The sequence below is a fragment of the Novosphingobium sp. 18050 genome (assembly GCF_902706195.1).
In the GTDB taxonomy this organism is placed as follows: domain Bacteria; phylum Pseudomonadota; class Alphaproteobacteria; order Sphingomonadales; family Sphingomonadaceae; genus Novosphingobium.
This window is the reverse complement of the sequence record NZ_CACSJO010000009.1, coordinates 1-111066: the sequence shown is the minus strand read 5'-3', so window position 1 is coordinate 111066 and position 111066 is coordinate 1. Positions and strand designations below refer to the sequence as shown.

The window sequence follows — 111066 nt, the reverse complement described above, 5'->3', positions numbered from 1 at the left end:
GAAGTCGTCACCTTCGGGTTCGAGCGCGCGCGCGGCGCTTCCGACGTTGCGGTCTACGATGAGGCCGAGAAGAAGCTCGACGTAATCCGCAAGGCCCACCCCGACATTCACATCACCCGGCTATTCAGTCAGGTGACCTATACGCGCGGGCAGTACACCAGCTCGATGGAGGCCTTGGTCGAAGGCGCAGTGCTGGCGATCGTGATCGTCTACCTGTTCCTGCGCGACTGGCGCGCGACGATGATCTCGGCGCTGGCCATCCCGCTTTCGGCGATCCCGACCTTCTGGTTCATGGACATGCTCGGCTTCTCGCTGAACTTCCTCTCGCTGCTGGCCCTCAGCCTTGTCGCGGGGGTGCTAGTCGACGATGCCATTGTCGAAATCGAAAATATCGTGCGCCATATGCGCATGGGCAAATCCGCCTACCAGGCTTCGATCGACGCCGCCGACGAGATCGGCCTCGCCGTTGTCGCGACGACATTCTCGATCGTCGCGGTGTTCCTGCCGGTGGGCCTGATGCCGGGTATCCCCGGCCAGTTCTTCAAGGCTTTCGGCCTCACCGTCGTCGCGGCGGTGCTGATGAGCCTCGCCGTCGCGCGTATCATCACCCCGATGGTCGCCGCCTATTTCCTCAAGTCGCACGGCCATGCCGAACATGGCGGCGGCAAGGCGATGGACTTCTACATGAAGGTCCTCGCCTGGACGCTCGACAGCCGTGAGGCGCACCGCCGCAAGGCAGCGCTGGTGCCGCAGCCGCATGCATGGTGGTATGTAGTCATAGCGACGCTGGCCTTCGCCCTGCTCATCGGGTCGGGCCTCGGCCTTGCCGCCTTGCTGTTCACGGCCCTGCAGGGGGGGCTGACCAAGATCGGCCTCGCCAAGGCGGCCTTCGTGCTCGCTGCCGTCCTCGCTCCGCTCGGCATTCCTGCGGCGATCTGGGCGCTGGGCTGGTTGTTTCGCCGTGTTGCCGGTGTGCTGGGCGCACTGGGCCGGTGGTATCGCTACTTCACCGACCGCGTGATCGCGCGTATGCACGACCATCGCTTCTACGCCTTCTGCGCCAGCATCTATGCGCTGGTGGTGACCTTTGCGCTGCTCGCCGGCCTGCCCCAGCAGTTCCAGCCGAACACCAACGACGACACCAGCCAGGTCAAGATCGAGATGGTGCCGGGCACCACCCTCGAACAGAGCGAGGAAGTCGCCGGCCGCGTCACGAAACTGCTCGAAAAGCAGCCCGAGGTCGAGCGCGTGCTCGAGTTTTCCGGCGAAGGCTCGGCGAACCTGCACATCGCGCTCAAGCCTGCCAATGAGCGTAAAGCCACCAGCATCGAGTTCGAGCGCCGCCTTGCCCCCACGCTTCAGGGCATTGCCGATGCACGCGTCACTTTCGCCACCCAGTCTGGCGGGTTCGGCAGCGGGCGCGACATTTCGGTCATGCTCTCGGGCAGCGATTCGGAATTGCTCAACAAGACCGCGCAGACGCTGGTCGAGCAGATGCGCGCTATTCCCGGCATCGTCGCCCCGCGCATCGCCGCCGACCTTCAGCGCCCCGAACTGGTCATCGTCCCCCGCCTCGACCTGGCCGCGCAGCTTGGCGTGACCACCGGAGCGCTGAGCCAGACGATCCGCATCGCCACCATGGGCGAGATCGACCAGAACACCGCCAAGTTCTCGCTCTCGGATCGCCAGATTCCGATCCGGGTGATCCTCGATCGTACTTCGCGCCGCGAATTCTCGACGATCGAGAACCTGCCGGTTGCCACCGCCAGCGGCGGCTCGGTGCCGCTCAGCCGCGTCGCCGAAATCCGCTTCGGCGCCGGCCCGACGCAGATCCAGCGCTACAACCAGTCGCGCCGCATCTTCGTGGGCGCAGACCTGGGCCAAGGGCAGATCAAGGGCCCGGCCATGGCCGCGATCCAGCAATTGCCGATCATGAAAAACCTCCCCGCCGGCGTCTCCAATGCGCCCGTGGGTGAGGACAAGTGGCAGGCAGAGATGATCACCAACTTCATCATCGCGGTGGTCAGCGGCATCTTCCTCGTCTTTGCGGTGCTGGTGCTGCTCTACAAGCGCTTCGTGTCGCCACTGGTGAACATGGCCTCGCTGCTGCTCGCTCCGCTGGGCGGCATGCTGGCCCTGACCGCGTGGGGTCAGCCGATCTCGATGCCCGTCTACATCGGCATCCTGATGCTGCTGGGCATCGTCGCCAAGAACTCCATCCTGCTGATCGACTTCGCGATCGAGGAGATGGCCAAGGGCGTCGACAAGCTCACCGCGATCATGGACGCAGGCCACAAGCGCGCCCAGCCGATCGTCATGACCACCGTGGCGATGACCGCCGGCATGATCCCGACCGCCCTCTCCCTTTCGGGCGACGGGGCGTTCCGCGCGCCGATGGGCGTCACCGTGATCGGGGGGCTGGTGCTCTCCACCCTGCTCACCCTCGTCATCGTGCCGGCAGCCTTCAGCCTCGCCGATGGTTTCGAAAAAAGGGTCGGACCGAAGCTGCGCAAGTCGCTGCTGACGTACGATCCGAACGAACACGGGCCCAAGGGCCATGCGCAGGCCCATACCGGGGACGTTCACCAACCGCACCCGGCCGAATAGGAAGAACGCACATTGCCGCCAGCCCGGCGTAGTTCAGCAAGCCTCGCATCGAAGGGCAGCCAGCAGGACCGGGCGCAGCGCATGCGCCTGTTCGCCACAGGCCTGTTGCTGGCGATGGCGGTCGCCTTCATCGTGCTGCGGCGCTTCGGCGGCGAACACCCCGGCTGGGGCTATGCTATCGCTTTCACCGAAGCGGCCATGGTCGGCGGTCTGGCAGACTGGTTCGCGGTCACCGCACTGTTCCGCCGCCCGCTCGGCCTGCCGATCCCGCACACCGCGATCATTCCCGAGAACAAGAACCGCATCGCTGATTCGATGGCGGCGTTCCTGCGCGACAACTTCCTCACCCCACAGGTCGTCGCCCGCCGGGTGAACACCTTCAACTTCGCCAGCGCTGCGGGCGGATTTCTGTCCGACCCCGGCCGGGGCGGCGAATCGCGCCTGCGCGCGGGCGCCGCCAACCTTGTTGCCGACGTGCTCGAATCGCTCGACCCCGAACGGCTTGGCAATCAGGTGCGCGCCGGCATGGCCCGCCAGCTGGAGCGGGTGGAGATTGCCCCCCTGCTCGGCCAGATGCTCTCGGCCACGATCGCGGACCGCCGCCACCTGCCCCTGCTCGAAGGCTCGATCCGCTGGGCAGGCGAGGCGCTGGAGGCCAACGAGGAGCTGGTGCGCACCATGATCCGCGAACGCGCGCACAGCCTGCTGCGCCTCACCGGCCTCGACAGCCGCATCGCCAATTCAGTGCTGGACGGCCTCTACAAGCTGCTGGCCGAAATGATCGTCCAACCCGATCACCCGCTCAAGGCGAAGGTCGAGCAGATGCTGCAGGGCCTTGCCCACGACCTGCAACACGATGAGGCCCTGCGCGCCCGCGTCGAGAACGCCAAGCGCGAGCTTATCGGCAACCCGGCGGTAAGCCGGTGGTGGCAGGGCGTATGGGAGCGCCTGCGCCACCAGCTCATCGCCGCCGCGCGCGATCCGCACACGGCGCTGGGTGGGCAGCTGACGACGATGCTGGGCGAACTGGGCAGCGCTCTGCGCGACGACCCGCGCCTGCAGAGCCAGATCAACCGCTTCGCGCGGCGCACCCTGGTGGGCGTCACCGCCCGCTACGGTGACGAAATCGTCCACCTTGTCTCCGAGACCGTGAAGCGCTGGGACGCCCGCACCGTGAGCGACCGCATCGAAGGCGCAGTAGGCCGTGACCTTCAGTTCATCCGAATCAACGGCACCCTGGTCGGCGGACTCTTCGGGGTCTGTATCCACGCCGTGGACCAATTTCTGTGAGCGAAAAGCCGATGCTGACAACGCAGCGTTTCGAATTGCACCGTCCAGTCGCAAGCGACCTCCCCGACCTGTGCCGACTGATCGCGGACGAGGAAACGCGCCGCTTCCTGGGCCCTGCCGACCCTGCCCCCCAGCCTCAGTTCGAACGCCTCCTACGCAACGCTGGGTCCTGGGCGTTATATGGCTACGGTAGCTTCATGGTGCGCCTGCCCGGCAAACCGGATATCATCGCCACCTGCGGCGTATTCCACTCCCTACGCGGCTTCGGGGAGGCTGTGGGAATGGATGATGTGCCGGAGGCAGGCTGGATCGTGCGCCCCGATTGGTGCGGCAAGGGTGTCGCACGCGAAGCCATGGAAGCCGCCCTCACCTGGTTCAACACAGAACACGGCCCCCGCCGCGTCGCCTGCATGATCGAGGACGGCAACACAGCATCTCAGCGGCTCGCTGCCCGTCTCGGCTTCGCGCATTATGCCGCTCATGAGGTCGCCGACGGCCCCGTTCCAGTGGTCCTGGGATTGTATGAACGTCTGAGGCCCTGACGCGGGCCCAACCGTTCAGCCCATCTTGTACAGGATCGTCGCCGTATAATAGGAATCGATAGGCTGCCCGCTCTCGTCGAGCGCAGGCTGGAAGCGCGCCTCCTTGAGAACGATGCCGCAGGCGCGGACCTTGAAATCCGTGTTGGCGAAAGCCTGCGCAGTATCGCAGCGCGTCGCCGCGCCGGTCTTGTCGACCACGATCTGCATGTTCACGCGCGCTTCCCGGCCCTGTAACATGAGTTCGGCCGGATATATCCGCTGGATGTGCTCGATCCAGGAAACATCGCCCACCCTTACCCGGCGGGTCAGCTTGGACTGTGCCACCGGATCAAGGCCCCACCCGGTGACCAGACCATCGGTGCACTGACGTACAGTCGCCAGCACCTTCGCCATAGGGCCGGTTTTAAGAATAAAACGCTGGCGGGACGTTGCGATCGAGATGGTGTCGATCTGGGCCTCGACAGCCGGATCAATCGCTGCCGGCCGAATGTCGTCCTCCTCCTCAAATTCCGTTTTCTCTTGCGGAGGTGCGGTCATCGAAAGCGTGTTGGAGAAGATCACGGCTACACCGTAGTCGTCGTTCTTGCCCATCTGGTGCGAACGGACCGGCAGCGGTTCTCCCCCTCCGTAGGCGATAGTGAACTTGCCAGCGGTCTGCAGAATTTTGGCCGGCGCGCCAGACAGCGTGATTTCGAAATGATAGCCCGGCCCATAAGTGCGCATACCCAGCAGGACAGGCTTGTCATCGGTGCCGAACTTGCGCGCTAGCAGGCAGCTTTTCTCGCCCGCGTCGACGAGCCAGTTCGACGCTTTCGGCAGCGTCGTTTCCTTGGTCTTCGCCTGGACGGGCGAAGCCGCAGCCGTCAGCCCGCCAAAAACAAAAAACGCGAGAAAGTACCGATGGATCACGTCTGCCCTGCCCCTTCACTTCGGCGCGCCCGTAAACGCCGACCATACAAAATAACCCCCGGACTCGCATCCGGGGGTTAAATCTTTGTGGCGGCGAGGAAAAGCTCAAAGCTTGCCGGTCAGCTCCGGCACTGCAGTGAACAGGTCCGCGACGAGGCCGATATCGGCGACCTGGAAGATCGGGGCGTCCTCGTCCTTGTTGATGGCGATGATGGTTTTCGAATCCTTCATGCCCGCAAGGTGCTGGATCGCGCCCGAGATGCCGACCGCGATGTAGACTTCCGGTGCGACGATCTTGCCGGTCTGACCGACCTGATAGTCGTTCGGCACGTAGCCCGCATCGACCGCAGCACGTGAAGCACCAACGGCAGCGCCGAGCTTGTCAGCGAGCGGCATGATCACCTGCTCGAACGTCTCCGAATCCTTCAGCGCGCGGCCGCCGGAAACGATGATCTTGGCGCTGGTCAGCTCCGGTCGCTCGGACTTGGCAAGCTCTGCGCCCACAAAGCTCGAAAGGCCTGCATCGCCGGCGCCTGCAACGTCCTCGACGACGCCCGAACCGCCGGTGGCCTCAGCCTTGGCGAAGGCAGTGCCGCGCACGGTGATCACCAGCTTGGCATCGCTCGATTCCACGGTGGCGATGGCGTTGCCGGCGTAGATCGGACGCGTGAAGGTCTTCTCGCCCTCGACCGAGAGGATGTCCGAGATCTGCATCACGTCGAGCAAAGCAGCAACGCGCGGCGCGATGTTCTTGCCGGTGGTGGTGGCGGGCACCACGAAGGCATCGTGATGGTCCATCAGCTCGGCGACGAGCGGGGCGACGTTTTCGGCCAGGCCATGCTCGTAAGCGGCGTTGTCGGCGAGGTGGACCTTGCCCACGCCGGCGATCTGCGCAGCGGCATCGGCTACGGCGCGGCAGCCGGAACCGGCGACCAGCAGATGCACTTCGCCCAGCTTTGCAGCGGCGGTGACGACGGCGAGGGTGGCGTCCTTGACGACAGCATTGTCGTGCTCAACCCAAACAAGAGTCTTCATCAGGCTACTCCCATTTCCTTGAGCTTCGCGACGAGCGCGTCGACGTCAGCGATCTTGATACCTGCGGAACGCACCGGCGGCTCGGAAACCTTGAGGGTCTTGAGGCGCGGCGTGATGTCGACGCCGTAATCGGCGGGGCTCTTGGTATCGAGCTGCTTCTTCTTTGCCTTCATGATGTTGGGCAGCGAAGCGTAGCGCGGCTCGTTGAGGCGCAGGTCGGTGGTGACGATGGCGGGAAGCGACAGCTTCACCGTCTCCAGACCGCCGTCGACTTCGCGGGTGACGGCAACCGAATCGCCGTCAATCTCGACCTTGCTGGCGAACGTGCCCTGTGGGCGGCCGAGCAGCGCGGCGAGCATCTGGCCGGTCTGGTTCGAATCGTCGTCGATCGCCTGCTTGCCCAGGATCACCAGGCCGGGGTTCTCTTCACCCACGACAGCCTTGAGGATCTTGGCGACGGCCAATGGCTCAACCTCGGCGTCCGTCTCGACCAGGATCGCCCGGTCGGCGCCCATGGCAAGCGCGGTGCGCAGCGTTTCGGCAGCCTTTGCCGGCCCGACCGAGATCGCGATGATCTCTTCGGCCTTGCCCGCTTCCTTGAGACGAATGGCTTCTTCCACCGCGATCTCGTCGAACGGGTTCATGCTCATCTTGACGTTGGCAAGGTCAACACCCGTGCCGTCGGCTTTGACCCGCGGCTTCACGTTATAGTCGATCACCCGCTTTACGGGCACGAGGATCTTCATGCGATCTGTCCTCTCACTGCTGGGACGGCAAAATTTAACCGCGCGATTAAATTGGTGCGCGAGCTATCGCGTTCCTAGTCCGCCGCGTCAAGCCCCACTAAACGCTAAGAGCTTGGACGGCAGATAGCTGAACTACACATGCAGAAACGGCGGGGGTCGCGAAACCCCCGCCGTCTCAATATCCGTCATGTGATCGCGCGCACGACATTTGTCGTTCGCGTGAACGCCGGCCTATCAGGCCACGTTCTTCACTTCGGCAACGATCTTGCGGGCGGCGTCGCCCAGGTCGTTGGCAGCGACGATCGGCAGGCCCGAACCGGCCAGGATGTCCTTGCCCTGCTGGACGTTGGTGCCTTCGAGGCGAACCACCAGCGGAACCTGCAGGTTCACTTCCTTTGCTGCGGCAACGATGCCCTCGGCGATGACGTCGCACTTCATGATGCCGCCGAAGATGTTCACGAGGATGCCCTTTACGGCGGGATCCGCGAGAATGATCTTGAACGCCGCAGTCACCTTCTCCTTGTTGGCGCCGCCGCCAACGTCGAGGAAGTTGGCCGGGAACATGCCGTTGAGCTTGATGATGTCCATCGTCGCCATGGCAAGGCCCGCGCCATTGACCATGCAGCCGATGTCGCCATCGAGCTTGATGTAGGCCAGGTCGTACTTCGAGGCTTCGACTTCCGCGGGGTCTTCTTCGGTCTCGTCGCGCAGCGCCATCACGTCGGGGTGACGGTACAGGGCGTTCGAATCGAAGCTCATCTTGGTGTCGAGGACCAGCAGGTTGCCGTCCTTCGTCTCAACCAGCGGGTTGATTTCCAGCATGTCGCAATCGAGGGCGACGAACGCCTCGTAAAGCTGCTTGGCGATCTTCTGCGCCTGCTTGGCGAGATCACCCGACAGCTTGAGCGCGAAAGCAACGGCGCGGCCGTGGTGAGCCTGGAAGCCGGTCGCGGTGTCGACGGTGATGGTGCTGATGCGCTCGGGGGTCGAGTGGGCGACCTCTTCGATGTCCATGCCGCCTTCGGTCGACACGATCATGGCGACGCGGCTGGTCGAACGGTCCACGACCATCGAGAGGTAGTATTCCTTCTCGATGTCGACGCCGTCGGTCACGTAGAGGCGGTTCACCTGCTTGCCGGCATCACCCGTCTGGATGGTGACGAGGGTGTTGCCGAGCATTTCCTTGGCGAAAGCCTCGACTTCCTCGATCGACTTGGCGAGGCGCACGCCGCCCTTGGCGTCGGCGGGAAGTTCCGTGAACTTGCCCTTGCCGCGTCCGCCGGCATGGATCTGCGCCTTCACGACGTAGAGCGGCCCGGGGAGCTGCTTGGCGGCGGCAACCGCTTCCTCTACGGTCAGCGCGGCGATGCCGGCGGGGATACCCACGCCATACTTCGCGAGCAGTTCCTTGGCCTGATATTCGTGAATGTTCATCGCTCAAATCGCTTTCTGCTGGAGGTTCCTTGGGAAGGCGCCGTAGCCATAGTTATGCCCCGCCGCATAAGCACATCCCCGCTGGCTTGAAAAGTCCCGTAGCCTGCGCAAATTCATAGGTGAGAACGATTTGTTCGGACCCAATTGATAAGAAGACGCAATAGCAATGCTAGAACGAATGCAGCAACGAAAGTCGGCAGATGATTGACCGGGAGAGACTGGAAGCCATCGTCCGAGAGGCCGGACGCATCGCGCTGGCGGGCTGGCCGGGTGATGGTCACAGCCTCGAATCGTGGGAAAAGACCCCCGGCAGTCCGGTTTGCACAGCCGATCTGGAGGTCGATGGCTTCCTCAAGGCGGAATTGCACAAACTGTTACCGGCGGCAGGATGGCTTTCCGAAGAGACGACCGACAGCCTCGAACGCCAGAACCATGAACTGGTCTGGCTGGTCGACCCGATCGACGGGACTCGCGACTTCATCCGGGGTCGCACGGGCTGGGCGATCTCGGTGGCCCTCGTCAACACGCGGCGTCCGCTGCTGGGCTATCTCTATGCTCCGGTGCGCCAGCGCGAGGATGGCGGCGAGTTCTGGTTCGCGGAAGCGGGCAAAGGCGCCTGGCGCAACGGCAAGCGGCTTGTCGCCAGTCACCGCGATTCGCTGGCCGGTTCGCGCGTGCCCGCGCTGAAGCTGGCAGCGGAAGACGCCGACCTCACCCTTGTCGACCAGCCCAATTCCATTGCGCTGCGCATGGCGATGATCGCCGCCGACGAGGCGGACCTGCTGGTCACCCTGCGCTGGGGCTATGAATGGGACATCGCCGCCGCCGGCCTGATCGCGCGCGAGGCAGGTGCAGTGGTGACCGACGCATTCGGCCAGCCGCTCAACTACAACAAGCACGACCCGCGCGCGTTCGGGGTGATGGTCGCCTCGACCGGCATTCATGAAGCGGCGGTGGAACGTCTTGCGGAACGAGCGGTACGCTACTCCGCCTAGGGCTTCATTCGGAAACGGCCTCGCTGCCTTCTTCCGATGCATCCCCCTCACCCTTCCAGGCCGGGTCCTTGTCCATCCGGTCGATCATCTTGCGCGCGAAGTCGCTCATACTGCCGCCGTGCGGGTTGTAGGCCACGGGCAGCAGCACGGTGCGTGCATCGTCCCGCCGACCGAGGCGTACCAGCGCATGGCCCAGGGTCATACGCAGCCCGAGATCGAACGGGGCCAGTTGCATCGCGCGAATCAACCCATCAAGCGCCAGCGTCGAGGGCTTCTCGCCTTGCTCCTCGAAGCTTCGGTAGAAGTATATCAGCGGCAGCGGATGGTCGTTTTCGATCCGGTTGAGGGCGATGAATGGCGCGCGCGCCGCCTTGTAGGCCGCCGCGATATCATCGGCCTCAGGCGCGATGCGGAACAGCGCCAGACCTTTTTCGACATAGGCGTCGACCTGTCTGGAATCGAGCGCCAATGCCGCATCGGCAGCGGCGATCGCCTCCTTGTCGTTGCCGGCATCATATTCGGATTCTGCCAGAGCAGAAAGTACGGCGGCGTCGCCCGGATAGCGCGCCGCGACGGTGCGGGCCTCGGCCACCAGCGTCGGCGCTTCCTCGGGCGAGGTGCCGCGCTTCGAGCGTATCCGCACCGGCATCATTGCCGCTTCCCCGGCCGAAAGCGCCCGGATGCTGATCGCGCCGATCGGCACTTTATCCGCCGTCAGCTTGAGCGCCGACATCCGGTTCTTGGCCAAGTACTTGCCTATGTCCTTTTCGAGCGCGTCGAAATCCCCGAACGCCTCCAGCGCGGCCTCGCGCTGGCCTTTGCCATCCTGCAGCAGCGCGAGATAGCGCGCGAGCTGGCCGCTGCGTGCGGCGTCAAACGTCAGATAGTGATAGAGCAACCAGCTTTTGCCGTAGAAGGCGTCGTACGTGGCGCCCTTGTGCTTGTCGTATTCGGTGGGGTCGAGCAGGTCGGCGGCCTTCACGTCCTTGGCAAAGTATAACTCGCCCGCGCGATGCTGCGCAGGGCGGCCCAGCCATACCCCACCATCCGCCTCGAACTTGGCCGAGGCAAAGAATTCGGCGGCACCTTCGCTGAACCAGCGCGGCATCGGCATCGAATTAGACGAGATCAGGAAGTGATGGGCATATTCGTGCAGCAGCACGACCATCGACATCGTGACCGCGCCATTGCCCGAATCGACCTTCGGTACGATCGCCAGCGAGCCGCCGGCGCGCGGCACGTAAAAGCCTCCGAGAAACTTGTTATCGCCGCCGTGCAGGGCCTGCACCTCGCGCATGTTGCGCACGACATAGACAGTCACCCGGCTCGAGGGGCTGGGCACCGGTGCCTGCGAAGCCAACAACAGCGCCATGCCTGCGTGATACCGTTCGAGCTGCTGCGAGAAGCGGGTGATGTCGCGCTCGCTATCGTCGGCGTAGATGACGAAGTGTTCGCTCGACGCTTCCAGCCATGCCGCATGGGCGAGGCCCGGCCACAGGAATACGGACAGCGCCGCCGCCAAAATCTTGAATCGCATCAGGTCCCCCGAACCCCGTCTACCTGTCAGGCTAAGCAGTCGGCATGACAATTCAAGGTGTTATCACCTCGGTATTCGACGAAAAAAAGGCCGGCGCTTTGCAGCACCGGCCCCTTCCCTGATCCCGTATTCCTTGCGGAAGACGATATTACTTGGCGCTGGAGGCGTCGTCCGTCGTCACCGGCGTGATCTTGATCTCAACCCGGCGGTTGAGTGCGCGGCCTTCGGCAGTGGTATTGTCGGACACCGGATAGTTCATACCCATGCCCTGCGTCTGGATGCGCGACGAGGAAACCCCGCGGCTGATCAGATAGCGGCCCACCGAATCAGCGCGGCGCTTGGACAGGTCCATGTTGTGCGCGGCCGAGCCGGTCGAATCGGTGTGGCCGTACACGTCGACGAGGCTGTTGGGATACTGGATCATCGACTGCGCGACCTTGTCGAGCGAAGCCTGGAACGAGGGGCTGATAACCGTCGAATCGACCGCGAAGGTCACGTCGGGCAGGTTCACAAGGATGCCGTCGCCCTGCTGGGTGACGTCGATGCCCGAACCTGCGGTCTGCTCCTTCAGTTCCTTGATCTGCTTGTCCATCTGGTAGCCCACGACGCCGCCGGCCACGCCGCCGATGCCCGCACCGACGATGCGTGCGGTCTTGCCGCCGATCACGCTGCCCAGCAGATAGCCAAGGCCAGCGCCCCCCGCGCCGCCGATCGCGGTGCGTGAAACCTTGCGCTCACCGGTGTTGGGATCGGTGACGCAGGCCGAAACGGTAACCAGCGCGAACACCGCAGCAACCGATGTAATCAGGCGCGAATTCTTCATAATATTGCCCTCCTCTATGTGCCTTCAGGCATGCCCTACGGGCTTCTGTGTGCGGTAGTGATCATGAATGGCAAATGGATAATCCCCGCTCAACCCACTTCCCGCGCGTGTGTTCCCGAGTCACGGTCGATTGCAAAGCGTTGCGCTGCATCATGAGCCCTTCGCGAATGCCGTAATCTCTGCTAGCGATGGCGCATTGTGACGCCCTTTCCCTGGACTGACCTCCTCATCATCGCCGGCCTGATCCTGATCAATGGCCTGTTCTCGATGTCCGAACTGGCCATCGTCTCCGCGCGCGCAGCACGCCTACGGGCCATGGCCGAAAAGGGAAGTCGTGCGGCGAAAACCGCGCTGGACCTTGCCGCCGACCCGGGCCGCTTCCTTTCCACCGTGCAGATCGGCATCACCCTCATCGGCATCATCGCCGGTGCCTATTCGGGCTCCAGCCTGGGCGGCCCGGTGGGTGAACGGCTGACCGCGATGGGCCTGCCCGTGCGGTTCTCCGGAGAGGCCGGCTTTGCGCTGGTCATCATCGCCACGACTTATGCCAGCGTCGTGGTGGGCGAACTGGTGCCCAAGCAACTGGCCTTGCGCATGGCGGAACCGGTCGCTCTGATAATGGCCCGCCCGATGAGCCTGCTGGCAAGCATCATGGGTCCGTTCGTCTGGCTGCTGGACCGCTCTTCGGCGGTGATCCTTCGCCTCTTCTCGATCCGGCGCGGCGACGGCGAACAGCTGACCGCCGAGGAACTGCACATGATCTTCGCCGAGGCCACCCGTTCCGGCGTGATCGAGGAAGAAGAGCGCGCGATGATGACCGGCGTCATGCGCCTCGCCGAACGTCCCGTTCGCGAGCTGATGACCCCGCGCAACCAGATCGACTGGATCGACGTCGACGCCGACGAAGCCCAGCTGCGCGCCCGGATCGAGGCATCGCCGCACTCGCTGCTGCCGGTCGCGGGCGACGGTTCCGCCGACAACGTGATCGGTATTCTCAAGGTGCGCGAAGTGCTGGCCTGCTGGGTGGCCGGCCGCCCGGTCGACGTGCGCGCGATGATGCGCAAGGCCGAGGTCATCCCCGACCAGCTCGACGCCATGGACGCCCTGCGCAAGCTGCAGACCGCCGAAGTGGCGATGGCCGTGGTGCACGACGAATACGGCCATTTGGAAGGCCTCGTCACGCCTTCCGACATGCTGGCGGCTCTGGCGGGCAATTTCGTCGCGCATCAGGATGAGGGCGACGAGCCTATGATCGTCCTGCGCGAAAACGGTTCGCTGCTGGTTTCCGGCGCAATGCCCGCCGATGCGCTGGCCGACCGCCTGGCCATTACCCTGCCCGACGACCGCGAATTCGCGACGCTGGCGGGCTACGTGCTGGCCGTGCTCAAGAAGGTCCCGCGCGAAGGAGAACACTTCGTCGAGCAGGGGTGGCGCTTCGAGGTCATCGACATGGACGGCCTCAAGATCGACAAGATCCTGGTGAGCGAACTGGCCGACGAGGATGCCGACGACGGGGTTTCCGGCGACGGTTGACGCATACAGGGTCCTGCGGCGCGAGCTGCGGGGCCTTCGACCGGCTCAGTCTGAGCGGGTCGCAGAGTCACTTTCACACACCCTCGGCCAGATCACAGCAACGTTATTCCCGCTCGGCCTGAGCCTGTCGAAGGCTCCTGCCCCGACCCCAAAGAAAAAGGCCGGACTTTCGCCCGGCCTCTTTTTCCGTTCTGCAAACCCGAAGGTTCAGGTGCCGACGGCGGTCTGCGCATCGCGGCCATCGCCTTCCGGCGCGGCGAGAATTGCACGGGTGACCTGGCCCTTGGCGACGGCGTAAGTGCCCGGATCGCCCACGGTGGAGCGGATCGCCGGGTCCGACGTGCCGGCCAGAGCGAGCGCCGATTTCTCGATGTCGCTTCGCGCCTGCGGACCGCCGAACAGCGCGTCGAGCGTCTGCTGCTGGAGCGAATCGTCGGCGGGGCGGGGCTGGCCTTCCTTGGGCGGGCTCAGCGAGAAGTCTGGCGGCACGACCAGCGGAGTCTGGCGCTGCACCGCGAACTCGTCAGGTCCGGCCCGGTTGAACAGGCCGGTGCTGCCGCAAGCCGACAACAGGACGGCGCCGGTCGCGACGAGGACGAAGGCACCGGTTTTCTTCATGCGCATCAATTCAACTCGCATTCTTTTGAGCATCGGGGGCGGAATCCGCCTCTGCATCGGGCTTTTCGCGCGAAAGCAGGGATCGGGCAAGGATAATCAGGACGCCGATGGTGATGGCCGCATCGGCGAGATTGAAAATGAGGAAAGGGCGAAAACCGCCTATGTGCAAGTCAGCATAGTCAATCACATAGCCGACCGCGAAACGGTCGCGGATGTTGCCGGCAGCGCCGCCGAGTACCATTCCCAGCGCGGCGATTTCGGCCAGCTTGCGCTCACGCAGCAACCACACGAACACGAAGGCCGCGATTGCCCCGGTCATCGCCACCAGCGCCCAGCGCGCCTCGGGCGAGCCGGCGGTGAACAGGCCCAGCGAGACGCCGAAGTTCTGCGTCCAGGTGAAATTGAAGAACGGCAGGACGTAGACCTGGCCGATTTCCTGCAGGCGCAGGCCGTGGACCACCCAGTCCTTGATACCCACGTCCACCGCGAAGACGATCGCAGCAATCAGCAGGCCGATCAGGCGGTTGCGCCAGGGGTTGGAGGCGGCAGCGGTCACGCCGGCGTCTCCACAGCGCTGACAACATCGTCGCAACGCGCGCACAGGTCGCCGTCCTCGGTCACTTCGGGAAGGTGGCGCCAGCAGCGGCCGCACTTGTGGTCATGGGAAGGCGTGACACTCACATCTTCGCCCTGCCCGCGCGTGACTGTCCCGGTGATGAACAGTTCCGCCAGATCCGCATCAGGCGCCGATGCCGGCACCGTGACTTCAGCCGCGAGGCTGGAACCGATAACCTTTTCACGGCGCAGCGGCTCGATCGCCTCGGTGACAGCCGCGCGCAGAGTGCGAAGCTCCTGCCACTTGTCGAGATCGGCCTCGGCGGCGGGCACCACCGGCCATTCGAGCAGGTGGACGCTCTCGCCCGGATAGCGGCTCTGCCAGGTTTCCTCGGCAGTGAAGACGATCACCGGCGCGGCGTAGCGGATCAGCGCGTGGAACAGGGTATCCAGCGCGGTGCGATAGGCGCGGCGCTTCGGGTCCGTGGGTGCATCGCAGTAGAGGCAGTCCTTACGGATATCGAAGAAGAACGCCGAGAGGTCCTCGTTGCAGAAGTCCAGCAGCGCACGCACGTAAGTGTTGAAGTCGAAGGCCTCGACTGCGGTGCGCAAGGTGGCATCCAGCTTGCCCAGCAGCGCCAGCACGTAACGCTCCAACTCGGGCATTTCGGCTACCGGCAGACGCTCGGCCTCTTCAAACCCGTCCAGCGCGCCCAGCAGGTAGCGCAGGGTGTTGCGCAGCTTGCGGTACTGGTCGGCCACGCCCTTGAGGATCTCGTCGCCGATGCGGTGGTCTTCGGTGAAGTCTACCGATAGCGCCCATAGGCGGATGATGTCCGCGCCATTGGTCTCCATGACCTTGAGCGGGCTGATAGTGTTGCCCAGCGACTTCGACATCTTGAAGCCCTTGGCGTCCATCGTGAAGCCGTGGGTCAGGACCGCCTTGTACGGCGCATGGCCGCGCGTCGCGCAGGATTCGAGCAGCGAGGACTGGAACCAGCCGCGGTGCTGGTCCGACCCTTCGAGGTACAGGTCCGCCTTGGGGCCGGTGTAGCCTTCAGGGCGCAGCAGGTCGGGCCAGCGACCCGATTCGAGCACGAAGGCATGGGTCGAACCCGAATCGAACCAGACATCGAGGATGTCGGCGACACGCTCGTAGTCTTCGGCGTCATAGTCGGGGCCGAGCAGGTCCTGCGCGGCCTCGTCCGACCACGCATCGACGCCCTTGGCGAGGATGGCGGCCTTGATGCGTTCGTTGACCGCCGGATCGACGAGGTATTCGCCGGACTTGCGGTCCACGAACAAGGTGATCGGCACGCCCCAGGCGCGCTGGCGCGAGAGTACCCAGTCAGGGCGCCCTTCTACCATCGCACCGATGCGGTTGCGGCCCTTTTCGGGGACGAAGCGCGTCTCGGCGATGGCGTTCAGGGCGACCTCGCGCAGGGTGCCTGCGGCCTGATGGACCATTTCCCGGTCCATCGGCACGAACCACTGCGGGGTGCAGCGATAGATCACCTTGGCCTTGGAGCGCCACGAATGCGGGTAGGAGTGCTTGTAGTCGGCCGAGGCCGCCAGCAGACCGCCCGCTTCGCGCAGGTCCGAGCAGATCGGGCCTTCGGGCGAATTGAATTTGGGGTTGATGACCGAGCCCTGCCCCGCCAGCCACAGCCAGTCTTCGCGGTACTTGCCGTCGGCTTCGACCACGAACTTGGGACCAAGGCCGTTGGCCTTGCAGAGGTCGAAGTCGTCCTCGCCGTGGTCCGGCGCCATGTGGACAAGGCCGGTGCCGCTCTCGGTGGTGACGAAATCACCGCTGAGGAACGGACGCGGCTCGGCGAAGAAGCCGCCCAGCGCGTGCATCGGGTGACGCGCGATGGTGCCGGCCAGATCGGAGCCTTTGAAGGTGCCGAGCGCATATTCGGAAAAGTCGGCATCGCCTTCGATGTTTTCAGCGACGGGGCCAAGCCCGGTCCGCGCGAAGAACGCCTCCAGCAGGGGCACCGCCACGATGAAGCGCCGCCCGTCGTGGGCGCGGTAATGGTGATACTCGACCTCAGGCCCATAAGCCAAAGCCTGGTTTACCGGGATCGTCCACGGCGTCGTCGTCCAGATCACCGCATAGGCGCCGACCAGTTCGGGCACCGCCGATTCGGTGATCTCGAACGCAACGTCGATCTGGGTCGACACGATATCCTCGTACTCGACTTCGGCTTCGGCCAGCGCGGTCTTTTCCACCGGGCTCCACATCACCGGCTTGGCGCCGCGGTAGAGCATCTGGTTCTCGGCGAACTTCAGCAGTTCGCCGACGATGGTGGCTTCCGCCTGGAAGTCCATCGTCAGGTACGGGTTGTCCCAGTCGCCGTTGATGCCCAGGCGCTTGAGCTGCTCGCGCTGCACGTTCACCCAGTTCTGGGCATAGGCGCGGCATTCGGCGCGGAATTCCTCGGCGGGAACCTCGTCCTTGTTCTTCTTTTTCTTGCGATATTCTTCCTCGACCTTCCACTCGATGGGCAGGCCGTGGCAATCCCATCCAGGAACGTAGGGCGCGTCCTTGCCCAGCAGCGTCTGCGTGCGCACCACCATGTCCTTGAGGATGTGGTTGAGCGCATGGCCGATGTGCATGTCGCCATTGGCGTAGGGCGGGCCGTCATGGAGGATGAATTTTTCGCGGTCCGCGCGGGCATCGCGCGTCTTGCGGTAAATGTCCTCGGCCTGCCAGCGCGACAGAATACCCGGCTCCTTCTGGGGGAGCCCGGCCTTCATGGGGAAATCGGTCTTCGGCAGGAAGACGGTCGAGCGCCAGTCTGCCTTGGGTGATGTTTCGCGCTGTTCGGTCATAACCGGACGCGCACTAGAGCAATTGCGGGTTTGTTGAAACCCTTCGACAAGCTCGGGAGGAGCGGATTCTTTGATTCGCGAAAGACGCCGCGCCGCTATTAGGCCGCGCCTGCACGAAGACTACTGGCGGACCGGGTCGGTCAAGCGCGCCATGATAGCTGCAACATAGGCGCGCGTCTCACGAATGTTGGGAATGCCGCCAGCCTTCACCACGCGCGCGGGGCCCGCGTTGTAAGCGGCCAGCGCCTTCTCGATATTGCCGCCGAATGCGTCGAGTTGCATCCGCAGATAGCGCGCGCCGCCTTCGAGATTGGCCATAGGATCGGCGGAATTGACGCCCATCTGCGCGGCAGTGCCAGGCATCAGCTGGGCAAGGCCGCGTGCACCCACCGGGGATACAGCCAGTTCGTTCCAGCGGCTTTCCTGCCAGACCACCGCTTCCAGCAGCGCCGGGCTGATGTCGTACTTGGCCGCGAGCACGGCCACCCGGTCACGCCAGCGACTGGGGCCGGCAGCATCGAGCGCCTGGGTGAGGGAGAGGGGGTGCAGGTTCGCATCGACGAAGAGCGGGGCTTCCTCCACCTGTTCAGGCGCGCTGGCCACGGTGCTGCCGATAAAGCCGACGCCGGAGCCCGGGTCGATCTGGGTCAATTCCGGGGCGGCAAAAGTAGTCGGGCCGCCCGCGACCCATTCAGGCCCGGACGCGCCGATCTGCAGCACGTCAGCATGGGCAAGGCCGGGCTGAACGGCACCTGCAAGCACCAGAGCGGTACATAGCGCGGCGATCCGCCTCACCGATTCGTTTCCCTCACCATGCGCGCTGCCTTACCGCATACCCGGTGCAAATCACAGCCGGATGAAGGCGAGGCGGCGCGCATCGTGGTCGCCTTACCGGATGCCCATGGCAGTGCGGATCGCGCGCCAGGACAAGAGCTTGAAGTTCTGCGCCTTGGGAGCGTTGTCGCCGTCCTGCGCCATGAACACGCCTTCGGGGAACGCCGGACCGAAATCGCCAAGCACGACTTCGATGCCATCGGTGTCGCTGGTCCCGCCGATCGCGCCGCCGTTGATGCGGAATCGGCCCGCAGGCTTGCCGGTGGCAAGGTCGAACAACACATAGGCGTTGTCGCCCTGACTGGAAGCGACGAGCCAGGTACGCCCCCCCGCTTCGTGGGCGATGGCAAGCCCCTCGACATCGTCGACAAGACCGTCCGCGGCGCCGACTTTCGCGAAAGCCTGCGCGGTGAGAGCTGCGCCGGAAAGCGGCACCTTCCAGATGCCGACGTCTTCCTCGGCGACGTAGAGCGTCCTGGTGGCGTCATCGACGACGCAGCCTTCCGACTGGGTCGCGAACTTCACGTCGCGCAGGTGCTGGGGCACGATCCTGCCGCCGCTCTCGATGAGGCGGCTTTCGGCCACGGTGCCGTCCTTCAGGACGACATAGGCGCGTGCCAGTTCACCGGCGGCGAGGGGCGCACCCATGCAGAAACCGTAAGCCTCGGCCGGGGCGTGGCCTGGCTTGAGGAACGAATCCGAGCCCAGCGAGGTCAGCTTGCCGGTGGCGCCGTCGAGGCTGAACAGCGCGATGCGCGGCTCGGCCCTGTCCGTGCGGTCACTGGCGCCGACGAGGATGCGCGTCGAGCCATCGGCCATGCGCACTTCGCGCAGGTCCGTGTTGTTGAGCGCGCCGGCGGGCGAGAAATCGCGCACCTTGCCGTCGAGGCCGTAGACGTAGAGGCCGGCCTTCTTGTCCGTACCCAGCAGCAGGCTGGCGGCGGGGTTGGCGGCATTGCGCCAGATCGCCGGATCGTCCGCAGCATCGGCATTGCCGGTGCCGACCGGGGCAGTCTCCGCCTGAGCGGGAATGTCGGTGGCGGGGTAGCGGGGGCGCGGAGTTTCGGCTCCGGTGCCGGTCGCCGTAGTTGCGCAGGCCGACAGCAGGAGCGCCGGGAGCAATGCTCCCGGCCCAACCTTCGCGGCAACCTTCAGGATGTCGCGAGCGTGCATCAGAAGGACACCCGCGCGCCGAACTTCACGGTCGAGCCATATTCCTCGTACTGCAGCACGCGCTTGGCGCCTGCGAGGTTCTGGTAGGCGAAGTACTTGGCATTGTTGACGTTCACCCAGTCCGCGAAGATGCGGATGTTTTCGGTCACCTTATACTTGGCCGAGAGGTCCAGCTGGAAGTGCTGGTTGACCACGCGGTCCTCCTCGACGCTTCCGCCGACTTCGTCGAGGTACTTGTCGCGGAAGGTGCCGGCGGCGCGCAGGGACACGGGGCCCTTCTCATAGCCGAGCACGACGTTGAAAGTACCGTTGGAGGAGTTGGGGAGGTTGATGCGGCGCTTGATGTCGATCGCGTTGCCTGCGGCGTCCTCACCCTCCTGCAGCACGGTGCCGCGGGCGTACGTGTAGGTGTAGTTCAGCTGGGTCAACAGGCCATCGAACGGTGCCGGGAGCATCGTGAATGCCTGGCTGAAGCTGACTTCCACCCCGGTGATGTCGGCCTTGTCACCGTTCACCGGGACAGTGACCTGGTCGTATTCCACGCCGTCGATGACAGCGCCGTCACGCAGGACCTGCTCGTAGGTGTAGTCCTTCACCGACTTGTAGAACGCACCGACCGACAAGGCGCCGTTGTTGGAGAAGTAGTACTCGAACCCGGCGTCGAGGTTCCAGGCCTGATAGGGCTTGAGGTAGGGGTTGCCGAATTCAGCCTCGTTGTCCTCGTTCACGGTGTAACGCGGGGCCAGCTGCGAGAATTTGGGACGCACCACCGTCTTGTAGCCGGCGAGGCGGGCGACGAGGTTCTGCTGCGGGCTGTAACGCACCGTCAGGCTGGGCAGCCAGTTGGTGTAGTTACGCTTGTACTGCACCGGAACGAAGGAGAATTCCTCGTCATCGCTGAGGTCGGTAACAAGGTTGCCGTTCAGCTCGTTGTGGGTGTGCTCCATGCGCACGCCGCCGATGACGCGCAGGGTGGAACTGTCCCAGCGGGCCAGCGCATAACCGGCGATGATGTTTTCCTTCACCGAGTAGTCGTCGGTGGCCGATGCCAGGCCGCTCTCGTACTCGTTCAGCTCGAAGGCGCCGGGGTTGGCGAGCAGGTAGTCGGCAGCGCCGCCCTTGTTCGCAACCGGGCCCATGTCGGCCAAGCGGTAGGTCTGCTTGCCCAGAACGTCGGCCAGCGTGTAATCGGCGCCGTCGGCAGCGTCGTAGTAGTTCATGTTGAAGTTGTACGACTTCTTGCGCCAGCGCGCCTTGGCACCCGCCTGGACGGTGAAGTCGCCGCCCGAACCGGCGAAGGTCCGCGCGAGGTCGGCCTTGATCGCCCATTCCTCGTCACGGCTGTCGGACAGGGTGGTCAGTTCGGTCTTGTCGAACTCGTAAGCCTCGGGCGAGTTGAACGCAGCGCCAGTGGCCGAGTAGGTCGGATAATACTTATTGGTATAATCCATGTCGACGGCGGTGCCGGCGCGGAAGCGGGCGCGGAACGAGGTCGGGTCGATCGAGAAGTTCTCGCGCTCGGTCGACTTGGCGTAGCTGGCCATCCAGTTGAACTTGAGCGTGCCGGTGTCGGTGTCGCTGCCGATAGAGACCGAGCGGATGCGCTGGCGCTCGAAGCGGTCCTTGATGTCGCGCTCCACCGTGATGCGCTCGTCGGCACCGTTGAAGGTGGCGCCGTTGGCGGTGAAGGCGGTCGGGCCGTCATCCTCGAAATCGCCGAAGTCGAGCGTGGTGCGGCGGCGATATTCTTGATCGTCGAACTGTGCCCAGTTGCCGCGCACGTAAGCCTTGGTGGTGTCGGACACGCGCCAGTCGGCCGAGAGCGCCGCGTTGATGCGGGTACGTTCTACGTCATAGTCGCGGTATTCGACCGAATCGGCCCAGACGCCGTCGTCGTTCTGGTGCCAGCCGCCGGTCTCGACGTTGTCGGTCTCGAACTTGCGCTTGTAGTAGCTGACCGAGCCGGCGATGCCGAAATCGTCGCCCAGCTTCTGGGTAAAGTCGAACGCGCCCTTGGGCATGACCTTGCCCGAGTAGTCGTTGTAGCTGCCCTCGGCGCTGACCGAGTAGCGGTTCTTCTTCGAATCGAAGGCGCTGGTGGTGTTGATCTCGACCGAGGCACCGATGAAGTCACCGTCCATGTCGGGGGTGAAGGACTTCTTCACTTCGATCGATTCGATCGTGTCCGAGGAGATCACGTCGAGCGCGACTGCACGGGAATCAGATTCAGGTGCGGGGATGCGCACGCCGTTGACCGAGGTGCCGTTGAGGTCGGGGTCGAGGCCGCGAACCGAAACGAAGCGGCCTTCGCCTTGATCGTTGAGGATGTTGACGCCCGGCAGGCGACGCAGCGATTCCGCCACGTTCTGATCGGGGAACTGGCCCACGGCGTCACGCGTCAGGACCGATTCGACGCCGTCGGCAGCCTTCTGGCGCGACAGGGCGCTGGTCATATTCGCGGTCTGCCCGGTGACGAGGATGTCGGCGCCGCCGATCGCGGTGAGGTCGAAATCGCCCGAGGTGGTGCCGGTCGCCGCAACGGTGACCGTCTGCGTGGTGACCTCGGCGCCGACATAGCGCGCTTCCAGGGTGTATGTGCCGGCGGGGACGTCGCCGAACACGTAGCTGCCTGAACGGTCCGTCTCGGCGGTACGGTTGAGTTCCACGATGCGTACCGCGGCCGACTGCAGGGCGCGCGTGCCGGTGGCATCGTTGACGTGGCCGGCGACCTCGCCCGCGTGGGCAATGGTTGCGAACGAAGCCGAGGCGAGCAGCCCCGCAAGGAGCTGGATCGAACGTGTCATGACTGGAGAGATTCCCTGTTGCGACGTTGTAAGTCTTGCAGGGGCCCCTAGGCCGGTTTCATGACGCTCCCGTGAGAGTGTGAAGGCAGTTTGATGACAATTGGGATATCCCGATGTCCGGCGCAGTCAGACGCACCGACGCGCAGAAACACGATCGCAACCGAAAGCGGTTGCGATCATTCCGGAGATGTCATGATGTCGGGAACGGCGGAATGGTGCTGCTAGGGAGGATTGAACTCCCGACCTCGTCATTACCAATGACGCGCTCTACCACTGAGCTACAGCAGCGCCGTTCCAAAGCCCCGGTCACCCCGGGGCAGGGCGCGCTATTGTCTCGAGGCGCGCAGGTTGTCAAGCACCGCTTGCGCTTTATCTGACACAACGTCATTGCCGATGCCATGAACGATGAGCAGCCCCCCGCGCAAACAACGTCGAATCCGGCAGGAAAGCTGACGCGCGAGGCGCGCCTCGCAGCAAAGCTGCGAGAGAACCTGCGCAGAAGAAAGGTGCAGGCACGCGCATTGTCTTCGGGCGTTGAGGACGAAGACGATGGCGAGCGCGATAACGAATCGGTCAGGCTTCCCAAATCGCCCTCGGAAAGCTAGGGCCTGCCACCAGAATGCATCCGTCCCGTCCCATACCAAAAAGGGAGCTACGCCTTGCCTCGCCTGATCCTTCTCCGCCACGGCCAGAGCCAGTGGAACCTGGAAAACCGCTTCACCGGATGGTGGGACGTGGACGTCACCGAGAAAGGCGAGGCCGAGGCCCGCGCTGCCGGCGCGCTGCTGAAGGACAAGGGCATGCTGCCCGACGTCGCTTTCACCTCGCTCCAGAGCCGCGCGATCAAGACGCTGCACCTCGCTCTGGAAGCGGCCGGCATCCTGTGGATCCCGGAAACCAAGGACTGGCGCCTGAACGAGCGTCACTATGGCGGCCTCACCGGCCTCGACAAGGCCGAGACCGCTGCCAAGCACGGCGAGGACCAGGTCAAGATCTGGCGCCGCAGCTTCGACATCCCGCCGCCCGTCATGGAGTGCGGCACCGAGTTCGACCCGTCGACCGATCCGCGCTACGCCGGGATCGACGTGCCGATGACGGAAAGCCTCAAGGACACCATCGCGCGCGTCCTGCCGTATTACGAAGGCTCGATCGTGCCGCACCTCAAGACCGGCTCGACCGTGCTGGTCGCCGCGCACGGCAATTCCCTGCGCGCGCTGGTAAAGCACCTCTCGGGCATTTCCGACGACGAGATCACCGGGCTGGAAATCCCGACCGGCCAGCCGATCGTCTACGATCTGGACGACGATCTCGCGGTGCTCGACCGTTATTATCTCTCGGAGCGCTGAAGCATGGCTGAGACGCCTGTGCCCGTCGCGATCGTCATGGGGAGCCAGTCCGACTGGCCGACCATGATCCGCGCCGCCGAGATGCTCGACAAGCTGGAAGTCGCCTACGAAGCGCGGATCGTCTCGGCACACCGCACGCCGGAACGCCTCGTCGACTTCGCCAAGGGCGCGGACGGTGAGGGCTTCAAGGTCATCATCGCCGGGGCAGGGGGCGCCGCTCACCTGCCCGGCATGGTCGCCTCGATGACCCACCTTCCGGTGCTGGGCGTACCGGTGCAGTCCAAGGCGCTCTCGGGCCAGGACAGCCTGCTTTCCATCGTGCAGATGCCCGCGGGTATTCCCGTAGGCACGTTGGCGATCGGTGAGGCCGGCGCGGCCAATGCCGGCCTGCTCGCCGCCGCGATCCTTGCCACTTCGGACGAGGCACTGGCAGAGCGGCTCAAGGCGTTCCGCACCGCACAAACCGCCAGCGTCGCCGAGCGGCCGGCCTGACGTGTTAAGACAACCCCTGCACCAGCGGGGGTTGTCGCACAGTATTGTAAAGTCCGCTCGCCCTGAGCTTGTCGAAGGGCCGGCACACAACGCAGGCGAATTGGCATAACGATGATACCCCCCGGCGAAACGATCGGCATTCTCGGCGGCGGCCAGCTCGGCCGCATGATCGCCGTCGCGGCGGCGCAGCTCGGCTACCGCTGCCACGTCTACGCGCCCGAGGCCGATTCGATCGCTGCCGACGTCTGCGCCCAGTTCACCTGCGCCGCCTGGGACGACGCCGAGGCCATGGCCCGCTTCGCCGCCGACTGCGCCGTGGTCACCTACGAGTTCGAGAACGTGCCTGTCGGCCCGCTCGCCGCGCTGGGCGATACCCCGCTTCTGCCGCATCCACGCGCACTCGAAACCGCGCAGGACCGCCTGAGCGAAAAGCATTTCGTCACGCAGCTGGGCGGCAATCCTGCCCCCTACGCCCCGGTGGACAGCCCCGCCGACCTTGCCGAAGCCATCGCCCGTATCGGCGCGCCGGGCATCCTCAAGACCCGGCGCGACGGCTACGACGGCAAGGGCCAGTGGCGCATCATGACGCCCGCCGGCGCGGACGGCCTCGACCTGCCGCAGACCCCGCTGGTCTACGAAGGCTTCATCACCTTCTTCGCCGAATTTTCGGTGATCCTGTGCCGGGGCGCGGACGGCGACATCCGCTATTTCGATTCGGCCCACAACGTCCATGAAAGCGGCATCCTCGCGCTCAGCACCCTGCCGGCGCCCGCCGCGCTGCTGGAGCAGGTGCCTGCGGCGCGCGAACTCGCCGCCAAGGTGGCGCAGGCGCTGGACTACGTCGGCGTGCTGACGCTGGAATTCTTCGCCACCGCAGACGGCCCCGTCTTCAACGAGATGGCGCCGCGCGTCCACAACTCGGGCCACTGGACCATCGAGGGCGCGGTCACCAGCCAGTTCGAAAACCACGTGCGCGCCATCTGCGGCCTGCCGCTGGGCGGCACCGGCCTTGCCGCCAGGGCCGTGGATATGCGCAACCTCATCGGCGACGAAGCGCATGACTGGCCGGCGATCCTGGCCGATCCCGCCAACCACCTCCATCTCTACGGCAAGGCCGCAGCGCGCCCCGGCCGCAAGATGGGCCACGTCACCCGGCTGACGCTGGACTGAAAGATAAGGGCCGCGCGATGCAGGGCATCTTCCTCATCTACGCCCGCGCGGCGAACGGCGTGATCGGCCGCGATGGCACGCTACCATGGCGGCTGCCTGCCGACCTCCGGCGGTTCAAGGCAATGACCACCGGCAAGCCGATGATCATGGGCCGCAAGACTTTCGACAGCTTCCCCGCGCCGCTGCCCGGCCGCCGCCACATCGTCCTCACCCGCAACGCCGGCTGGAGCGCGCCCGGCGCCGAAACCGCGCATTCGGTGGACGAAGCCCTCGCACTGGCCGGCGGCGACGCGGCAGTGATCGGCGGCGCCGAGATCTACGCGCTGTTCGCCAGCCACGCCGACCGAATCGAGCTGACCGAAATCCACGGCACTTACGAAGGCGATACGCACATGCCCCAGCCCGGCCCCGAATGGCGCGAAACCGCGCGCGAGGAGCATTCGGCTGACGGCGCATTTCCAGCGCACGCTTTCGTGACGCTCGTGCGCGACTTATAGGCCCGGTACAGATGATTCGTCTCGACAACCGCCTGCCTGTCCCCGATTCGCTGCGCGGCGCCGTGCTGGCGCTGGGCAACTTCGACGGGTTCCATCAGGGCCATCAGGCCGTCGTGGGCGAAGCGATCCGCTGGGCCAGGGCGGAGGGCCGTCCGGCCATCGTCGCGACTTTCGATCCCCATCCCGTGCGCCACTTCAAGCCCGATGCGCAGCCCTTCCGCCTGACCACGCTGGACCAGCGGCAGGAACTGTTCGCCGCCGCCGGCGCAGATGCCATGTTGGTGCTGCACTTCGACACGGCCATGGCGGCGATGCCCGCATCGGGCTGGGTCGAGGAAATGCTGGTGCGCCAAATGGGCGCGGCCGGCGTCGTCACCGGCAACGATTTCACCTTCGGCAAGGCGCGCGGCGGCAACCCGCAGGTCCTCAGCGAAATCGGCGCCCGGCACGGACTGGAAGGCCGCACTGTCGGCCCGGTCAGCGACGGGGAGGGGACAATCTCCTCCAGCCGTATACGCGATGCCCTGAGCCGCGGCGACTGCGAGACGGCAGCGCGCCTGCTGACCCGGCCGTTCTCGATCCGGGGCCGCGTGCAGCACGGCGACAAGCTGGGCCGCACCATCGGGTTTCCCACCGCCAACATCGACATGGCGACCTATCTGCGCCCGCTTTACGGCATTTACGCGGTGACCGGCCGAATGCCCGACGGCCGCGTGGTGACGGGCGCAGCGAACATCGGCATCCGCCCCACCTTCGATCCGCCCAAGGAACTGCTGGAGCCGCACTTCTTCGATTTCGCGGGCGACCTTTACGGGCAGGAGATCGAGGTGGCGTTTCACCACTTCCTGCGGCCCGAGGCGAAGTTCGATTCTCTTGACGCACTGATCGAACAGATGGGCCGCGACTGCGACCGCGCCAAGGAACTGCTGGCGAAGATCGTCTGACAATCTGGCAAGCACCGCGCCGGTGCTTCGACAGGCTCAGCATGAGCGGACGTTGGGTTAAATCGAAAGCGAGGGCGCGGGGTATAATCCCTCGCATTACATACCTCCGCTCAGGCTGAGCCTGTCGAAGCCCGCACACCGCACCCGCCCCAAAAACCAAAAGAGCGCGCCGCCCCGAAAGGCAGCGCGCTCTTTTCGAACGCGAGGTCAGGCTGAAATCAGCCCAGCATCTTCGTCATCATGGCGCGCACATCGTCGCCCAGGTCGGGACGGTCGAGCGCGATGGCCAAGGTCGCCTCGACGAAGCCCAGCTTGGAACCGCAGTCGAACCGGCGGCCGGCGAAAGTCACGGCATGGAACGGCTGCTGGCCGATCAGCTTGGCCATCGAATCGGTCAGCTGAATCTCGCCGCCCGCGCCCTTGCCCTGCGTTTCCAGCAGACCCATCACCTCCGGCTGAAGGATATAACGGCCCGACACGATCTTGTTCGAAGGCGCATCCGCCACCTTGGGCTTCTCGACCAGGCCCTTGACCTCGGTCAGCGCGCCATTAACGGCGCCGGGCGCGATCACGCCGTAGCTGGAAACCTCCTCCATCGGCACTTCCAGCACCGAGACGAGGTTGCCGCCCACTTCGTTATAGGCCTCGACCATCTGTTTCATGCAGCCGGGCGAGCCGTACATCAGTTCGTCCGGCAGGAAGATCGCGAAAGGCTCGTCACCGATGACGGCGCGGGCACACCACACGGCATGGCCGAGACCCAGCGGCACCTGCTGGCGCACAGTGACGAGGTTGCCCGGCTGGATGCGCGTCGGCTCCAGCGGTTCGAGCGACTTGCCGCGCGCGGTCATCGTCGCTTCGAGTTCGTAGGCGGTATCGAAATGCTCGACGATCGCGGTCTTGCCGCGGCCGGTCACGAAGACGAATTCCTCGATCCCCGCCTCGCGCGCTTCGTCCACTGCATACTGGATCAGCGGACGGTCGACGACGGGCAGCAATTCCTTCGGGATCGCCTTGGTGGCGGGAAGAAAACGGGTACCTAGACCGGCGACGGGGAAGACGGCCTTTCGGACCGGCTTGCGGAAGGTGTTGTCACTCATGGAACCGGATCTTGCCTCGCTCATGTTGCAATGCGGTTAAAGCGGCTAAACCGCCGTAGCGCAACCAAAGGGCGTTAATCTTGTTCCGACTTTAATCCGTCGTTCTTTTGATGGGGGTCCCGTTGCCCCTGCTGCGATTCGCGCTAAAGCGGGGCCATGGACAAGATCATCATCGAGGGCGGCAAGCGCCTTTCCGGCACCATCCCCGTTTCCGGCGCCAAGAACGCAGCACTGACGCTGCTGCCCTGCGCGTTGCTTACCGAAGAGCCGCTGACGCTGCGCAATCTGCCGCGTCTGGCGGACATCGACGGTTTCCAGCACCTGATGAACCAGTTCGGTATTTCCACCGCGATCGCCGGCAGCCGCCCCGAAGATTTCGGCCGGGTGATGACCCTGCAGGCAACGCGCATCACCAGTTCTGTCGCCCCTTACGATCTGGTGCGCAAGATGCGCGCCTCGATCCTGGTTCTGGGTCCGATGCTGGCCCGCATGGGCGAGGCGACCGTGTCGCTGCCCGGCGGCTGCGCCATCGGCAACCGCCCGATCGACCTGCACCTCAAGGTGATCGAGGCGCTGGGCGCGACGATCGAAATGGCAGCGGGCTACGTGCGCGCCATCGCTCCCGACGGCGGCCTGCCGGGCGGACGCTACTCGTTCCCCGTCGTCTCCGTCGGCGCGACCGAGAACGCGCTGATGACCGCCGTGCTGTGCAACGGCAAGTCCACCCTGCACAACGCCGCGCGCGAGCCGGAAATCGTCGATTTGTGCAACCTGCTGGTCGCCATGGGCGCACAGATCGAAGGCATCGGCACTTCCGACATCACCATCCACGGCGTCCCCCGCCTGCACGGCGCGACCTACATGGTAATGCCCGACCGTATCGAGGCCGGCTCCTACGCCTGCGCCGCTGCAATCACCGGCGGCGAAGTCCTGCTCAAGGGCGCCCGGATCGAGGACATGGAAGCCACCGTGCAGGCCCTGCGCGATGCCGGCGTCCACGTCGAACCCAAGGCGGACGGCATCTACGTCGCCGCCGAAGGCAAGCTGAAGCCCGTCACCCTTTCCACCGCGCCGTACCCCGGTTTCGCCACCGACATGCAGGCCCAGCTCATGGCGCTGCTGTGCCGCGCCGAAGGCTCCAGCGTGCTGACCGAGACGATCTTCGAGAACCGCTACATGCACGTTCCCGAACTCAACCGCATGGGCGCGCGCATCGAAACCAAGGGCCGCACCGCCATCGTCCACGGCGTCGACAAGCTGACCGGCGCCGACGTCATGGCGACCGACCTGCGCGCCTCGATGAGCCTCGTCATCGCCGGACTCGCAGCAGAAGGGCAGACCCAGGTCCACCGCCTCTACCACCTCGATCGCGGCTACGAGCGGCTTGAGGAAAAGCTGGCACTGGTCGGCGCGCAGATCGAACGGGTCGGCGGGGACTGAAACCTTCCGCAGACATGGCGCGTTCTTCTTTCGAGATATCGAGAGGAGAACCGTTATGGGCCTGATCAAGTTGGCTGCGGCTGGTGCCGTTGGCTATGCTCTCTACAAGTACGTGAACAAGGAAAAGCTGGAGGCGGTCTTCGCCGGCGGCGAGCGCGCCAACGTGCGCGATTCCGGGCCGGATCACATGACCTCCCCGCCCAAGGAATGGACCAAGACCGACGAAGCGATCGACGAGAGCTTCCCGGCCAGCGATCCGCCTTCGACTTACTGAACCTCGAAAGATCCCATGCGGGCGGAAGGAGCAACGCTTCTTCCGCCCTTTTCATATCCGCTGCACCATTGGTCGCAAAATCGTCGCGAACGCACGCTATGAGTGCCGAACGCGGGAACGAATCTTGCTGCCAAGCCGTTGAAAGTATTCCGGGAACGGCGGGAGGGCCGGTTCTCGTCCCTGGAGTTGAGCGATGGCTATCCATTTTGTCGCGGACCTGCATTTCAACGGCGACAATGCACGCCACGCCTATCCGCATGGATTCGCCGACAGCGCAGAGAGAACCCGGCGCATCTGCGAGACGTGGCGCGCCCGGGTAGCCCCCACCGATACCGTCTGGATTCTCGGCAATGTCGGAAACCCCGTTCACCTTGCAGGCCTGCCCGGAACCAAGCACCTGGTGCGCGGCGCTCAGGATCCCCAGCCATGGAACTGTCTTGCCACCCGCCGTTACGCCAGCGTTTGCGACTTCCGCCGCCTCGATACGGAATACGGCGAAGTGGCTCTTCTCAGCGATCCGTCGGCCGCGGCTGAAATGGACTGCCTCGTCCTCCACGGTCAGGGGCCGGGGCAGGCATGGGAGCGCGAAGGGTTCGTCTGCGTTTCAGCGGACCAGACCGGCTGGGGGCCCGTCAGCCTCGACCAGATCCTGCGCGGGCCGCTAGACGTCCGCCACGCGGCCTGAGCCTGAGCGCAGACCCGAGGTCGCCAGCCACACGCGGATCGCACTCGCCAGCCCCGGCGGCGTCTCTGCTTCCAACCGCTCTGCATCGATGCGCGCAACCAGCGCGTTAATCGGCATGCTCTCCTGCGCCGCGACCTGCCTCAGCCATGTCCAGAATATCGGCTCAAGGCTGATGGAAGTCTTGTGCCCGGCGATCTCGACCGAGCGTTTCACCGGCGGGTGGTAGGGGGTGGTCATTGCCTTAGCCTAGCGAGAGAGGGCGAGGGGAGGAAGGGGAAGACCTGGAGCCATTGCCCCCCCGCCAGAATGTTGAGACCGCACGAGATGAACCAAGACCTTCCCCTTCCTCCCACTTTTCCGCCACTTTCTTCCCTGCACACCGCAAGATACCTCGTCATAGCAAGGTATCTTGCCGCGCACTGTACTTTCTTAAACAAGGTATCTTGCATAGCACAGTAGCTGTCGATATAAACTTGGTCATCGAGGAGATGATTCGATGTCCGAAATCGAAATCCAGTTGAAGAAAGGGGTGCTCGGCCTTTGCGTGCTCGCCCTGCTGTCACGGGGTGACAGCTATGCCTATGAGATCGCCAGCCGTATGGCAGACGCGGTCGATATGGGTGAAGGGACGATCTACCCGCTCATGCGCCGTATGCAGTCCGAAGGGCTTGTCGCGACTTACCTTGAGGAATCGCCCTCGGGTCCGTCGCGCAAGTATTACCGCATTACCGAAACCGGGCGTTCACGCCTGGCCGATCAGGTCACCGAATGGCGCGGCTTCACCGCTGCCGTCGACGGCCTGATCCAGGCCGCAGACACGACTGGTGGCACCACCGGCACCGCCACCACCACCGATCCTCAGGCGCCGTTGCAGGAAGGGGAATCCAGCCATGAAGCGTAACGAATTCATCAAGCGCCTGAAGGCGGGCCTCAAGGGCGTGCCGCAGGACGTGGTCGACGAGATCGTCGCCGACTACGAAGAGCACTTCGAAGCCGGCCTTGCAGAGGGTCGCAGCGAAGAAGAGGTCGCCTCCGCCCTCGGCAATCCGAGCCGGCTGGCGCGCGAACTGCGCTTCGAGGCGGGCATGCGCAACTGGAAGACAGAGCGCACACCCTCTTCCGCCTGGAGCGCGATTCTTGCGTTCATGGGTCTGGCGACGATCGACATCCTGATCCTGCTGCCCATCGTGCTGCCCATGCTGGGCGTTATGTTCGGCCTGTTCGTGGCCGTGGTCGCCTGCTTCATCGGCGGCGGGTTCATGCTTATCGCAGGACCGTTCAGCGGTTTTCCGGGCGGGGCGCTGGTCGCCATTCTGGCAGGGCTGGGCACCATGAGCGCATCGGTCGCAGCGGCTGCACTGCTAACGCTGGTCAGCATCTGGATCGTCAACGCCCTGATGTGGTTCGGCCGCCTGCACTACCGTGTCATCGAACCCGCCATCCATTCCGAAGCCTGAAGACGAAAGAAGGAGGACCTCAAGATGCTCAGGAAACTGCTCATCGTATTCGCCAGCGGCGTGATCCTGTCGATCGTCGCATTCAGCGCGGCCTGGATCGTCGGCGGAGACAAGCTGCGCCAGGAATTCAACAACGGCCACGGCTGGTACATGAACTTCGACGATGAAGACCATGACCGCAATAGCCCGCACAAAACCCGCAGCTTCGCCATCCAGTCCGGTAGCCAGATCGCCATGGAAATCCCCGTGGAGCTGGTCTTCACCCGCGGCGAAAAGGCGGAAATGACCGTGGAAGGCCCCGCTGATGTCGTAGACCGTCTGGTCTGGCAGGGCGGCCACCTTTCGGTCACCGGATCGAAGTCCATCCACCACGGCGTCAAGGTGCGCATTACTGCACCCGAAATCGCCGGTCTGGACCTCGATGCCCCCGGTGACGTGACGCTCAACGGCCTCGACCAGGAAGAACTGCACCTCAATTCACGCGGCGCGATCGACCTCGAAGCCTCGGGCAAGGTGAACCGCATTTTCGTCAATTCCTCAGGCGCAGGCAACGTCGACCTTGGCAAGGTTCAGGGCCGTGACGCCACCATCCGCATCAACGGCGTTGGCGACGTGACCATCGGCGCCACCGGTACCGTCGACGTCGAAATCAACGGCGCGGGCAATGTCACCCTGATCCGCAAGCCTGCCACGCTGCGCAGCCGGATGCACGGGATCGGCGATATCGACCACGACTACTGAGTTCTCTCTCGGGAGGAGAGCGGAGGCCGCGCTGTCGAAAGACAGTGCGGCCTTTTGCTGTGTGTGACAGGGAAGAGCGGAAGCCATCGTCCCAGCCCCCGGAACGGCGCACAATAGGCGCGCTTATCAGGCCTCCAGCGCGGCCTTGGCATATAAGGGGTCAGGGGCGATGACCCCAGGTATTACCTCACCCTCAATGCACCGGCGGATCGACCGGAGGCACTGTCCCCACCGGCGAAACCGGCTCCTCGGGAGTCCTCGGCGGCAGGGCGTTCTCGGGCACTTCGTCAATCTGCATGTCGCGCGTCGCCACCTGTTCGAGGTTTCGTGCGGTGACGCGGATCTGGTCCCCGTCGATCACGATCTCGTTGAAACTGGGCGGTGTCGAGCGAATGCGCATCGACAGCGTGCCGGCCCCGATCATCCGCAGCGGGCCTGCCGGCGTTGCCGCGGTAAGGTCGAAAGGATCGTGGATGTGGCCGGAAAGTACGCCCATGACGCCCCGGCCGGCCAGCGCTTCCATCGTGCGCGTGCCATTGATCGTCAGCAGCTTGTTGTCCCGTTCGCGCCGTTCGGTCAGCGGGTGGTGGCACGAAATCAGGATGCGCGTGCCTTCCGGCAGTTCGTCGATCGCCGCCAGTGTCTGGGACAGCGCTTCCTGCGTTACCCAGCCGTTTGACCATGGGAAGCGCTGCCACTGCGCGCGAGTGGTGGTGCGAAGCGGAACGATCGCCAGGTTGGGCAGATCGAGCTGGCTTTCCACCATACGTTCAATTGCCTTGAACCGCTTGTAGGGCGCAAAAAAGCGCTCATAGAGGTTGAAATAGGGGATGTCGTGATTGCCGACTTCGACCGTGATAGGCACGTCGAGCGCGGTGATCCATTCGCAGGCGGCGCGGAATTCGGGGTGCCGGGCGCGCATTGTCAGATCGCCGGTAATAGCGACTGCATGCGGCTTTTCGCGTTCGATGCACTCCTTTGCCCAGGCGATCGCGCGGGTATCTTCCAACCCGAAGTGGATGTCGCTCAGATGGAACAGCCGCAGCGGGCCGCTGTGCATCAAGGCGGACTTTCCGTGCATTATCCGTCTAACTCCTTCGTCGTCACCAGGTCGACCTCGCAAGGGCCCAGTTCGAAAATTTCCTCGGCCGCGCCGTCGAACGGCTCTCCGTCGATCAGCAGGCCCATCGGTTCGCCTGTGGGGCTGACCAGCCGCAGCCGTTCGTGGCGGCCCAGTTCATCGTGCGGGCCGTTTCGAAAGTCCCGGTTGAGCAGGGCGATTCCCTGCCCCGCATAGTCGGCCAGCGATTCGGCATAGTACCCGTTTGCCTTGAGGCCGTCTTCACGCGGGACCACCGTGATCGCCGCATAGCCGTCCTCGCGCCCGCAGTCGACCTCGGCACAGACCACGCGGGGGCCGGTAGCCGAGTGGGCGATCGCCTCGCGCGCGGTGGCGACGAAGTCGAGGACGTTGGCGCTGCGCATCGCTTCGCGCACTTCGTTCCAGACCGTCCCGGGTCCGGCAAGCGCGCCGGTCAGGCCGATGCCGTGGCGCGAGCGAATGACGTTGGGGCGCTGCGTGCGCAGCTTTTTACCGGTGAGCCTTGCTACGATATCCGGGGCAGGGGCCTCTCCGTGCATGCGCTTGGCAAGGAGATTCATTGTGCCGCCGGGCAAAACGAGGACCGCGCCGCGCCAGCCAGAGGCGGCAGCGACGATGGAGTGCGTCGTCCCGTCCCCTCCGAAAACAGCGAGGATGTCCACGCCGGCCGCATCGAGATCGGCAGGCGTTGGCGCCGAATCGTCAGGGAAACGGACGATTCTGGCCAGATCGAGCCCGGCATCGGCAATAGCGTCGGCCAATGCCTCTACTGTCGCTTCGTCATTGCTGCCGCTGGCGGGGTTGCACACCAGCCAGACCTTCGGCGCCGTATTGCTGCTTGCTTGTTCCATGCCCGCAAAAGTCCTCGAAGCGTCGGCGGTTCCCGTCAAAGGCGCCCGCTGAAGATCAGCCAGGCGGAAACGCTGTTGAGCCCCGTGTAAAAGGCATAAGTCCAGGCCCAGCCGTTCGAGCCGTGCGCGGCCATTATCATCGCCCCTACCAGCATCACGAATTCGACCACCAGGCTGAGCCTTCCGCCCAACGTCTGGAAGAGCCACGGGACCTGCGCCAGCATCGGACGGCCGCTGTCTATCACCGCCTTGTGTGCGGCGAAGTTGAGAACCCCGAAGCAGAATACGAACATAAGCGGCAGCATCGAACGCCACTCTATCTCGCAGCGTACGAATCGCAAAGCCCGGCGCCGGCGGCGGTGCATACTTGTTGCAAGTCGTTCGTCGACTACAGATGTCGTTGGTCAAGCAGCCCATGCCTTCGTCGACCCGGCATGGCGGGCAGTCGACCCTCGCGTGATCGGGGGCAGGACCTGGTGCACATCACACTCATCGAGCCGGACGGAGAGTTTCTTCCCCAAGGCTCACTTTGAGGAGGAAAACACCATGATCAAGACCAACGCCATTATCGTCGCCGCCCTTTGCACCGTCGGCCTGTTCTCTGCTCCGGCCGCCTTCGCCAAGTCCACCGAGGTAACCTTCAAGGACCTCGACCTGGCGACCAGCGACGGCCAGCAGCAGCTGCAGAGCCGCATCGAGAAGGCCGCGCGCAGTGTATGCCGCGCCGAGCGCCCCACCACCGGCACCCACATTCAAGGCAACGTCGACCGCGAGTGCTACAAGCAGGCCCTCTCACAGGTTCGCGAGCGCGTCGCCGCCGTGATCGACACCGCATCGGAGGACACCCGCCTCGGCGGCTGATCCCGGCGCAGAGCCAGTCCCTTTCACCCAGGTCCCATAAGAAGAAAAGACCCGGAAAACGCCTGGCGGGCCCTAGTGGCCCGCCATTTCTTTTCCGGCGGGGAGGGCGGACCCTAGTGCCCACCATTTCTTTTCTGGCAGAAGCCAGGCGCTAACGGCCTGCCATCTTCTTCACGGCCGGAAGGTATGTGCGCCCGATCCGCAGCGCTTCGCCATCCGCCGTTTCCGCCGACCAGACGCCAAGTCCTTCGTGGCGAAGGCCCGAGACGTGACTGCGCTGCAGGATGCAGCTGCGGTGAATGCGGATGAACAGCTCGGGATCGAGCCGTTCCTCCAGACTGGTGATGGTCTGGAGCAGCAGATAACTCTGCCCTCCGGCATTCTGGCCTCCTGCAGCTTGGCCCCCCGTATTCTGACCTGCGACATGGAGCCGGACGTAATCGCGCTCGGCGTCGATGCGGTGTACCTCGGCTGCTGCCACGCGTACCAGTTCGGAGCGGTACGGCACCCAGAATTCGTCCAGCCAGCGGCTTGCCGGCGGCTGCGCGCGTTCACCGCGCCGCGTCACTACGCGCGCGACGGCGCGCTGTAGCCGGTCCGGCGCCACAGGCTTGAGCACATAGTCCACGGCATCGAGGTCGAATGCCTCGACTGCGAATTCGTCGTGCGCGGTGACAAAGATCACAGCTGGCGCATTGGCCTGCCCGCCCAAACGCCGCGCCACCGCCAACCCATCGGTTTCAGGCATCGTCAGGTCGAGCAGGACGAGATCCGGGTTCAGCGCCTCGATCAGCCGCAGCGCGGCCTGGCCGTCGCTGGCAGTGCCGATCACCGTGATTCCCTCGATCCGCGAACAGATCACCTGCATGCGCTCCACCGCCAGCGGCTCGTCATCGACGATGAGCGTGCGCAGCGGCGGGGCAGGGGACATGCCGTCAGTCTCAGCCACGCCAGTTCTCCACGAGGCCCGGCTCCAGCGGGCTGTTCTGCAGGGGAAGCCGCAGGATCGTGGCGTAGCCGCCGTTCCCCTGCTTGCCGTTCACGATGGTAGCGCTCTCCCCATAGCGGGCCCGCAGACGGTCGCGCACGTTGGCAAGGCCGATGCCACAGCCCTGCGCCTTGTTGGCAAGCGGTTCGCCCGGGCCATCGTCGTGAACGGCGATCACCAGCTGCCCGCCTTCGCGGCGCGCCTCGATGGATATGGTGACCGGCCGCTGCGTAGCCGCAACGGCATATTTGACGGAATTTTCGACGAGAGGCTGCAAAATCATGCCTGGAACTTTCGCATTGAGAACGGCGTCGTCAACATCGATGTTCGCCAGCAATCGATTTGGGAAGCGAATCGCCTCGATCGCGAAGTAAAGGCGCTGCAGTTCGATCTCGTCCTCCAGCGAAATGTCGTTGGTCGTGTCGCCGGACAAAGTACGTCGATAGAAGGTCGAAAGCGTCTGGATCATCTCTTCCGCGTCGTCCTGCCGCCCGGTCATGACCAGCGCCGACAGCGAATTGAGCGTGTTGAACAGGAAGTGCGGATTGACCTGATAACGCAGGGATCGCAGTTCCGCCGCCTCCGCCGCACGTCGATATTCACCCTCGCGCCGCTCCGCCCCGCGCGCTTCCTCTGCTTTGGCGAGTGCGAAATAGAGCGCGACCCAGGCCAGAACCAAAAAGTAGCGGCCAAACGCGGTGTCGGTGATGGCCGCCCAGCGCCCCAGCCCCTGGCCCAAGGCCTCGCCGGTGTTGATGGTGATGCCCGAACTGTTCGTAGTCTCGCTGTGAGAAGCAGGAGCGGGGGGAGCGCCCTCCGTCGCTGTCTCGCCGGGCTGTGGCGGAGCCGGCGGGGCAGGCGGTTCGATCTTGGGCAGGTCGACCAGGATATTGCCGGCCTCGTCGCGCGAGATGCGCACGTTGCCCGATTTGATCGCCGCCGCGTCCTCCTCGTCGCCGTAAGCGGCGGGCATGTCGATGTCGGCGAAGATGACGTCGTTGATGACGCTCAACGCCAGCGACAGCGGCAAGGCGCCCACCAACACGATCCCAAAGCGCATCCCGCCCGACTTGCGGTCGAGCAGCTGCAGCAGCGGCCATACCGCCGCCATCACCAGCATCGAGACGATACAGATCGTCAGCCTGCGCGAGATGATCGGCCAGGCGAGGTCGAACCCCATGACCGCGCCGCGTAAGGTCGCGACTATGAAATAACAGGCCCATAGCGCGGCAAGCGAAAGCAGGACGAGCCGCGCGGGAACACGAGGGTTGGAAAGGTCAGGCGCCATTATATTCGCAAATAGCGCGAAAGGGGCAGGGCGCGCCAGTTCGCCGATCGGTGGCCGTCAGCGGTTCGTCGAGGGCGAGGGGCGAGAGAGTGTTCCACGTGGAGCATTCACAGCTGCCCCCGCCATTATTCTATCCGGCGTTCTTCTTCAGCAGCACAGTGCGCAGCATCGACAGGGCAATTTCCCCGCGCTGATTGGTCAGTTCATGTTTGAAAACCACGATCCCTTGCCCCGGCCGCGACTTGCTTTCGCGCATCTCCACCACTTCGCTCGAGCAGGTGACGGTATCGCCAATGAAGGTCGGCTTGGGAGTCACCACCTTGTCGAAGCCGAGGTTGGCAACCAGCGTGCCGACCGTCGTATCTGCGATCGACAGACCAACCGCAAGGCTGAACGTGAAGGTCGAATTGACCAGAATCTGCCCAAACTCGCTTGCCTTGGCGGTTTCTGCATCAAGGTGCAGCGGCTGCATGTTGTGCGTCATCGCCGAAAACAACAGGTTGTCGGTTTCGGTGACGGTACGGCTGGGCTGGTGGGTGATACGGTCCCCTACCTGCCATTCGTCGAAAAAGCGTCCGGGCACGTCTGTTCATTCCTCCCTGGTGGTGTCCCCGCCGCGCCACAGCATCGGCGGGGAGCGAAATATCACCGCGCCATGACCCGAATGACCGGGACTTTCATGCCGCGCTGCATTCGTTGATACGTCAGATCGATGCGGGTCACCCGGCGAGCGGCGTTGCCCGCCAGCTGGACCGCGCGGGTGCAGCTTCCGGCGGCGATGCGGCTGCGCACGCGCACGTCCTGCCGCTGGCCGCTATCGAAGCGCACGCTGAAGTCCATCAGGTGGATCGGCGCGTTGTAGGCGCAGAGCTGGATGCTCCGATAACGCTCCTTACGCGCCACATTGATCGTGTCGCGGTCGGTGCCTGCGCCGACGGTCTTGAAGGCAAGCAGGCGCCACTGTGCGGGCTGGGGCTGCGGCTTTAACGGCGGCCTGTTCGAAGGCTGCGGTTGCGGGTGGTGCATGGTCTGTTGCTGCGCCTGAGCCACCGGGCCGGAGCCCAAGGCGGCGACGGAAACCGCGAAAGCGAGAAGGCTGGAAATCCGCATCGAATAACCTCCATTCCAGATATCGACCGGGACCATCCGGCGACGGCGCGACGCTACCCCCGAACCTCCAGCATAGCCAAGCAGAACCGGGGACACCGTAAAACTGGCCATCGTCAGTCTATTGCGGCTTCCTCGATCCTCGCCAGCAAGGCGTCCACCTGCACCTGCTGGCCTGCAGCGACGCTTAGTTCGGCCACGGTGCCATCAAACGGAGCGGTCAGCGTGTGCTCCATCTTCATGGCTTCCAGCGTGAGCAGCTTCTGGCCCTTGGTCACCGCCTGACCTTCCGTCACTTCGACGGCAATGACCTTGCCCGGCATCGGTGCGATGATCGAGCCAGATCCGGCGGCCGCCCCGTGCGCACCATCACGCCGCCACGGTGATAGCAGCCAGGCCTGCCCCTGTTCGGTGACGAGTACGCCCGGCATCGGCTCATCGCTGCCTTCTGCGTCGATCTCGATCTCGATCTTCTCGCCGTCCAGCAGGAACCATGCCGTGCGCACCGGCGTGGCATTCAGGCGCAGGCCCGGCGCCGGTGTAGCCGGAACCAGCGACTGCGCAGCAATGCGCAACGATACGGCGGAAGGCACGGGCGGCTCGGCAAGAGCCTCGCCGTCACGCCCGATAAGGCCGGTATCTACATTGCCCGCTGCAAAGTCGGGATGCTGCAGCGCCTTCACGAGGAACGAGGCATTCGTCCTGACCGGCCATACGGCGGTATCGTCCAGCATCTCGCCAAGGCGTTCGCGGGCTTCGTCGCGGTCCTCACCCCAGGCGATGACCTTGGCGATCATCGGGTCGTAGAAGGGGGATACTTCCGCGCCTTCGTAAACCCCGGTGTCGATGCGGCCGCCCTCGGCCTCTCCGAACTGGAGGAGTTCGAGGCGGCCGATGCTGGGCAGGAAGCCCTTGGTGGGGTCCTCTGCATAAAGGCGCGCTTCCATCGCCCAGCCGTCGATCGTCAGGTCATCCTGCGCCAAGGGGAGCGGTTCGCCGCTGGCAACACGCAGTTGCCATTCGACCAGATCGACGCCGGTAATCGCCTCGGTTACCGGGTGCTCCACCTGCAGACGGGTGTTCATTTCCATGAACCAGATGCGATCCGCACTCAGCGCGCCGGAGCCATCGGCAATGAACTCGATGGTGCCCGCGCCCACATAATCCACGGCTTTTGCTGCACGCACCGCCGCGCCGCAAAGCGCCGCGCGCGTCGCCGTGTCCATGCCGGGGGCAGGGGCTTCCTCGATGACCTTCTGGTGGCGGCGCTGCAGCGAGCAGTCGCGCTCGAACAGGTGGACGACATTGCCGTGCCTGTCGCCGAACACCTGCACTTCGATATGGCGGGGGGAGGCGATGTACTTCTCGATCAGCACGTGGTCGTTGCCGAACGAGGCGGCAGCTTCGCGCTTGCACGAGGCGAGCGCGTCGGCGAAATCGGCCGGGTCCTCGACCAGCCGCATGCCCTTGCCGCCGCCGCCGGCAACCGCCTTGATAAGCACTGGATAACCGATCTTGCCGGCCTCTGCGGCGAGGAAATCGGGGGCCTGCTCCGCGCCCATGTAGCCGGGCGTTACCGGCACGCCGGCCGCGGCCATCAGCGTCTTGGCGGCGTCCTTGAGGCCCATTGCGGTGATCGAGGAGGGGTTCGGCCCGACCCAGACGATCCCCGCATCGATCACGGCCTGCGCGAATTCCGCGTTCTCGGAAAGGAAGCCATAGCCGGGGTGAATGGCCTCGGCCCCCGTCTGCTTCGCGGCGGCGAGAATCTTTTCGCCCACCAGATAGCTCTCGCGCGTGGGCGAGGGGCCGATGTGGACCGCCTCGTCGGCCTGCCGCAAGTGCAAGGCCTGCGCGTCTGCGTCCGAATAGACCGCGATGGTACGGATGCCGAGTTCGCGCGCGGTGCGGATGATGCGGCAGGCGATCTCGCCGCGATTGGCGATGAGCAGGGACTTGATCATGGGTGACGCTCCGGGAATCCGTGGCGGGTGTGCAGCGCGGCCAGCAGCGCCTCGATTTCGTTGGCGAAGCCGCCCTCGGCGAAGGCCAGCGAGGGCAGGGTCTGGTTGTCCTCGCCCAATGCCGCCACGACAGCGGCGCGAGGGCGGGTCCAGGGGACGCGCACAACTTCGATATTGGCGGCGCGTTCGGGGAACAGCGCCAGCAGCCCTTCCACCGTCACGCAGTCCTTGCAGTAGAACCGGCGAGGCGCGAGATCGGGATCGGCGTAGTCGAAGTCGAGAACGAACAGGCGGTCTTTCACGGCCATCTCCATCACATCCTGAACACGCCGAACTGGGGCCTGTCGGCAATCGGCGCCTCAAGACAGGCCGACAGCGCCAGCCCCAGCACGTCACGCGTCTGGACCGGGTCGATCACGCCGTCGTCCCACAGGCGGGCAGTGGCGTAGTAGGGGTTGCCTTCATCCTCGTACTTCTGGCGGATCGGGGCCTTGAAGGCTTCGGCGTCCTCTGCCGTCCACTTGGCGGCGTCGCGGTGGACGGTTGCCAGCACGCTTGCCGCCTGTTCGCCGCCCATCACCGAGATGCGCGCGTTGGGCCAGGTGAAAAGGAAGCGCGGGTCGTAGGCGCGCCCGCACATGCCGTAGTTGCCCGCCCCGAACGATCCGCCGATCAGCACCGTCAGCTTGGGCACCTGCGCGGTGGCGACAGCGGTGACGAGCTTGGCGCCGTGCTTGGCGATGCCTTCCGCCTCGTATTTGCCGCCGACCATGAACCCGGAAATGTTCTGCAGGAACAGCAGCGGAATGCCGCGTTGGCAGGCCAGTTCGATGAAGTGCGCCCCCTTCTGCGCACTCTCGGAAAACAGCACCCCGTTGTTGGCAAGGATCGCCACCGGAATCCCATGGATATGCGCAAAACCGCAGACCAGCGTCGAACCGTAGAGCGCCTTGAACTCATGGAATTCGCTGCCGTCGACGATGCGGGCGATCACCTCATGGACGTCGTAGGGCGCACGCACGTCCTCGGGCACTATGGAATACAGCTCCTCAACCGCATATTTCGGCGGCCGCGCCTCGCGCACATCCAACTGGTGGCGATGCGCCGGGCCGAGGTGGCTGACGATGTCGCGCACAATGGTAAGTGCATGTTCGTCGTCCTCGGCCAGATGGTCGGTGACGCCCGACTTGCGGCTGTGAAGGTCGCCGCCGCCAAGGTCCTCGGCGCTGATGATCTCACCCGTCGCGGCCTGCACCAGCGGCGGCCCGGCGAGAAAGATCGTGCCCTGCTCCTTAACGATCACGCTCTCGTCGCTCATAGCGGGAACGTAGGCTCCGCCCGCCGTGCAACTGCCCATGACGCTGGCGATCTGCGGAATTCCGGCCGCGCTCATCTGCGCCTGGTTGAAGAAGAAACGGCCGAAGTGATCGCGGTCGGGAAAGACTTCCGCCTGGTTGGGCAGGTTCGCGCCGCCGCTGTCGACAAGGTAGACACAGGGCAGGCGGTTGGCCGCAGCAATCTCCTGAGCGCGGATGTGCTTCTTGACGGTCAACGGAAAATACGTGCCGCCCTTCACCGTGGCATCGTTCGCGAAGATCATGCACTGGCGGCCCGAAACCCGCCCAATGCCCGCAATGAGGCCCGCACCCGGCACTTCGTCGCCGTAGAGCCCGTTGGCGGCAAGCTGACCGATTTCCAGAAAGGCGGAACCTGCATCCAGCAGCCGCTCCACCCGGTCACGCGGAAGCAGCTTTCCGCGCGACAGGTGCCTTTCGCGCGAACGCTCGTCCCCGCCCAGCGCAGCTGTTGCAACCCGTTCGCGAAGCTCTCCTGCGAGCGCGCGGTTGTGGGCATCACGCGCCTTCGCCTCGGGGCTGTCGAGGTTGATCTGGGTCTGCAGGACCGGCGCGCTCATGCCTCTTCCTCTTCATTGCGGGCGGCGCGATGGCCTGCCTATCGATTTGCGGCGTCTATCTAGCCCAGCTGCAACGCGGACGAAAATTGAAAGTTTCCGCGTCTTGCCATAGACACTGCCTATGATCGACCAGTACCTCCTGCGCTATTTCCTTGCTGTCGCGGAAACCGGCAGCTTCAGTCGCGCCGCCAAGCGGGTGAGCGTGACGCAGCCCACGCTGTCCTCCGGCATCGCCAAGCTGGAGCGCGAACTGGGCGCGCGACTGTTCGACCGGGACCGTCAGGGTGTTTCCCTGACCCCCGCAGGCAGCCGCTTTCTGGTCCGTGCAAGGCGCATCGCTGCGGAATACGAACACGCGCTGGTCGAACTGGGCGAAGTGACCGACCCCACGCTGCTGCGCATCGGCGTGCTGAACACCATCCCGACCCGCCTCATCGAAGACTGGCTCACCCGCCACCGCGCGCTGGGTTCAGGTGAAGCGCTGGAAATCCTTGACGGCACCGAACGCGATATTGCCGAACGCCTGGAACGCGGCCGCATAGACATCGCCCTCACGGTGATCCGCCCGCATCACGCGCGCTTCCACCCCGAGGTTCTCGCCCGAGAACGCTACATGATGGTCCTGCCGCCCGACCACCCGCTCGCCGGCGAAAGCGAGGTCCAGGCCGAACAACTCGCGCGCGACCGCATGGCCCTGCGCCGCCATTGCGAGGCGTTGCCGGAGATCAACCGTTTCTTCGTGGAACGCGGCGTCCGCCCGCGCTTCGTCCTCAAGACCACCAGCGACGAACGCGTGCTGGCCGTAGTCCGCAGCGGCGCCGGGATCGGGATGATGCCCGAATGTTTCGCCGCCGGCCCCGAGCGTTTCGTGCCGGTGCGGGACTTCGAACTGGTGCGCGAGGTGGGTTTGCTGCACGCAGGCGAAGGGGCCGCAGTGCAGGGGCTTTCCAGCCCGTTCGTCGGACTTTTGAGGCAGCATTATCGGTAAGGGAAGACCTGGAGCCAATGCCCCAGGTCTTCCCCTTTACCGTGTCTTTCAGTTCGCCAGCAGATGCTCTTCGGCGATCTTCGCCTTCCAGTGCTGCGGCGCGAGGGTGTGCACGTTGTTACCCTCGGAATCGACCGCCACCGTCACCGGCATATCTTCGACGGTGAACTCGTAGATCGCTTCCATGCCAAGGTCTTCGAAGCCCACGACCCTGGCTTCCTTGATCGCACGCGAAACGAGGTACGCAGCGCCGCCAACGGCCATCAGGTACGCCGACTTGTGCTCGGCGATCGACTGGGTTGCCGCCGGGCCACGCTCGGACTTGCCGATGGTGGCGAGCAGGCCGGTGCCCAGCATCATGTCCATGAACTTGTCCATGCGCGTGGCGGTAGTGGGACCGGCAGGACCGACAGCTTCGTCGCGCACCGGGTCGACCGGGCCGACGTAGTAGATCACACGGCCCTTGAAATCGACGGGCAGTTCCTCGCCCTTGGCCAGCATGTCCTGGATGCGCTTGTGCGCGGCGTCGCGGCCGGTCAGCATCTTGCCGTTGAGGAGGAGGCGGTCGCCCTGCTTCCAGCTCTGCACGTCTTCGGCGGTCAGGGTGTCGAGATTGACCTTGCGGGCCTCGGCGCTTGGTGCCCAGTGAACCTGCGGCCACTCGTCCAGCTTCGGGGTTTCGAGGAAGCTCGGGCCCGAACCGTCGAGGGTGAAGTGCGCGTGGCGGGTCGCGGCGCAGTTGGGGATCATCGCGACGGGCTTGCCGGCAGCGTGGCACGGCCAGTCGAGGATCTTGACGTCGAGGATGGTGGCGAGACCGCCCAGACCCTGCGCGCCGATGCCCAGTGCGTTGACCTTATCGAAGATCTCGATGCGCAGCGCTTCGATGTCGTTCTGGGGGCCGCGCTGCTTGAGCTGGGCCATGTCGATCGGCTCCATCAGGCTCTGCTTGGCAAGCTTGACGCAGTGTTCGGCAGTGCCGCCGATGCCGATGCCCAGCATGCCCGGCGGGCACCAGCCGGCACCCATCTGGGGCAGCATCTCGATGACCCAGTCAACGATGGAATCGCTGGGATTCATCATCTTGAACTTGGACTTGTTCTCCGAGCCGCCACCCTTGGCCGCGACGTCGACCGAAATTTTCGAACCCGGGACCATGTTCACCGAGAGCACGCAAGGGGTGTTGTCCTTGGTGTTGCGGCGGGTGAAGGCGGGGTCGGCCAGCACCGAGGCGCGCAGCTTGTTCTCCGGGTGGTTGTAAGCGCGGCGCACGCCTTCATCGACCACGTCCTGAAGCGACCTGTCGGATTCGAGGCGGCAGTTCTGGCCCCACTCGATGAAGACGTTGACGATGCCGGTGTCCTGACAGATCGGGCGATGCCCTTCCGCGCACATGCGGCTGTTGGTCAGAATCTGCGCGATGGCGTCCTTTGCGGCCGGTCCGACTTCAGCGTCGTAGGCGTCGCCCAAAGCCCGGATATAGTCCATCGGGTGGTAATAGCTGATGTATTGCAACGCGTCGGCGACGGAATCGATCAGGTCGTCTTCACGGATGGTTACCATATCTGTCATGGAATTTTCGCTCCGGTTATGGCGGATAACGTGGGTTTGCCGGTGCCATAGGCCGCGATGGGCCTATCGTCAAAGTGCTTGATCTGATCGACCGGCGTATGCGCAAATGGCTTGGCCTGACCGACGGCTTCGCCTAGAAGCGCCCTATTAGTGCCGTCTTCGCAAGGCTTCGATGCCCCACGCGCCAGCCGGACCTGCGATCGAATTAGGGAACTGCACCTGATGACCTTGACCGAGGAACGGTCGGCACCGACCGGCGCCGCCATCTCCGAAGCGCGCCGCGCGATGATTTCCAGCCAGCTGCGTACAAGCGGCGTGAACGAGCCCTGGGTGCTCGAAGCCATGGCTGGAATCGCGCGTGAGGACTTCGTACCTGCATCCATGCGCGATGCTGCCTACATCGACCGCGCAATCCCGCTGGGCGAGGGCCGCTTCCTGGCCGCCCCGCTGGTCCACGCCCGCATGCTTGCCGAAGCCGAGCCCGCCAAGACCGACAAGGTCCTGCTGGTAGGCGATGGCGAGGGATATCTTGCCGCCCTACTGCGTCCGCTGGCCGGTTCGGTCGATGCCGTTGCTCCGGCCGATGCCGTCAACGCCGGTGACGGCGGGTACTCGCTCGTCATCATCGACGGCGCAGCCGAAGTCCTGCCCGAAGCGATCGGCGCCCGCCTCGTCGACGGCGGCCGCGTCATCACCGGCCTGGTGGAACGCGGCGTCACCCGCCTTGCCGCCGGTCGCAAGGCTGCCGGTGCGGTTTCGCTGCTGACGCTCGCCGAAATGGGCATTCCGGTACTGACGGAGTTTGCAGCGCCCAAACGCTGGAGCTTCTAAGCATGGCCCGGTTCGCAAAGCGTGCCGGGCTGCTCGCGGGGGGATGTCTGATACTGACGGCCGGCTCACCAGTGTGCGCCGATACCCTTCGCGATGCACTGGTCACTGCATATCAGACCAATCCCACGCTCGAATCGGCGCGCGCACAGCAGCGCGCCAACGACGAGAACGTGCCGATCGCGCGCGCTGCCGGCTTGCCGTCGGCCAGCGCGAGCGGGACCTACACAGAGTTCCTGAAGCAGAGCGAGAACTCATTCAACGCACCTTCGCGGACCGTGAATGCGGGCGCTGACCTGGGCGTACCGATCTATTCGGGCGGCGCCGTGAAGAACCGCGTCAAGGCCGCGAAGATCCGCGTCGAAGCTGGCCAGGCCGACCTGCGCGGCACCGAAAGCTCGCTGTTCTCCTCGGTCGTCGCGGCTTACATGGACGTGATCCGCACCGAAGCGATCGTCGGTCTGAACCGCAAGAACGTCAGCGTGCTGCAGACCAACCTGCAGGCAACCGGCGACCGTTTCGAGATCGGCAACCTTACTCGCACCGACGTCGCCCAGTCGCAGTCGCGCCTTGCCGTCGCGCAGAGCGACTTGCGCACGGCAGAAGCTAACCTCGCCGGGGCACGGGAAACCTACATTCGCCTCGTCGGGGCGCCCCCCCAGGCTCTGGAAGCGCCGCCGCCGCTGCCCAACCTGCCGGCAACCGCCGACGATGCGGCCGCCATCGCCCTCGATTCCAATCCCGACCTGATCGGCGCGCGCGAACGCACCAAGGCGGCGGACAAGGACATCGACGTGGCGGGGGCAGGGCGCCTTCCCACGGTCCGGCTGTTCGCGCAGGGCGCCTATAACAATTACCTCAACACACTGGCACGCGGCGTTCCCAGTTCGGGCGTATCGCAAAGCGATACCTCGGCGCAGGCCGGCGCGCAGCTTTCGATCCCGATCTTCCAGGGCGGTCTTCCCGCCGCGCAGCGCCGCCAGGCCACGGCCACCGCGTCTGCCGCGCTGGAGCAGGAAATCGCCACAGAGCGGGATGTCATCGCCCAGGTGCGGTCGGCCTATACCTCCTATATCGCCTCGAACGACCTGATCCGCTCGTCGCAAGTGGCGGTGGATGCCACTGCGCTCAGCCTCGAAGGAGTGAAGGCGGAGAACTCGGTCGGCAACCGCACGATCCTCGACATCCTCAATGCCGAACAGGAACTGCTCAACGCGCAGGTCCAGCTCGTGACGGCCCGGCGCAACGCCTATGTCGCCGGTTTCTCGCTGCTGGCAGCGATGGGCCGGGGCGAAGCGCGCGACCTGAACCTGGATGGCGGCACGCTTTACGACCCGGACCTCAACTACCGGCGCGTGCGCGGCAGGTTCAACGACTGGGACAACGATCCCGTCCCGGTCGCCCGCTCGACCCGTACCACCGGCACCCCGGTGCAGGACGGCGAAATCCCGACGTCACAGGAGCCTTAAAGCCGGATTCAGGAAAAAGGCCTGATTCAGCAAAAGGGCTTGTGCGCGCCGGGTTTTCGTAGGAAATCCAGTCTACTTGAAATCAATCGGCGCGTATTCGGGCGTCAACGGGGACCTATTAGAGATGCGGCAAAACGGTGAACCTTCGGTCGAGGAGATCCTCCAGTCGATCAAGCAGGTCATCGCGCGCGATACCCATGCAGATCCGCGTCCTGCCCGCGCCTTGCGCGACAATGCGATCGAAGCGCTCCTCGGCTCCGCCCCCTACACGAGCGAGGACGAGGACGTGCTCGAACTGCAGGAAGCCGCGCAGCTGCCCGCAGGCGACATTGAAGAATCCCCGCTGCTCCAGCCCGATGCCCGCAATTCCATGCGCGAATCTCTGGCCGCGCTCGCCATGCTGTCCGAACCCGGCGCTCAGCCGCAAATCGTCCGTTCCGGCGAAACCTCGCTCGAAGCGCTGACCCGCGAACTTCTGCGCCCGGCGCTGGCGGAATGGCTGGACAAGAACCTGCCGCCGATGGTCGAGCGCCTCGTCGCCGCCGAAATCGCGCGGATCGTCGGCAAGAAGGGCTGATCGGGGCCGCGGTCAATTACGGGACGGGCTGGACCTCGCCCCCCACGCTCCCTACGTTTGGACTTATGCCCAAGCCCGATCCCGCGCTGCTCGATCCCGCGCGCTACCCGTTTTCCTGCACCATCGAGCCGCGCTTCGGCGATCTCGACATCAACCTGCACATCAACAACGTGGCGATTGCCGGCCTTCTCGAAGATGGCCGCGTGCGTTTCCACCGTGCCAGCGGCTACCGCAACGCGCTGACCGGTCTGTCCTCGATGATCGCCAGCACCGCCATCGAGTACCTGGGGGAGGGGCATTATCCCGATCCGCTAACGATCCACAGCGCGGTCGAAGATACCGGCCGCTCCAGCCACCGCCTCATCCAACTGCTCATGCAGGAGCAGCGCGTGGTCGCCTTTGCCCGCAGCGTCATGGTGATCGTCGGCAAGGACGGTCCCGTTCCGCTCCCGGCATCTTTCGCGGACCATATAGACCAATGGAGACTGAGGCCATGAGCACCCACGTCGCAGGGCACCGCGAAATAGAGAAGGCCGCTCATGCCCTGGCCAAGACCGGCGGAGACAGCATCGAGCGCCACATCTTCATCTGCGCCGAACCACAAAAGGGCGAGTGCTGCTCACCCGAAGCGGGTCAGGCCGCGTGGAAGTACCTGAAGAAGCGCCTGAAACAACTGGGCCTCGATGGGCCAAAGTCGGGCAAAGGGGGCGGCGTGGCCCGCACCAAGGCCGACTGCCTGCGCATCTGCTTCGCTGGCCCCGTCGCGGTCGTCTGGCCCGATGGCGTCTGGTATCACTCGTGCAACGAAGACGTGCTGGAAAAGATCATCCAGCAGCATTTGATCGGCGGCCAGCCGGTCGAGGAATACCGTCTGCACCCGAAGCCGGACTGAATCGCCTTACTTTCCGGCGTTTTCATCCTCGAGCGGATCGATGACCGATTCGTCGTGGCCGGTTCCGCTCGACAGGAACACCAGCCCCATCAGCGCCGAGGCCAGCAGCATCGTGAAGCCCACGCCCAGCGCGGCCGCGATGTAGAAGTGGACCGATACCATCCCGTTCGAACGATAGAGCAGGATCGCAGAGCCTGCGACAAGGCCGACCGTGATGGTCATCATCCAGCCCATGATGCGCCGGTAACGCGCCCAGGCATGGGCCGCCTTGGCCGGATCGTCGAGATGGGAGCGCCGTGTCATGCCGTCCCATTTGGCCCCGGTGCCCCGCGCCCGCAAGCAAATCATGGCTGGCGGCGCGGGCCTGTGATACTCTTCCCTCCGGGGCGATCGGTAAGAGCAGGGGCCCTTTGCAGATAGGGAGAGCAAGACGATGACCATTGGTCGTATTATCGAAGGACGCGGCACTGTCGTTACCTGCGACGTCGCAACTACCGTGCGCGAAGCCGTGGCAATTCTGGCAGAACGACGCATCGGCGCCGTTCCGGTGATGGAAAACGGCGAGATCGCCGGCATCTTCTCGGAACGCGATGTGATCTACCGACTCAGCGAAATCGGCGCCGGCGTTCTCGACATGCCGCTCGGCCACATCATGACCGCCTCACCGCTGACGGTGGAACCCGATACCTCGGTGATTGCGGCGCTGTCGCTGATGACCCGCCGCCGCGTCCGACACCTCCCGGTGATGCGCGGCACCGAGATGATCGGCCTGGTTTCCATCGGAGATCTGGTGAAACAGCGGATCGACATGATCGAGCACGAAGCCGCCGCAATGCGCGATTATATCCAGACGGCCTGACCGCCCTGATTTCATGGGCCCTGATTTCATGGGCCCCGATGTCGTGGGCCCTGATTGCACGGTGCCTGATGTTGCGCCGCGACCCCGCCACCGCTTGCCGCAGGGGCTGTGCGCGCCTACATCAGGAGCATGGACCAGCATAGCCTGACACTCAGCCCCTCCGCAGCGGCGCGCGTTGCCGCGATCGCCAGCAAGCAGGGCAAGCCCGCCATCCTGCGCCTCGCCGTAGAAGGCGGCGGCTGCTCGGGCTTCCAGTACAAATTCGGCCTCGCCGACGCCCCGGAAGGCGACGACAGCGTCACCGAAACCGATGGCGTGCGCCTTGTCGTCGATTCCGTCAGCCTCGACCTTGTCGCCGGCTGCGTAGTCGATTTCGTCGAGTCGCTGGGCGGCGCGGCATTCAAGGTCGAAAATCCGAATGCAGCCGCAGGCTGCGGTTGTGGGTCCAGCTTCTCGGTATGAGAATCTCGACGTACAATATCAACGGGGTCAAGGCTCGCCTGCCCCGCCTGCTCGAATGGCTCGAAGAAACCCGCCCCGCCGTCGCCTGCCTGCAGGAAATCAAGACGCAGGACGAAGGCTTCCCGATGGCCGAGTTCGAGAAGCTGGGATACAAAGGCATCTGGCACGGCCAGAAGGGCTTTAACGGCGTCGCCATTCTGGCCGACGGTGAAGCCCCGGTGGAAATCCAGCGCGGCCTCGAAGGCGAGCCTGAGGATGAACACTCCCGCTATCTCGAAGCAGATGTCTTCGGCCTGCGGGTCGTGTGCATTTATCTGCCCAACGGCAATCCGCTGCCCGGCCCCAAGTTCGACTACAAACTGCGCTGGATGGAACGCCTGCGCCGCCGCATGGACGTGATCAAGGCGCAGGAAGTGCCCGCAATCGTGACCGGCGACTACAACGTCATCCCGACCGACCGCGACATCTGGGCTCCGCAGGCAATGGCTGCAGACGCCCTGATGCAGCCGGAATCGCGCAATGCGTACTTCCGACTACTCGGAGATGGCTGGACGGACGCGGTGGCCACTCACAACCCGCGTGGCGGGGTGTGGACGTACTGGGACTATCAGGCAGGCGCCTGGCAGCGCGACCATGGCTTCCGCATCGACCACTCATTGCTCTCGCCCGAACTTGCAGACCGTCTCGTGGCCTGCGGCGTGGACAAGGAACATCGCGGCCGCGAGAAGGCCAGCGATCATGCTCCGGTGTGGGTCGAACTCAGCCAGTAAGATTTGAAGGGAAGATCTGGGGCCATTGCCCCAGACCCCTTTGATGTCGACGTCACGCGGGCAGCTTCGTAGGCGCGCCCAAGGCGAGCCGCGAGGCATAATGGCCTGCGGCGCCGCCATTGATCGTCATTAAGACCATAACGAAGCAACCCAGGGCAGCTCCATGCCGCCTTGGGTTGCTTCGCTATGCTCAATCTTGCCGGACACTCGGCGCCGCTGCCGGCGCTCGCCGACATCGAAGGGGTCTGGGGCAATAGCCCCGGGTCTTCCGCTACCCCGGCTTCAAATCAGCGATAGAAAATGTGATTGTCGACCCGTGCCAGACGGGTCAGGCGCCAATTGGGCGAAACCCGCGTGGCGTGGAAGAACAGAGCGCCCTTAGCCAGGCTTTTCCAGCTGCCTTCGTCGGCGATCTGCGCCACGGCAACGGCTTCGCGCCAGCTCATGGAGCCTTCGCGCACGGACGGCATAGCGCCGCCACGGATGAACGAAAACTGCGAGGGCTGATACACCACGCCGCAATAGCTGGTGGGGAAGCGTCCCGACTTCGTGCGATTAACGATCACGCGGCCTACGGCCAGTCGACCTTCAAGGGTTTCGCCGCGTGCTTCGAAGTAGATCGCGCCGGCGAGGCAACGCATTTCGCTCGACATGGTGTCCGGCATCGTCTGCTGCGATACCAGCTCCTTGAGCGAGTCTGCGTCGGGAGAAATCTCGGTCTCGTCGGAATCCTCGTCGCCATCTTCGGCGGGGAGGGCCTGGACCATGGGCCGGGAAACGAATTCCACGGCGGGCTTCTGTTCGGCCAGAATCGGAATGAAGTCCGATGCAGCTGCGCCCGAGCCCTGGGCGCTCAACAGTGCGGTCAATACCGTTGCGGCCAGCGCCATGACGCCCGCCCACTCAACCTTGGTTCGCATTTAATCATATCAACGGCGGTGAACCGATCCGACACAGGCTGGAACGGAATGCCGTATTCGGGCGTTCTATATCCGTTGAGCCTGCCGACGATTCCCCGTCTGCGTGCTAGCCGGGCGACCGAAGTGCCGCCGTTGCCGCTTTCGCGTTTGCGAAGGCGGCCATTAACTTGCATTGCGTGCAAGTCAACCTTGTTCGGCTTGCGTCCCGATGAAGCGTTCACCCTTCGCGACGTCAAGTTCCACGATCCATAAATCGGGGTCCTGTGCCTTGCGCCGGTCCAGGTAGTCCTGGAAAGCGAAAGGCTCTAGCGAATCGTGAGTCCGGGAGCAGCGCCATTTGCGAGTTCCGTCCAGTTCCGGCATCCGCTCGAACAGGCGCGGCGGAGCGCCGTTATGGGCAAGGACGACAAGGATCGTACCGGCGTCGCGCTCACCCTTTGCCAGGACCGCTGCGAAGCCGCCTTCGGTATTGACCTGACGAATCAGGGCAGACACTTCAAGGTGTGCGGGAAGCCGCTCGTCCATCGGCTCAGCCGGAAACCGGCGGAATCGAATATCCCGGCAGGCTGGACAGCGAGATGCGCGAGCGCATGAAGGTGCCCGTGCCGCGCCCGCATTCATCCCCGTCTTCGTCGAGCAACCAGGATTCGGCCACCAGCACCCGGCGGCGGCCGCTTACCCAGCGACCTTCGGCCACGATGCGACCGCCCTTGATGGGTTTGCTGAGGTGCATGTTGAACGACGTAGTGAGCAGGAAACGATCAGTCACATGGGTATTGGCAGCATAGAAAGCTGCATCGTCAAGCATCTTAAAATAGATCGTACCATGCGCCGCGCCGGCTGCGTGGAAGCAGTCCGGCTCGACCAGGAAAGTTATGCGCGACAGTCCCTCGCCGGTGATCTCCAGCGATGACCGGAACATGTGGTTGATCGGGGCAGAGGCATAGAGGCTTTCAAGGGCCCGCCAGTGCAATCCCGCGCCGGCAGCCCCCGATGTTTCGTCGGGCCTGCCGGAGGCCATCAGGTCATGCGGCATCGCGGTCGATAACATTGCTCAGGAGGCCGTAAAGCGCCTCGGGGCCGGGTGCGGCCATCAGGGCCTCGCGCATGCGCTCATCACGCATCATGCGCGAGATCGCCGCCAGAGCGTGGAGATGCGTGGCCCCTGCTCCCTCGGGAGAGAGAAGGCCGAATACGAGGTCCACAGGCATGCCATCGGCTGAATCGAACTCGACCGGGGATTCAAGGCGCATGAATGCGGCCACCGGACGGCCCAGCCCCGGCATGCGGGCATGGGGAATTGCGATACGGCGGCCGAAGCCGGTGCTACCCAGCTGTTCACGCTCGGTGACGCGCGCAAGCACGGCCTTATGGTCAAGACCATAAACCGCCGCGAACTGCGCCGCGAGCCTATCCAGAATTACGTTCTTGCTATCCGCGGTAACCGTAATCACGGCATCGGGAAGCAGTGCAAAAAGCCCACTCATTTCGATTCTGATATTAGAGTTTGACCGGTTTCCAAATCTGCATACCCCCAAAAACCCCCGGCGAACCGGGGGCTTTTCTTCCTCTCCTCAGAGTTTAGAAGCGGTTACGCCCGAAAGGCGTAAATCCTGGGCACCAAACCTGGAGCCTCAGTGTGGTTCGACCCAGCCAATCGAACCGTCGCCGCGGCGGTAAACCATATTATGGCGTCCGGTTCCAGCGTTTTTGAAGAACAGCGCTGTAGTATTACGCAAGTCGAGCATCATCACCGCATCGGAAACGGTGGCTTCAGGAACGTCGACACGCGTTTCCGCAATGACGATGGGCGCGTCCGGTTCGACGTCTTCGCCTTCTGCGGCCTGCGTTTCCTCGAAGATGATGTAGGCGGCTTCCTCGACCGCAGCCGTATGTGCGGCCTGCTCGTGGCGATCCTTGAGGCGGCGCTTGTAGCGGCGCAATTGCTTGTCGATCTTTTCGGCCGACTGGTCGAACGAAATGTGCGCGTCCTGGGCGCTACCCGTGCCCTTGAGGACGAGATTCTGCATCACATGCATGATGATGTCACAGCGGAAGGCGCCCGCAGGGGCCTTGCTGAAAGTGACGTGCGAGGACAGCGCCCGGCTGAAATACTTCTCGATGATCGCCGTGAGCCGTTCGTTGGCGTGGACCTGAAGGGACTCGCCGGTTTCGACCTGGTGACCGGAGACGCGGATATCCATGGGCGTATTCTCCTTATTTAGAGTTCAGGCACCCCAGAGCGGGGTATCGACCGACTTGAGAAACGCTGCGTGAGCAACAAGTTCCTCTTCGGTGGCCGCGTGGGGACGCGGCTGACGGAATATACGGTCCTTCGTGTTGAGAACCTTGATTTCCGTCACGATCTTCGTTGTTTCGGCGACGAGCTCGAGACCGATCTGGCGGCCTCCGCGAAGCTCGACGTAGACTTGTGCCAGCAATTCGGCGTCGAGCAGTGCGCCGTGCTTGGTGCGGTGGCTCCTGTCGATCCCGTAGCGCGAGCATAGCGCATCGAGCGAAAGCTTGGCACCGGGATGGCGCACCTTGGCGAGCGCCACGGTATCCACCATCCGGTCGCGGCTGACGATGGGCATGTTGCACAGCGCCAGTTCGGCATTGATGAAGTTGAAGTCGAAATTGGCGTTATGCGCGATCATTGGACTGTCCTCGATGAAGTCGAGGAAATCCTGTGCCGAGGCAGCGAAAAGCGGCTTGTCGGCAAGGAAAGCATCGGACAGTCCGTGAACCGCCTCGGCTTCTGCCGGCATCGAACGCTGGGGGTTGAAATAGGCGTGGTAGGACTGGCCGGTGGCCACGCGATTGATCATCTCGATGCAGCCGATTTCCACCATTCGATCCCCGTTTTTCGGGTCAAATCCGGTCGTTTCGGTATCGAAGATGATCTCTCTCATCCCTCTCCATATCTGCCTAGGCGAACCCGAGTGCAAGGGCCTGACGCGGAATATTACATTCGGGTCAGCGCCCGCACGATACCGGCTACCTGTTCTCGCGTTTCTTCCAGCGAAAGGCCGGTGTCGATGACGTGATCGGCGCGGGCGCGCTTCTCGGCGTCGGGCACCTGAAGTCTTAGAATCTGCTCGAATTTTTCCGTCGTCATGCCGGGACGGGCAAGCACCCGCGCACGCTGTACATAGGCCGGGGCAGAGACCACGGCGACGCTGTCCAGCCCCTGGTCGCCGCCCTTTTCGTAAAGCAGCGGAATGTCGAACGCGACCAGCGGCGCCTGCGCATTTTCGCGTAGAAAATCTGCGCGCATCGCCGCCACCGCGGGGTGGACGATTCGTTCCAGTTGGCCGAGTCTCTCCTTGTCGCCGAAGACCGCCGCGCCGAGCTTGGGGCGGTCGACCCCGGCAGGTCCGATGGTGCCGGGAAACGCGTCCTCGATAAGCGGCAACAACGCACCGCCCGGACCTTGCAGTTCATGCACCGCCACATCGGCATCGAACACCGGCACGCCCAGTTCGCGCAGCATGGTGGCAACAGTGGACTTGCCCATGCCGATCGAGCCGGTGAGGCCCAGGATCTTCGGGCGGACCGTCACGCGCGGATCATTTCGCGCAGCGCTGCGTCGCGATCACGCGGCGGCTTTGCCCCGAAGAAGCGGGTGAAGGCACTGTCCGCCTGGCCGATCAGCATCGACAGACCGTCCACCGTCTCGAATCCGGCGGCGCGGGCCGCTTGCAGGAAATCGGTGTCGAGCGGATTCGTGACGATATCGTAGACCACGCTGCGCGGCGGCGCATGGCTGAAATCGAAGGACAGGGGCGGCTGCCCGGTCATGCCCAGCGGGCTGGCATTGATGATGAGGTCGAAGCACTGCTCGCGGTCGTCGAAGGCGAAGTCGGTAGGATCGGCGAAATGGCCGAGGCCGATCGCGTGGTGTTCGCCGTTCGGTGCGAGTTCGTCGAGCATCGCGCGCGCCTTGGCCGGATCGCGACCGGCCAGCACGATCACGAACTTCGCATCGGCCAGCGCCGCCACGATCGCCCGCGCCGCGCCGCCGGTGCCCAGCACGCGCGCCATGCGGAACAGGTGGATCTTGTCCACTTCCTCCTGAATCGGTTCGAGGAAGCCCGGCGCATCGGTATTGTAACCGGTGAGGGTGCCGTCAGCCTCGCGCACCACGGTGTTCACCGCCCCGATCCGCGCTGCCAGCGGATCGAGCCGGTCAAGCAGTGGCATGATCGCCAGCTTGTGCGGCATCGTCACGTTGCACCCGCGCCATGCGGGGTCGCTGCGACGCTGGGCGAGGTAACCGGCAAGGTCTTCCAGCTTGACCAGGCAATGGTCATAGCGGCCGGGAAGCCCGAGTTCCGCCAGCCAGAAATTGTGAATCGCAGGCGACTTCGACTGGGCGATCGGATCGCCGATCACTTCGGCATAAATTGTTCCAATGATGTTCACAGCGACATCACTCCCAGATTGCGCAGCGCCGACTGGACCATCAGCAGCGGCATGCCGAGGATCGTGAAATAGTCCCCCTCGATCCGCTCGAACAACTGCACGCCGCGCCCCTCTATGCGGAAAACGCCGACACAGGCGGCGACTTCGGGCCACTCGGCATCGAGATAGGTGTCGATGAAATCATCGGAAAGTTCCGCGACGCGAAGGTGGGCAAAAGCAGCATCGGCCCAGAGGACTTCACCGTCCCTCACCAGGGCGGCAGCGCTGTGCAATTCCATCACCTTGCCCGAGAAGAAGCGTAAGTGCGCGGCGGCATCAGCCCGGCTTGCCGGTTTGTCGAAGCGGCGGCCTTCAACCGAAACAAGCGAGTCACTGCCCAGCACCCATTCGCCGGATGTTTCACGTGAAACAACTTCGGCCTTGGCGCAGGCGAGGGCGAGGGCCACCTGCGCCGGCGGCGCGTCAGCCAGCGCCGCTTCGACAGCGCGTTCGTCGATATGGGCAGGCTGCGCGCGAAAGGCGATACCGGCAGCTTCGAGCATGGCGCGCCGAGAGGCGCTCTGGGATGCGAGAACGATCATGGGAATTTCCGTAAGTTCGTGTCAGATCGGCGGATCAGATCGGTTTCGGGCCGATTTGTCCGGTTTCGCCAGCGGCCTTGCGCTCGTTGTAGAGGTTTATGACCGCAGCGGCGGTCTCCTCGATCGAGCGGCGGGTGACATCGATCACCGGCCAGGAATTGTCGGCAAACATGCGCCGGGCATATTTGAGTTCGCTGTCCACCGCGTCGTTATCGACATAGTCGGTGTCGGGCGACTGGCTGAGCGAAAGCAGGCGGTTGCGCCTGATCTGGATCAGGCGGTCGGGCGCGGTAGTCAGGCCGACGACCAGCGGCCGGCGCAAACCGAACAGCGAGGTGGGCGGCGGGCTTTCCACCACAATCGGAATATTGGCGACCTTGTAGCCGCGATTTGCGAGATAGATCGAAGTCGGCGTCTTGCTGGTACGCGAAACGCCCGCCAGCACGATGTCGGCTTCCTCCCATTCCTCCCACAGGATGCCGTCGTCATGCGCGATGGTGAACTGGATGGCATCGACGCGCGCGAAGTAAGCATCGTCAAGCCGGTGCTGTCGGCCGGGTCGGCCCTTGGCCTCCTGGCCGAGCAGGGCTTCGAGCGCATCGGTCACTCCGTCGAGCACGGCGATAGCCGGCAGGCCCAGAGCCACGCAGCGTTCCTCCAGCCGGCCGCGCGTTTCCTCGTTCACCAGCGTGAAAAAGACGAGGCCCGGGTTCGCGGCAATCTCTCCCATGATCCGGTCAAGGTGCTGCTGCGAACGGACCATCGGCCAGAAATGACGCAAAACGTCGGAATCGTCGAACTGCGCAAGCGCAGCCTTGGCGATCATCTCCAGCGTTTCACCGGTGGAATCGGACAGGAGATGCAGGTGAAATCGCGCCATGGTCGGCTTTCGCTGGCCCCTTTTGCGGGCGCTGTGGAACAGCGCCGCGGCTTGTGGATATGTTCCGGCATAAACCACGGGAGCAATCCGGTGACAACTCGTTGCCACCGATTCCTGCCCGCTAACGGGATTCAACGAGTCAGGATGTGGACAGCCGGGCCGATTCCATCAACACCCTGTGGAGAAGGCGAACAAGCTTTCGTTGACTCAACTGAGTCCGAGAGTCGCAAGAAGCGCTAGGGCCTGTTCATCGGGGTACAAATCGGGCAATGCGCAGCCGTCCCCGATATCCACAGGACCAACTACTCCCATCAACCTTATATAAATTCTCTATATTTTTTTGATTGGACGAAAACGCGATGCCCGGCCTGCTTCTCGACACCCTGCGCGGAACCGTTTCCAGCGGTGATTCAAACGGCGATTCAACGCGCCGGCCAATCTGGCTGATGCGCCAGGCAGGCCGCTATCTCCCCGAATATCGTGAACTGCGCGCAGAAAAGGGCGGATTCCTCGCACTCGTCTACGATACCGACGCCGCGGCCGAGATTACCTTGCAGCCGATCCGTCGTTTCGGCTTCGACGGCGCGATTCTGTTCTCCGACATTCTGATCGTGCCTTACGCGATGGGGCAGGACCTTCAGTTCCTTGCCGGCGAGGGGCCAAGACTCAGCCCGAAGCTGGTCGACCACGCGCTCGAAAGCCTCGTCGCGGTCCCTGAGCGGCTGACTCCGATCTACGAGACCGTGCGTAAGGTTCGCGCGCAGCTCGCAGCCGACAAGACGATGCTGGGATTCGCCGGCTCACCCTGGACAGTCGCGACATATATGGTCGCAGGCGAAGGCAGCCGTGATCAGCATGACACCCGCGCAATGGCTTACCGCGATCCCGACGCATTCCAGGCCATCATCGATGCGGTGACGGAGGTTACGGTCGAATACCTCTGCGGGCAGATTCAGGCCGGCGCCGAAGCGGTCCAGCTTTTCGATTCATGGGCCGGCAGTCTTTCGCCCTCACAGTTCGAACGCTGGGTAATCGCGCCCAATGCAAAGATCACGGCCGCCGTGAAAGCGCGCCATCCCGAGACTCTGATCATCGGCTTCCCCAAGGGTGCCGGTGAAAAGTTGCCAGCCTATGCCCGTGAAACCGGCGTGGATGCAGTCGGCATCGACGAGACGATCGATCCCCTATGGGCCATGCGCGAGCTTCCAGAAGGGCTACCGGTGCAGGGCAATCTCGATCCGCTGCTCCTGCTTTCGGGCGGCGCGGAACTGGAGAGCGGAGCGCTGGCGTTACTTGAGGCGTTTGCGGATCGTCCCCACGTCTTCAACCTCGGGCACGGAATCGGCCAGTTCACGCCGATCGCCCACGTCGAGCAGCTTCTGTCCATCGTGCGCGGTTGGCGCGGCTGAGACAATTTTGCAGCTGACGGACCGGCCGCAGCCACGCTAGAAGAGGTAATATGGAGCAGATTTTGTCCACCACCTATCTGTGGCTGAAAGCCGGTCACGTCATCTTCGTGATTTTCTGGATGGCCGGGCTGTTCATGCTGCCGCGCTATTTCGTGTACCATCAGGAATCGGAACCCGGCTCGGCCGAGGAACTGCGCTGGATCGACCGCGAGGCGAAGCTGCGCAAGATCATCCTGACACCCTCGATGATCCTCGTCTGGGTTCTGGGCCTGCTCACCGCCAGCGCCATCGGAGCCTGGAGCGAGGGCTGGCTTCACGCCAAACTGCTATTCGTGATCGGTCTCTCGGGCTATCACGGCTGGCTCGTGGCCTATTCGAAGAAGCTGGCCAGGGGTGAGCGTCCGCTGACCGGCAAGAAGCTGCGCCTGCTCAACGAAATTCCGGGCCTTGCCGCGGCTGTGATCGTCATTCTGGTGGTAGTTAAGCCCTTCTAAGAACGCTTTCGGGAGTCTAGCCATGATCCTCCTCCTTGCCGCCGCCGTCGCTCTCACAGGGCTTCCCAGGGCAGACGAGGACGATCTGCGGTGCCTTGCCTATCTCTCGGTTGCGGCCGGCAAGGTTGACGGTGACCAGCGGCGCAAGGTCGATGCCGGCGCGCTCTACTACTTCGGCCGGATTGAATCCCGTTCTCCGCAGCTGGATATCGGCGCGGAGCTGGAAAAAATCCTCCGCGCGCCGGGCTATGGTCCGGAAACCTACCAGGCGGACAAGGCGCGCTGCCATCTGCAACTGGACCCTCTCGTCACCCGCTTCGATGGCTGGCGGGGGCGCTACGAAGGCGGCGAATAAGCTCCGGCGGGGCCGGCCCAATCCTCGTTTCTCCATCTGCCCCGCTTACGAACCATTCGACAGATTGATTCGTTGACCGCTGCGCGGGCAGCGATTATCTCGTCCCCGTTCCGGCACAGGGACGCGACACTCGTTCGCGTGCCCGGATCCGCTTTCCCCAAGCCCTTCGATCCGCCGGCCGACACTTCAAATCCATCCGGAATCAAGAAATGCATCTCAAAGAACTCAAGAAAAAATCATCGGCCGAGCTTGTCGGCATGGCAGAGGAACTGGGCGTCGAAGGCGCATCCACCCTGCGCCGCCAGGACCTCATGTTCGCCATCCTCAAGGAAGTGGCCGAGGACGGTGAGGAAATCATCGGACAGGGCACGATCGAAGTGCTGACGGACGGCTTCGGCTTCCTGCGCAGCCCCGAGGCGAACTATCTCGCCGGCCCGGACGATATCTACGTTTCGCCCAACCAGGTCCGTAAGTGGGGCCTGCGCACCGGCGATACCGTCGAAGGCGAAATCCGCGCACCCCGCGACGGCGAGCGCTATTTCGCCATCACCAAGCTCATCAGCGTCAACTTCGACGATCCTGACGTGGTGCGCCACCGCGTCAACTTCGACAACCTGACGCCGCTTTACCCTGATCAGCGCCTCAAGCTGGACTGCCTCGACCCCACGGTGAAGGACAAGTCGGCCCGTGTGATCGATCTCATCTCGCCGCAGGGCAAGGGCCAGCGCGCGCTGATCGTCGCTCCGCCGCGCACGGGTAAGACCGTCCTGCTGCAGAACATGGCCAAGGCCATCACCGACAACCACCCCGAGGTGTTCCTCCTCGTCCTGCTCGTCGACGAGCGTCCCGAGGAAGTCACCGACATGCAGCGCAGCGTGAAGGGCGAGGTCATCTCCTCCACCTTTGACGAACCCGCGCAGCGCCACGTACAGGTCGCCGAAATGGTGATCGAAAAGGCCAAGCGCCTCGTCGAACACAAGCGCGACGTGGTGATCCTGCTGGACTCGATCACGCGCCTTGGCCGCGCGTACAACACCGTTGTGCCGTCATCGGGCAAGGTGCTGACCGGCGGTGTCGACGCGAACGCCCTGCAGCGCCCCAAGCGCTTCTTCGGTGCTGCACGCAACATCGAGGAAGGCGGCTCGCTCTCGATCATCGCAACCGCGTTGATCGACACCGGCAGCCGCATGGACGAAGTCATCTTCGAAGAATTCAAGGGCACCGGTAACTCGGAAATCGTCCTCGATCGCAAGGTTTCGGACAAGCGCATCTTCCCGGCGTTGGACGTCGGCAAGTCCGGCACCCGCAAGGAAGAACTGCTCGTGCCCCGCGATCAGCTTTCGAAGATGTGGGTCCTTCGCCGCATCCTCATGCAGATGGGCACCGTCGATGCGATGGAGTTCCTGCTCGACAAGATGAAGGACTCGAAGAGCAACGAAGACTTCTTCGCCACCATGAACCAGTAAGGCTGGATCTGGCGGCATAGACGCAAAACGGAACGCCGGCAGAAATGTCGGCGTTTCTTTTTTTTGCGGTTAAGGGAAGACCTGGGGCCATTGCCCCAGACCCCGGGACTGTCCGCGCTGCGCGTGCTGGGCGTTGTGTTCTGATACGTCGTCCCCGCCGGAGGTTATATGTCTTCCGGCTCAAAGTCCGCGCGCTGCCGAACCTGCACGCGTAACCTCGCCATTAAAGGGGTCTGGGGCAATGGCCCCAGGTCTTCCCCTTCAATCTCCTCAGGGCAACAATACGGTAGACCCGGTCGTGCCCCGGCTTTCCAACGCCCGGTGCGCCTCGGCCGCATCTGACAAGGCAAACGTCTGCCCGATCTTCGGATCGAGCACTCCCGAGGCGATCCGGTCGAAGAGCTTCTTCGCATTCGTCGCCAGCATCTCCGGCGTGGCGATGTAGTCCGCCAGCGTGGGCCGGGTTGCGTAGAGCGAACCCCCGCGCATCAGGTCCAGCACCGTGATCGGCGGCACCGCACCGGAGGCATTGCCGTAGCTCACCATGAACCCACGCTTTGCCAGGCATGCCACTGAAGCATCCCATGACGCTGCACCAACGCCGTCATAGGCGACGTGGCACATGGCTCCGCCGGTGATTTCCCGCACCGCTGCGGGCAGGTCCTCGAACGAGCAGCACAGCGAATGTTTGCCGGGAACCTGTGCGGCCTTTTCCGGTGAGCCGGAGTGGGCGATCACCGTCACACCCTTGTCGAGCAGCCACGCCACCAGCAGCGAGCCGACGCCCCCTGCCGCTGAGTGGACGAGGGCAACCTCGCCTGCCTTCGCCGGGAAGGTGTCTTCGGCAAGGTAGCAGGCGGTCAGGCCCTTGAGCATCACGGCGGCGGCGATTTCGGGCGCGATGCCTTCGGGGATGCGCATGGCCTTGGCGGCGGGGATCACGCGGTGGGTGGCATAGGCGCCGCCGTTCTGCGTGGTGCCGACGCGCATCCCGATGGCGAGTGTGTCCACGCCTTCACCTAGAGCGACGATTCGCCCGACGCTTTCGGAGCCGAGGCTGATCGGCAACGCATCGGGATAGAGGCCCTTGCGATAGTACGTGTCGATGAAGTTGAGGCCGACGGCTTCGGTCTCGATCAGGACTTCGCCGGCGCCGGGTGAGGGCGCCGTGAAGTCTTCGCGTTCGATCACTTCGGGCCCGCCGTGGGCGCGCACGATCATCCGGTATCCGCTGGTCATCGTCTGATCCTTCAGCCGATGTTTTCGGCGAAGAACGCTTCGGTACGTCCGTCCGCCAGTGCGGCACCGGCTTCGTCGCGGCGGGCACCGATCTCGGCGGCGAAGCCGTGGTCGAGGCCGGCATAGTCATGGAGCGTGACGCGGGGATGGTCGTCGAGACCATCATGCATGGCCTGCTGGGCAGCGGCATCGACGAAGTGGTCGGCGGTGGGAATGTGCAGCATGAGCGGGCGTGAGATCGCGTGCTTCTCGCCCAGCATCTGGTCGATCATCACGCCGTAATAGCCGACCGAAGCGTCGATATCGGTACGCGCGGCAGCCATGTAGGCGATCTTGCCGCCCATGCAGAAACCGACGAAACCGACTTTCGCGACGGATTCCTCGCGGCGGATCCAATGGATCACTGCTTCGATATCGCGCATCCCCAGGTCGAAATCGTGGGCCATCATGTGACCCAGTGCCTGCTGCATTTCCGCTTCGATATAGGGACTGAGTTCGATGCCCGGCTTCTGGCGCCAGAAGCTGTCCGGGGCGACAGCGAGGTAACCCTTGGCGGCCCAGTCGTCTGCCTTCTTGCGAATGCCTGCATCGACGCCGAAGATTTCCTGCTGGACGATGATCGCGCCGCGCGGGGTGCCTTCGGGGCGGGCCACGTAGGCCGGGATCATGGCGTCGCCGTCGAGTGTGGTGATTTCGGTGTTGGTGGTCATCGGACTCTCCAGATTTCGCGTGCCGGGAGTTAGGCAGTTGCAATGGACTTTGCCAAGCGCATGTGTCAGCTATGCTGCGAAAATCCAGCGGGAGGAGGCCGGGATGAAGGTTAATGTCGAGGTCGAATGCTCCCCTGAGGAAGCTCGGCGTTTTCTCGGTCTACCCGATGTCACCCGGGCCAACGATGTCTACGTGGACGCCCTGACGAAGGCGATGCAGGGCGCCGGCAACTTCGACCAGCTCAACGAACTGACCAAACAGATCGCGCCGATGGGCCAGTTCGGCCTCAAAATGTTCCAGCAGCTGATGGAAAGCGGCATGGGCATGGCGATGAGCGGGTCCGGCAAGTCCGGCAAGAAGAGCGTCGACTGATCACAGCTGGGCCGCTTTGCATAGCGGCTCTATGACCTGTCCATGACCGATACGATTTTCGCACTCTCCAGCGGTTCGCCGCCTGCTGCCATTGCCGTTGTCCGGCTGAGCGGACCTCACGCGGGTGCGGCTCTGTCTGCGCTTGCCGGAAGCCTGCCCAAGCCACGCCGTGCAAGTTACCGGACCTTACGTGTTCCACGTGGAACAGTGCTCGACCGGGCGCTGGTGCTGTGGTTCCCCGGGCCCCGCACCGCGACGGGTGAGGATCTGGCAGAACTGCATTTGCACGGGGGCAGGGCAGTCGTCTCAGCGGTGGAGGCAGCTCTGTCCGATCTCCCGGGAATGCGCCGCGCACAACCGGGTGAGTTTACCCGCCGTGCTTTCGCCAATGGTCAGATCGACCTTTCCGAAGCGGAAGGGCTTGCCGATCTGCTCTCTGCCGAGACTGAGCTGCAGCGGCGCAGCGCGATCGCGATGGCAGGCGGTGTTTTCTCAGAGCAGGTGGAGGACTGGCGCGGCCGGGTCCTTACGTCATCGGCGGCTGTAGAGGCCGTGCTGGATTTCGGGGATGAGGACGATGTTTCCGATCTCCCGCCTGATTTCGCGCAGCGGATTGCCGCGCTGGCCGATGAGCTGTCCGGGTGGCTGTCGCGCCCTCGCGCCGAAGCGTTGCGCGAAGGCTACCGGGTGGTGCTGGCCGGTCCGCCCAATGCGGGCAAGAGCACCCTGTTCAATGCGTTGGTCGAGGACGAGGCGGCGATCACGGCTCCGCTTGCGGGGACCACGCGCGATGTCCTGACCCGCGCCGTCGCGATCGAGGGTGTGCCATTTCTCTTCGCTGACACCGCCGGGCTTCGTGATGAGACAACCGACGTGATCGAGGCCATCGGCATCGACCGCGCACGCGCTGCGTTGGGCCGGGCCGACCTTGTCCTCTGGCTCGGTACCGAGGGCGATGGCCCGGATGGTTGTTGGGAAATCGCCGCCCAGGTCGACCGTAGTTCTGGCAAGGCTAGTCCCCGTCATGCCGTTTCGGCGGTGACGGGTGAGGGGCTCGACGCATTGCGCCGCGATCTCGTCGAGACGGCGCGTCACGCGATGCCGCGTCCGGGCGATGCTGCGCTCAATGTGCGTCAGCATGGCCTGCTGGCTGAAGCGGAGGCTTCGTTACGGGTCGGATTGGCGGAGCGTGACCCTCTCTTGGTGGCCGAGTGCCTCCGGCGGGTTCGGGTATCGTTTGACGCTCTGGTCGGCCGCGCGACGACCGAGGACATGCTGGATACGCTGTTCGGACGCTTCTGCATCGGAAAATAAGCCGATGTTTCACGTGAAACATCGATACGCGCTTTGACGCGAATCCCGCACTGCGGTAAAGGCGCAAATATGCACTCCTTTGACGTGATCGTGATTGGCGGCGGCCATGCCGGCTGTGAAGCGGCAGCCGTGGCTGCCCGCATGGGCGCGCGCGTTGCGCTCGTCAGTTTCGATCTGGACGCTGTCGGGGCGATGAGCTGCAATCCGGCGATTGGCGGACTGGGCAAAGGCCACCTCGTGCGCGAGGTCGATGCGTTTGACGGCCTGATCGCCCGCGCTGCCGATGCTTCCGCGATCCACTACCGGATGCTCAATCGCTCGAAGGGTAGCGCGGTGCAGGGCCCGCGTGTCCAGGCTGATCGCAAGCTGTTCAAGGCAGCGATCCACCGAATGCTGCCCGAACAGGGCGACCTGACACTGATTGCCGGAGAGGCGGCGGGGCTGGTCCTCGATGGAGGGAGAGCGGTGGGAATCGACCTCGCCGATGGCACCCGGCTCGATGCGCGGGCAGTCGTCCTGTGTACGGGCACCTTCCTTGGTGGCACTCTGTTCCGAGGCGAGGAGCGTCTTGTCGGTGGCCGCATTGGTGAGGATTCGGCGCAGCGCCTTGCTGCCCAGATGCGCGAAGCGGCACTGCCGATGGCTCGACTGAAAACTGGCACGCCGCCGCGTCTCGATGGCCGCACCATCGATTGGGCGCGTCTTGGCGAGCAGCCCTCGGACGGTGAGAGCTGGACGATGTCGGCCATGGAGTCGGTCCGCACCGTGCCGCAGGTCTTCTGCGCGATCACCCGAACCAATGAGCGTAGCCACGAAGTCATCCGGGCGAACCTCCACCGTTCGCCATTGTTCTCTGGCGCGATCGGTGCGCAGGGCCCGCGCTACTGCCCTTCGATCGAAGACAAAATCCACCGCTTCGCCGACCGCGACGGGCACCAGGTCTTCCTCGAGCCGGAAGGCTTGAGCACGCACCTGGTGTATCCCAACGGCATCAGCACCTCGTTGCCGGCGGATGTGCAACTGGCGATGCTGCGCACCATGGAAGGGCTGGAGACGGTCGAGATGGCCGTGCCGGGTTATGCCGTCGAGTATGATCACATCGACCCGCGCGCGCTGCGCACCAGTCTGGAACTGCGCGACATTCCCGGTCTATATTGCGCGGGCCAGATCAACGGCACCACCGGATATGAGGAAGCCGCCGCGCAAGGTCTGGTGGCAGGTCTTCACGCTGCCGCTGCTGTGATGGGACGCGAGGCGCCGCCGCTCGACCGGGCGAACAGCTACATGGCGGTGATGATCGACGATCTGACGTTGCACGGTGTTAGCGAGCCGTACCGCATGCTCACGGCCCGCGCCGAATATCGCCTGCGCCTTCGCGCCAACAACGCCACGACGCGGCTGACCCCTCTGGCTATCGCGGCAGGTGCCGCCGGGCCGGCCCGGCGCGAATGGTTTGTCCGGCGCGAGGAATCGCAGGAGGCATTGTCGCAGGCTTTCGATGCGATCGTCCCTGCGACGGAGATGGCCGCGGCAGGCTTGCCGGTGCGCAGCGATGCCGGGCGACTGCCGCTGCGCGAATGGCTTCGCTTCGGCGGGGTCGACATGGCCGGGCTCTCACCCTGGATCGCGCCTTCGCTGCTGGAGGATGCCGCTCTTGTCGAGGAGATGGCCGAGGACGCGGCTTACGCGCCCTACCTGGAAAGGCAGGAGCGGGAACTGCGCGACTTGCGTGCGAGCGAGGCACTGCCCCTTGGCGATGAATTTCCCTATGACCGGACCCCCGGCCTCTCGCGCGAGATGGTCGAGCGGCTGACCCGGGCAAGGCCAACCACACTCGCGGCCGCTGGCCGCATTCCGGGCATTACCCCGGCTGCGCTTGCCGCGCTGCTGGTCCATGCCCGCAGGGAAGCTGCATGATCACCAATGAAGACGAAGCACGCGACTGGTTACGTAGGCTTCCCGAATGCGACGATGCTGCCATGGCGCGCCTGGCACTGCTCGTGGAGATGCTGGCTGAGGAGAACCAGCGGCAGAACCTGGTCTCTGCCGCCAGCCTCGATCTGGTATGGATTCGGCATATTGTCGACAGCGCACAACTGCTGCCGCATGTTCCACGTGAAACATCTCTGCCATGGATGGACCTTGGCACCGGCGCGGGATTTCCCGGCCTGGTCGTCGCGGCGCTGCGTCCCGAATGGGAAGTGATCATGGTCGAATCGCGAAATCGGCGAATCGAGTGGCTTGAGCATGCACGAATCGAGATGGGGCTGGAGCGCGCAAGGATTGTCGGCAGCCGTCTCGAATTGGTCGAATCGCAGCCGTGCAGTGTCATCTCTGCGCGCGCTTTTGCGCCTTTGGACAAATTGCTCGCGTTATCTTCGCGATTTTCCACAAGTGACACGATCTGGCTGTTGCCGAAAGGGCGGTCGGCAAAGCAAGAATTGGACGACCTTCGCAACTGGCGGCATGTGTTCCACGTGGAACAGTCCTTAACGGATCCGCAGGCAGGCATCATTGTCGGCAAACTTGCCGGCGGGAAGGGTAAGACCGCGTGATCCGCATTGCCATTGCCAACCAAAAGGGCGGCGTCGGAAAGACGACGACCGCGATCAATGTCGCGACTGCATTCGCTGCCACTGGTTGGAAGACGCTGCTGATCGACATCGACCCGCAGGGCAATGCATCCACCGGCATCGGCGTGTCTGCCTCCGAACGCGGAGCTTCCTGCTATGACGTGCTGGTGGACCGCGTACCGGTATCGCAGTGCGTGATGCCCACCAAGATTCCCGGCCTCGATCTGCTGCCGGCGACGGTGGATCTCTCCGGCGCCGAGATCGAGCTGGTCAACGCTGAGGACCGTGCCCACCGCCTTCAGCGCACGCTTGGGCCGGAGTTGGGCTATGACGTCTGCCTGATTGACTGCCCGCCGTCGCTGGGCCTGCTGACGCTCAATGCGCTCACCGCCGCCGATACTCTGCTGGTGCCGCTACAGTGTGAGTTCTTCGCGCTTGAAGGGCTCAGCCAGCTGCTCCAGACGGTGGAGCGGGTGCAGCAACGTTTCAACCCGGATCTTGGCATCATCGGCATCGCCCTGACCATGTTCGACCGCCGTAATCGCCTGACCGAACAGGTTTCGGAGGACGTGCGATCGGTCCTGGGCAAGCTGGTTTTCGAAACCACGATTCCGCGCAACGTGCGCCTGTCGGAAGCGCCCAGCCACGGCGTTCCGGCCCTTATCTACGATCACGCCTGCGCCGGCAGCCGCGCCTACATGGCGCTCGCCCGTGAGCTGATTACCAGACTGCCCGAAAAGAGGATTGCGGCATGAACGACGACCCCATCATCCGCTTCAGCCTGCCGACCAATGCTGCCGCGGCGAGCGCAGCAGCCGGTCCCGGCAAGCAGAAGCCGAAGGGCCTGGGCCGGGGCCTGGGAGCGCTGCTGGGCGAGACCCGGCGCGAGGAACCGGTGGCCGGTAACGTTGGCGGAGAGGGCAGGGCACCGCTGCGGGTCGGCGGGCTGGCAGTCCTTTCGATCGCTGACATCACGCCCGATCCGCAGCAGCCGCGTCGCATCTTCGACGAAGCTGCGCTGGAGGAACTGGCCGCCTCGATCGCACAGCGCGGGGTGATACAGCCCATTATCGTGCGCCCGCGTGATAATGGCCGCTACCAGCTCGTCGCTGGTGAGCGTCGTTGGCGCGCCGCGCAGAAGGCGCAGCTGCACGAGATTCCGGCGCTGGTGCGCGAACTGACCGACCGTGAGGTCATGGCGCTGGCCCTGATCGAAAACCTCCAGCGCGAGGACCTTAACCCGATCGAGGAAGCGCGCGCCTACAACCGGTTGTCCGAGCTGGAAGGTATGACCCAGGCCGAGATCGCCCGCATGGTCGACAAGAGCCGCAGCCACGTCGCCAACTTCCAGCGCCTGCTGGCGTTGCCCGAGGGAGTGATCTCCCTCGTTGAACGGAACCAGCTTTCGATGGGCCATGCCCGCGCGCTGATCGGCTGCGACGATGCCGAGGATATCGCTGAAGCCGCTGTGACCAAGCAGATGTCGGTTCGCGAAATCGAGAAGCTGGTGCGTAAAAAGCAGCGCGGCGATACGGCTCCGCGCCGCGCCCGGGCCGCTCGTAACGCGACGGCGGATGCCGATATCATGGCGGTGCAGAATCACCTTGAGGAATTCCTCGGCCTGCCCGTCAAGATCAGCGCAGATGCCGATCCGGCTTCAGGGACAGTGACGATCCGTTACTCGACGCTGGATCAGCTCGATCTGGTCTGTCAGCGGCTGACCGGCGGCGCGATCTGACGCTGCTTCGGCTGTAGAGGCAATGAATCAGGGGGTCGCTTCCTACGAGAAGCCGGCCCCCTAATTCGTTTCGACTTACTGCGTTTGAATGCGCTTGTCGGTGACGATTCTGACGCGCTTGTCCGCAATTGCCTTCGGGCGTTTCGGGATCACGCGGTAGGCGGGGCGAATGGGAACGTCTTCGTAGACATATTCAATGGTCTCGGTGCAGGGCTGTGCCTGTTCCGAATAGCCATAAGCCGGGTGATAGCCCTGCTGCGCATAGCCGCCGCCGTAACCGGGATGGCCTCCGGTCTGGGTGTAGCGGGCGTAGTAATCGTCGAGGTAGGATGCGCACTCATCGGCGTTGCGGCCGGTGTCTTCCGCCTTGTCGATCACCGTACCTGCAGCTGCACCGACGGCTGCGCCGGCGAGCGTGCCGACCGTGCGATTGCCGCGGCCGGCGATGCGGTTGCCGGCAAACCCGCCGACTACGCCGCCGATCAACGCACCGCCTAATCCAGAATCACGCGAGGAAAGACGCTGGCGGCAATCAACAAGCCAGGCATCGCGCGCGGCAGGCTCATATCCGCCATAATGGGGAATCTCTGCGCCTGCCTGATAAGCGCCGCTTTCGTCATAGACCTCGCCCGGATAAGGCCCGCCGGGATAGGTGGGTGCTTGCTGGGCCAGAGCCGGGGTGGCAGCGAGGGAGATTGCTGCAATGGCGGTAACACGCAGACGAAGACGCATCGGGATAACCCTTTCGCGGTGGCGGGGACCAGCAAGTCCCGTCAGTTAACGCGAAATTTAGCATCCTAAAGCGCACAAGACCAAGGATCTTGCACCGCCCGCCGGCGAGTGTCCCGAATCGGTGCAGGCCTGGGGGCGCCCCTCAGATCGCCAGTGCAGCGACCTGAGCGATAAGCTGCATGCCAGCGGCATCCTCGTCGTCGAAGCGGCCGGCGGTGGGGCTGTCGAGATCGATCACCGCAATAACCCGGCCATCGCGCAGGACGGGTACGACCAGCTCCGAGCGGCTGTCGGCGTCGCAGGCGATGTGGCCGGGAAAGGCATGGACGTCCGGCACCACCTGGGTCGATCCCAGCGCGGCGGCGGTTCCGCACACGCCCGCGCCGATGGGAATGCGGATGCAGGCCGGCTTGCCGATGAAGGGGCCAAGCACCAGCTCGCCGTCGATCACGCGGTAGAATCCGGCCCAATTGAGGTCGGGCACGAACTGCCAGATCGTCGCCGCCAGGTTCGCCATGTTGGCTACCGGGTCGGGCTCACCCTGCACCAGCGCATCGGCGGCGCGGGCAAGGCTGCTGTAGAGTTCGGGCTTGGGGAGGTCGGTCTGAGCAGCAAAGTCGTACATAGAGGTCTGTTAGCGCAACTCTCTGTTGTCGCATAGGCGGCGTGGCCTTATCCCGGTGCCATGCACTCGATCCTCAAGAAGACCGCCATCGCCTCCACCGTGATCGTCCTGGCCGCCGCCGGGCTGGTCTATTGGGGCCTGCACGCCAACAGTTCAGACCTGCCCAGCGATGCGACGGCCGGCAAGGATCCGCAGCTGGTCGCGCCGGCCAAGCAGTGGATTCCCAGCATTGCGCTGGCGAAGCCGGTCGGCTGGGCCGCTGGAGAAGCGCCCAGGGCCGCCAAGGGGCTGGCCGTCACGCGCTTTGCCGAACAGCTCGATCATCCGCGCACGATGCTCACGTTGCCCAACGGCGATGTGCTGGTGGCCGAAACCAATGCTCCCGCAGGCAACAAGCCTAGCGGCCTCGTCGGCACTATCATGGGTATGATGATGGGCCGCGTCGGCGCTGGCGAACCTTCGCCCGATCGCATCGTCCTGCTGCGCGACACCGACGGCGACGGCAAGGCCGAGACCCGCGAAACCTTCCGTACCGCTGACATGCATTCGCCTTCCGGCATGGCTTACCGGGACGGCAAGCTCTACATCGCCAACCACGACAAGGTGCTCGAATTCGCCTTCACGCCGGGCCAGACCAAGCTTGAAGGCAAGCCGCTGCGCACGATGATGGACCTGCCGCCCGCCGGTAACCACTGGATGCGCAACCTGCTCATGAGCGAAGACGGCAAGCACCTTTATGTCGCGGTGGGATCTGCAACCAATATCGCCGATGACGGCATGGAGGCCGAAGCCGGCCGCGCCATGATCTGGGAAATCGACGTTGAGACCGCCCGCCGCCGCCAGTTCGCCGCAGGCATGCGGAACCCCAACGGTCTTGGTTGGAACCCCTCTACCGGAGAGCTGTGGGCGACCGTGCAGGAGCGCGATATGCTCGGCCCTGACCTCGTGCCCGATTACCTTACTAACGTGCCTGTAGGGGCCCAGTACGGCTGGCCCTGGGTCTATTGGAAGACGACCTTCGACGAACGCGTCGAATGGCCGATGCAGACATACATGCTCGAATATACCCGCAAGCCCGAATACGCGATGGGCGCCCACGTTTCCGCGCTCGGCCTGACCTTCGCGAATGGCGGTAACCGCATGGGCAAGGGCTACGAGAACGGCGTCTTCATCGCCCGCCACGGCTCTTGGAACCGCCGCCCGGCAGCGGGCTACGACGTGGTCTTCGTGCCCTTCGATGCGAACGGCAATCCGAAGGACGTAAAGCCGCAGCCAGTGCTGACAGGCTTCCTCAAGGACAACGGTGATACGCACGGCCGCCCGACCTGGGTAGCCTGGGACAAGGGCGGCGCGCTGCTGGTGAGCGACGATACGGCGGGCATCATCTGGCGCGTGAGCGCTCCGGGTGCGCAGCCGTCGGCCGCGATCAAGCCGGTGGTTACCGAACACATGAAGCCGCTTGAGGAGATCAAGGATCCCACTGCGGCACCGGAGATGACCGGGGGGTTCCGCAAGGAAGCGGACAAGTTGCTGCCGTGAAGGGGTGAAGGGGAAGACCTTGGGGCCATTGCCCCAAACCCCTTAAATGTCGTCGTTGTGCGTGCATTTTCGTTTTGCACGCACTTCGGGGGCAGACCTTTTTGCGGCGCAGACTGTGCTACTTCCAGAGTCGCGGTGGACGCTCCGCGGGGATTGAAGGCGACTTCGCCGCAAGGCACATCGCAATGAGCGCGCACCGAATCTGCGCGCGCACTGGCGACAGTATCGGGGCGCTCGCTCCCTTGCTTCTACCCGCTCAAATCGTCTTCCCGGCCCGGCCGGCCAGTTCATTCACATATTGCCACGCCACACGCCCAGACCGCGCGCCGCGGCGGCGTGACCATTCCAGCGCGTCGCTCTGTTCCCACTCCAGCCCGAACTCGCCGGCATAGCCGCCGATGATCGCAAGGTAGGCGTCCTGGTCGCAATTGTGGAAGCCAACAGAAAGCCCGAAACGGTCGGCCAGGGCGAGGCGTTCGTCGACGATATCGCGCGGGTTTATGGGGTCGTCCTGTTCGGCCATCGAGCGGCCCACGATCGCGCGGCGGTTGGAAGTTACGGCAAGGCGCACGTTCGCCGGGCGAGCTTCGACGCCGCCTTCGAGCCAGGATCGCAGCACGCGCGGGCCCGAGCCATCGCCTTCCTCGAACCCAAGATCGTCGATGAAGACGAGGAAGCTGCGGTCCACCTTGCCCAAGGCGGCGAAGAGGGCCGAGACGCCGGAAAGAGCTTCCTGCGCCACCTGGACGAGTGCGATGCGTCCGGGATGAGCAGTGTCTGCGGCGCAGATGGCGGCGCGCAGAAGGGCCGACTTGCCCATGCCGCGAGAGCCCCAGAGCAGCATGTCGTGCGCGGCGTAGCCTGCGGCGAGGCGCTCCACGTTGGTGACCACCCGGTCCTTCTGGTTCTCGATTCCGCGCAGCAGGATGAGGGCGGGGGCGTCGAGGCGCTCGACGCCGCGTGCGGTGCTTCCGGTCCATACGTAGGCGGGGTAGGCGAGCCAGTCGGTCTGCGCTGCGCTCTCCGGGGCGAGGCGTTCGAGCGCTTCGGCGATCCGGGTCAGCAGGGCGGCTTCGGGTGTTGCGGTGGTCATCTGCGCGCTTTTCCTTGGCATTCGTCGCGCGCGGCTATAGCGGCGGGGCATGGACCACGCCAGTCGACCCGTAATGCTCGATACGTCTCCGGAAGGTATTTCGGCGGCGGCAGACATCCTGCGTGACGGCAGGCTGGTCGCGGTGCCTTCCGAGACCGTCTACGGGCTGATGGCGCGGGCGGACCGGGATGCCTCGGTTGCGGCGATCTACCGTGCCAAGGGGCGGCCGAGCTTCAATCCGCTGATTGTTCATGTTCCCGATCTTGCTGCCGCGCAGAGGCTGGCGCGCTTCGATGCGCGTGCCTTGCGGTTGGCTGCGGCATTCTGGCCGGGCGCGCTGACGATGGTTCTGCCCCTGCGTGAGGGTGCAGCGATTGCTCCGGCGGTGACGGCTGGCTTGCCGACATTGGCGCTGCGCTGCCCGGCACATCCGGTCATGCGGGCGGTGATCAAAGCGGCGGGGCTGGCTCTTGCCGGCCCTTCCGCCAACCGCAGCGGCGGGGTCAGTCCGACCGATGCTGCTCATGTCGTGGCCTCACTGGGCGCGAACGTGGACGCGGTGGTCGATGGCGGGGCCTGCGAAGCGGGGCTGGAGTCGACTATCGTGGCGCTGCGTGAGGATGGCCGGTGGCAGGTCCTGCGACCGGGTCCGATCACCGAAGCGCGGATCGAAGCCATCCTGGGAGTGCCGAGCGAGCCGGTGACCTCGCATGAAATCGAGGCACCGGGTCAACTCGCCAGCCATTATGCGCCGGGAAAGCCGGTGCGGCTCGGGGCCGTTTCAGCAGAGACGGACGAGTTCCATATCGGGTTCGGCGTTGTGGCGGGGCATGCCACGTTGTCGGCCAGCGGTGATCTGATCGAGGCGGCGGCGCGACTATATTCCCTGCTGCACGAGGGGGCCGCAGCGCCGCAGCCCCGCATCGCGATCGCGCCGATCCCGGACAGTGATATCGGCGCTGCCATCAACGACCGTCTGCGCCGTGCGGCAGCGTAAGTTCTGAGACCTGCACGTAACATCTGCTAATGATGGCATATCTGGCGGATATCAGCGCTGCTGGTAGGAGCCCGGGCTAAGCGCCTGGATATCCGAATAATCGTCGCGGGCCTTTTCGCAGGAGGATTCCGTACCTGCCCGGCATTCGCGAAGATGCTTCTGGTATTGACGGTCCAGCTTGCCGCGTTCCTCCTCCTGCTTACGCAACTGGCGGCCGCGCTTTTCGTCGGATTCGGATTGGCTGGTGGTGGTCCAGTCGACGGCCTTGCCAGCGACGCGGACGGGCGCGGTCACCACGCTTGCAACGGTGCGGACGCAGCCGGAAAGCAGTGGAACGGCGGCGATTGCCAGGATGAGGGCAGGGCGGGTGATCATGGCCGCAAGTTCACACGAGGTGCGTGGCGGCGCAATCAATGATCGAGTGAGCGGGGCACGGCTCACCGCAAAAATTTATTGTCTTGAAACGTGAAAGGCCGCCTCCTTGCGGAAGCGGCCTCAAATTGTTTCACGTGAAACGCGGGTCAGGCGGTTTCAGGTGTGTCGTAGTACTTGGGTGCGTGCTCGTTGAGGATCGAGAGGATCTTCTTGAGTGCTGCCGGCTCGTCCGTCTTTTCCATCGCCGCGAGTTCGCGGGCGAGGCGCGACGAAGCGGCCTCGAAAATCTGGCGCTCCGAATAGCTCTGCTCGGGCTGATCGTCGGCGCGGAACAGGTCGCGGGTCACCTCGGCGATCGACACGAGGTCGCCGGAGTTGATCTTGGCTTCGTATTCCTGGGCACGGCGCGACCACATGGTGCGCTTTACCTTGGGCTTACCCGTAAGCGTAGCGAGTGCTTCGCGCAGAGTCTTGTCCGACGACAGCTTGCGCATGCCGATCGATTCGACTTTGTTGACAGGAACACGGAGCGTCATACGCTCTTTTTCGAACCTTAAAACGTAAAGCTCGAGCTGCATCCCGGCAATTTCCTGCTTCTGCAGCTCGATGACACGACCCACGCCGTGCTTAGGGTAAACGACGTAATCTCCAACATCGAAGGCATCGGCCCTGGTTGCCATGTATCGTCCTTTCACCTGCAGGGTTCCCGATTGTTCCGAACTGGGAGAAAAACCGGAAGGATGCGACTCCGGAGGCGCGTGAACGCCTCTACCGCCCGGTCAGATTACTCTCCCAACCGTCTGCTTTCGAACCCTGCCTCGCAATAAAGAATGCCTGCCGAACGAGCAGAGGGCTCGGGCAGTTGCACGATTATATAGCACCGATTTGGTAAAATTGCCAGAGGCGCGAAAACGATTTCGTTTTCCGCCCCGGCGCCAGCCCGTTCATGGCCAGAATGGCGCGTTTTCCACGGAAAACCGCGCTATTTCAACGTGACCGGGTCAGTACCCGGCCACGGTATCGCAAAACTCAGTCGCCCTCGCCGGGCTCGGGCGAGAAGAACTTTTCGAACTTTCCTTCGACGTCCTTCATCTCGTCCGCGTCGTCGGGCGCGTCCTTTTTAGAAGTGAGGTTGGGCCATTCCGCCGAATACTTGGCGTTCAGTTCCATCCACTGCTCAAGGCCGCTCTCGGTGTCGGGCAGGATTGCTTCCGCCGGGCACTCGGGCTCGCATACACCGCAGTCGATGCACTCGCTGGGATTGATGACGAGCATGTTCTCGCCCTCGTAGAAGCAATCCACGGGACAGACTTCCACGCAGTCCATGTACTTGCACCTGATGCAGGCGTCGGTGACGACATACGTCATGAGTGCGCAATCCTTCCTTCAGGCATCATTCGATTGGCGCGCTGCTATGAGATCAGCGGGCCTTCCGTCAAGCACTCTATAGCAGGCCAGCGCTTCGCTTGAAGGCCCGCGGCGGACTGGCAGGGAAAGGACTTCTATCACCAGGACACCTGTAGCTATCGGCAGCGTCAATATGTCGCCTGTGCCGATCTTCTGATGAGCCCGGTCGATCCGGCGGCCATTGAGGCGGATATGGCCATCTTCCGCCATTGCCTGGGCCAGCGGACGGGTCTTCACGAGCCGCAGGAACCACAGGAGCTTGTCCACTCTCATGGGGCCAGTTCCGAAGGCATTACCGCACCATGTCCGCCAACGCAGCGAAAACACTGTCGCGGCGCGGCGCGGCGGGGCGTTCCGGTTCGATCTGGCGGCGTGGCGGGCGCCAGCGCCAGCGAACCGGGGCAGGGGGTCCATGCGCCTCTGCAGCGAGAGCGCGGGGCATGACGGGCTGGAAGCCGGCAAGGCGCAGAAGCCGGGCATAGCTGGCTGTGGTCAGCCCCATGGATACCGCCCGAGCCGGATCGAGCAGGAAGCCGGTAGCGGTGCGATCGGCTTTGCCGCGCAGGTCGTGCGCTTCGCGCAGCAGCTTTTCAGCCATGTCCATGCGCAGGAGCTGTTTGCCGAGGCTGCGATAGCCCGGCGGAATGCGGTGGTTTTCGGCCGGGAAGGTGGGGCTCATATGTGGTTCAGGCGATGGACCGATGGGCTTTCCGGCGATCCGCGCCATTTCCCGCCATAGTGCGATCGCCTGCGGGCGCAGCATGGCAGGTACGAAAAGGTCGAGCGCCCCGACCTTCACGCCGAGGCGCGCCAGCATGGTGCGGCGGCCCTTGTCGAGCCGGTCCACCCCGGTTTCATCGCGCGCGGCCATGCCGCCGCGCTCGACCAGCGTGATGAGCAGGGCACGAAGGTCCGGCCCGGCATCCGCCGCCCGGCTCGCCTCGTCCAGCCTGGTGAGCGGGGCAAGCGGCCCCAGCGCGGTTGCCAGCCAACCTTCCAGCGCCGCGATGAGCGCCTTGCGCGAAGGAGCAGGCACGGCATCGAGTGTACGGTCGGGGACGACCAGCGGTGTCAGCAGAGAGCGACCCGGCGCCAGACTCGCCAGCTTCTGGTTGTCCCAGACAAGCGTGCCATCCTCCAGCGTGATGGCAGTTGCCCCGTCTTCGCCCGCAATAGTCTCCACCAGCGCATCGGCGCGCTTCTGAAGCAGGCGCGAGAGGTGCTTTTCCGCCGCGGCCAGCAGCAGCTTGCGATCAGACAGGCGCGCGCCCGGATCGACATGGAAGGCGAAGCCGCGCAGGTAGCCGATGTGCTCGCCCTCTACCAGAACTTCCTCGTCTTCGAGACGTACCGAGAGCAGGCCGGCGTCCGGTCCCAGTTTTTTCATGAGCACGGCGGTCCGGCGGTTGATGAAACGCTCGGTCAGCTTGCCGTGCAGGGCATCGGACAGGCGCGCCTCCACGGCGCGGGCACGGGCGGCCATTTCGTCACGGGCGAGGACCCAGTCGGGGCGCTGGGCGATATAGGCCCAGGAGCGGATCGCGGCGATGCGGCCTTGCAGGGTGTCGATATCGCCACCGGTGCGGTCCAGCTGGGCGATCTGCCCGGCGACGAAATCGGCGCCGAGTTCGCCGCTACGCAGGTCCTGCCAAAGCCGGGCGACGAAGCGCGAATGAGTCTCGATCCCCTGCTGGCGAAAATCTGGCAGGCGGCACACTTCCCAGAAGCGGCGGACCTGCCCGAAGCCGCGCACGGTATCCGCGACGTCGCCTTCGTCGGCCAGGCGCTTGAGCACGGCAAGGTCGATTGCCTCGGGCGCGGGTGCCAGTTCGGGGCGGTCGGGCCGGATTTCGAGATCGGCGATGAGGGTGCCGAGACTGTCGAAACGCGGTTCCGGTTCGCGCCAGAACAGCTTGGTCAGCGGCGCGAAGCGGTGTTCCTCGATGGCGTAGACTTCGTCAGGTTCAAACTCGGAATCGTGGCCCCCCGATCCGGTCAAGGTGCCAAAAGTGCCATCCTTCTGGTGCCGCCCGGCGCGTCCGGCGATCTGGGCCATTTCCGAGGTGGTCAGGCGGCGGTGGCGCCGCCCGTCGTACTTGGAGAGCCCGGCGAACGCGACATGCTCTACATCGAGGTTGAGGCCCATGCCGATCGCATCGGTGGCGACAAGGTAGTCTACCTCGCCCGACTGGTAGAGCGCGACCTGCGCGTTGCGGGTCTGGGGCGAAAGCGCGCCCATCACCACCGCCGCTCCGCCCCGGAAGCGGCGCAGCATCTCGGCAATGGCGTAGACCTGCTCCGACGAGAAGGCGACGATGGCGCTGCGCGGCGGCACCCGGCTCAGTTTTTTCGCGCCCGCATGGCTGAGGGTGGAAAAGCGTGGGCGGGTGACGACCTCCACACCGGGCACGAGTGCGCGTACCAGCGGCTCGATAGTGGAGGAGCCGAGGATCATCGTCTCCTCGCGGCCGCGGGCGTGGAGCAGGCGATCGGTGAAGACGTGGCCGCGTTCACGGTCGGCGGCGAGCTGGGCCTCGTCGATGGCGACGAAGGCCATCGAGCGTTCCGTCACCGGCATCGCCTCAGCCGTGCAGATCAGGTAGCGCGCGTGTTTCGGCTCTATACGCTCCTCGCCGGTGATCAGAGCGACGCTGTTCTCGCCCTTGATCTTGACCACGCGGTCGTAGACCTCGCGTGCCAGCAGGCGCAGCGGAAAGCCGATCATGCCGCTGGAATGGGCACACATGCGTTCGATGGCGAGGTGGGTCTTGCCGGTGTTCGTCGGCCCGAGCACCGCCTTTACCCCGCTAGGGGCATCGTTTCGGGCCGAGGCATTCCGATCATTAGCCATTGGATCGAATGTGGCACTGCGGCTCGCCGCTCGCAAGAGTCAGCTCGCCGAAATCACCCCCCAAATCCACAATCTTAGGCAGGTCTTAACCTTGTATGGGCAAGGGATTTGGTAAGAGACCCTCAGGTGGGTTGCCGGGGTTCTCCCCCGTGATGGCATAGGGACCGGGCATTTTGTTCAGGCCGCTGAAGCACGAGCGCAAGCAAGAGAGCAGCGATCGTGCCGAGATTTGCGATGGTGACGAGGCTGCGCAGGTCGCCTCGTTTGCGGGCGTGCAGACGCTTGCGGCGAAGCCGCGCGAGGCCTCTGTCGTCCTTGCCTTCCCTGCGCCTTTCGCCCGCGTGCAGCCTGCCGTGCCGGAACAGGACCAGCAGCAGCCGCTGCCTCTCGGGCGGTTTGCGCAGTGCCGCGAGGCGGTGGAAGCATGGTGCGCGCGTGCAGACCTCGCCCCCGATCTGGCCAACGACATCGGCAGCCGTACATGGCTGCGCGGCCTTGCAACGATGCTGGGCCTCAGCGCGGCCGCGATTGCCTTGAGCCCTGATTTTTCCGCCGTGGAGGCGGCCACCGCGATGCCTCTTCATGTGCGTGAGCGCGATGAATTCCGCAGCCAGTCGATCGCGCCGCTGGCGCTGGGCGCCGACAGCGGCCGTCACATGGGAGCGACGCCGCTGGTGCGCCCGCTTGCCAGCGTTCCCGAGCGTCCGGCGATCCAGCTCGTCTCCACGCTGGGGCAGGGCGACAGTCTCGGCCGGATGCTGGAACGTGCCGGACTGGGCGGCAGCGACATTGCACGCGTCTCGCAGCTCGTCGGGCAGGCGGTGCCGGTGGGTGATATCGCCTCGGGCACGCAGTTCGACATAACACTGGGCAAACGTCCGGCGGCGGGAGCGGCGCGCGTCCTCGATTCGCTCGATTTCCGCGCCCGTTTCGATCTCGACCTGTCGATCGAGCGCAGTGGAGGCGGGTTGGCGCTGGTGCGCCGCCCGATCCGCGTCGACGAGACGCCGCTGCGCATTCGCGGCACGGTCGGCTCCAGCCTCTATCGCTCGGCGCGTAATGCCGGTGCGCCGGTCACCGCGATCCAGTCCTATCTGCGTGCGGTGGACAAGTACCTGAGCCTCGAAAGCGATCTGAACGCGCAGGACCAGTTCGATTTCGTCGTAGCCTACAAGCGCTCGGCCAAAGGGGAGCGGCAGGCGGGCGACTTGCTCTACGCCGGGGTCGAACGCGCTGGAAAACCGCGCCTGCAACTGCTGCGCTGGGGCAAGGACGGCGAGATGTTCTCCGCCGGTGCGGTCGGCCAGGCGCGCAGCGTCCAGATCGGACAGCCGGTGGCAGGCGGGCGCATTACATCGCCCTACGGCGCCCGCAAGCACCCGATCCTGGGCTATGTGCGAATGCATGCAGGCATCGACTTCGGCGCGCCCTATGGCTCGCCGATCTACGCCGTCGCAGATGGCACGGTAACGTTCGCCGGGCGCCACGGCGGCCATGGCAACTACGTCCGACTTCAGCATGGCGGCGGGCTGGACACCGGGTATGGTCACATGAGCCGCATCGCCGTGGCCAATGGCAGCCGCGTTCGGGCGGGGCAGGTGATCGGCTATGTCGGCTCGACCGGGCTTTCCACCGGGCCGCACCTGCATTTCGAGGCCTATCGCGGCGGGCGCACTATCAACCCCTCCGGCATCGCCATCGTCTCGCGCCCGCAGATCGACGGCAAGGAGCGCGATGCGTTCATGGCGCGGCTGCGAGCCGTGCTGGGCGTGGAACCCGGCGCTGCACTTGGTTCCGTGGCTTCTGCGCAGAGCGAGGCTGCCGAAGCCCAGCGTGAGATCGACAAGCTTGCGCCCGGCGGCGGCAGCTAGTCGGCCTTCTCAAGCCCGGAGCGATTGAACGCGAGGGTTTTTTGCGGCAAGCAATTGCCTATGACCGGCACATATCCCCACACCCGCCTGCGCCGCGTGCGCGCCACCGCCTGGAGCCGCGCTCTCCACCGCGAGACCCTGCTGACCCCGGCAGACCTGATCTGGCCCCTGTTCGTCACCGAGGGCGAGGGCGTCGAAGATCCGATCGCCTCGCTGCCCGGTGTTTCGCGCTGGTCGGTCGACGGCATCGTCGCGCGCGCGAAGGAAGCGGTGGAGCTTGGTATCCCGTGCCTCGCGCTGTTTCCCCACACCCAGCCCGAGCGCCGCAGCGAGGACGGCGCCGAGGCGCTCAATCCCGACAACCTGATGTGCCGCGCAATCCGCGGGGTCCGCGATGCGCTGGGGGATAAGATCGGCCTGCTGACCGACGTCGCGCTCGATCCTTATACCAGCCATGGGCAGGACGGGCTTATCGACGAGGCGGGCTATGTCCTCAACGATGAGACGGTGGAAGCGCTGGTCGGCCAGTCGCTCAATCAGGCGAATGCGGGCGCGGACATCATCGCCCCGTCCGACATGATGGACGGCCGTATCGGCGCCATCCGCGATGCGCTGGAAGACGCCGGCCATACCAATGTCCAGATCATGAGCTACGCGGCCAAGTATGCCTCGGCGTTCTACGGCCCGTTCCGCGATGCGGTCGGCTCGCGCGGGCTGCTCAAGGGTGACAAGAAAAGCTACCAGATGGACCCCGGCAACACCGAGGAAGCCTTGCGTGAAGTGGCGATGGACCTTGCCGAGGGCGCGGACACGGTCATGGTCAAGCCGGGCCTGCCTTACCTCGATATCGTGCGCCGCGTGAAGGAGCGCTTCGAGGTGCCGGTCTTCGCCTATCAGGTCTCGGGCGAGTACGCGATGATCGAACATACTGTCGCCGCCGGCGCGGCCGACCGCGACGCGATGGTGCTGGAGACGCTGCTCGCCTTCAAGCGTGCGGGCTGCTCGGGCGTCCTTACCTACCACGCTGCTCACGCTGCGCGCCTGCTGAACGGCTGAGATGTTCCACGTGGAAACATCGCGGCTGGTCCTGCGTGACTGGCGAGAGGGTGATATCGATCGCTTTGCGCAAGTCACCAACACCCCATCCGTCATGCGCTGGCTGGGTGGGGTGATGAATGCTGACAAGGTCGCGCTATTCGAGGAACGGGTCGTCGGCTTTCAGGAGCGCGTCGGACACACCTTCTGGGTGTTGGAACGCAAAGCGGACGGCGGGCATCTTTCCGGCGAGATTCTGGGTTTCTGCGGCCTGAAGCTGATCGATGCGCCCGGCGCTGGCTTTATCGGCGAGATGGAGATCGGCTGGCGGATGCGCGATGACGCCTGGGGGCGGGGCTATGCGAAAGAAGCTGCTGCGGCTTCGCTCGATGCCGGGTTCGACCGTTTCGGCGCGGCGGAAATCTTCGCCATCACCAATATCGAGAATGCGGCTAGCTGGGGCCTGATGACCCGCCTTGGCATGGTCCGCCGCGAGGATCTCGATTTCCTCGACGCCCGCTTCGATCCACCAGCGGGCAATATCATCGTTCATTCCATCGCCGCTAAAGGCTGGCGCGTGAACGGCGGAGCGGGGCAGGACAAAGCGGGGCAGGTTTGCCCCTGATCCGGAAGGCTGGCCCTGCGCGCGGGCTGTTCGTTACCACGATCCTGGTCGGCAGCTTCCTGCTGTTCCTGGTCCAGCCTATGGTGGCGCGCATGGCGCTGCCCCGGCTGGGAGGGGCGCCCAACGTTTGGAACAGCGCGATGCTGGTCTATCAGGCGCTGCTGCTGGCCGGCTACGCCTACGCTCACCTGCTGGGCAGGTTGCCGCTGCGCCGGCAGGCGACGATTCATATAGCACTACTGCTTCTTGCTGCACTGACGTTGCCGGTCGGGCTCATTGGCATGCCGCCGATGGCCGGGCTGCCTGAGGTGTTGCGCGTGCCCCTGCTGCTCGGCCTCAGCATCGGCCCGGCATTTTTCGTCGTTTCCGCGCAGGCGCCGCTTATGCAGCGCTGGTTCGCTGCTGATCCGCAAAGCGGGCAGCCCTGGGCGCTTTACGCTGCATCGAATCTTGGCAGTTTCGCGGGTTTGCTCGCTTATCCGCTGCTGGCGGAACCGCTGCTCAGTCTGCGGGCGCAGAGTATGGGGTGGTCTGCGGGCTTTGCCCTGCTGGTGGTGCTGGTCGCAGCCACCGCGTTCAGTAGGCGCAACCTCCCCAACCTTCCCGCCGCTGCCGTGGAGGAGGGCGCAGCTGCCCCCATCGGTTGGCGCACTATCACCCTGTGGCTGCTGCTGTCCGCCGTGCCCTCGGGCCTGATGCTCTCTACGACCACCCACCTCACTACCGACATCTTCGCGATGCCGCTGATCTGGGTGATCCCGCTGGGCCTTTATCTCCTGAGCTTCGTCCTTGCCTTCGCCGACCGACGCGGGCCGGTCATGGCGGTGAGCCGCATCGCGCCGGTGGTGGTGCTGTTTGCGGGCAGCTATGCCATGACGTCGAGCGGGTCGGGGACGTTATGGATGGCGGGTGGGGCCTGCCTCCTCCTCTTTTGTGTGGCGAGCGCGCTGCACGGCCGGCTCTATGAACTCCGCCCCGGCGCAGCGCAGCTTACCCGTTTCTATCTGACGATGTCGGCGGGCGGCGCGCTGGGGGGCCTCTTCACCGCGTTGATCGCGCCGCTGGTATTCGACTGGGCGTGGGAGCATCCGTTGCTTGTGCTCGCGGCTGCCGCGCTGATGCCGCTGGAGCCGTTGCTGCGTTGGCGCGACAACGACGGGATCGAACTGGGCATGGCGCGTATCATGCTCGTCCTGCTGCTCTGTTTCGCCGCGTTTCTGACCTGGCAGCTGAACGATTACGCGATGCGCCCGGAGAGCGCTATTTTCGCGCTGCTGCTGACGATATTCCTGGTCGGGAGCGGAGTGATGGTCATGGCCTGGCGCGGGGCGCTCGTCGCGGTTCTGGCTATGGCCATGGTCGGGCAGGGCGGCATCCTGACGATCCGCGCAACTTTGGCCGGGGAGCGCACGCGCAGCTATTTCGGCATCTACACCATCCGCGATAACCACGAGGGCAGGCTGCGAACCCTGGCCCATGGAACAACGCTGCACGGCGAGCAGTCGCTCGATCCGGCGCATTCGCGCGATGCTCTGACGTATTACGGGCCGACCTCCGGCGTGGCGCTGGCCCTTTCGGCAGTCCCTGCGCTCGAAGGGGCAATGGCGCGGGTCGGCGTGGTGGGACTGGGCACCGGCTCACTCGCCTGTCAGGCGCAGGCAGGGCAGGACTGGACTTTCTTCGAGATCGACCCGGTGGTTCTACACTTTTCCACCAGCGGCCGCTTTACGTTCCTGCGCCAGTGCACGCCCGATGCGCGGGTGATCATCGGCGATGCGCGCCTGGAACTGGCCGCGCTGCCCGCCGCCGCATTCGACGTTCTGGTGATCGACGCGTTCTCGTCCGACGCCATTCCCATGCACCTGCTGACGCGTGAGGCCATGCAGGTCTACTTGCGCGCCCTTGCGCCCCATGGGCTGCTGGTGCTGCACATTTCCAACCGTTACATCGATCTCGCGCCCGTCATCGGGGCTACTGCGCAGGATAGCGGGTTGGCGGCGCTATCGCGGCTCGACTTTCCCGAAGACGATACGCGCTACACGCCCTCACGCTGGATCGCGCTTTCGCGCGATGCAGACGTGCTGCGCACCCTTGCGCGCAGGGCGCCCGATACCCCATGGAAGACCCTCGAAGAACGGGCGCCGGGACCCTGGACGGATGATCACGCCTCCATTTTCCCCTATGTCCGCTGGAGCAGGCTGGCAGGAAACCCATGATAGAGAACCGCACCGACATCACCATGGCCGCGATCAACGGCAAGGCACCGAGGATACACTCCAGCGCATTCATCGCGCCGGGCTGCCGGATCATAGGTAATGTCGAGATCGGGCCTGACGCCAGCATCTGGTACAACTGTGTGATCCGCGCTGACGTTCACCGCGTGGTGATCGGCGCGCGCTCCAATATTCAGGACGGCACCGTGGTCCACTGTGACAGCCCCAAGCCGTCGAACCCGGACGGCTTCCCCACCATCATCGGTGATGACGTGCTGATCGGCCATCTGGCGATGATCCATGGCTGTACGCTGGAGGACCGGGCGTTCGTCGGACTTGGTGCGATCGTGATGGACGGCAGTTACATCGAATCGGACGGCATGCTTGCCGCCGGGGCGCAACTTACCGGCAAGCGCATCGGCGCGCGGCAGCTTTGGATGGGTCGCCCCGCCAAGTACCTGCGCGATCTTGACGATGCGGCGGTCGCCGCGAACCAGGCTGGCGTGAAGGGCTATGTCATCAATGGCCGGATGCATGCCGAGGCGCTTGGGCTGAAAAGCTGATGGCGCGGCCGAAGGCAGAACTGCCATCGGCCGACGCCTTGCGCGTTCTCATCGACGAGGAAGGGCGTCTGGCTCTGCGCGTGACGCCCGGCGCGAAAGTCGAATCGCTGGAAATTGCGGACGGCCGCCTGCTCGTCAAAGTCCGCGCCAAGCCGGAGGACGGCAAGGCGAATGAGGCTGTGCGCGACTTGCTGGCTCGTGCGCTGGGCCTGGCACCGTCGCGGCTGGAACTCCTGCGCGGGGCCACGTCCCGCGAGAAGCAGTTCAGCATTTCGGTCTAGAATTCCTCCGGGACGAGCGCGGCTTCAGCGCCCCATGGCGCGCGCCATATCGGCAAGAATATCACCCATGGCCCGCGCCATGTCGGCAGGCTCGGGGGCTACGTCGGCAATCGCGCGCTGCATCGCTTCGGCCCATTGGCCGGCGACGGCCTTGTCGATGGTCATCGGCTTGTGCAGGCTCATCATGCAGCGGCCGGGATTGGCTTCGAACCAGTCGCGCGGGCCGCCTGCCCATCCAGCCAGGAACTTCGGCAGCGACGCACACACGGGCGCAAGATCTGGAGCGTGCATGGCGCGAAGCTGCGCGTAGGCGGAGTCCTGTTCGACCAGATCGTAAAAGCGCTCGGCAATTGCCTCGAACACGGGAGCGCCTCCCAGGCGGTAGAATGGAGTGCCTGGATTCTCGGCGGGCTTGGGCTGGGTGTCGACGGACAAGGGTGATCTCTCCTGGGCAAAGGGGCTTAGCGTCCTTCCTATCCCAAAAGTTTCACGTGGAACTTGATCACGGTCAATCGCGGATGAGGGCGCGCAGGGCCTCTATGCGGTCTGCCTCGTGGGGGGGCTTGTCGGCGCGGATGCGGCTGATGCGGGGAAAGCGCATGGCGACGCCCGACTTGTGGCGCTTGCTTGAATGGACGGAATCGAAGGCCACTTCGAACACCAGAGACTTGTCGGTTTCGCGCACCGGACCGAAGCGGTTCACGGTGTGACCACGCACGTAGCGGTCGAGCCATTTCAGCTCTTCGTCGGTGAAGCCGAAATAGGCCTTGCCCACCGGTAGCAGTTCCGCCCCCGTATCGGGATCGCCGTCCCAGCAGCCGAAGGTGTAGTCCGAATAGAACGAACTGCGCTTCCCCGAGCCGCGCTGGGCATACATCAGCACGCAGTCGATCAGCAGCGGATCTCGCTTCCATTTATACCAGAGCCCGGTCTTGCGACCCGCTACATAAGGGCTGTCGCGCCGCTTGAGCATAACCCCTTCGATGGCATCGTCCCGTGCCCGCTCGCGGATGGCGGCCAATTGCGCAAAGTCGTCCGCCGGGATGACTCCGCTGATGTCGAAGCGCTGTGGGTCTAGCCGGGGTACCAGATCCTCCAAAGCTGCCCGGCGCCTGGCCCAGGGCAGGGGGCGCAGGTCTTCTCCCTCGACAATCAAGGCATCATAAAGTCTTACGAACGCCGGATATTCCTCCCGCATCTTTTTGCTGACCGTCTTACGGCCAAGGCGCTGTTGCAAGGCGTTGAAACTTGCCGCGCCGCCCGCCTCCCCGCCCTGATGCGCGCCGCGCACCAGCAGTTCGCCGTCCAGCACCGCGTTGATCGCCAGCGCCTCGGCAATTTCGGGGAAAGTGGCGGATATATCGTCGCCGGAGCGGGAATAGACGCGGGTTTCGCCGCCAGCGTGGACCACCTGCACGCGGATGCCGTCCCATTTCCATTCCGCCGCATAGTCGGCCAGATCGACCTCGCTGTCCTCCAGCCCATGCGCGAGCATGAAGGGCCGGAATAGCGGCAGGTTTTCCGAACTGGGCGCCTCTCCCCCATGCGCCGCCCAGTCGAACAGCGCGGCATATGGCGGGGTCTGGCCGTGCCAATGCTCCTCCACATCCTCCACCGCGACGCTGAAAGCCTGCGCGAAGGCGGTCTTGGCAAGCCTGGCCGAAATGCCGATCCGCATCGCTCCCGTGGCCAGCTTGAGCAAGGCATAACGCCCATTCGCATCGAGCCGGTCGAGCAGCCGGGGGAGTTCGACCATGACGTTGCCGCGGGTCATGCGCGATAGCGCGTCCACCGCCTCGGAGACAGTTGGCGGGGAGGGCGCCTCTGCAGGCTCGGGCCAGAGCAGGCTTGCGGTCTCGGCCGAATCGCCGACATATTCGCGGCTCAGGGTCCACAGGACGGAGTCGATGCGCTCGGTCAGCAGGTTGCGGATGGTTGCGCTTTTCACTGCCGGAAAATCCAGCCCGTCGGTCAACGCTGCAAGGGCCCAGCCTCGGTCCGGGTCGGGGGTTTCGCGCAAGTAATCGGCCAGGAGCTTGAGTTTGGCGTTGCGGCTTCGGGTGTAGACCAGAGCGTCCAGAAGGGCGGCGAAGTTTTCCATCAGAAGGGGAACGAAGACCTGAGGCCATCGCCCCAGCCCCCTTTATTGGCGGCGCCGTGTGCGCAGGGGCCTTGGGTGCGCACGTCATTCTCGCTCAGGGACGACAAAGTGGATGGGGAGAGCCTGCGCGCTGCTGCCCGCACAACAAGACCGCCGGCGGCTATAAGTAACTCGGCCGTCACCATACGCATCCGCCGTAACTGCACACGCAACGCCGCCAGTAAGGGGGTCTGGGGCGATGGCCCCAGGTCTTAATCATCTTCATCCTCATACCCCACAAGCGCCAAAGCCCGGGCCTTCCTCTGGTTCAACTCACACCATCGCAACATGGCTTCCTCGCGCCCGTGGGTGATCCATGTCTCGGCCGGATTCACGTCCACCACCGTCTGCGTCAGTTCATCCCAGTCCGCATGATCGGAGATGATGAGCGGCAGTTCGACCATCCGCTGCCGCGCTCGCTGGCGGACGCGCATCCAGCCTGAGGCCATCGCGGTGATCGGGTCCGGCAGCCGGCGGCTCCAGCGGTCGTTCAGGGCGGAGGGCGGGGCGAGGACTACACTTCCCGCGAGGTCCTGTTTGCCTGCGTCCGAGACGAGCCGCAGATCACCCAGATCGATACCCCATTCCTCATAGAGGCGGCACATTCGTTCCATGGCGCCGTGGAGCCAGATCGTATCGCGGTGCCCGGCGCGGCGCAGTTCGGCGATCAGGCGCTGCGCCTTGCCCAGCGCGTAAGCGCCCACCAGCACGCAGCGCTGTGGATTGGCCGCGAGGGCGGTGAGTAGCTTGCCGACCTCTTCCTCTACCGGCGGATGCCGGAATACGGGGAGGCCGAAGGTCGCCTCGGTGACGAGGACGTCGCAGGGGGTGACTTCGAAGGGCGGGCAGGTCGGGTCGGGTCGGCGCTTGAAGTCGCCGGTGACGACGATCCGCTCGCCCGCGTGTTCGAGGAGGATTTGCGCCGAGCCGAGGACGTGGCCGGCGGGAATCCACGTGGCATGGACACCTCCGGGCAGTTCGATACGATCGCCGTAGGGGACGGCCACAGCGCCTTCTTCGGTGGCGTAGCGAAGCTTCATGATGGCGAGGGTGGCGGGGGTGGCGAAAGTTGCGCCATGGCCGCCGCGTGCGTGGTCAGCGTGGCCGTGGGTAACCAGTGCCCGATCAACGGGACGTGCCGGATCGATCCAGCAGTCTGCAGGGACGACATGGATTCCCCAGGGTTCGGGTCTAATCCAGGAGAATTCGCGGGCCATGAAAAAGAAATGGGGCGGAAACCCTGCGGTTCCCACCCCATCTTCATTGCCTGTTACAAGGATCAGTCGTCGGAGCTGGTTTCCGGCTCGATACCAGACTTCTTCGTCACCCGCTTCACAGGCGTTTTCTTCTTGGCCTTGGTCACCTTGGGTGGGGAAGGCGTCAGCTCGAAGTTGAGCGCGTCTTCCTTGACCGATACGTGGACCTCGCCGCCGTGGGCCAGCTTGCCGAACAGCAGTTCCTCGGCAAGCGGCTGCTTGACCTTCTCCTGAATGACGCGGGCCATCGGGCGGGCGCCGTAGAGCTTGTCGTAGCCGCGGTCGCCCAGCCATTCGCGGGCGGTCGAATCGAACTGGATGTGGACGTTCTGGTCGGCCAACTGGAGTTCCAGCTGGAGGATGAACTTGTCCACGACCCGGCTGATCGTGTCCTTGGCGAGATAGGCGAAGGGGATGATCGCATCGAGGCGGTTGCGGAATTCAGGCGTGAAGAGCTGCTTCACCGCTTCTTCACCGGCGTCCTGCTTGGACACATCGCCGAAGCCGATGCCGACCTTGGCCATGTCCGAAGCGCCCGCGTTGGTGGTCATGATGAGCACCACGTTGCGGAAATCGACGGTCTTGCCGTGGTGGTCGGTCAGGCGGCCGTTGTCCATCACCTGCAGCAGGATGTTGAACAGGTCGGCGTGGGCTTTCTCGATTTCGTCGAGCAGTAGAACGCAGTGCGGCTGCTGGTCGATGGCATCGGTGAGCAAGCCGCCCTGATCGAACCCGACATAACCCGGAGGCGCGCCGATCAGGCGGCTGACCGAATGACGCTCCATGTATTCGGACATGTCGAAGCGCTGCATCGGGATGCCCATGACCTGGGCCAGTTGCTTGGCGACTTCGGTCTTGCCGACGCCGGTGGGGCCGGAGAACAGGAACGAGCCGATCGGCTTTTCCGGATCGCGGAGCCCGGCGCGGCTGAGCTTCATTGCCGTCGAGACCAGCTCGATCGCCTTGTCCTGCCCGAAGACGACGCGCTTGAGATCACGCTCGAGCGTGCCGAGCGCCTTCTTGTCGTCGGAGCTGACCGATTTGGGCGGGATGCGCGCCATCGTCGCGATGACCTGCTCGATCTCGCGGGCGGTAATGGTTTTCTTGCGGCGGCTGGGGGGCACCAGCATCTGCATCGCGCCGACTTCGTCGATCACGTCGATCGCCTTGTCGGGCAGCTTGCGGTCGTTGATGTAGCGGGCTGAAAGCTCCACCGCCGTCTTGATGGCGTCGGGGGTGTACTTGACCTTGTGGTGCTCCTCGAAGGCCGTGCGCAGGCCCTTGAGGATCTTGATGGTGTCCTCGATCGTGGGTTCGTTCACGTCGATCTTCTGGAACCGGCGCAGCAGGGCGCGGTCCTTTTCGAAGTGGTTGCGGAACTCCTTGTAGGTGGTCGAGCCGATGCAACGGATCGTGCCGCCCGACAGAGCCGGCTTGAGCAGGTTCGAGGCGTCCATCGCGCCGCCGCTGGTGGCGCCGGCGCCGATCACGGTGTGAATCTCGTCGATGAAGAGGACCGCATGAGGCATCTTCTCAAGTTCGGAGACGACCTGCTTGAGGCGTTCCTCGAAATCGCCGCGATAGCGGGTGCCAGCCAGGAGGCTGCCCATGTCGAGCGAGTAGATCACCGCTTCGGCCAGCACTTCTGGCACTTCGCCCTCGACGATCTTGCGCGCAAGTCCTTCTGCGATCGCGGTCTTGCCCACGCCCGGATCACCCACGTAGAGCGGGTTGTTCTTGGAGCGGCGGCACAGGATCTGAATCGTGCGGTCCACTTCGGGGCCGCGACCGATCAGCGGGTCGACCTTGCCGTTCAGTGCCTTTTCGTTGAGGTTGACGGTGAACTGGTCGAGCGCGGAATCCTTCTTGTTTCCGGCGGCGGGCTTGGTCTCGTTCTTGTCTTCGGGCGTGGGGGTGTTCTCGTCGGACGCGCCCTTGGGGCTGCGATCCTCGATGCGCTTGCCGCCCTTGCCGATGCCGTGGCTGATATAGCTGACGGCGTCGAGGCGGCTCATGTCCTGCTGTTGCAGGAAGTAGACGGCGTAACTGTCACGTTCGGAGAACAGGGCGACAAGAACGTTGGCGCCGGTCACGGTGTCCTTGCCGGAGGACTGGACGTGCAGGATGGCGCGCTGGATCACCCGCTGGAAACCGGCAGTAGGGGCGGGATCGCCCTTTTCCTCGGTCTTGAGCGACTGGTATTCCTGGTCGAGATACTGGCGCACCACGTCGCCCAGATCGCCAAGGTCCACGCCGCAAGCCTGCATGACCTGGGCCGCGTCCGTATCGTCGATCAGCGCGAGCAGCAGGTGCTCGAGCGTCGCGTACTCGTGGCTCCGCTCAGACGCGTGAGACAGAGCCGAGTGCAGGGTCTTTTCAAGGCTTTGCGCGAAACTTGGCATTTATGCGACCTTCATTGTGAGGGACGACTCTCCGTACAAGGGAGTTTGGCGGTGAGAGGTTTCGGGATCGATATAGGAATGATCAGGAGGGTTGCGAGGTTGCCCGTGCGGAGACGTTGCACGGGAGCGGAAAGGCGAGGCTGCGCGGATCAAGATGATCGCGGCCTGAACAGGGCATCGGCCGCAAGCCGGTGGGCGGAAGACGCGCTTCGGTGCGCGCGGATGCGTTCGATTTCGGTTTCCAGCAGAACGATACGTGAGTCGAGTTCGTCCAGCGAATAGCGCTCCAGGCTTTCGCTGGCGAGGAGGCTGGCGGCGCCGAAGTCGCCTTCGGACGACCGCCGCCGCGGTCGATCATAATCGTCCATTGCAATGCAGCATCGGACTCGAATTGGCGCCTGTCAATGGTCCGAAAGTGTGTTCCCCGTAGTCGTCCACTGTGGCAACACCTGCGACCATGTTAGCTGACCTTCCTGTCATGATGACGGCCGTGGGATACGATTCGCCCGGCGGTCCCGAAGTTCTCCGTCCCGAAATCGTCCCGGTGCCAAGGCCGGGGCCCGGCGAGGTGCTGGTGCGGGTGGCGTTCGCCGGGGTGAACCGGCCCGATGTGGTACAGCGGACGGGCAACTATCCGCCGCCGCCGGGCGCTTCGCCGATTCCGGGGCTGGAGATTTCGGGCACGATCGCGGCTCTGGGTGAAGGAGTGACCGAGTTCATCCCCGGCCAACAGGTCTGCGCGCTCGTTTCCGGCGGGGGGTATGCGCAGTATTGCCTGGCGAGGGCAGGACACTGTCTGCCGGTGCCGGAAGGCCTCGAAATGGACGAGGCCGCTGCGCTGCCTGAAACCCTGTTTACCGTCTGGCACAACGTTTTCGAGCGTGGTCATGCGCGCGAGGGCGAGACGCTGCTGGTCCATGGCGGCACCAGCGGCATCGGTACGATGGCGGCGATGCTGGGCCGTCATTTCGGGCTGACGGTCATTGTCACCTGCGGTTCGGCCGAGAAATGCGAGGCGGCGCTGAAGATCGGGGCGACCCACGCGATCGACTACAAGACGAGCGATTTCGTCGAGGAAGTCGCGCGGCTGACCGGGGGCAGGGGGGTCGATCTCGTGCTCGACATGGTCGCGGGCAGCTATGTTTCGCGCAATCTCAAGTGTCTGGCGCCGGACGGACGCCATGTCACCATCGCGGTGCAGGGCGGAGCGAAGGCGGAGATCAACATGGCCGTGGTCATGAGCCGTCGCTATACGCTCACCGGGTCGACGCTGCGGCCGCGTTCGGACGAGTTCAAGACATTGCTCGCGCAGGAAATCGCCGGGTGCGCCTGGCCTCTGGTGGAAGAGGGCCTGCTGCGCCCGGTTATGGATGCGCGCTTTCCGCTGGCTGAAGCCGCAGCGGCCCACGCGCGGATGGAAGCCGGCGACCACATCGGCAAGATTGTGCTGGAGGTCTGAACTGCGGCGGGCGCAGTTCAGCCTGCGGCAGGCCGGGCAGAGCATGCGCCCGGCGGTTCCACGTGAAACTTCAGGCACTCTCCTGCAAAAAATCAAGCCTTTCGCTTGCCCATTGCGCAAAATTTCCCTAAATCGGCACGGTACGGCCACTCCGCAGGGGTGGCCCTTATTGTTTCCGCCGGGGATAGAGACATGAGCCAGCCCACTCCGCTGATGCCGCACGCGACCGCCTCGTGGCTGGTCGACATCACTTCTTTGACTTTTGAGCAGATTGCAGAGTTCTGCGGTCTCCACATGCTTGAAGTCCAGGCCATGGCCGACGATCTGGCCTCCAGCAAGTACACCGGCCGCGACCCTGTTCGTGCCGGCGAACTGACCATGGAAGAGATCGAAAAGGGGCAGGCCAACCCCGAATACAAGCTGCGCATGCACAAGGTGCCGGTCACCGCGAGCCGTACCAAGGGCCCGCGCTACACCCCGGTTTCGAAGCGTCAGGACAAGCCGGACGGCATCGCCTGGATCCTGCGCAACCACGCCGAGGTTTCGGATGCGCAGATCGGCAAGCTGATCGGCACCACGCGCAACACGATTGCGGCGATCCGCGACCGTTCGCACTGGAACATCAACAACATCACGCCGAAGGACCCGGTTACGCTGGGTCTGTGCTCGCAGCGCGAACTGGACGCCCTGGTTGCCAAGGCAGCCAAGAAGGCCGGCATCCAGGAAGACGAGAACCTGACCAAGGAGCGTCTGACCGACGACCGCGACGCCCTGATCGAGGAACTGCGCGCAGAGCGTCAGGCCCAGGTCCAGGCCGCCAGCGCGGCCGCGCAGGAAGCCGAAGTCGCCGCCTGGCTCGAAGCCAAGCGTGCCGCCGAGGCCGAAGAGCGCAATCAGTAAACAGATATAGCCGGCAGGTGCTTCAGTCATCTGTCGGCTATGTTTACATTTACACATAAAGACCTTGCTGCTCGCGCCTGCGCGAGGCTAACCTTGCGCCCATGGAAGAGAGGGTGGGCCCAAGGGCCTGGCAGGAATGCTACGCGCATCCTTGTGTGTGGGAGCAGTCATTCGCCCCGCTGGCGATGACGGAAATGTTTGCGGCCAGCGTCGCCGAACATGGCCGCCGCGTACTCGTCGATTTTCTCGGCCGACAATTCACCTACGACGACATTGCCGTCGAGGCGCGCCGTTTTGCCAGTGGCTTGCAGTCGCTGGGACTGGGCAAGGGCGACCGTGTCGGGCTATACCTGCCCAATGTCCCGGCCCATCTGTCCGCCTATTTCGGCGTGCTGATCTCGGGCGCCACCGTGGTCAATTTTTCCCCGCTATATACCGCTGCCGAACTGGAAGCGCAGGTCGCCGATTCGGGCACGCGGCTGCTCGTCACGCTTGACGTGCCGGGGCTGCTGCCGACGGCGATGCAGGTGCTGCGGGCATCGGCGCTGGAATGGCTGGTGGTTGTCCCTCTCTGTGCTCAAATGCCGTTCTGGCAGGGGCTGGGCATGCGCCTGTTCAAGCGAGGCGGGATCGCTGCGATACCCCGTGCTGCCGACGTCCTCGAATGGCGCAACCTGCTGCTTGGCGCAGAACCGCAGCCGGTCGCCATCGACCCGCTCGTCGACGTGGCGATGCTGCAATATACCGGAGGCACGACCGGGACGCCCAAGGGGGCGATGCTCAGCCACCAAAACCTGACCGCCAACGCCCGCCAGATCGAGGCGATCGACCCGCACGCGCACCAGCGCGACGTAATTCTGGGCGTGCTGCCGTTATTCCACGTCTTCGCCAATGCCTGCGTCGTCAACCGGACGGTCTACGACGGCGGCACTATCGCGATGCTGCCGCGATTCCAGGCGGTCCAGGCACTGGCTACGGTAGAGCGCCTCAAGGTAACCGCGATGCTGGGCGTACCGACGATGTATCAGGCGCTGCTCGACGATCCGCAGATGGGGCGGACCGACCTGTCTAGCCTCTTCACCTGCATCTCCGGAGGGGCGCCACTGGCCGCCTCGCTCAAGGCGCGTTTCGACAAGACGAGCGGGGCCAAGCTGGTCGAGGGCTACGGCCTTACCGAGACGGCCGGAGTCGTAGCAGCCAACCCGTTCGACGGGCGCGAAGTGGCCGGCTCGATCGGGCATCCGCTGCCGGGCACGGATTTGCGCCTGTTTGACACGGACGATTGTACGCGCGACGCCGCTGCCGGCGAGCTGGGAGAACTGGCGATCGCCGGCCCGCAGGTCATGCTCGGCTATTGGAATCGCCCTGACGCGGATGTCTTCGTGGAGCGGGAAGGGCGGCGCTGGCTGCGCACCGGCGATGTCGCGATGATCGACGAGGATGGCTATGTCCACATCGTCGATCGCATAAAGGACATGATCGCGGTGGCTGGCTTCAAGGTCTTCCCAAGCCAGGTCGAGGCGGTGTTGCTGGCCCATCCCGCCGTGCGCGAGGCTGCGGTGATCGGGGTGCCGGACGCCTATCTTGGCGAACGGCCCCGCGCTTTCGTCGTCCTCGATCCGCGGCAGAAGGGGGAGGCGCAGGATATCGCGGAGTGGCTCAATGCCCGCGTCGGCAGGCACGAGCAGGTGAACCGCGTCGAACCACGCGCGAAGCTGCCGAAAACCAAGGTCGGCAAGCTGGACCGCAAGGCGCTGCGGTTCGAAGTGGCGGGCGGCTGAACCGCCCGCCGGGATTCATTCTGCCGCGGCGGGCAGCATCAGTTCCGGTTCGACGGCCGGGAGGCGCGCCATAGCCGGGGGTATCTGGCCGCCGCTGGGGCTGAGGCGCCCTTCGAGGCGAGCACCCTGTTCGATCGTCAGCGCGTCATAGGCGACGTCGCCTTCGATGCGGGCGGTCTTGAGGATCACCACTTCGCGGGCGGCGACGGAGCCGCGTACGAGACCGGCGATACGCACCGATTCGGCACGCACGGCGCCGGTGATCTCGCTGCCTTCACCTTGGACGAGCGAATTGCAGGTGATGTCACCATCGACGCTGCCGTCGATGTGCAGGTCTGCACTGGCCTGGATGTTGCCGGTGATGGTGGTGTCCGAGCCCAGCATCGAAAAGCTCGTGCTGGTGCCGGTGACGCGGGAGCTAATGAAGGCCTTGGCCATGTCAGCTTCTCTCCTTCTGTGGCTGATTGTTGTTCTGGAGGTTGCTCTGTGCGGTTTGGGCCGCTTCGAGAAACGGGCGCGGATTGACCGGCCGGTCGTTGACCCGCACTTCGAAGTGCAGGTGCGAGCCGGTCGAGCGGCCGGTGCTGCCCATTGCGGCGATCAGCGCGCCGGCATCGACTTTCTGGCCAACGTGGGCGCGGAAGCCCGAAAGGTGGCCGTAGCGGGTCATCAGGCCGTTGCCGTGACTCACTTCCACGCAGTTGCCGTAGCCGGACTTCTGGCCAACGAAAGTGACCCGGCCCTTGGCGGCGGCATAGATGGGCGAGCCCATCGGGCCGGGGAAATCGAGCCCGGCATGGAATGCGGCGCTGCCGGTGAAGGGGTCGGACCGATAACCGTAGCTGGACGAGACATAGGCGACATGTGCGGGGCTGACCTGCGGGATCGAGGCAAGGCCGTTCTCCAGCGCGCCCATGCGGGCCAGGCTCTGGCCCATGCGGCGGAAGCGGGGATCGACGCTGCCGTCGCCGGACGTGACGAGCTTCACCAGCGGACCACCCTCGGCGGTACGGGCGCTGGTCCTGATGGCATTGGGATTGAGGCCGAGACTGCGGATTGCATCGCTGGCGGCCCTGGAGCGGGTGTCGGCGTAGCGGGTCAGGCGATCGACCATGGCGATCTGCGCGGCCTCGATGCGGGCGAGGGCGCCGGCTTCGGGCATCAGGGCGCTGATTTTCTTCACCTTGGCGCCGGTTTCGTCGGCGGCTTCCGGCTGCGCGGCTTCGGTGCTTTCGGGCAGATCGCTGATGTGGGCATCGACCATCTGTTCGATGAACTTCTGGCGGCGCGCGAGGTCGGAGGCGACCGTGTCGATATTCTCGCGGTACTGCTCGACGCTATGCTCGGCCCGGGCGACCTTGGCCTCGCGCCCGGCGAGCGCGGCCTGCGCGGTGCCGGTGGAGACTTGCGACAGGGCCAGCGCACCGACCGAGGCGCACCAGGCGCCAAGGACGCATACTGCAACGCCTGCGGCGATCTTCTGGCTCCGCGAAGAAATGCGGATGAAACGGACCTGTCCCTGCGATCGCATGATGAACTCACGATCGGGAAACGCAGTCCTGAGGCGCTGCAAGAACGCCCCGGCTGAAATGGATAGCAAAACGACCCCGCTGGAAATCTATTGTCTCAGTCCCGGCGGGCCAACTAGCAGGGGGTTATTACCAAGGCGAATCGACTGGTCCCGGCACTTTGTCGAATCGAGCCGAGTCGGACGAGTCCTGCGGCGAGCCGAGGGATATAATATCGATTGTCATTTCCCACGGGCAAAGCGGGCTGCGTTAGTTGATAAAGTGCACGCTAAAAACGCCTGTGCAAGGCGGTTTGGCGGCGGCGGTGACAACGATGTGAAAGAACCTGCGCGAACGTAGCAGGGCGCGGCGATGTAGGAAAATGCCCTCGCCGCCCGCCCTTTCTCGATCGGTGACAGGGGAGCTGCGCGGTGCTAGTCGATCTGGCCATGAACCTTCAGACTTCCCTGTCCGCCGACCCTGCTGCGATTTCTCCCGAAGCGCTGGTCGAACAGCTGGCCCGCGATGGCCGCGCTGCGCAGCGCGTGCTGGCGCGGCTGAGCGATGCGGACAAGGCAGGCGCCCTGCGCGCCGCCGCGAAGGCCCTGCGCGCGGCGGAGGGCGAGATTCTCGCCGCCAATGCGCAGGATATCGCGGCAGGCGAGGCTAAAGGCCTGTCCGGCGCGCTGCTTGACCGCCTGCGGCTGGATGCCGGACGGTTGGCGGGCATTGCCGACGCCGTGGAACAGGTCGCCGCGCTGCCCGATCCGGTGGGCGAGGTGATCTCCGCCGATGAACGGCCCAACGGCCTGAAACTGTCGCGCGTGCGGGTGCCGATCGGCCTGATCGGGATCATCTACGAAAGCCGCCCCAACGTCACCGCCGATGCCGCTGCGCTGTGCCTGCGTTCGGGCAATGCGGTGATGCTGCGCGGGGGCACCGAGGCGCTCCATTCCAACCGTGCGATCCGGGCCGCTCTGGCTGCCGGGCTGGAAAGCGTTGGTATTCCCGCCGCCGCGATCCAGCTGGTGCCGACGCAGGACCGCGCCGTCGTGGGCGCGATGCTGACCGCCGCCGGGCTGATCGACATGATCGTGCCGCGCGGGGGCAAGAGCCTTGTCGCGCGGGTTCAGGCCGATGCGCGGGTGCCCGTGCTGGCCCACCTCGACGGCATCTGCCACACGTATGTCCACGCTGCTGCCGACGCCGAGATGGCGCGCAAGCTGACGGTCAACGCCAAGCTGCGCCGCACCGGCATCTGCGGCGCGATGGAGACGCTGCTGCTCGACACCCAGTTCCCGGAGAGCGCTTCGGTGGTTGCCGGGCTGATCGAGGCGGGCTGCGAAGTGCGCGGCGACGCGCGCGCGCAGGCACTAGACCCCCGCGTGCTGCCGGCGAGCGGCGAGGACTGGGACACCGAATATCTCGACGCCGTGCTTTCGGTCGCCGTGGTCGACGGCCTCGAATCCGCGATCGAGCATATCGCCGCCCATTCGTCGCACCATACCGATGCGATTCTCACCGATGATGCGGACGCCGCCGAGCGTTTTCTCGACGAGGTCGACAGCGCCATCGTCATGGTGAACGCTTCCAGCCAGTTCGCCGATGGCGGCGAATTCGGACTCGGCGCAGAGATCGGCATCGCCACCGGGCGCCTGCACGCACGCGGCCCCGTCGCGCTCGAAGGGCTGACGACCTACAAGTGGCAGGTGCGCGGTTCCGGGCAGGCGCGCCCCTGATTCGACCTGTGCAGAAGACCCGCTCCGGCCCGGTCACGGGCCTGCTCGGCGGCAGTTTCAACCCGGCCCATGGTGGGCACCGGCGGATCACCCTGTTCTGTATCGACGCGCTGGGCCTGAACGAGGCGTGGTGGCTGGTATCGCCGGGCAATCCGCTCAAGCCTGCCGCCGGCATGGCGCCGCTTGCCGCACGGGTCGAATCGGCCCGTAAGCAGGCCCGGCGCGCGCGGATTCGCCCCACTGCGATCGAGCGTGAACTGCGCACCCGCTACACCGTCGATACTCTCAGGGCTCTGCTGCGGCGCTACCCGAAACGGCGCTTCGTGTGGCTGATGGGGGCGGACAATCTCGCACAGTTGCACCGGTGGAAAGACTGGCGGACGATCGCCCGACTCATGCCGATTGCGGTAATCGCCCGTCCGGGGTATGATGGCGCTGCCCTCGCGAGCCCCGCGATGGCCTGGCTGCGGCGTTACCGGACGTCCATGACCAGTCTTCGCGGCCCGGAAAGGTGGAGCGCACCTGCGCTAGTGACATTGCGATTCGACCCCGATACGCGGTCGGCCACGGCTATACGCCAGGCCGATCCGGAGTGGGCACGGAAGTCCTCAAGTGGATTTTCGCGAGATGCGGTCACGCACAGGCCCCTATGTGGAACGCCCATCAACGGATCGGCAGCGTGAGAGGCTTTTTGGCCCTTCTCCTGCACAACCGGCACATCAAGAAAACGATCGCTCGCGGCACGGTGGCTTCCATCGTGCCCGGTCGATCCCTGAAAGGAGCAGACCTACACTAAGATGCCACAGGCACAGATACAGCCGGCCTCAACCGGCGCAACGCCCCCGCTGAGCCCCACGGTTCAGCACGATGATCCGCTGATGAACCTGATCCTCCAGTCGCTGGATGACGATCAGGTGCAGGATCTCGTGACCATCGACCTCGATGGCAAGTCCAGCATCGCGGACTTCATGGTGATCGGTTCCGGCCGTTCCACCCGTCAGGTCGCGGCCATGGCGCAGAAACTTGGCGAACGCCTCAAGCAGGGTGGCTTCGGCGGCCCGCGCATCGAAGGCCTGCCCGCAGCCGACTGGGTTCTGGTCGATGCCGGCGGCGTAGTGGTCCACCTGTTCCGCCCCGAAGTGCGCACGTTCTACAACCTGGAACGTATGTGGGGCTTCGACGGACCGACCGGCGCAGCCTGACCGCTGCGCCTGAAGGCTCCCTTCAAGGGGGGCCTGCTGGAGGATGAGCCCCGGTCGTCGCAAGTGACGACCTGAACGACCGGGCACCCTTTCGAAAGGACTTTGCGCCGGGACATCGCTGTTCTGCGCGCAGTTGGACCATGCTGCTTCACATCATCGCCCGCGGCAAGATCGCCCGCTCGCCGGAGGCCGACCTGCTCGACCGCTATGCGAAGCGCATTGCCTGGCCATTTCGCCACAGCGAATTGCCCGACGTCGGCGGGAAGATTCCCCCTCCCACCCAGACTCCCAGTCGCGACGTCCTGCTGGACGAGCGGGGCAAGACGATGAGTTCGGAAGAATTCGCCGCGCTGCTCGGCCGCTGGCGCGATGAAGGCGTGCGCGAATGCCGTTTCCTGATCGGCGCTGCCGACGGCCACGGCGACGAAGCGCGCAGCCGGGCTGATCATCTGCTGTGCTTCGGGCGAATGACCTGGCCCCACATGATGGCCCGCGCAATGCTGGCCGAACAACTGTGGCGGGCCACGGCTATCCTGGCCGGGCATCCCTATCACCGCTCGGGGTGAGGCTCGGCCGCCGCGCATTCAGGCGCTTGTCCGCGGCGCCATGCCAGCATCCCCGGAAGCGCGGGGGTAATAACGCTCGCATTTCTCTTCCCTCTTCCCGGCTGACTCGCGGTGCCCTAGTTAACCCCGTGTGAAGCCTGTTCCCCGTTCTCTCCTGCTCCTTTCCGCCGTGGGTATTGCCGTTTTCGCCACGCAGGCGATGACGCAGCAGCTTGCAGTGCTCGACCCTGCGGTCGATGCGCGGCGCGCCCAGGCGGACATGCTGGCGGCCCGCCGCGAGGGTGCGGCAGCCCGCGGCCGGGCCGAAAAGCTCGAGGCCCGCGCCCGTCAGGTCACCGAGCAGGCCGACCGCACCGCGCGCGAAGCTGCCGCCATTGCCGCACGCATTCAGGAAACCGAGGCGGCAATCGCCGTTCGGCGCGCGCAGATGCGCCTGATCGCCTCGCAGCGGGCCGATCTTCGCGCCCAGATGGCCGAACGTCAGGGTCCGCTCGCCCGGCTCACCGGATCGCTCCAGCGCCTTTCCCGCCGTCCGCCGCTACTGGCGCTGCTGCGCCCCGGTTCGGTGCGCGATGCCGTTTACATGCGCGCGATGCTCGACACTATGCTGCCCGAGGTCGAGCGGCGCACCGCCGCCCTGCGCGGCGCGATCGAGCGGGGCCGCGCGCTGGAAGGGCAGGCGCGCACCGCTGCTGCCGGCCTTGCCGAGGCGCAGGGGCAGATGCGCGAGCGCAGGCGCAGGCTTGCCGTGATCGAATCGCAGCAGCGCCTTGCCGGGCGCGAAGCCAGCGGCATCGCCGCGCGTGAGGGTGACCGGGCCGTGGCGCTCGCCGAAAAGGCGCGCGATCTGGGCGATCTGGTCGAGGAAATGGGTCGTCAGGGCACTTTGCGCGAACAGCTTGCGGCGCTGCCGGGCCCGATCGTGCGCCCGCCGCGGCCGGAGGACGCGCGCGTCGTCGAAGCCTCGCAGTTCGTGCCTCCCCCTGCGGGTCTCTCCAGCTACATGCTCCCGGTCACGGGGCGGCTGGTCACCGGTTTCGGCGAGAATGCGCAAGGGCAGGCCCGCTCGAACGGTCTGGTGCTGGCTCCGCGCGAACAGGCGCAGGCGGTTGCTCCGGCACCGGGGCGAGTGGCCTTCGCCGGGCCCTATCGCGGCTATGACCGGATCGTCATCATCGAGCATGAAGGCGGCTGGACCTCGCTCGTCACAGGGCTTGCGCGGCTGAACGTGGCGGTAGGCGAAACGGTGGTGGCCGGTTCGCCTATCGGGATCACCGGGCCGCGAAATCCACATATCATGGTCGAACTGCGGCAGCGGGGGGTTCCTGTTAATCCCCTGCAATATATCCGCTCGCTATGATGGCGGAGCGCGCCGTTTCCGTCTCCCTTTTCGACGGGGGCATGGGGATCGGCGCGGTAATAGCCATATAGGCCAGAAACCCCGCCGATCCGCTGGCGTTTGCCGCCAAGGCTCGGTAGGATCACGGTCACGAACCCCCCGTCCGGCCTGTACGCCGGATGACGCTGAAAAGAGGCACATCGCCCGATGAAGATCGCCCCGTTCCTTCGCGCCACGGCGCTGGTGTCCGCCGTTGCGGTGCTGCCGATCGCGACCTCCGGGCTGGCCGCGGTGGACACCCGTGCGAGCCACGAATTCGACAAGCTCTTCACCATCTACGAGATCGTCAAGAACAACTACGTAGACCAGGTGGACGACGACAAGCTGCTCAAGGGCGCCATCGACGGCATGCTGGCCAGCCTCGATCCGCATTCGAACTATCTCGACGGCCCCTCGCTGCAGCGGCTGGAGACGATGATCGACGGCAAATACACCGGCCTTGGTCTCTCGGTCATCGAGGATGAGGGCGCGGTGAAGATCATCTCGCCGTTCAAGGGCAGCCCGGCCGAAAAGGCGGGCCTCAAGGCGGGCGACTACATCACCCACCTCGACGGCGTCCTCTATTACGAGCGCGACCTGGACGAGGCCGTGTCCAAGATGCGCGGCGCGGCCGGTACGTCGATCCGCCTGACGATCTTCCGCCAGGGCCGCGATGCGCCGTTCGACGTCACCGTGACGCGCGGCGTGGTCGAACTGGAGCCGGTGACGTCCGAGCTGAAGGACAATGTCGGCGTGATCTCGGTGAACGAGTTCTCGCGCGATGTCGGCAACGACGTGAACATCGCGCTGGCCGATCTCAAGAAGCAGGCGGCGCTCAAGGGCGGCAAGCTGTCGGGCCTCGTGCTCGACCTGCGTTCCAACCCGGGCGGTTCGCTGGACGAGGCGGTGGCCCTGTCCGACCTGTTCCTCGAAAAGGGCGATATCGTCTCGCAGCGCGGCCGCAATCCCAGCGAGAACCAGTTCTACCGCGCCGAATCGATGTTCAAGGGCGATGCGGCCAAAAACCTGCCGATCATCGTTCTGGTCGATGCCGGGTCGGCCTCGGCATCCGAGATCGTCGCCGGCGCGCTGCAGGACCAGCACCGCGCAGTGATCATGGGGGAACGTACCTTCGGCAAGGGCTCGGTCCAGACCTTCCTGCCGCTCGACGCGAAGAGCGCGGTGAAGCTGACCACGGCGCGCTACTACACGCCCTCGGGACATTCGGTGCAGGAGGGCGGGATTACCCCCGACATCAAGGTGCCGCAGCTGTCCGATCCCGATGCGCGGGCCCGCGCCGAGCGGGCAGTGCGCGAATCCGACCTTCGCGGCCACCTCATCAACGAGGCCTCGCTCAAGGACAAGGATCTCGAGACCGACAAGATGGACGATCCGCGCTTCAAGGTGACGGCGGCCGAGCTGGAAAAGCAGGGCATCAAGGATTTCCAGCTGCACTACGCGATCAGCACGCTGGAACGTACCGCCGGCAAGCCCGCACTTGCCTCTGCGACCGCCAATCGCTGATCGGCATCGGGAGCACTTTTTGATGGCCGTTCCTGCCCCCCCCCGTTTGCGCGCCGCGCGCTGGCTGGCTTTCGGTATTCCCGCGGTGCTGCTCGGCGGGGCGCTGGTCAGCCAGTATGTCTTCGGGCTGGCCCCTTGCGAGATGTGCTGGTGGCAGCGCTATCCGCACATGTTCGCGATCCTGCTCGGCGGGCTGGCCTTCTTCTGGCGTCCGGTACGCCCGCTGGTGGCAGTGGCGGCGCTGGCCGTGCTGGTCTCCGGGCTGATCGGCGGTTTCCATGCCGGGGTCGAATATGGCTGGTGGCAGGGTGTCACCGCCTGCACGGCAAGTCCCTTTGCGGCTGGCGGCGATCCGCTTGCCGCGATCATGGATGCGCCGGTGATCCGCTGCGACGTGGCGCCCTGGTCTTTGTTCGGTATTTCGCTGGCGGGATGGAACTTCGTGATCTCGACAATCGGGGCGCAGGCCGTGTTCGCCCTGGTGGCGCTTAGTGGGAAGGCCAAGTGATGAACGCATTGTCCAGGCGCAGCGAACGGATGCTGCGGGTAGACCAGGCGGGCGAATTCGGCGCGACGCGCATTTACGCAGGCCAGCTTGCGGTGATGGGCACGCGCGGGCCGCACTCCACCGAGATCGCCGGGATGGCCGCTCAGGAGATCGAGCATCAGGCGCGTTTCGATGCGATGATCGCGCAGCGCGGCGTGCGTCCGACGCTGCTGCAGCCGGTGTGGTCCGTGGCAGGTTTCGCACTGGGCGCGGCGACCGCGCTGATCGGTCCGGAAGCGGCGATGGCCTGCACCGCTGCGATCGAGACCGAGATCGACCGCCACTATACCGAGCAGCTGGACGAGCTGGGCGATGAAGACCCGGAACTGGGCGAAGCGATCCTCAAATTCCGCGACGAGGAACGCCAGCACCGCGACGCCGCGCTGGCCGCCGGAGCGGAAAAGGCGCCTGCCTATCCACTGTTGTTTCATGCGATCCGCATGGGCTGCCGGGTGGCGATCAAGCTTTCGGAACGCATCTGACCCTTCGCGGGTTTGACCTGATGCAGGGATAGGCCTGCAGCTTAAGCTATCGTTCAACCCGGTACGTACCTATAACGGCGATGTACCCTGCCGCTACCGACCTGTTGGAGCCTTCGCGATGACCCGCCTCCTGATCTCTGCCGTATTCGGCGCCGCCCTGGCGCTGACGGCCGCGCCCGCCCTTGCGCAGCAGAGCATCCCGGTGGATGCTGGCGCGGGCACCGGCGACGAGAAGGTGAATCAGCTCATCATCTACGGCCAGGATGCCTGCCCGCCTTCCAGCGCGAGCGAGATGGTGATCTGCGTGCGCAAGGGAGAAGGAGAGCGATTCCGTATCCCCGAGCCCCTGCGAGGAATCGATTCGCCCCAGTCCGAGGCATGGGCCAACAAAGTGCAGGCCTATGAAACGGTCGGCGCCTTCGGAACGCTGAGCTGCTCGCCGGTCGGCGCGGGCGGGTCGCTCGGTTGCACCCAGCAGCTGATCGACCGCGCTTCGGCGGAACGCAAGAACGGCTCGGAAGTGCGCTTCGGTGAACTGATCGCAGCCGAACGCCAGAAGCGCCTGTCCACCATCGATGAGGACGCTGCTGCCCAGCAGGCCCGCGTCGAGGAAGCGGAAAAAGCCTATTTCGACCAGCGCCAGCGGCAGGAAGCGGCCGAAGACGCTGCTCTGGGCACGGCGACGACCCCGCCCAAGCCGAAGTAAGCAGGGGGCCGGGCTTTGCGGCCCTGCTTCTTATCCGATGTGAATTGAAAACGGCCCTCATCCCTGCCTTTGCGGGGGCGACGGTGCTTTTCGCCAGCCTTTCCATAAACGGACACCGACGCGGCCCTTTCAGGGAATCGGGCGTGGTTTGGCCTGCTCTCTTGGAAGCTGCGCGTTTCGGGAAGCCCCTCTTCATGCCCTGAAACCCGAATGCGCTTGTCATGCGTCCACAATTCGGCACAGAGGCACCGTGCGGGCTTTGGCTCAGGCCTTTCCGCGCAAGGTCGCCAGTTGAAGGGAACGGGTACGCGCGATGGGCGTAACGGGTTCGATTGATATCTTCCATGCCGTGGCCGGCCTGCTGGTCGGCGTCCTTGTGGGGCTGACAGGGGTTGGCGGCGGTTCGTTGATGACACCGCTGCTGGTGCTGCTGTTCGGCGTTAGCGCCAAGACTGCGGTCGGCACCGACTTGCTGTTCGCCGCCATTACCAAGATCGCCGGCTCGCTCGTCCACGGCTCGCGCCAGACGGTGGAATGGAAGATCGTGAAGCGCCTCGCCATGGGCAGCATTCCCGCTTCGCTGGTGACGCTGGCCGTGCTGGCGAGTTTCGGCAAGGTCGGCAAGTCTACCGAGCATGTCATCCTGATCTCGCTGGCCAGCCTGCTGGCGCTGACGTCGCTGGCGGTGATCGGTCGCAAGTGGCTGTTCCGCCACGCTCACGATTTCGATTCGGTGCGGTCCCCCGGCCGGGTGCTGGGCGGGACGGTGGTGCTGGGCGCGCTGATCGGCGCGGCGGTTTCGGTTTCCTCGGTGGGTGCGGGCGCGATCGGGGTGACGGTGCTGCTGATGCTCTATCCCCGTCTGCCGATGGCGCGGATCGTCGGCTCCGACATCGCCCATGCCGTGCCGCTGGCGCTGATCGCCGGCACTGGCCACTGGATCATGGGCGGCGTCGACGGCGGCCTGCTGGTCAACCTGCTGATCGGCTCGATCCCGGGCGTCATCATCGGCAGCTATCTGTCCACGAACGCGCCGGACAAAGTGCTGCAGCCGCTGCTGGCTGCGGTTCTGGCGATTTCCTCGTGGCAGCTGTTCGTAAAGGCTTATACGCCCGAGAAGGCCAAGGCCGAGGTTGTCGTACCTGGCAAGGCCGCCTCGCCTCAGCCCTGAGCCGTTCGCCCTTCGACAGGTTCAGGGTGAGCGGGCCGAGGTGCAAAAGCGAAAGGGCCGGAGGTTATGCCTCCGGCCCCTTTTCTTTGCTCGCCGTCTATCCTGCCTCAGGTGAGGGCGATATCCGGCGCGTCTTCCTGCTTCATGCCGACGACGTGGTAGCCGCAGTCCACATGATGCGTTTCGCCCGTCACGCCCGAAGACAGGTCGGACAGCATGTACAGACCCGCACCGCCCACGTCCTCGATCGTCACGTTGCGGCGCAGGGGCGAATTCAGCTCGTTCCACTTGAGGATGTAGCGGAAGTCGCCGATGCCGCTGGCCGCCAGCGTCTTGATCGGCCCGGCGGAGATGCCGTTGACGCGGATGCCCTGCGGCCCCAGGTCGTTGGCGAGGTACTTCACCGAAGCCTCAAGCGCGGCCTTGGCCACGCCCATGACGTTGTAGTGTGGAACCACCTTCTCGGCGCCGTAGTAGGTCAGCGTCAGGATCGAGCCGCCCGCCGACATCATCGGCAGCGCCCGCTTCGTCACCGCAACCAGGCTGTAGACCGAGATGTTCATGGTCAGCAGGAAATTGTCGAGGCTGGTGTCGACGTATTGCCCGCGCAGCTCGTTCTTGTCGGAGAAGCCGATGGCGTGGACGAGGAAGTCGATCTTCCCCCACCGCTGCTCGATCTGCGCGAAGGCAGTGTCGAGCGCTTCCATGTTGGACACGTCGCAATCGATGAGGAAATCGCTGCCCAGGCTTTCGGCCAGTGGCCTCACCCGCTTGGCCAGAGCTTCGCCCTGGTAGGAAAAGGCGAGCTCGGCTCCCTGTTCGTGCAGCTTCTTGGCGATTCCCCAGGCCAGCGACTTGTCATTTGCAAGGCCCATGATCAGGCCGCGTTTACCGTGCATCAGACCGGTCATTCGTTTCTTCCTGTACTTTCCTTGTCGTTCGGCCCCAGGGCGCTGCGAGTGGCTGCACCCATGTCCGTGGCGGTATGTCCTGGCGTGTCTGGCGCCTCGGGTGCCCCCGCAAGCGCCGCGTTGAGTTCGGCGCCTACCACCATCCCTAGTCCCACAAGCCAGAAAAAGAAAAGCGCGATCATCACTCCGGCGAGGCTTCCGTACGTAAGATCGTACATGAAGAACGTCTGGAGGACCTTCGGCAGGGCAAATGCGACGAGCAGCCACCATGCGGTGACAAGCGCCGCACCCGGCCATTTCGGGCACTTTCGCTTCTGATATGTGGATGGGGTGAGCAGGTAGAACAGCAGGTAGATCGACGCAAACAGGGCGCCCGCGCTGATCGCGCTGGAAATCGCGATCTGCCCGGAAAGATCGTCAAGACCGGGGAAAAGTGCCGAGATGATCGTCTCGCTGGCGGAGATCAGCACCTGCGAGGACAGCGAGATCAGCAGCAGCAGCACCGATCCGAAGATCAGCCCGGTGGAAATCAGCCGCGAGCGCCAGAAGCGCGGACGCTTGGTGGTGTTGTAGGCGCGGTGGAGAATGTCGCGGATCGTCTCGACCAGACTGGTCGTGGTCCACAGGCCAAAAATACCGCCGATCCACAGCAGATGCCCGTGGCGCGCGGCGGCGACGTCGTGACCCACCGGGCCGAGCACTTCGGCGACGCGCGGGGGCAGGGCGCGCAGCACCGCGTCGATCGAGGCACCCAGCTGGTCCTCCTCCCCCAGGGCCGAGAAGATCGCGGCCAGCGCGATGAAGAAGGGGAACAGCGCCAGCAGCGTCATGTAGGCCAGGTTGCCGGCGTGGATGAAACCGTCGTCCCAGGTGCCGTTGATCACGCGCACCACAACACGGAAGAACCGGGTTCCCGGCCCGGCCTTCCGCTTCAGCTTGCGGCGCAGCGGTTCGTGGCGGTGGGGACCGCCCGCGGTATCCGCCGTGCCGGGCGGGTCAGACGCCAAGCTTCGCGCGCACGTCGCGGGTATCGCTCCAGCCTTCGAGGCGGCGGGCAAGCTCTGCGCTCGCTTCGGCGTCTGCTTCGGGCAGGACGATCTGGAGGGTGATGAGCAGGTCGCCGCGGGTGGCGTCCTTGCGGGTCATGCCGCGGCCCTTGAGGCGCAGCACCTTGCCCGAGCTTGCGCCTGCCGGAACCGAGAGCATGACTGCTCCGGCGGCGGTCGGCGCCTTGACCTTGGCTCCGGCCAGCGCCTCGTCGAGGGTGATCGGCAGGTCCACGCGCAGGTCGTCGCCGTCCTGTTTGAAGAAGGCGTGCGGCTGGATCTGGATGGTGACGGTGGCGTCTCCGGCGCCGCCGGGGCCGACTTCGCCCTTGCCGCCGAGGCGCATCTGGGTGCCGTCCTCTACCCCCGCAGGCAGCTTGAGGTCGATCGTCTTGCCATCAGACAGGGTGATGCGCTGGGATTTCAGCTCGGCCGCATCGGGAAGCGGCACGGCAAGGCGGTAGTTCACGTTGGCGCCGCGCGGAGCAGCCCGGCCGCGCGCGCCGCCGCCCATGCCACCACCAGCGCCGCCGCGCCCGCCGCCGCCGAAGATGCCGCCGAACAGGTCTTCGAGGTCGATCCCGTCCTCTGCGCCGAACCCGCCGCCGAAGCCGCGCTGGCCGCCCTGACCGCCGCCGAAGCCGCCGCCACCGCCGAACCCGCCGCCGAAGGGACCTGCGGGGTTGCCGTCGGCATCGATCTCACCCCGGTCGAACTGGGCGCGCTTGGCCTTGTCCGAAAGCAGGTCGTAAGCCTGCGTTACTTCGTTGAAGCGCTCGGACGCCTTGGGGTTGTCCTTGTTGGCGTCGGGGTGGAATTCCTTCGCCAGCTTGCGGTAGGCGGACTTGATGTCCTTTTCGCTCGCGCCGCGGGTTACGCCAAGGGTGGTATAGGGATCTGCTGCCATGATGCTTGCCTAGCTAGGTTGCTCTCCCGGTTTGGACAAGCGCCGCGATGACTTGCGGCGTCGTCGATGCTTTTCTACGACATGGCAGAAAGCCATTCGCGGCATTATGTCGGGCCGTGCGTTGATGAATTGTCCGCGATCAAGGCCCTTTCCGCCATGAGGGGACAACGGCGGGCGGCTTGAGAGATTTCAGCTTGGGCCAGAATTCAACTGAGGCCAGAATTCAACTGAGGCCAGATTCCAACTGAGGACAGTGAACACCGTGTCTACCTTGCCCGATTCCGAACAGGCCCGTGAAGTCATCCCGCACGGCGACCCATTTGCCCTGTTCACGCAGTGGTACGATGAGGCGCGGGGCACCGAACCCAACGATTCCAACGCCATGGCCCTTGCTACCGCGACGCCGGACGGATTCCCGTCGGTGCGCATGGTGCTGCTCAAAGGGCACGGGCCGGACGGCTTCGTGTTCTATACCAATGGCCACAGCCGCAAGGGCGGGGAAATCGCCGCCAATCCGCAGGTGTCGCTGCTGTTCCACTGGAAAAGCCTGCGCCGCCAGATCCGCATCGAGGGCGTTCTCTCTCCGGTAAGCGAGGCCGAGGCGGAGGCGTATTTCCACTCCCGCGCCCGCGATTCGCAGCTTGGCGCGGTCGCGTCCGACCAGTCTGCACCGCTCGATTCGCGTGAGACTTTCCTGGCCCGCTACGAGGAAGTGTGCGCGCGCTTCGAGGGCGGCGAGGTAGAACGGCCTGCGCATTGGGGCGGCTGGCGGGTTCGGCCGATGGCGATGGAGTTCTGGCAGGACCGCCCCTACCGTCTGCACGAACGACGCCGTTTCGAGCACAGCGCGAACGGCTGGGCCAGCACGCTGCTCTATCCGTGACAGATTCGCCCGCTGTTTTAAGCGCCGCCAGTGCGGCGCGGCTCAACCGGCAAGCCGCCTATGCCAGCATCGGCGCTGCCAGTCTGCTGCTGGCGATCAAGGGCTGGGCGGCATGGTCGACCGGATCGACGGCGATGCTCGGCAGCCTTGCCGACACCGCGCTCGACCTTGTCGCAAGCGTGGCGACCCTGTTGGGCGTATGGATCGCGGCGCAGCCGGCTGACGATGGCCACCGCTTCGGCCACGGCAAGGCCGAGGCCATCGCCGCGCTGTTCCAGATCGTCCTGATCTCGATTTCGGCGCTGGGCATAGCCGGGCGCGCGGTGGAGCAGTTTGCGGCGGGCGGCCGGGTAGAAGCGGCGGCCGAGGGGATCGGCGTCTCGGTCGCGGCCATCGCCGTGACTTTCGCGCTGATCGCCTGGCAGCGCTATGTCATCCGCCGTACCGGCAGCCTCGCGATCAGTACCGACAGCGTGCATTACCAGTCTGACCTGCTGATCAACATCGCGGTGATCGCGGCGCTGGCGCTGGACCAGTATGTGGGCTTTCGGCAGGCCGATCCGTTGCTGGGTCTGGCCATTGCCGGCTGGCTGGCGTGGGGTGCGTGGAGCGCTTCGGAGCAGGTCCTGGACCAGTTGATGGACAAGGAATGGCCCGAGGAGAAAAAGCAGCGCTTCCTCGAAGTGCTGGCGCGCAATCCCGACATCACCGGCGTCCATGACTTGCGCACCCGCACCTCGGGCAAACGCGATTTCGTGCAGTTTCACGTGTGGGTCGACGCGCAGATGACCGTGCGCGAGGCGCACCGGGTGATGGACGAACTGGAAGCACGCCTGCGGCCCGAGTTTCCCGATACCGAGATTCTCATCCATCCCGACCCGGAAGGGCTGGTCGATGAAAAGGGCGATGCCGGCAGGGACGTGTTGCCGCCGATCCGGGTAGCCGACTGAGCGGGCTGGGCG

115 protein-coding genes and 1 tRNA gene (1 of these 116 only partly in view) are annotated in these 111066 nt (G+C 64.7%); 59 read left to right on the top strand and 57 right to left on the bottom strand.

The annotated features are described in order from the left end of the window. The 3 genes from GVL61_RS11235 to GVL61_RS11225 all read left to right on the top strand — a co-directional run. Nucleotides 1-2607, top strand: partial view of an efflux RND transporter permease subunit gene (locus tag GVL61_RS11235; protein WP_159979967.1) — the 3' portion only. Its footprint begins 837 nt before the window's first position; 2607 of the gene's 3444 nt are visible here — the last part of the coding sequence; its start codon lies off the left edge, out of view; the stop codon is at nt 2605-2607. Nucleotides 2608-2688: 81 nt separating this feature from the next. After that, entirely contained in the window at nt 2689-3897 is a 1209-nt protein-coding gene (locus GVL61_RS11230) for a DUF445 domain-containing protein (protein WP_159979965.1), read from the top strand. A gap of 11 nt (nt 3898-3908) precedes the next feature. Continuing rightward, on the top strand, nt 3909-4439 hold the full coding sequence (locus tag GVL61_RS11225) for a GNAT family N-acetyltransferase (protein WP_159979963.1): 531 nt from the start codon (nt 3909-3911) through the stop codon (nt 4437-4439). Nucleotides 4440-4454: 15 nt separating this feature from the next. On the opposite strand, the gene GVL61_RS11220 is transcribed toward GVL61_RS11225, so the two are convergent. The 4 genes from GVL61_RS11220 to sucC form a co-directional block, all read right to left on the bottom strand. Continuing rightward, nucleotides 4455-5348, bottom strand: coding sequence for an energy transducer TonB (locus GVL61_RS11220; RefSeq protein ID WP_159979961.1), 894 nt, complete (start codon nt 5346-5348; stop codon nt 4455-4457). 105 nt (nt 5349-5453) lie between these two features. Beyond that, nucleotides 5454-6383 (bottom strand): electron transfer flavoprotein subunit alpha/FixB family protein, encoded by a 930-nt coding sequence (locus GVL61_RS11215; protein WP_159979959.1) that lies wholly within the window; start codon nt 6381-6383, stop codon nt 5454-5456. Further along, entirely contained in the window at nt 6383-7129 is a 747-nt protein-coding gene (locus GVL61_RS11210; protein ID WP_159979957.1) for an electron transfer flavoprotein subunit beta/FixA family protein, read from the bottom strand. The genes GVL61_RS11215 and GVL61_RS11210 overlap by 1 nt, the downstream gene beginning before the upstream one ends. A gap of 234 nt (nt 7130-7363) precedes the next feature. Continuing rightward, entirely contained in the window at nt 7364-8563 is a 1200-nt protein-coding gene (gene sucC / locus GVL61_RS11205; RefSeq protein ID WP_159979955.1) for an ADP-forming succinate--CoA ligase subunit beta, read from the bottom strand. A gap of 200 nt (nt 8564-8763) precedes the next feature. Between sucC and GVL61_RS11200 the strand changes: the two genes are divergently transcribed. Continuing rightward, nucleotides 8764-9558, top strand: coding sequence for a 3'(2'),5'-bisphosphate nucleotidase CysQ (locus GVL61_RS11200; RefSeq protein WP_159979953.1), 795 nt, complete (start codon nt 8764-8766; stop codon nt 9556-9558). 4 nt (nt 9559-9562) lie between these two features. Here GVL61_RS11200 and GVL61_RS11195 read toward each other — a convergent pair whose 3' ends face one another. Continuing rightward, nucleotides 9563-11095 (bottom strand): DUF1570 domain-containing protein, encoded by a 1533-nt coding sequence (locus GVL61_RS11195; RefSeq protein WP_159979951.1) that lies wholly within the window; start codon nt 11093-11095, stop codon nt 9563-9565. 148 nt (nt 11096-11243) lie between these two features. Then, the gene (locus tag GVL61_RS11190; protein ID WP_159979949.1) at nt 11244-11918 is read right to left on the bottom strand and encodes an OmpA family protein; all 675 of its coding nucleotides are present in this window, start codon (nt 11916-11918) and stop codon (nt 11244-11246) included. A 198-nt stretch (nt 11919-12116) separates the two neighbouring features. On the opposite strand from GVL61_RS11190, the gene GVL61_RS11185 reads away from it, so the two are divergent. Further along, complete coding sequence (locus tag GVL61_RS11185; RefSeq protein ID WP_159979947.1) at nt 12117-13451, top strand: hemolysin family protein; 1335 nt, start codon at nt 12117-12119, stop codon at nt 13449-13451. Nucleotides 13452-13658: 207 nt separating this feature from the next. On the opposite strand, the gene GVL61_RS11180 is transcribed toward GVL61_RS11185, so the two are convergent. From GVL61_RS11180 to GVL61_RS11150, 7 genes are all read right to left on the bottom strand, one after another. Beyond that, complete coding sequence (locus GVL61_RS11180) at nt 13659-14075, bottom strand: DUF3035 domain-containing protein (protein WP_159979945.1); 417 nt, start codon at nt 14073-14075, stop codon at nt 13659-13661. Between the two features lie 4 nt (nt 14076-14079). Next, entirely contained in the window at nt 14080-14625 is a 546-nt protein-coding gene (lspA, locus tag GVL61_RS11175) for a signal peptidase II (RefSeq protein ID WP_159979943.1), read from the bottom strand. Beyond that, nucleotides 14622-17462 (bottom strand): isoleucine--tRNA ligase, encoded by a 2841-nt coding sequence (gene ileS / locus GVL61_RS11170; protein ID WP_159979941.1) that lies wholly within the window; start codon nt 17460-17462, stop codon nt 14622-14624. Before ileS ends, lspA begins: the two co-directional genes overlap by 4 nt. Before the next feature lie 120 nt (nt 17463-17582). Continuing rightward, entirely contained in the window at nt 17583-18257 is a 675-nt protein-coding gene (locus GVL61_RS11165) for a lytic transglycosylase domain-containing protein (protein ID WP_159979939.1), read from the bottom strand. Nucleotides 18258-18350: 93 nt separating this feature from the next. Next, complete coding sequence (locus tag GVL61_RS11160; protein ID WP_159979937.1) at nt 18351-19469, bottom strand: phytase; 1119 nt, start codon at nt 19467-19469, stop codon at nt 18351-18353. Continuing rightward, nucleotides 19469-22273 (bottom strand): TonB-dependent receptor, encoded by a 2805-nt coding sequence (locus GVL61_RS11155; protein ID WP_159979935.1) that lies wholly within the window; start codon nt 22271-22273, stop codon nt 19469-19471. The genes GVL61_RS11160 and GVL61_RS11155 overlap by 1 nt, the downstream gene beginning before the upstream one ends. A 213-nt stretch (nt 22274-22486) precedes the next feature. Further along, nucleotides 22487-22561: transfer RNA gene (locus GVL61_RS11150), tRNA-Thr, on the bottom strand. Between the two features lie 371 nt (nt 22562-22932). Here GVL61_RS11150 and gpmA point away from each other — a divergent pair. From gpmA to GVL61_RS11125, 5 genes are all read left to right on the top strand, one after another. Then, complete coding sequence (gpmA, locus tag GVL61_RS11145) at nt 22933-23619, top strand: 2,3-diphosphoglycerate-dependent phosphoglycerate mutase (protein WP_159979933.1); 687 nt, start codon at nt 22933-22935, stop codon at nt 23617-23619. A gap of 3 nt (nt 23620-23622) precedes the next feature. Beyond that, complete coding sequence (purE, locus tag GVL61_RS11140) at nt 23623-24111, top strand: 5-(carboxyamino)imidazole ribonucleotide mutase (RefSeq protein ID WP_159979931.1); 489 nt, start codon at nt 23623-23625, stop codon at nt 24109-24111. A 111-nt stretch (nt 24112-24222) separates the two neighbouring features. Beyond that, nucleotides 24223-25281 carry a 5-(carboxyamino)imidazole ribonucleotide synthase gene (locus tag GVL61_RS11135; protein ID WP_159979929.1) on the top strand — a complete coding sequence of 353 codons (1059 nt, stop codon included), beginning with the start codon at nt 24223-24225 and terminating at the stop codon, nt 25279-25281. 17 nt (nt 25282-25298) lie between these two features. Then, a complete protein-coding gene (locus tag GVL61_RS11130) occupies nt 25299-25778 on the top strand; it encodes a dihydrofolate reductase (RefSeq protein WP_159979927.1) in 480 nt (159 codons plus the stop codon). An 11-nt stretch (nt 25779-25789) separates the two neighbouring features. Next, entirely contained in the window at nt 25790-26722 is a 933-nt protein-coding gene (locus GVL61_RS11125; RefSeq protein ID WP_200844750.1) for a bifunctional riboflavin kinase/FAD synthetase, read from the top strand. Nucleotides 26723-26940: 218 nt separating this feature from the next. Here GVL61_RS11125 and GVL61_RS11120 read toward each other — a convergent pair whose 3' ends face one another. Continuing rightward, a complete protein-coding gene (locus tag GVL61_RS11120; RefSeq protein WP_159979925.1) occupies nt 26941-27822 on the bottom strand; it encodes a UTP--glucose-1-phosphate uridylyltransferase in 882 nt (293 codons plus the stop codon). Between the two features lie 156 nt (nt 27823-27978). Here GVL61_RS11120 and murA point away from each other — a divergent pair, with 156 nt between their 5' ends. The 3 genes from murA to GVL61_RS11105 all read left to right on the top strand — a co-directional run bounded on the left by murA (nt 27979) and on the right by GVL61_RS11105 (nt 30221). Continuing rightward, nucleotides 27979-29262, top strand: coding sequence for a UDP-N-acetylglucosamine 1-carboxyvinyltransferase (gene murA / locus GVL61_RS11115; RefSeq protein ID WP_059152830.1), 1284 nt, complete (start codon nt 27979-27981; stop codon nt 29260-29262). A gap of 55 nt (nt 29263-29317) precedes the next feature. Further along, nucleotides 29318-29536, top strand: a complete 219-nt coding sequence (locus tag GVL61_RS11110) for a hypothetical protein (RefSeq protein ID WP_159979923.1) — start codon at nt 29318-29320, stop codon at nt 29534-29536. Between the two features lie 193 nt (nt 29537-29729). Next, nucleotides 29730-30221: a phosphoesterase gene (locus tag GVL61_RS11105; RefSeq protein WP_159979921.1), complete on the top strand. Its 492-nt coding sequence runs from the start codon at nt 29730-29732 to the stop codon at nt 30219-30221. Here the strand turns inward: GVL61_RS11105 and GVL61_RS11100 are convergent. After that, nucleotides 30198-30458 carry a ribbon-helix-helix domain-containing protein gene (locus tag GVL61_RS11100; RefSeq protein WP_159979919.1) on the bottom strand — a complete coding sequence of 87 codons (261 nt, stop codon included), beginning with the start codon at nt 30456-30458 and terminating at the stop codon, nt 30198-30200. The genes GVL61_RS11105 and GVL61_RS11100 overlap by 24 nt on opposite strands. A gap of 259 nt (nt 30459-30717) precedes the next feature. Here GVL61_RS11100 and GVL61_RS11095 point away from each other — a divergent pair, with 259 nt between their 5' ends. Genes GVL61_RS11095 through GVL61_RS11085 form a run of 3 tightly spaced genes read left to right on the top strand, consistent with a single transcriptional unit; the run spans nt 30718 to nt 32419 of the window. Continuing rightward, the gene (locus GVL61_RS11095) at nt 30718-31122 is read left to right on the top strand and encodes a PadR family transcriptional regulator (protein ID WP_159979917.1); all 405 of its coding nucleotides are present in this window, start codon (nt 30718-30720) and stop codon (nt 31120-31122) included. Further along, entirely contained in the window at nt 31112-31678 is a 567-nt protein-coding gene (locus GVL61_RS11090) for a DUF1700 domain-containing protein (protein ID WP_159979915.1), read from the top strand. The genes GVL61_RS11095 and GVL61_RS11090 overlap by 11 nt, the downstream gene beginning before the upstream one ends. A 24-nt stretch (nt 31679-31702) precedes the next feature. Further along, nucleotides 31703-32419 (top strand): DUF2807 domain-containing protein, encoded by a 717-nt coding sequence (locus tag GVL61_RS11085; RefSeq protein WP_159979913.1) that lies wholly within the window; start codon nt 31703-31705, stop codon nt 32417-32419. A gap of 193 nt (nt 32420-32612) precedes the next feature. Here the strand turns inward: GVL61_RS11085 and GVL61_RS11080 are convergent, their stop codons facing one another. The 3 genes from GVL61_RS11080 to GVL61_RS11070 are packed head-to-tail and all read right to left on the bottom strand — an operon-like array spanning nt 32613 to nt 34677. Beyond that, nucleotides 32613-33500, bottom strand: a complete 888-nt coding sequence (locus tag GVL61_RS11080) for a metallophosphoesterase (protein ID WP_235037638.1) — start codon at nt 33498-33500, stop codon at nt 32613-32615. After that, on the bottom strand, nt 33500-34372 hold the full coding sequence (locus GVL61_RS11075; RefSeq protein ID WP_159979911.1) for a diacylglycerol kinase family protein: 873 nt from the start codon (nt 34370-34372) through the stop codon (nt 33500-33502). Before GVL61_RS11075 ends, GVL61_RS11080 begins: the two co-directional genes overlap by 1 nt. Nucleotides 34373-34407: 35 nt before the next feature. After that, complete coding sequence (locus GVL61_RS11070; protein ID WP_159979909.1) at nt 34408-34677, bottom strand: hypothetical protein; 270 nt, start codon at nt 34675-34677, stop codon at nt 34408-34410. A gap of 241 nt (nt 34678-34918) precedes the next feature. On the opposite strand from GVL61_RS11070, the gene GVL61_RS11065 reads away from it, so the two are divergent. Beyond that, nucleotides 34919-35233 (top strand): UrcA family protein, encoded by a 315-nt coding sequence (locus GVL61_RS11065; protein WP_159979907.1) that lies wholly within the window; start codon nt 34919-34921, stop codon nt 35231-35233. A gap of 151 nt (nt 35234-35384) precedes the next feature. Here the strand turns inward: GVL61_RS11065 and GVL61_RS11060 are convergent, their stop codons facing one another. The 7 genes from GVL61_RS11060 to GVL61_RS11030 all read right to left on the bottom strand — a co-directional run bounded on the left by GVL61_RS11060 (nt 35385) and on the right by GVL61_RS11030 (nt 42495). Continuing rightward, nucleotides 35385-36164, bottom strand: coding sequence for a LytTR family DNA-binding domain-containing protein (locus tag GVL61_RS11060; RefSeq protein WP_159980088.1), 780 nt, complete (start codon nt 36162-36164; stop codon nt 35385-35387). 10 nt (nt 36165-36174) lie between these two features. Further along, nucleotides 36175-37509, bottom strand: a complete 1335-nt coding sequence (locus tag GVL61_RS11055) for a sensor histidine kinase (protein WP_159979905.1) — start codon at nt 37507-37509, stop codon at nt 36175-36177. A 130-nt stretch (nt 37510-37639) separates the two neighbouring features. After that, the gene (locus GVL61_RS11050) at nt 37640-38092 is read right to left on the bottom strand and encodes a MaoC family dehydratase (RefSeq protein WP_159979903.1); all 453 of its coding nucleotides are present in this window, start codon (nt 38090-38092) and stop codon (nt 37640-37642) included. A 62-nt stretch (nt 38093-38154) separates the two neighbouring features. After that, a complete protein-coding gene (locus GVL61_RS11045) occupies nt 38155-38619 on the bottom strand; it encodes a hypothetical protein (RefSeq protein ID WP_159979901.1) in 465 nt (154 codons plus the stop codon). 113 nt (nt 38620-38732) lie between these two features. Beyond that, nucleotides 38733-40580, bottom strand: coding sequence for an acetyl/propionyl/methylcrotonyl-CoA carboxylase subunit alpha (locus GVL61_RS11040; RefSeq protein WP_159979899.1), 1848 nt, complete (start codon nt 40578-40580; stop codon nt 38733-38735). Next, nucleotides 40577-40888, bottom strand: a complete 312-nt coding sequence (locus tag GVL61_RS11035) for a DUF3088 family protein (RefSeq protein ID WP_159979897.1) — start codon at nt 40886-40888, stop codon at nt 40577-40579. The genes GVL61_RS11040 and GVL61_RS11035 overlap by 4 nt, the downstream gene beginning before the upstream one ends. A gap of 5 nt (nt 40889-40893) precedes the next feature. After that, nucleotides 40894-42495, bottom strand: a complete 1602-nt coding sequence (locus tag GVL61_RS11030) for a carboxyl transferase domain-containing protein (protein WP_159979895.1) — start codon at nt 42493-42495, stop codon at nt 40894-40896. 121 nt (nt 42496-42616) lie between these two features. Between GVL61_RS11030 and GVL61_RS11025 the strand changes: the two genes are divergently transcribed. After that, complete coding sequence (locus tag GVL61_RS11025) at nt 42617-43483, top strand: LysR family transcriptional regulator (protein WP_159979893.1); 867 nt, start codon at nt 42617-42619, stop codon at nt 43481-43483. 48 nt (nt 43484-43531) lie between these two features. Here GVL61_RS11025 and GVL61_RS11020 read toward each other — a convergent pair whose 3' ends face one another. Then, nucleotides 43532-45055: a fumarate hydratase gene (locus GVL61_RS11020; protein ID WP_159979891.1), complete on the bottom strand. Its 1524-nt coding sequence runs from the start codon at nt 45053-45055 to the stop codon at nt 43532-43534. A 222-nt stretch (nt 45056-45277) separates the two neighbouring features. On the opposite strand from GVL61_RS11020, the gene GVL61_RS11015 reads away from it, so the two are divergent. The 5 genes from GVL61_RS11015 to GVL61_RS10995 all read left to right on the top strand — a co-directional run bounded on the left by GVL61_RS11015 (nt 45278) and on the right by GVL61_RS10995 (nt 48821). Next, a complete protein-coding gene (locus tag GVL61_RS11015; RefSeq protein ID WP_159979889.1) occupies nt 45278-45886 on the top strand; it encodes a protein-L-isoaspartate O-methyltransferase in 609 nt (202 codons plus the stop codon). Nucleotides 45887-45888: 2 nt separating this feature from the next. After that, the gene (locus GVL61_RS11010) at nt 45889-47352 is read left to right on the top strand and encodes a TolC family outer membrane protein (protein WP_159979887.1); all 1464 of its coding nucleotides are present in this window, start codon (nt 45889-45891) and stop codon (nt 47350-47352) included. A 124-nt stretch (nt 47353-47476) separates the two neighbouring features. After that, the gene (locus GVL61_RS11005) at nt 47477-47929 is read left to right on the top strand and encodes a DUF2497 domain-containing protein (RefSeq protein ID WP_159979885.1); all 453 of its coding nucleotides are present in this window, start codon (nt 47477-47479) and stop codon (nt 47927-47929) included. 65 nt (nt 47930-47994) lie between these two features. Further along, the gene (locus GVL61_RS11000) at nt 47995-48426 is read left to right on the top strand and encodes a thioesterase family protein (RefSeq protein WP_159979883.1); all 432 of its coding nucleotides are present in this window, start codon (nt 47995-47997) and stop codon (nt 48424-48426) included. Further along, nucleotides 48423-48821, top strand: a complete 399-nt coding sequence (locus GVL61_RS10995) for a ferredoxin (protein ID WP_159979881.1) — start codon at nt 48423-48425, stop codon at nt 48819-48821. The genes GVL61_RS11000 and GVL61_RS10995 overlap by 4 nt, the downstream gene beginning before the upstream one ends. Nucleotides 48822-48827: 6 nt before the next feature. On the opposite strand, the gene GVL61_RS10990 is transcribed toward GVL61_RS10995, so the two are convergent. Further along, complete coding sequence (locus tag GVL61_RS10990; RefSeq protein WP_159979879.1) at nt 48828-49124, bottom strand: hypothetical protein; 297 nt, start codon at nt 49122-49124, stop codon at nt 48828-48830. Between the two features lie 130 nt (nt 49125-49254). Here GVL61_RS10990 and GVL61_RS10985 point away from each other — a divergent pair, with 130 nt between their 5' ends. The 3 genes from GVL61_RS10985 to xth all read left to right on the top strand — a co-directional run bounded on the left by GVL61_RS10985 (nt 49255) and on the right by xth (nt 50912). Beyond that, nucleotides 49255-49680: a CBS domain-containing protein gene (locus tag GVL61_RS10985; RefSeq protein ID WP_159979877.1), complete on the top strand. Its 426-nt coding sequence runs from the start codon at nt 49255-49257 to the stop codon at nt 49678-49680. 129 nt (nt 49681-49809) lie between these two features. Continuing rightward, nucleotides 49810-50142: an iron-sulfur cluster assembly accessory protein gene (locus tag GVL61_RS10980; RefSeq protein WP_159979875.1), complete on the top strand. Its 333-nt coding sequence runs from the start codon at nt 49810-49812 to the stop codon at nt 50140-50142. After that, the gene (xth, locus tag GVL61_RS10975) at nt 50139-50912 is read left to right on the top strand and encodes an exodeoxyribonuclease III (RefSeq protein ID WP_159979873.1); all 774 of its coding nucleotides are present in this window, start codon (nt 50139-50141) and stop codon (nt 50910-50912) included. The genes GVL61_RS10980 and xth overlap by 4 nt, the downstream gene beginning before the upstream one ends. A gap of 287 nt (nt 50913-51199) precedes the next feature. Here the strand turns inward: xth and GVL61_RS10970 are convergent, their stop codons facing one another. The 10 genes from GVL61_RS10970 to GVL61_RS10925 all read right to left on the bottom strand — a co-directional run bounded on the left by GVL61_RS10970 (nt 51200) and on the right by GVL61_RS10925 (nt 57718). Then, nucleotides 51200-51832, bottom strand: a complete 633-nt coding sequence (locus tag GVL61_RS10970; protein ID WP_159979871.1) for a cell wall hydrolase — start codon at nt 51830-51832, stop codon at nt 51200-51202. A gap of 183 nt (nt 51833-52015) precedes the next feature. After that, entirely contained in the window at nt 52016-52357 is a 342-nt protein-coding gene (locus GVL61_RS10965; RefSeq protein WP_159979869.1) for a DUF1491 family protein, read from the bottom strand. 4 nt (nt 52358-52361) lie between these two features. Continuing rightward, nucleotides 52362-52868 (bottom strand): PaaI family thioesterase, encoded by a 507-nt coding sequence (locus GVL61_RS10960; protein WP_235037637.1) that lies wholly within the window; start codon nt 52866-52868, stop codon nt 52362-52364. Then, nucleotides 52858-53319, bottom strand: a complete 462-nt coding sequence (locus GVL61_RS10955) for a PTS sugar transporter subunit IIA (RefSeq protein WP_159979867.1) — start codon at nt 53317-53319, stop codon at nt 52858-52860. The genes GVL61_RS10960 and GVL61_RS10955 overlap by 11 nt, the downstream gene beginning before the upstream one ends. Nucleotides 53320-53466: 147 nt before the next feature. After that, a complete protein-coding gene (gene raiA, locus GVL61_RS10950; RefSeq protein WP_159979865.1) occupies nt 53467-54036 on the bottom strand; it encodes a ribosome-associated translation inhibitor RaiA in 570 nt (189 codons plus the stop codon). A gap of 24 nt (nt 54037-54060) precedes the next feature. Next, nucleotides 54061-54744 (bottom strand): DNA polymerase III subunit epsilon, encoded by a 684-nt coding sequence (dnaQ, locus tag GVL61_RS10945; RefSeq protein WP_159979863.1) that lies wholly within the window; start codon nt 54742-54744, stop codon nt 54061-54063. Between the two features lie 53 nt (nt 54745-54797). Beyond that, complete coding sequence (coaE, locus tag GVL61_RS10940) at nt 54798-55394, bottom strand: dephospho-CoA kinase (RefSeq protein ID WP_159979861.1); 597 nt, start codon at nt 55392-55394, stop codon at nt 54798-54800. Beyond that, nucleotides 55391-56248: a shikimate dehydrogenase gene (gene aroE / locus GVL61_RS10935; protein WP_159980084.1), complete on the bottom strand. Its 858-nt coding sequence runs from the start codon at nt 56246-56248 to the stop codon at nt 55391-55393. The genes coaE and aroE overlap by 4 nt, the downstream gene beginning before the upstream one ends. A gap of 5 nt (nt 56249-56253) precedes the next feature. Next, entirely contained in the window at nt 56254-56838 is a 585-nt protein-coding gene (locus tag GVL61_RS10930; protein ID WP_159979859.1) for a nucleoside triphosphate pyrophosphatase, read from the bottom strand. A gap of 34 nt (nt 56839-56872) precedes the next feature. After that, on the bottom strand, nt 56873-57718 hold the full coding sequence (locus GVL61_RS10925) for a pyruvate, water dikinase regulatory protein (protein WP_159979857.1): 846 nt from the start codon (nt 57716-57718) through the stop codon (nt 56873-56875). 359 nt (nt 57719-58077) lie between these two features. On the opposite strand from GVL61_RS10925, the gene hemE reads away from it, so the two are divergent. From hemE to rho, 4 genes are all read left to right on the top strand, one after another. Further along, on the top strand, nt 58078-59127 hold the full coding sequence (hemE, locus tag GVL61_RS10920) for a uroporphyrinogen decarboxylase (RefSeq protein WP_159979855.1): 1050 nt from the start codon (nt 58078-58080) through the stop codon (nt 59125-59127). 50 nt (nt 59128-59177) lie between these two features. After that, complete coding sequence (locus GVL61_RS10915; RefSeq protein WP_159979853.1) at nt 59178-59621, top strand: CopD family protein; 444 nt, start codon at nt 59178-59180, stop codon at nt 59619-59621. A gap of 22 nt (nt 59622-59643) precedes the next feature. Continuing rightward, nucleotides 59644-59976, top strand: a complete 333-nt coding sequence (locus GVL61_RS10910) for a hypothetical protein (protein ID WP_159979851.1) — start codon at nt 59644-59646, stop codon at nt 59974-59976. Nucleotides 59977-60185: 209 nt separating this feature from the next. Further along, nucleotides 60186-61442, top strand: a complete 1257-nt coding sequence (rho, locus tag GVL61_RS10905; protein WP_159979849.1) for a transcription termination factor Rho — start codon at nt 60186-60188, stop codon at nt 61440-61442. Nucleotides 61443-61712: 270 nt separating this feature from the next. On the opposite strand, the gene GVL61_RS10900 is transcribed toward rho, so the two are convergent. Together GVL61_RS10900 and GVL61_RS10895 are read right to left on the bottom strand one after the other, a co-directional pair. Beyond that, a complete protein-coding gene (locus GVL61_RS10900; RefSeq protein ID WP_159979847.1) occupies nt 61713-62681 on the bottom strand; it encodes a quinone oxidoreductase in 969 nt (322 codons plus the stop codon). Between the two features lie 11 nt (nt 62682-62692). Beyond that, a complete protein-coding gene (locus GVL61_RS10895) occupies nt 62693-63391 on the bottom strand; it encodes a dienelactone hydrolase family protein (RefSeq protein ID WP_159979845.1) in 699 nt (232 codons plus the stop codon). 103 nt (nt 63392-63494) lie between these two features. On the opposite strand from GVL61_RS10895, the gene GVL61_RS10890 reads away from it, so the two are divergent. The 6 genes from GVL61_RS10890 to GVL61_RS10865 all read left to right on the top strand — a co-directional run bounded on the left by GVL61_RS10890 (nt 63495) and on the right by GVL61_RS10865 (nt 69389). Further along, nucleotides 63495-63764 carry a DUF6489 family protein gene (locus tag GVL61_RS10890; protein WP_159979843.1) on the top strand — a complete coding sequence of 90 codons (270 nt, stop codon included), beginning with the start codon at nt 63495-63497 and terminating at the stop codon, nt 63762-63764. A gap of 42 nt (nt 63765-63806) precedes the next feature. Then, nucleotides 63807-65078, top strand: coding sequence for a tRNA uridine-5-carboxymethylaminomethyl(34) synthesis GTPase MnmE (gene mnmE, locus GVL61_RS10885; RefSeq protein WP_159979841.1), 1272 nt, complete (start codon nt 63807-63809; stop codon nt 65076-65078). A 69-nt stretch (nt 65079-65147) separates the two neighbouring features. After that, nucleotides 65148-66995 (top strand): tRNA uridine-5-carboxymethylaminomethyl(34) synthesis enzyme MnmG, encoded by a 1848-nt coding sequence (gene mnmG / locus GVL61_RS10880; protein ID WP_159979839.1) that lies wholly within the window; start codon nt 65148-65150, stop codon nt 66993-66995. Beyond that, a complete protein-coding gene (gene rsmG, locus GVL61_RS10875) occupies nt 66992-67633 on the top strand; it encodes a 16S rRNA (guanine(527)-N(7))-methyltransferase RsmG (protein WP_159979837.1) in 642 nt (213 codons plus the stop codon). Before mnmG ends, rsmG begins: the two co-directional genes overlap by 4 nt. After that, nucleotides 67630-68406 (top strand): ParA family protein, encoded by a 777-nt coding sequence (locus GVL61_RS10870; RefSeq protein WP_043974285.1) that lies wholly within the window; start codon nt 67630-67632, stop codon nt 68404-68406. The genes rsmG and GVL61_RS10870 overlap by 4 nt, the downstream gene beginning before the upstream one ends. Then, a complete protein-coding gene (locus GVL61_RS10865) occupies nt 68403-69389 on the top strand; it encodes a ParB/RepB/Spo0J family partition protein (RefSeq protein WP_159979835.1) in 987 nt (328 codons plus the stop codon). Before GVL61_RS10870 ends, GVL61_RS10865 begins: the two co-directional genes overlap by 4 nt. A 75-nt stretch (nt 69390-69464) precedes the next feature. On the opposite strand, the gene GVL61_RS10860 is transcribed toward GVL61_RS10865, so the two are convergent. After that, on the bottom strand, nt 69465-70121 hold the full coding sequence (locus GVL61_RS10860) for a glycine zipper 2TM domain-containing protein (protein ID WP_159979833.1): 657 nt from the start codon (nt 70119-70121) through the stop codon (nt 69465-69467). Nucleotides 70122-70263: 142 nt separating this feature from the next. After that, nucleotides 70264-70746, bottom strand: coding sequence for a GAF domain-containing protein (locus GVL61_RS10855; protein ID WP_159979831.1), 483 nt, complete (start codon nt 70744-70746; stop codon nt 70264-70266). Between the two features lie 60 nt (nt 70747-70806). Here GVL61_RS10855 and GVL61_RS10850 point away from each other — a divergent pair, with 60 nt between their 5' ends. After that, nucleotides 70807-72285, top strand: a complete 1479-nt coding sequence (locus tag GVL61_RS10850) for a sorbosone dehydrogenase family protein (protein WP_159979829.1) — start codon at nt 70807-70809, stop codon at nt 72283-72285. 256 nt (nt 72286-72541) lie between these two features. Here the strand turns inward: GVL61_RS10850 and GVL61_RS10845 are convergent, their stop codons facing one another. Further along, nucleotides 72542-73378: a DUF815 domain-containing protein gene (locus GVL61_RS10845; RefSeq protein ID WP_159979827.1), complete on the bottom strand. Its 837-nt coding sequence runs from the start codon at nt 73376-73378 to the stop codon at nt 72542-72544. A 49-nt stretch (nt 73379-73427) separates the two neighbouring features. Between GVL61_RS10845 and GVL61_RS10840 the strand changes: the two genes are divergently transcribed. Further along, entirely contained in the window at nt 73428-74375 is a 948-nt protein-coding gene (locus GVL61_RS10840; RefSeq protein ID WP_159979825.1) for an L-threonylcarbamoyladenylate synthase, read from the top strand. Between the two features lie 51 nt (nt 74376-74426). Here the strand turns inward: GVL61_RS10840 and GVL61_RS10835 are convergent, their stop codons facing one another. The 5 genes from GVL61_RS10835 to GVL61_RS10815 form a co-directional block, all read right to left on the bottom strand. Next, a complete protein-coding gene (locus tag GVL61_RS10835) occupies nt 74427-74750 on the bottom strand; it encodes a hypothetical protein (protein WP_159979823.1) in 324 nt (107 codons plus the stop codon). Nucleotides 74751-74896: 146 nt separating this feature from the next. Beyond that, nucleotides 74897-75430 carry a CarD family transcriptional regulator gene (locus GVL61_RS10830; protein WP_043974307.1) on the bottom strand — a complete coding sequence of 178 codons (534 nt, stop codon included), beginning with the start codon at nt 75428-75430 and terminating at the stop codon, nt 74897-74899. A 349-nt stretch (nt 75431-75779) separates the two neighbouring features. Next, nucleotides 75780-76118: a ferredoxin FdxA gene (fdxA, locus tag GVL61_RS10825; protein ID WP_159979821.1), complete on the bottom strand. Its 339-nt coding sequence runs from the start codon at nt 76116-76118 to the stop codon at nt 75780-75782. Nucleotides 76119-76136: 18 nt separating this feature from the next. After that, nucleotides 76137-76430, bottom strand: a complete 294-nt coding sequence (locus GVL61_RS10820) for an RNA-binding S4 domain-containing protein (RefSeq protein ID WP_159979820.1) — start codon at nt 76428-76430, stop codon at nt 76137-76139. 19 nt (nt 76431-76449) lie between these two features. Beyond that, the gene (locus GVL61_RS10815) at nt 76450-79008 is read right to left on the bottom strand and encodes a helicase-related protein (RefSeq protein WP_159979819.1); all 2559 of its coding nucleotides are present in this window, start codon (nt 79006-79008) and stop codon (nt 76450-76452) included. 173 nt (nt 79009-79181) lie between these two features. Here GVL61_RS10815 and GVL61_RS10810 point away from each other — a divergent pair, with 173 nt between their 5' ends. The 6 genes from GVL61_RS10810 to GVL61_RS10785 are packed head-to-tail and all read left to right on the top strand — an operon-like array spanning nt 79182 to nt 85596. Continuing rightward, entirely contained in the window at nt 79182-80879 is a 1698-nt protein-coding gene (locus GVL61_RS10810) for a M23 family metallopeptidase (protein ID WP_235037636.1), read from the top strand. A 60-nt stretch (nt 80880-80939) separates the two neighbouring features. Beyond that, entirely contained in the window at nt 80940-81935 is a 996-nt protein-coding gene (gene hemB, locus GVL61_RS10805) for a porphobilinogen synthase (protein ID WP_159979818.1), read from the top strand. A gap of 1 nt (nt 81936) precedes the next feature. After that, on the top strand, nt 81937-82539 hold the full coding sequence (locus GVL61_RS10800) for a GNAT family N-acetyltransferase (protein WP_159979817.1): 603 nt from the start codon (nt 81937-81939) through the stop codon (nt 82537-82539). Beyond that, a complete protein-coding gene (locus GVL61_RS10795) occupies nt 82530-84755 on the top strand; it encodes a fused MFS/spermidine synthase (RefSeq protein WP_235037635.1) in 2226 nt (741 codons plus the stop codon). The genes GVL61_RS10800 and GVL61_RS10795 overlap by 10 nt, the downstream gene beginning before the upstream one ends. Beyond that, on the top strand, nt 84752-85315 hold the full coding sequence (locus tag GVL61_RS10790) for a gamma carbonic anhydrase family protein (protein WP_159979816.1): 564 nt from the start codon (nt 84752-84754) through the stop codon (nt 85313-85315). The genes GVL61_RS10795 and GVL61_RS10790 overlap by 4 nt, the downstream gene beginning before the upstream one ends. Beyond that, nucleotides 85315-85596, top strand: a complete 282-nt coding sequence (locus tag GVL61_RS10785; protein ID WP_159979815.1) for a DUF167 domain-containing protein — start codon at nt 85315-85317, stop codon at nt 85594-85596. The genes GVL61_RS10790 and GVL61_RS10785 overlap by 1 nt, the downstream gene beginning before the upstream one ends. A 24-nt stretch (nt 85597-85620) precedes the next feature. Here the strand turns inward: GVL61_RS10785 and GVL61_RS10780 are convergent, their stop codons facing one another. The 5 genes from GVL61_RS10780 to GVL61_RS10760 all read right to left on the bottom strand — a co-directional run bounded on the left by GVL61_RS10780 (nt 85621) and on the right by GVL61_RS10760 (nt 91762). Then, entirely contained in the window at nt 85621-86031 is a 411-nt protein-coding gene (locus GVL61_RS10780) for a globin (protein ID WP_200844748.1), read from the bottom strand. Nucleotides 86032-86104: 73 nt separating this feature from the next. Continuing rightward, on the bottom strand, nt 86105-87697 hold the full coding sequence (locus GVL61_RS10775) for a cisplatin damage response ATP-dependent DNA ligase (RefSeq protein ID WP_159979814.1): 1593 nt from the start codon (nt 87695-87697) through the stop codon (nt 86105-86107). Nucleotides 87698-87948: 251 nt separating this feature from the next. Next, the gene (locus tag GVL61_RS10770) at nt 87949-88953 is read right to left on the bottom strand and encodes a ligase-associated DNA damage response exonuclease (RefSeq protein ID WP_159979813.1); all 1005 of its coding nucleotides are present in this window, start codon (nt 88951-88953) and stop codon (nt 87949-87951) included. A gap of 62 nt (nt 88954-89015) precedes the next feature. Then, nucleotides 89016-91394: an ATP-dependent Clp protease ATP-binding subunit ClpA gene (clpA, locus tag GVL61_RS10765; protein ID WP_159979812.1), complete on the bottom strand. Its 2379-nt coding sequence runs from the start codon at nt 91392-91394 to the stop codon at nt 89016-89018. 149 nt (nt 91395-91543) lie between these two features. Beyond that, nucleotides 91544-91762, bottom strand: coding sequence for a DUF1192 domain-containing protein (locus GVL61_RS10760; protein ID WP_159979811.1), 219 nt, complete (start codon nt 91760-91762; stop codon nt 91544-91546). Between the two features lie 89 nt (nt 91763-91851). Between GVL61_RS10760 and GVL61_RS10755 the strand changes: the two genes are divergently transcribed. From GVL61_RS10755 to GVL61_RS10745, 3 genes are all read left to right on the top strand, one after another. Further along, on the top strand, nt 91852-92853 hold the full coding sequence (locus GVL61_RS10755; RefSeq protein WP_159979809.1) for an NAD(P)H-quinone oxidoreductase: 1002 nt from the start codon (nt 91852-91854) through the stop codon (nt 92851-92853). Between the two features lie 192 nt (nt 92854-93045). Continuing rightward, a complete protein-coding gene (locus GVL61_RS10750; protein WP_159979807.1) occupies nt 93046-93753 on the top strand; it encodes a DUF1013 domain-containing protein in 708 nt (235 codons plus the stop codon). Nucleotides 93754-93947: 194 nt separating this feature from the next. Beyond that, a complete protein-coding gene (locus GVL61_RS10745; RefSeq protein WP_368667121.1) occupies nt 93948-95534 on the top strand; it encodes an AMP-binding protein in 1587 nt (528 codons plus the stop codon). Nucleotides 95535-95549: 15 nt separating this feature from the next. On the opposite strand, the gene GVL61_RS10740 is transcribed toward GVL61_RS10745, so the two are convergent. Beyond that, entirely contained in the window at nt 95550-95972 is a 423-nt protein-coding gene (locus GVL61_RS10740; protein WP_159979803.1) for a polymer-forming cytoskeletal protein, read from the bottom strand. A 1-nt stretch (nt 95973) separates the two neighbouring features. Further along, the gene (locus GVL61_RS10735; protein ID WP_159979801.1) at nt 95974-97134 is read right to left on the bottom strand and encodes a M23 family metallopeptidase; all 1161 of its coding nucleotides are present in this window, start codon (nt 97132-97134) and stop codon (nt 95974-95976) included. Between the two features lie 357 nt (nt 97135-97491). Here GVL61_RS10735 and GVL61_RS10730 point away from each other — a divergent pair, with 357 nt between their 5' ends. The 10 genes from GVL61_RS10730 (at nt 97492) to GVL61_RS10685 (ending at nt 106357) form a co-directional block, all read left to right on the top strand. Then, nucleotides 97492-98781, top strand: a complete 1290-nt coding sequence (locus tag GVL61_RS10730) for a glutamate-5-semialdehyde dehydrogenase (RefSeq protein ID WP_159980076.1) — start codon at nt 97492-97494, stop codon at nt 98779-98781. Between the two features lie 8 nt (nt 98782-98789). Then, nucleotides 98790-99464, top strand: coding sequence for a nicotinate-nucleotide adenylyltransferase (locus GVL61_RS10725; RefSeq protein WP_235037634.1), 675 nt, complete (start codon nt 98790-98792; stop codon nt 99462-99464). Nucleotides 99465-99578: 114 nt separating this feature from the next. Continuing rightward, nucleotides 99579-99983: a ribosome silencing factor gene (gene rsfS / locus GVL61_RS10720; protein ID WP_159979797.1), complete on the top strand. Its 405-nt coding sequence runs from the start codon at nt 99579-99581 to the stop codon at nt 99981-99983. Nucleotides 99984-100123: 140 nt separating this feature from the next. Next, complete coding sequence (locus GVL61_RS10715) at nt 100124-100549, top strand: 23S rRNA (pseudouridine(1915)-N(3))-methyltransferase RlmH (protein ID WP_159979795.1); 426 nt, start codon at nt 100124-100126, stop codon at nt 100547-100549. 130 nt (nt 100550-100679) lie between these two features. Then, on the top strand, nt 100680-101909 hold the full coding sequence (locus GVL61_RS10710; RefSeq protein ID WP_159979793.1) for a murein hydrolase activator EnvC: 1230 nt from the start codon (nt 100680-100682) through the stop codon (nt 101907-101909). A gap of 186 nt (nt 101910-102095) precedes the next feature. Further along, nucleotides 102096-103451 carry a S41 family peptidase gene (locus GVL61_RS10705; protein WP_159979791.1) on the top strand — a complete coding sequence of 452 codons (1356 nt, stop codon included), beginning with the start codon at nt 102096-102098 and terminating at the stop codon, nt 103449-103451. A gap of 22 nt (nt 103452-103473) precedes the next feature. After that, entirely contained in the window at nt 103474-103959 is a 486-nt protein-coding gene (locus GVL61_RS10700) for a disulfide bond formation protein B (RefSeq protein WP_159979789.1), read from the top strand. Continuing rightward, nucleotides 103959-104480, top strand: coding sequence for a demethoxyubiquinone hydroxylase family protein (locus GVL61_RS10695; RefSeq protein WP_159979787.1), 522 nt, complete (start codon nt 103959-103961; stop codon nt 104478-104480). The genes GVL61_RS10700 and GVL61_RS10695 overlap by 1 nt, the downstream gene beginning before the upstream one ends. A 118-nt stretch (nt 104481-104598) precedes the next feature. Further along, on the top strand, nt 104599-105186 hold the full coding sequence (locus GVL61_RS10690) for a hypothetical protein (RefSeq protein WP_159979785.1): 588 nt from the start codon (nt 104599-104601) through the stop codon (nt 105184-105186). Between the two features lie 313 nt (nt 105187-105499). Further along, nucleotides 105500-106357, top strand: coding sequence for a sulfite exporter TauE/SafE family protein (locus tag GVL61_RS10685; RefSeq protein ID WP_159979783.1), 858 nt, complete (start codon nt 105500-105502; stop codon nt 106355-106357). A 107-nt stretch (nt 106358-106464) separates the two neighbouring features. Here GVL61_RS10685 and fabI read toward each other — a convergent pair whose 3' ends face one another. Genes fabI through GVL61_RS10670 form a run of 3 tightly spaced genes read right to left on the bottom strand, consistent with a single transcriptional unit; the run spans nt 106465 to nt 109221 of the window. Then, nucleotides 106465-107268: an enoyl-ACP reductase FabI gene (fabI, locus tag GVL61_RS10680; protein WP_159979781.1), complete on the bottom strand. Its 804-nt coding sequence runs from the start codon at nt 107266-107268 to the stop codon at nt 106465-106467. Further along, nucleotides 107265-108275, bottom strand: a complete 1011-nt coding sequence (locus GVL61_RS10675) for a YihY/virulence factor BrkB family protein (RefSeq protein ID WP_159979779.1) — start codon at nt 108273-108275, stop codon at nt 107265-107267. Before GVL61_RS10675 ends, fabI begins: the two co-directional genes overlap by 4 nt. Then, on the bottom strand, nt 108265-109221 hold the full coding sequence (locus tag GVL61_RS10670) for a DnaJ C-terminal domain-containing protein (protein WP_159979777.1): 957 nt from the start codon (nt 109219-109221) through the stop codon (nt 108265-108267). Before GVL61_RS10670 ends, GVL61_RS10675 begins: the two co-directional genes overlap by 11 nt. Nucleotides 109222-109483: 262 nt before the next feature. On the opposite strand from GVL61_RS10670, the gene pdxH reads away from it, so the two are divergent. Both pdxH and GVL61_RS10660 read left to right on the top strand, forming a co-directional pair. Further along, nucleotides 109484-110104 carry a pyridoxamine 5'-phosphate oxidase gene (gene pdxH, locus GVL61_RS10665; RefSeq protein ID WP_235037633.1) on the top strand — a complete coding sequence of 207 codons (621 nt, stop codon included), beginning with the start codon at nt 109484-109486 and terminating at the stop codon, nt 110102-110104. Further along, nucleotides 110101-111054: a cation diffusion facilitator family transporter gene (locus GVL61_RS10660; protein WP_159979775.1), complete on the top strand. Its 954-nt coding sequence runs from the start codon at nt 110101-110103 to the stop codon at nt 111052-111054. The genes pdxH and GVL61_RS10660 overlap by 4 nt, the downstream gene beginning before the upstream one ends. Nucleotides 111055-111066: the final 12 nt, after the last annotated feature.

Excerpts from the sequence above, each read along its gene's own strand:
- GVL61_RS11230 (WP_159979965.1), top strand. The coding sequence starts at position 2,689 with ATGCGCCTGTTCGCCACAGGCCTGTTGCTGGCGATGGCGGTCGCCTTC.
- GVL61_RS11225 (WP_159979963.1), top strand. The coding sequence starts at position 3,909 with ATGCTGACAACGCAGCGTTTCGAATTGCACCGTCCAGTCGCAAGCGAC.
- GVL61_RS11215 (WP_159979959.1), bottom strand. The coding sequence starts at position 6,383 with ATGAAGACTCTTGTTTGGGTTGAGCACGACAATGCTGTCGTCAAGGAC.
- GVL61_RS11210 (WP_159979957.1), bottom strand. The coding sequence starts at position 7,129 with ATGAAGATCCTCGTGCCCGTAAAGCGGGTGATCGACTATAACGTGAAG.
- sucC (WP_159979955.1), bottom strand. The coding sequence starts at position 8,563 with ATGAACATTCACGAATATCAGGCCAAGGAACTGCTCGCGAAGTATGGC.
- GVL61_RS11200 (WP_159979953.1), top strand. The coding sequence starts at position 8,764 with ATGATTGACCGGGAGAGACTGGAAGCCATCGTCCGAGAGGCCGGACGC.
- GVL61_RS11195 (WP_159979951.1), bottom strand. The coding sequence starts at position 11,095 with ATGCGATTCAAGATTTTGGCGGCGGCGCTGTCCGTATTCCTGTGGCCG.
- GVL61_RS11190 (WP_159979949.1), bottom strand. The coding sequence starts at position 11,918 with ATGAAGAATTCGCGCCTGATTACATCGGTTGCTGCGGTGTTCGCGCTG.
- GVL61_RS11180 (WP_159979945.1), bottom strand. The coding sequence starts at position 14,075 with ATGCGCATGAAGAAAACCGGTGCCTTCGTCCTCGTCGCGACCGGCGCC.
- ileS (WP_159979941.1), bottom strand. The coding sequence starts at position 17,462 with ATGACCGAACAGCGCGAAACATCACCCAAGGCAGACTGGCGCTCGACC.
- GVL61_RS11160 (WP_159979937.1), bottom strand. The coding sequence starts at position 19,469 with ATGCACGCTCGCGACATCCTGAAGGTTGCCGCGAAGGTTGGGCCGGGA.
- GVL61_RS11155 (WP_159979935.1), bottom strand. The coding sequence starts at position 22,273 with ATGACACGTTCGATCCAGCTCCTTGCGGGGCTGCTCGCCTCGGCTTCG.
- purE (WP_159979931.1), top strand. The coding sequence starts at position 23,623 with ATGGCTGAGACGCCTGTGCCCGTCGCGATCGTCATGGGGAGCCAGTCC.
- GVL61_RS11135 (WP_159979929.1), top strand. The coding sequence starts at position 24,223 with ATGATACCCCCCGGCGAAACGATCGGCATTCTCGGCGGCGGCCAGCTC.
- GVL61_RS11130 (WP_159979927.1), top strand. The coding sequence starts at position 25,299 with ATGCAGGGCATCTTCCTCATCTACGCCCGCGCGGCGAACGGCGTGATC.
- GVL61_RS11125 (WP_200844750.1), top strand. The coding sequence starts at position 25,790 with ATGATTCGTCTCGACAACCGCCTGCCTGTCCCCGATTCGCTGCGCGGC.
- GVL61_RS11120 (WP_159979925.1), bottom strand. The coding sequence starts at position 27,822 with ATGAGTGACAACACCTTCCGCAAGCCGGTCCGAAAGGCCGTCTTCCCC.
- murA (WP_059152830.1), top strand. The coding sequence starts at position 27,979 with ATGGACAAGATCATCATCGAGGGCGGCAAGCGCCTTTCCGGCACCATC.
- GVL61_RS11110 (WP_159979923.1), top strand. The coding sequence starts at position 29,318 with ATGGGCCTGATCAAGTTGGCTGCGGCTGGTGCCGTTGGCTATGCTCTC.
- GVL61_RS11105 (WP_159979921.1), top strand. The coding sequence starts at position 29,730 with ATGGCTATCCATTTTGTCGCGGACCTGCATTTCAACGGCGACAATGCA.
- GVL61_RS11100 (WP_159979919.1), bottom strand. The coding sequence starts at position 30,458 with ATGACCACCCCCTACCACCCGCCGGTGAAACGCTCGGTCGAGATCGCC.
- GVL61_RS11095 (WP_159979917.1), top strand. The coding sequence starts at position 30,718 with ATGTCCGAAATCGAAATCCAGTTGAAGAAAGGGGTGCTCGGCCTTTGC.
- GVL61_RS11090 (WP_159979915.1), top strand. The coding sequence starts at position 31,112 with ATGAAGCGTAACGAATTCATCAAGCGCCTGAAGGCGGGCCTCAAGGGC.
- GVL61_RS11085 (WP_159979913.1), top strand. The coding sequence starts at position 31,703 with ATGCTCAGGAAACTGCTCATCGTATTCGCCAGCGGCGTGATCCTGTCG.
- GVL61_RS11080 (WP_235037638.1), bottom strand. The coding sequence starts at position 33,500 with ATGCACGGAAAGTCCGCCTTGATGCACAGCGGCCCGCTGCGGCTGTTC.
- GVL61_RS11075 (WP_159979911.1), bottom strand. The coding sequence starts at position 34,372 with ATGGAACAAGCAAGCAGCAATACGGCGCCGAAGGTCTGGCTGGTGTGC.
- GVL61_RS11070 (WP_159979909.1), bottom strand. The coding sequence starts at position 34,677 with ATGCTGCCGCTTATGTTCGTATTCTGCTTCGGGGTTCTCAACTTCGCC.
- GVL61_RS11065 (WP_159979907.1), top strand. The coding sequence starts at position 34,919 with ATGATCAAGACCAACGCCATTATCGTCGCCGCCCTTTGCACCGTCGGC.
- GVL61_RS11060 (WP_159980088.1), bottom strand. The coding sequence starts at position 36,164 with ATGTCCCCTGCCCCGCCGCTGCGCACGCTCATCGTCGATGACGAGCCG.
- GVL61_RS11055 (WP_159979905.1), bottom strand. The coding sequence starts at position 37,509 with ATGGCGCCTGACCTTTCCAACCCTCGTGTTCCCGCGCGGCTCGTCCTG.
- GVL61_RS11045 (WP_159979901.1), bottom strand. The coding sequence starts at position 38,619 with ATGCGGATTTCCAGCCTTCTCGCTTTCGCGGTTTCCGTCGCCGCCTTG.
- GVL61_RS11040 (WP_159979899.1), bottom strand. The coding sequence starts at position 40,580 with ATGATCAAGTCCCTGCTCATCGCCAATCGCGGCGAGATCGCCTGCCGC.
- GVL61_RS11035 (WP_159979897.1), bottom strand. The coding sequence starts at position 40,888 with ATGGCCGTGAAAGACCGCCTGTTCGTTCTCGACTTCGACTACGCCGAT.
- GVL61_RS11030 (WP_159979895.1), bottom strand. The coding sequence starts at position 42,495 with ATGAGCGCGCCGGTCCTGCAGACCCAGATCAACCTCGACAGCCCCGAG.
- GVL61_RS11025 (WP_159979893.1), top strand. The coding sequence starts at position 42,617 with ATGATCGACCAGTACCTCCTGCGCTATTTCCTTGCTGTCGCGGAAACC.
- GVL61_RS11020 (WP_159979891.1), bottom strand. The coding sequence starts at position 45,055 with ATGACAGATATGGTAACCATCCGTGAAGACGACCTGATCGATTCCGTC.
- GVL61_RS11015 (WP_159979889.1), top strand. The coding sequence starts at position 45,278 with ATGACCTTGACCGAGGAACGGTCGGCACCGACCGGCGCCGCCATCTCC.
- GVL61_RS11010 (WP_159979887.1), top strand. The coding sequence starts at position 45,889 with ATGGCCCGGTTCGCAAAGCGTGCCGGGCTGCTCGCGGGGGGATGTCTG.
- GVL61_RS11005 (WP_159979885.1), top strand. The coding sequence starts at position 47,477 with ATGCGGCAAAACGGTGAACCTTCGGTCGAGGAGATCCTCCAGTCGATC.
- GVL61_RS11000 (WP_159979883.1), top strand. The coding sequence starts at position 47,995 with ATGCCCAAGCCCGATCCCGCGCTGCTCGATCCCGCGCGCTACCCGTTT.
- GVL61_RS10995 (WP_159979881.1), top strand. The coding sequence starts at position 48,423 with ATGAGCACCCACGTCGCAGGGCACCGCGAAATAGAGAAGGCCGCTCAT.
- GVL61_RS10990 (WP_159979879.1), bottom strand. The coding sequence starts at position 49,124 with ATGACACGGCGCTCCCATCTCGACGATCCGGCCAAGGCGGCCCATGCC.
- GVL61_RS10985 (WP_159979877.1), top strand. The coding sequence starts at position 49,255 with ATGACCATTGGTCGTATTATCGAAGGACGCGGCACTGTCGTTACCTGC.
- GVL61_RS10980 (WP_159979875.1), top strand. The coding sequence starts at position 49,810 with ATGGACCAGCATAGCCTGACACTCAGCCCCTCCGCAGCGGCGCGCGTT.
- xth (WP_159979873.1), top strand. The coding sequence starts at position 50,139 with ATGAGAATCTCGACGTACAATATCAACGGGGTCAAGGCTCGCCTGCCC.
- GVL61_RS10970 (WP_159979871.1), bottom strand. The coding sequence starts at position 51,832 with ATGCGAACCAAGGTTGAGTGGGCGGGCGTCATGGCGCTGGCCGCAACG.
- GVL61_RS10965 (WP_159979869.1), bottom strand. The coding sequence starts at position 52,357 with ATGGACGAGCGGCTTCCCGCACACCTTGAAGTGTCTGCCCTGATTCGT.
- GVL61_RS10960 (WP_235037637.1), bottom strand. The coding sequence starts at position 52,868 with ATGCCGCATGACCTGATGGCCTCCGGCAGGCCCGACGAAACATCGGGG.
- GVL61_RS10955 (WP_159979867.1), bottom strand. The coding sequence starts at position 53,319 with ATGAGTGGGCTTTTTGCACTGCTTCCCGATGCCGTGATTACGGTTACC.
- raiA (WP_159979865.1), bottom strand. The coding sequence starts at position 54,036 with ATGGATATCCGCGTCTCCGGTCACCAGGTCGAAACCGGCGAGTCCCTT.
- dnaQ (WP_159979863.1), bottom strand. The coding sequence starts at position 54,744 with ATGAGAGAGATCATCTTCGATACCGAAACGACCGGATTTGACCCGAAA.
- GVL61_RS10930 (WP_159979859.1), bottom strand. The coding sequence starts at position 56,838 with ATGATCGTTCTCGCATCCCAGAGCGCCTCTCGGCGCGCCATGCTCGAA.
- GVL61_RS10925 (WP_159979857.1), bottom strand. The coding sequence starts at position 57,718 with ATGGCGCGATTTCACCTGCATCTCCTGTCCGATTCCACCGGTGAAACG.
- hemE (WP_159979855.1), top strand. The coding sequence starts at position 58,078 with ATGCCCGGCCTGCTTCTCGACACCCTGCGCGGAACCGTTTCCAGCGGT.
- GVL61_RS10915 (WP_159979853.1), top strand. The coding sequence starts at position 59,178 with ATGGAGCAGATTTTGTCCACCACCTATCTGTGGCTGAAAGCCGGTCAC.
- GVL61_RS10910 (WP_159979851.1), top strand. The coding sequence starts at position 59,644 with ATGATCCTCCTCCTTGCCGCCGCCGTCGCTCTCACAGGGCTTCCCAGG.
- rho (WP_159979849.1), top strand. The coding sequence starts at position 60,186 with ATGCATCTCAAAGAACTCAAGAAAAAATCATCGGCCGAGCTTGTCGGC.
- GVL61_RS10900 (WP_159979847.1), bottom strand. The coding sequence starts at position 62,681 with ATGACCAGCGGATACCGGATGATCGTGCGCGCCCACGGCGGGCCCGAA.
- GVL61_RS10895 (WP_159979845.1), bottom strand. The coding sequence starts at position 63,391 with ATGACCACCAACACCGAAATCACCACACTCGACGGCGACGCCATGATC.
- GVL61_RS10890 (WP_159979843.1), top strand. The coding sequence starts at position 63,495 with ATGAAGGTTAATGTCGAGGTCGAATGCTCCCCTGAGGAAGCTCGGCGT.
- mnmE (WP_159979841.1), top strand. The coding sequence starts at position 63,807 with ATGACCGATACGATTTTCGCACTCTCCAGCGGTTCGCCGCCTGCTGCC.
- mnmG (WP_159979839.1), top strand. The coding sequence starts at position 65,148 with ATGCACTCCTTTGACGTGATCGTGATTGGCGGCGGCCATGCCGGCTGT.
- rsmG (WP_159979837.1), top strand. The coding sequence starts at position 66,992 with ATGATCACCAATGAAGACGAAGCACGCGACTGGTTACGTAGGCTTCCC.
- GVL61_RS10865 (WP_159979835.1), top strand. The coding sequence starts at position 68,403 with ATGAACGACGACCCCATCATCCGCTTCAGCCTGCCGACCAATGCTGCC.
- GVL61_RS10860 (WP_159979833.1), bottom strand. The coding sequence starts at position 70,121 with ATGCGTCTTCGTCTGCGTGTTACCGCCATTGCAGCAATCTCCCTCGCT.
- GVL61_RS10855 (WP_159979831.1), bottom strand. The coding sequence starts at position 70,746 with ATGTACGACTTTGCTGCTCAGACCGACCTCCCCAAGCCCGAACTCTAC.
- GVL61_RS10850 (WP_159979829.1), top strand. The coding sequence starts at position 70,807 with ATGCACTCGATCCTCAAGAAGACCGCCATCGCCTCCACCGTGATCGTC.
- GVL61_RS10845 (WP_159979827.1), bottom strand. The coding sequence starts at position 73,378 with ATGACCACCGCAACACCCGAAGCCGCCCTGCTGACCCGGATCGCCGAA.
- GVL61_RS10840 (WP_159979825.1), top strand. The coding sequence starts at position 73,428 with ATGGACCACGCCAGTCGACCCGTAATGCTCGATACGTCTCCGGAAGGT.
- GVL61_RS10835 (WP_159979823.1), bottom strand. The coding sequence starts at position 74,750 with ATGATCACCCGCCCTGCCCTCATCCTGGCAATCGCCGCCGTTCCACTG.
- GVL61_RS10830 (WP_043974307.1), bottom strand. The coding sequence starts at position 75,430 with ATGGCAACCAGGGCCGATGCCTTCGATGTTGGAGATTACGTCGTTTAC.
- fdxA (WP_159979821.1), bottom strand. The coding sequence starts at position 76,118 with ATGACGTATGTCGTCACCGACGCCTGCATCAGGTGCAAGTACATGGAC.
- GVL61_RS10820 (WP_159979820.1), bottom strand. The coding sequence starts at position 76,430 with ATGAGAGTGGACAAGCTCCTGTGGTTCCTGCGGCTCGTGAAGACCCGT.
- GVL61_RS10815 (WP_159979819.1), bottom strand. The coding sequence starts at position 79,008 with ATGGCTAATGATCGGAATGCCTCGGCCCGAAACGATGCCCCTAGCGGG.
- hemB (WP_159979818.1), top strand. The coding sequence starts at position 80,940 with ATGACCGGCACATATCCCCACACCCGCCTGCGCCGCGTGCGCGCCACC.
- GVL61_RS10800 (WP_159979817.1), top strand. The coding sequence starts at position 81,937 with ATGTTCCACGTGGAAACATCGCGGCTGGTCCTGCGTGACTGGCGAGAG.
- GVL61_RS10790 (WP_159979816.1), top strand. The coding sequence starts at position 84,752 with ATGATAGAGAACCGCACCGACATCACCATGGCCGCGATCAACGGCAAG.
- GVL61_RS10785 (WP_159979815.1), top strand. The coding sequence starts at position 85,315 with ATGGCGCGGCCGAAGGCAGAACTGCCATCGGCCGACGCCTTGCGCGTT.
- GVL61_RS10775 (WP_159979814.1), bottom strand. The coding sequence starts at position 87,697 with ATGGAAAACTTCGCCGCCCTTCTGGACGCTCTGGTCTACACCCGAAGC.
- GVL61_RS10770 (WP_159979813.1), bottom strand. The coding sequence starts at position 88,953 with ATGGCCCGCGAATTCTCCTGGATTAGACCCGAACCCTGGGGAATCCAT.
- clpA (WP_159979812.1), bottom strand. The coding sequence starts at position 91,394 with ATGCCAAGTTTCGCGCAAAGCCTTGAAAAGACCCTGCACTCGGCTCTG.
- GVL61_RS10760 (WP_159979811.1), bottom strand. The coding sequence starts at position 91,762 with ATGGACGATTATGATCGACCGCGGCGGCGGTCGTCCGAAGGCGACTTC.
- GVL61_RS10755 (WP_159979809.1), top strand. The coding sequence starts at position 91,852 with ATGTTAGCTGACCTTCCTGTCATGATGACGGCCGTGGGATACGATTCG.
- GVL61_RS10750 (WP_159979807.1), top strand. The coding sequence starts at position 93,046 with ATGAGCCAGCCCACTCCGCTGATGCCGCACGCGACCGCCTCGTGGCTG.
- GVL61_RS10745 (WP_368667121.1), top strand. The coding sequence starts at position 93,948 with ATGTTTGCGGCCAGCGTCGCCGAACATGGCCGCCGCGTACTCGTCGAT.
- GVL61_RS10740 (WP_159979803.1), bottom strand. The coding sequence starts at position 95,972 with ATGGCCAAGGCCTTCATTAGCTCCCGCGTCACCGGCACCAGCACGAGC.
- GVL61_RS10730 (WP_159980076.1), top strand. The coding sequence starts at position 97,492 with ATGAACCTTCAGACTTCCCTGTCCGCCGACCCTGCTGCGATTTCTCCC.
- rsfS (WP_159979797.1), top strand. The coding sequence starts at position 99,579 with ATGCCACAGGCACAGATACAGCCGGCCTCAACCGGCGCAACGCCCCCG.
- GVL61_RS10715 (WP_159979795.1), top strand. The coding sequence starts at position 100,124 with ATGCTGCTTCACATCATCGCCCGCGGCAAGATCGCCCGCTCGCCGGAG.
- GVL61_RS10705 (WP_159979791.1), top strand. The coding sequence starts at position 102,096 with ATGAAGATCGCCCCGTTCCTTCGCGCCACGGCGCTGGTGTCCGCCGTT.
- GVL61_RS10700 (WP_159979789.1), top strand. The coding sequence starts at position 103,474 with ATGGCCGTTCCTGCCCCCCCCCGTTTGCGCGCCGCGCGCTGGCTGGCT.
- GVL61_RS10695 (WP_159979787.1), top strand. The coding sequence starts at position 103,959 with ATGAACGCATTGTCCAGGCGCAGCGAACGGATGCTGCGGGTAGACCAG.
- GVL61_RS10690 (WP_159979785.1), top strand. The coding sequence starts at position 104,599 with ATGACCCGCCTCCTGATCTCTGCCGTATTCGGCGCCGCCCTGGCGCTG.
- GVL61_RS10685 (WP_159979783.1), top strand. The coding sequence starts at position 105,500 with ATGGGCGTAACGGGTTCGATTGATATCTTCCATGCCGTGGCCGGCCTG.
- fabI (WP_159979781.1), bottom strand. The coding sequence starts at position 107,268 with ATGACCGGTCTGATGCACGGTAAACGCGGCCTGATCATGGGCCTTGCA.
- GVL61_RS10670 (WP_159979777.1), bottom strand. The coding sequence starts at position 109,221 with ATGGCAGCAGATCCCTATACCACCCTTGGCGTAACCCGCGGCGCGAGC.